Origin of the sequence: Streptomonospora sp. PA3, assembly GCF_009728995.1 — a bacterium.
GTDB lineage: Bacteria > Actinomycetota > Actinomycetes > Streptosporangiales > Streptosporangiaceae > Streptomonospora.
Window position 1 is genome coordinate 460,936 of record NZ_VTZW01000019.1, and the last position, 112,496, is coordinate 573,431.

General features: G+C 72.9%; 108 protein-coding genes, 1 tRNA gene and 1 CRISPR repeat array. Of the genes, 44 read left to right on the plus strand and 65 right to left on the minus strand.

Features of this window, described 5'->3' with window-relative positions; all coding sequences use genetic code 11:
- Nucleotides 1-2: 2 nt before the first annotated feature.
- From cas2e to FZ103_RS21300, 9 genes are all read right to left on the minus strand, one after another.
- Complete coding sequence (gene cas2e, locus FZ103_RS21260; RefSeq protein ID WP_186356633.1) at nt 3-353, minus strand: type I-E CRISPR-associated endoribonuclease Cas2e; 351 nt, start codon at nt 351-353, stop codon at nt 3-5.
- Complete coding sequence (gene cas1e, locus FZ103_RS25730) at nt 350-1,303, minus strand: type I-E CRISPR-associated endonuclease Cas1e (RefSeq protein ID WP_156003597.1); 954 nt, start codon at nt 1,301-1,303, stop codon at nt 350-352. The genes cas2e and cas1e overlap by 4 nt, the downstream gene beginning before the upstream one ends.
- A 3-nt stretch (nt 1,304-1,306) precedes the next feature.
- Nucleotides 1,307-2,020, minus strand: coding sequence for a type I-E CRISPR-associated protein Cas6/Cse3/CasE (gene cas6e, locus FZ103_RS21270; protein ID WP_156003598.1), 714 nt, complete (start codon nt 2,018-2,020; stop codon nt 1,307-1,309).
- Nucleotides 2,020-2,733, minus strand: coding sequence for a type I-E CRISPR-associated protein Cas5/CasD (cas5e, locus tag FZ103_RS21275; RefSeq protein WP_156003599.1), 714 nt, complete (start codon nt 2,731-2,733; stop codon nt 2,020-2,022). Before cas5e ends, cas6e begins: the two co-directional genes overlap by 1 nt.
- Nucleotides 2,730-3,911 (minus strand): type I-E CRISPR-associated protein Cas7/Cse4/CasC, encoded by a 1,182-nt coding sequence (gene cas7e, locus FZ103_RS21280; protein ID WP_156003600.1) that lies wholly within the window; start codon nt 3,909-3,911, stop codon nt 2,730-2,732. The genes cas5e and cas7e overlap by 4 nt, the downstream gene beginning before the upstream one ends.
- Nucleotides 3,908-4,597 (minus strand): type I-E CRISPR-associated protein Cse2/CasB, encoded by a 690-nt coding sequence (gene casB / locus FZ103_RS21285; RefSeq protein WP_186356634.1) that lies wholly within the window; start codon nt 4,595-4,597, stop codon nt 3,908-3,910. Before casB ends, cas7e begins: the two co-directional genes overlap by 4 nt.
- Nucleotides 4,594-6,252, minus strand: coding sequence for a type I-E CRISPR-associated protein Cse1/CasA (gene casA, locus FZ103_RS21290; RefSeq protein ID WP_186356635.1), 1,659 nt, complete (start codon nt 6,250-6,252; stop codon nt 4,594-4,596). Before casA ends, casB begins: the two co-directional genes overlap by 4 nt.
- Nucleotides 6,242-9,175, minus strand: a complete 2,934-nt coding sequence (cas3, locus tag FZ103_RS21295; protein WP_156003601.1) for a CRISPR-associated helicase Cas3' — start codon at nt 9,173-9,175, stop codon at nt 6,242-6,244. Before cas3 ends, casA begins: the two co-directional genes overlap by 11 nt.
- 138 nt (nt 9,176-9,313) lie before the next feature.
- A CRISPR array of direct repeats spans nt 9,314-12,213; the repeat unit is 29 nt; unit sequence GGGACCATCCCCGCGTGCGCGGGGAGCAC.
- Between the two features lie 116 nt (nt 12,214-12,329).
- On the minus strand, nt 12,330-13,106 hold the full coding sequence (locus tag FZ103_RS21300) for a DUF2637 domain-containing protein (protein ID WP_156003602.1): 777 nt from the start codon (nt 13,104-13,106) through the stop codon (nt 12,330-12,332).
- A gap of 228 nt (nt 13,107-13,334) precedes the next feature.
- Here FZ103_RS21300 and FZ103_RS21305 point away from each other — a divergent pair.
- Nucleotides 13,335-13,408 (plus strand) — tRNA-Val (locus tag FZ103_RS21305).
- A gap of 522 nt (nt 13,409-13,930) precedes the next feature.
- Here the strand turns inward: FZ103_RS21305 and FZ103_RS21310 are convergent.
- The 3 genes from FZ103_RS21310 to FZ103_RS21320 form a co-directional block, all read right to left on the minus strand.
- Nucleotides 13,931-14,770, minus strand: coding sequence for a M56 family metallopeptidase (locus FZ103_RS21310; protein ID WP_156003603.1), 840 nt, complete (start codon nt 14,768-14,770; stop codon nt 13,931-13,933).
- Between the two features lie 47 nt (nt 14,771-14,817).
- Nucleotides 14,818-15,174: a BlaI/MecI/CopY family transcriptional regulator gene (locus FZ103_RS21315; protein WP_343233635.1), complete on the minus strand. Its 357-nt coding sequence runs from the start codon at nt 15,172-15,174 to the stop codon at nt 14,818-14,820.
- Between the two features lie 77 nt (nt 15,175-15,251).
- On the minus strand, nt 15,252-15,902 hold the full coding sequence (locus FZ103_RS21320) for a class I SAM-dependent methyltransferase (RefSeq protein WP_156003604.1): 651 nt from the start codon (nt 15,900-15,902) through the stop codon (nt 15,252-15,254).
- Nucleotides 15,903-16,377: 475 nt separating this feature from the next.
- On the opposite strand from FZ103_RS21320, the gene FZ103_RS21325 reads away from it, so the two are divergent.
- Nucleotides 16,378-17,988, plus strand: coding sequence for a multicopper oxidase family protein (locus FZ103_RS21325; protein ID WP_156003605.1), 1,611 nt, complete (start codon nt 16,378-16,380; stop codon nt 17,986-17,988).
- A 36-nt stretch (nt 17,989-18,024) separates the two neighbouring features.
- Here FZ103_RS21325 and FZ103_RS25735 read toward each other — a convergent pair whose 3' ends face one another.
- Entirely contained in the window at nt 18,025-18,156 is a 132-nt protein-coding gene (locus tag FZ103_RS25735; protein ID WP_255430179.1) for a hypothetical protein, read from the minus strand.
- Between the two features lie 35 nt (nt 18,157-18,191).
- Between FZ103_RS25735 and FZ103_RS25740 the strand changes: the two genes are divergently transcribed.
- Both FZ103_RS25740 and FZ103_RS21330 read left to right on the plus strand, forming a co-directional pair.
- On the plus strand, nt 18,192-18,326 hold the full coding sequence (locus FZ103_RS25740; protein WP_255430180.1) for a hypothetical protein: 135 nt from the start codon (nt 18,192-18,194) through the stop codon (nt 18,324-18,326).
- On the plus strand, nt 18,323-18,508 hold the full coding sequence (locus FZ103_RS21330) for a hypothetical protein (protein ID WP_156003606.1): 186 nt from the start codon (nt 18,323-18,325) through the stop codon (nt 18,506-18,508). Before FZ103_RS25740 ends, FZ103_RS21330 begins: the two co-directional genes overlap by 4 nt.
- Nucleotides 18,509-18,622: 114 nt before the next feature.
- Here FZ103_RS21330 and FZ103_RS21335 read toward each other — a convergent pair whose 3' ends face one another.
- Complete coding sequence (locus tag FZ103_RS21335; protein WP_156003607.1) at nt 18,623-19,273, minus strand: hypothetical protein; 651 nt, start codon at nt 19,271-19,273, stop codon at nt 18,623-18,625.
- A 407-nt stretch (nt 19,274-19,680) separates the two neighbouring features.
- On the opposite strand from FZ103_RS21335, the gene FZ103_RS21340 reads away from it, so the two are divergent.
- Together FZ103_RS21340 and FZ103_RS21345 are read left to right on the plus strand one after the other, a co-directional pair.
- Complete coding sequence (locus FZ103_RS21340; protein ID WP_343233636.1) at nt 19,681-20,280, plus strand: hypothetical protein; 600 nt, start codon at nt 19,681-19,683, stop codon at nt 20,278-20,280.
- Between the two features lie 5 nt (nt 20,281-20,285).
- On the plus strand, nt 20,286-21,620 hold the full coding sequence (locus FZ103_RS21345; RefSeq protein WP_156003608.1) for a hypothetical protein: 1,335 nt from the start codon (nt 20,286-20,288) through the stop codon (nt 21,618-21,620).
- A 43-nt stretch (nt 21,621-21,663) separates the two neighbouring features.
- On the opposite strand, the gene FZ103_RS21350 is transcribed toward FZ103_RS21345, so the two are convergent.
- A complete protein-coding gene (locus FZ103_RS21350; protein ID WP_186356636.1) occupies nt 21,664-22,677 on the minus strand; it encodes a M56 family metallopeptidase in 1,014 nt (337 codons plus the stop codon).
- Nucleotides 22,674-23,045, minus strand: a complete 372-nt coding sequence (locus FZ103_RS21355) for a BlaI/MecI/CopY family transcriptional regulator (protein ID WP_156003609.1) — start codon at nt 23,043-23,045, stop codon at nt 22,674-22,676. The genes FZ103_RS21350 and FZ103_RS21355 overlap by 4 nt, the downstream gene beginning before the upstream one ends.
- Nucleotides 23,046-23,439: 394 nt before the next feature.
- Here FZ103_RS21355 and FZ103_RS21360 point away from each other — a divergent pair, with 394 nt between their 5' ends.
- Both FZ103_RS21360 and FZ103_RS21365 read left to right on the plus strand, forming a co-directional pair.
- Entirely contained in the window at nt 23,440-24,204 is a 765-nt protein-coding gene (locus FZ103_RS21360; protein WP_156003610.1) for a cytochrome c biogenesis CcdA family protein, read from the plus strand.
- 118 nt (nt 24,205-24,322) lie between these two features.
- A complete protein-coding gene (locus FZ103_RS21365; RefSeq protein ID WP_156003611.1) occupies nt 24,323-24,949 on the plus strand; it encodes a TlpA disulfide reductase family protein in 627 nt (208 codons plus the stop codon).
- Between the two features lie 175 nt (nt 24,950-25,124).
- On the opposite strand, the gene FZ103_RS21370 is transcribed toward FZ103_RS21365, so the two are convergent.
- Both FZ103_RS21370 and FZ103_RS21375 read right to left on the minus strand, forming a co-directional pair.
- On the minus strand, nt 25,125-25,673 hold the full coding sequence (locus FZ103_RS21370; RefSeq protein ID WP_156003612.1) for a DUF2752 domain-containing protein: 549 nt from the start codon (nt 25,671-25,673) through the stop codon (nt 25,125-25,127).
- A 354-nt stretch (nt 25,674-26,027) separates the two neighbouring features.
- On the minus strand, nt 26,028-26,684 hold the full coding sequence (locus FZ103_RS21375) for an FMN-dependent NADH-azoreductase (protein WP_156003613.1): 657 nt from the start codon (nt 26,682-26,684) through the stop codon (nt 26,028-26,030).
- 108 nt (nt 26,685-26,792) lie between these two features.
- On the opposite strand from FZ103_RS21375, the gene FZ103_RS21380 reads away from it, so the two are divergent.
- Nucleotides 26,793-27,224 (plus strand): helix-turn-helix domain-containing protein, encoded by a 432-nt coding sequence (locus FZ103_RS21380; RefSeq protein ID WP_156003614.1) that lies wholly within the window; start codon nt 26,793-26,795, stop codon nt 27,222-27,224.
- Nucleotides 27,225-27,435: 211 nt separating this feature from the next.
- Here the strand turns inward: FZ103_RS21380 and FZ103_RS21385 are convergent, their stop codons facing one another.
- The 6 genes from FZ103_RS21385 to FZ103_RS21410 all read right to left on the minus strand — a co-directional run bounded on the left by FZ103_RS21385 (nt 27,436) and on the right by FZ103_RS21410 (nt 31,328).
- Nucleotides 27,436-28,113: a DsbA family protein gene (locus tag FZ103_RS21385; protein WP_156003615.1), complete on the minus strand. Its 678-nt coding sequence runs from the start codon at nt 28,111-28,113 to the stop codon at nt 27,436-27,438.
- A 178-nt stretch (nt 28,114-28,291) separates the two neighbouring features.
- Complete coding sequence (locus FZ103_RS21390) at nt 28,292-28,801, minus strand: NUDIX hydrolase (RefSeq protein WP_156003616.1); 510 nt, start codon at nt 28,799-28,801, stop codon at nt 28,292-28,294.
- 103 nt (nt 28,802-28,904) lie between these two features.
- A complete protein-coding gene (locus FZ103_RS21395; protein WP_156003617.1) occupies nt 28,905-29,945 on the minus strand; it encodes a zinc-dependent alcohol dehydrogenase family protein in 1,041 nt (346 codons plus the stop codon).
- Between the two features lie 277 nt (nt 29,946-30,222).
- Nucleotides 30,223-30,561 carry a hypothetical protein gene (locus FZ103_RS21400; RefSeq protein ID WP_156003618.1) on the minus strand — a complete coding sequence of 113 codons (339 nt, stop codon included), beginning with the start codon at nt 30,559-30,561 and terminating at the stop codon, nt 30,223-30,225.
- Nucleotides 30,562-30,587: 26 nt separating this feature from the next.
- Entirely contained in the window at nt 30,588-30,887 is a 300-nt protein-coding gene (locus tag FZ103_RS21405; RefSeq protein ID WP_156003619.1) for a hypothetical protein, read from the minus strand.
- A 24-nt stretch (nt 30,888-30,911) separates the two neighbouring features.
- The gene (locus FZ103_RS21410; RefSeq protein WP_156003620.1) at nt 30,912-31,328 is read right to left on the minus strand and encodes a hypothetical protein; all 417 of its coding nucleotides are present in this window, start codon (nt 31,326-31,328) and stop codon (nt 30,912-30,914) included.
- A 464-nt stretch (nt 31,329-31,792) separates the two neighbouring features.
- Between FZ103_RS21410 and FZ103_RS21415 the strand changes: the two genes are divergently transcribed.
- Complete coding sequence (locus FZ103_RS21415; protein ID WP_343233637.1) at nt 31,793-32,737, plus strand: helix-turn-helix domain-containing protein; 945 nt, start codon at nt 31,793-31,795, stop codon at nt 32,735-32,737.
- Nucleotides 32,738-32,815: 78 nt separating this feature from the next.
- On the opposite strand, the gene FZ103_RS21420 is transcribed toward FZ103_RS21415, so the two are convergent.
- From FZ103_RS21420 to FZ103_RS21445, 6 genes are all read right to left on the minus strand, one after another.
- A complete protein-coding gene (locus tag FZ103_RS21420; RefSeq protein WP_156003621.1) occupies nt 32,816-33,655 on the minus strand; it encodes an aldo/keto reductase in 840 nt (279 codons plus the stop codon).
- Nucleotides 33,656-33,775: 120 nt separating this feature from the next.
- On the minus strand, nt 33,776-34,558 hold the full coding sequence (locus tag FZ103_RS21425) for an alpha/beta fold hydrolase (RefSeq protein WP_156003622.1): 783 nt from the start codon (nt 34,556-34,558) through the stop codon (nt 33,776-33,778).
- A gap of 64 nt (nt 34,559-34,622) precedes the next feature.
- Nucleotides 34,623-35,966 (minus strand): cytochrome P450, encoded by a 1,344-nt coding sequence (locus tag FZ103_RS21430; RefSeq protein ID WP_156003623.1) that lies wholly within the window; start codon nt 35,964-35,966, stop codon nt 34,623-34,625.
- A 50-nt stretch (nt 35,967-36,016) separates the two neighbouring features.
- Nucleotides 36,017-36,622 carry a TetR/AcrR family transcriptional regulator gene (locus tag FZ103_RS21435; protein WP_156003624.1) on the minus strand — a complete coding sequence of 202 codons (606 nt, stop codon included), beginning with the start codon at nt 36,620-36,622 and terminating at the stop codon, nt 36,017-36,019.
- A gap of 539 nt (nt 36,623-37,161) precedes the next feature.
- The gene (locus FZ103_RS21440; protein WP_186356638.1) at nt 37,162-38,166 is read right to left on the minus strand and encodes a sugar phosphate isomerase/epimerase; all 1,005 of its coding nucleotides are present in this window, start codon (nt 38,164-38,166) and stop codon (nt 37,162-37,164) included.
- Nucleotides 38,167-38,201: 35 nt separating this feature from the next.
- On the minus strand, nt 38,202-39,353 hold the full coding sequence (locus tag FZ103_RS21445; protein ID WP_343233638.1) for a Gfo/Idh/MocA family oxidoreductase: 1,152 nt from the start codon (nt 39,351-39,353) through the stop codon (nt 38,202-38,204).
- Nucleotides 39,354-39,634: 281 nt separating this feature from the next.
- On the opposite strand from FZ103_RS21445, the gene FZ103_RS21450 reads away from it, so the two are divergent.
- Entirely contained in the window at nt 39,635-40,042 is a 408-nt protein-coding gene (locus FZ103_RS21450; protein WP_156003625.1) for a TraR/DksA C4-type zinc finger protein, read from the plus strand.
- 157 nt (nt 40,043-40,199) lie between these two features.
- On the opposite strand, the gene FZ103_RS21455 is transcribed toward FZ103_RS21450, so the two are convergent.
- Together FZ103_RS21455 and FZ103_RS21460 are read right to left on the minus strand one after the other, a co-directional pair.
- On the minus strand, nt 40,200-41,090 hold the full coding sequence (locus FZ103_RS21455; protein WP_156003626.1) for a CPBP family intramembrane glutamic endopeptidase: 891 nt from the start codon (nt 41,088-41,090) through the stop codon (nt 40,200-40,202).
- Between the two features lie 184 nt (nt 41,091-41,274).
- On the minus strand, nt 41,275-41,889 hold the full coding sequence (locus FZ103_RS21460) for a TetR/AcrR family transcriptional regulator (RefSeq protein WP_156003627.1): 615 nt from the start codon (nt 41,887-41,889) through the stop codon (nt 41,275-41,277).
- A 116-nt stretch (nt 41,890-42,005) separates the two neighbouring features.
- Between FZ103_RS21460 and FZ103_RS21465 the strand changes: the two genes are divergently transcribed.
- The 4 genes from FZ103_RS21465 (at nt 42,006) to FZ103_RS21480 (ending at nt 44,979) form a co-directional block, all read left to right on the plus strand.
- Nucleotides 42,006-42,302, plus strand: a complete 297-nt coding sequence (locus FZ103_RS21465; RefSeq protein ID WP_156003628.1) for a hypothetical protein — start codon at nt 42,006-42,008, stop codon at nt 42,300-42,302.
- A 137-nt stretch (nt 42,303-42,439) separates the two neighbouring features.
- Nucleotides 42,440-43,660 (plus strand): Tm-1-like ATP-binding domain-containing protein, encoded by a 1,221-nt coding sequence (locus FZ103_RS21470; protein ID WP_156003629.1) that lies wholly within the window; start codon nt 42,440-42,442, stop codon nt 43,658-43,660.
- Nucleotides 43,657-44,505, plus strand: coding sequence for a phosphoenolpyruvate hydrolase family protein (locus FZ103_RS21475; protein WP_186356639.1), 849 nt, complete (start codon nt 43,657-43,659; stop codon nt 44,503-44,505). The genes FZ103_RS21470 and FZ103_RS21475 overlap by 4 nt, the downstream gene beginning before the upstream one ends.
- A 57-nt stretch (nt 44,506-44,562) precedes the next feature.
- Complete coding sequence (locus FZ103_RS21480) at nt 44,563-44,979, plus strand: cupin domain-containing protein (protein WP_343233639.1); 417 nt, start codon at nt 44,563-44,565, stop codon at nt 44,977-44,979.
- Between the two features lie 77 nt (nt 44,980-45,056).
- Here FZ103_RS21480 and FZ103_RS21485 read toward each other — a convergent pair whose 3' ends face one another.
- A complete protein-coding gene (locus tag FZ103_RS21485; RefSeq protein WP_186356640.1) occupies nt 45,057-45,683 on the minus strand; it encodes a LysE family translocator in 627 nt (208 codons plus the stop codon).
- 79 nt (nt 45,684-45,762) lie between these two features.
- Here FZ103_RS21485 and FZ103_RS21490 point away from each other — a divergent pair, with 79 nt between their 5' ends.
- From FZ103_RS21490 to FZ103_RS21505, 4 genes are all read left to right on the plus strand, one after another.
- Nucleotides 45,763-46,224, plus strand: coding sequence for an Lrp/AsnC family transcriptional regulator (locus FZ103_RS21490; RefSeq protein ID WP_255430181.1), 462 nt, complete (start codon nt 45,763-45,765; stop codon nt 46,222-46,224).
- A 173-nt stretch (nt 46,225-46,397) separates the two neighbouring features.
- Nucleotides 46,398-46,925 carry a MarR family winged helix-turn-helix transcriptional regulator gene (locus FZ103_RS21495; protein ID WP_156003632.1) on the plus strand — a complete coding sequence of 176 codons (528 nt, stop codon included), beginning with the start codon at nt 46,398-46,400 and terminating at the stop codon, nt 46,923-46,925.
- 85 nt (nt 46,926-47,010) lie between these two features.
- Nucleotides 47,011-48,108 (plus strand): LLM class flavin-dependent oxidoreductase, encoded by a 1,098-nt coding sequence (locus tag FZ103_RS21500; RefSeq protein WP_156003633.1) that lies wholly within the window; start codon nt 47,011-47,013, stop codon nt 48,106-48,108.
- A complete protein-coding gene (locus tag FZ103_RS21505; protein WP_156003634.1) occupies nt 48,105-48,704 on the plus strand; it encodes a CE1759 family FMN reductase in 600 nt (199 codons plus the stop codon). Before FZ103_RS21500 ends, FZ103_RS21505 begins: the two co-directional genes overlap by 4 nt.
- 164 nt (nt 48,705-48,868) lie before the next feature.
- Here the strand turns inward: FZ103_RS21505 and aztA are convergent, their stop codons facing one another.
- Nucleotides 48,869-49,513 (minus strand): zinc ABC transporter ATP-binding protein AztA, encoded by a 645-nt coding sequence (aztA, locus tag FZ103_RS21510; RefSeq protein WP_156003635.1) that lies wholly within the window; start codon nt 49,511-49,513, stop codon nt 48,869-48,871.
- 58 nt (nt 49,514-49,571) lie between these two features.
- On the opposite strand from aztA, the gene aztB reads away from it, so the two are divergent.
- The 4 genes from aztB (at nt 49,572) to aztD (ending at nt 53,899) form a co-directional block, all read left to right on the plus strand.
- Entirely contained in the window at nt 49,572-50,465 is an 894-nt protein-coding gene (gene aztB, locus FZ103_RS21515) for a zinc ABC transporter permease AztB (RefSeq protein ID WP_156003636.1), read from the plus strand.
- Nucleotides 50,462-51,661 (plus strand): hypothetical protein, encoded by a 1,200-nt coding sequence (locus FZ103_RS21520; RefSeq protein ID WP_156003637.1) that lies wholly within the window; start codon nt 50,462-50,464, stop codon nt 51,659-51,661. Before aztB ends, FZ103_RS21520 begins: the two co-directional genes overlap by 4 nt.
- 5 nt (nt 51,662-51,666) lie before the next feature.
- Nucleotides 51,667-52,608, plus strand: coding sequence for a zinc ABC transporter substrate-binding protein AztC (gene aztC / locus FZ103_RS21525; RefSeq protein WP_255430182.1), 942 nt, complete (start codon nt 51,667-51,669; stop codon nt 52,606-52,608).
- 103 nt (nt 52,609-52,711) lie between these two features.
- Nucleotides 52,712-53,899, plus strand: a complete 1,188-nt coding sequence (gene aztD / locus FZ103_RS21530) for a zinc metallochaperone AztD (protein WP_156003639.1) — start codon at nt 52,712-52,714, stop codon at nt 53,897-53,899.
- Between the two features lie 78 nt (nt 53,900-53,977).
- Here aztD and FZ103_RS21535 read toward each other — a convergent pair whose 3' ends face one another.
- On the minus strand, nt 53,978-55,018 hold the full coding sequence (locus FZ103_RS21535) for a helix-turn-helix domain-containing protein (protein WP_255430183.1): 1,041 nt from the start codon (nt 55,016-55,018) through the stop codon (nt 53,978-53,980).
- Nucleotides 55,019-55,292: 274 nt separating this feature from the next.
- Between FZ103_RS21535 and FZ103_RS21540 the strand changes: the two genes are divergently transcribed.
- Nucleotides 55,293-57,275 (plus strand): primary-amine oxidase, encoded by a 1,983-nt coding sequence (locus FZ103_RS21540; protein ID WP_156003640.1) that lies wholly within the window; start codon nt 55,293-55,295, stop codon nt 57,273-57,275.
- A 215-nt stretch (nt 57,276-57,490) separates the two neighbouring features.
- Here FZ103_RS21540 and FZ103_RS21545 read toward each other — a convergent pair whose 3' ends face one another.
- The 5 genes from FZ103_RS21545 to FZ103_RS21565 form a co-directional block, all read right to left on the minus strand.
- Entirely contained in the window at nt 57,491-58,897 is a 1,407-nt protein-coding gene (locus FZ103_RS21545; RefSeq protein WP_156003641.1) for an aldehyde dehydrogenase family protein, read from the minus strand.
- Nucleotides 58,898-59,016: 119 nt separating this feature from the next.
- A complete protein-coding gene (locus FZ103_RS21550; RefSeq protein WP_186356641.1) occupies nt 59,017-59,784 on the minus strand; it encodes an SDR family oxidoreductase in 768 nt (255 codons plus the stop codon).
- Between the two features lie 19 nt (nt 59,785-59,803).
- Nucleotides 59,804-60,577, minus strand: a complete 774-nt coding sequence (locus FZ103_RS21555) for an SDR family NAD(P)-dependent oxidoreductase (RefSeq protein WP_156003642.1) — start codon at nt 60,575-60,577, stop codon at nt 59,804-59,806.
- The gene (locus tag FZ103_RS21560) at nt 60,574-62,031 is read right to left on the minus strand and encodes an APC family permease (RefSeq protein ID WP_156003643.1); all 1,458 of its coding nucleotides are present in this window, start codon (nt 62,029-62,031) and stop codon (nt 60,574-60,576) included. Before FZ103_RS21560 ends, FZ103_RS21555 begins: the two co-directional genes overlap by 4 nt.
- Nucleotides 62,032-62,065: 34 nt before the next feature.
- A complete protein-coding gene (locus FZ103_RS21565) occupies nt 62,066-62,830 on the minus strand; it encodes a MoaF C-terminal domain-containing protein (RefSeq protein ID WP_222936812.1) in 765 nt (254 codons plus the stop codon).
- A gap of 265 nt (nt 62,831-63,095) precedes the next feature.
- On the opposite strand from FZ103_RS21565, the gene FZ103_RS21570 reads away from it, so the two are divergent.
- Nucleotides 63,096-64,928: an amidohydrolase gene (locus tag FZ103_RS21570; protein WP_156003645.1), complete on the plus strand. Its 1,833-nt coding sequence runs from the start codon at nt 63,096-63,098 to the stop codon at nt 64,926-64,928.
- A 51-nt stretch (nt 64,929-64,979) separates the two neighbouring features.
- Here the strand turns inward: FZ103_RS21570 and FZ103_RS21575 are convergent, their stop codons facing one another.
- Complete coding sequence (locus FZ103_RS21575) at nt 64,980-65,663, minus strand: sulfotransferase family protein (RefSeq protein ID WP_343233640.1); 684 nt, start codon at nt 65,661-65,663, stop codon at nt 64,980-64,982.
- Nucleotides 65,664-65,979: 316 nt separating this feature from the next.
- Between FZ103_RS21575 and FZ103_RS21580 the strand changes: the two genes are divergently transcribed.
- Genes FZ103_RS21580 through FZ103_RS21590 form a run of 3 tightly spaced genes read left to right on the plus strand, consistent with a single transcriptional unit; the run spans nt 65,980 to nt 69,210 of the window.
- Nucleotides 65,980-66,687 (plus strand): TetR/AcrR family transcriptional regulator, encoded by a 708-nt coding sequence (locus FZ103_RS21580; protein ID WP_186356642.1) that lies wholly within the window; start codon nt 65,980-65,982, stop codon nt 66,685-66,687.
- Nucleotides 66,671-67,594, plus strand: a complete 924-nt coding sequence (locus tag FZ103_RS21585) for an ABC transporter ATP-binding protein (protein WP_156003646.1) — start codon at nt 66,671-66,673, stop codon at nt 67,592-67,594. The genes FZ103_RS21580 and FZ103_RS21585 overlap by 17 nt, the downstream gene beginning before the upstream one ends.
- Complete coding sequence (locus FZ103_RS21590) at nt 67,591-69,210, plus strand: ABC transporter permease (RefSeq protein ID WP_156003647.1); 1,620 nt, start codon at nt 67,591-67,593, stop codon at nt 69,208-69,210. Before FZ103_RS21585 ends, FZ103_RS21590 begins: the two co-directional genes overlap by 4 nt.
- Before the next feature lie 54 nt (nt 69,211-69,264).
- Here FZ103_RS21590 and FZ103_RS21595 read toward each other — a convergent pair whose 3' ends face one another.
- The gene (locus tag FZ103_RS21595) at nt 69,265-70,521 is read right to left on the minus strand and encodes an FAD-dependent oxidoreductase (RefSeq protein WP_186356644.1); all 1,257 of its coding nucleotides are present in this window, start codon (nt 70,519-70,521) and stop codon (nt 69,265-69,267) included.
- Between the two features lie 127 nt (nt 70,522-70,648).
- Nucleotides 70,649-71,878: a Xaa-Pro peptidase family protein gene (locus FZ103_RS21600; protein WP_222936813.1), complete on the minus strand. Its 1,230-nt coding sequence runs from the start codon at nt 71,876-71,878 to the stop codon at nt 70,649-70,651.
- 279 nt (nt 71,879-72,157) lie between these two features.
- Between FZ103_RS21600 and FZ103_RS21605 the strand changes: the two genes are divergently transcribed.
- Both FZ103_RS21605 and FZ103_RS21610 read left to right on the plus strand, forming a co-directional pair.
- The gene (locus tag FZ103_RS21605) at nt 72,158-72,970 is read left to right on the plus strand and encodes an SAM-dependent methyltransferase (RefSeq protein WP_186356645.1); all 813 of its coding nucleotides are present in this window, start codon (nt 72,158-72,160) and stop codon (nt 72,968-72,970) included.
- Between the two features lie 360 nt (nt 72,971-73,330).
- A complete protein-coding gene (locus FZ103_RS21610) occupies nt 73,331-74,248 on the plus strand; it encodes a methionyl-tRNA formyltransferase (protein ID WP_156003649.1) in 918 nt (305 codons plus the stop codon).
- 193 nt (nt 74,249-74,441) lie between these two features.
- Here the strand turns inward: FZ103_RS21610 and FZ103_RS21615 are convergent, their stop codons facing one another.
- Complete coding sequence (locus tag FZ103_RS21615; RefSeq protein ID WP_156003650.1) at nt 74,442-74,645, minus strand: cold-shock protein; 204 nt, start codon at nt 74,643-74,645, stop codon at nt 74,442-74,444.
- A gap of 513 nt (nt 74,646-75,158) precedes the next feature.
- Between FZ103_RS21615 and FZ103_RS21620 the strand changes: the two genes are divergently transcribed.
- The 4 genes from FZ103_RS21620 to FZ103_RS21635 all read left to right on the plus strand — a co-directional run bounded on the left by FZ103_RS21620 (nt 75,159) and on the right by FZ103_RS21635 (nt 77,952).
- Complete coding sequence (locus tag FZ103_RS21620; protein ID WP_186356646.1) at nt 75,159-75,848, plus strand: hypothetical protein; 690 nt, start codon at nt 75,159-75,161, stop codon at nt 75,846-75,848.
- Complete coding sequence (locus tag FZ103_RS21625; protein WP_156003651.1) at nt 75,845-76,273, plus strand: phage holin family protein; 429 nt, start codon at nt 75,845-75,847, stop codon at nt 76,271-76,273. Before FZ103_RS21620 ends, FZ103_RS21625 begins: the two co-directional genes overlap by 4 nt.
- Nucleotides 76,249-76,821: a DUF3618 domain-containing protein gene (locus FZ103_RS21630; RefSeq protein ID WP_156003652.1), complete on the plus strand. Its 573-nt coding sequence runs from the start codon at nt 76,249-76,251 to the stop codon at nt 76,819-76,821. The genes FZ103_RS21625 and FZ103_RS21630 overlap by 25 nt, the downstream gene beginning before the upstream one ends.
- A gap of 144 nt (nt 76,822-76,965) precedes the next feature.
- Nucleotides 76,966-77,952, plus strand: coding sequence for a YihY/virulence factor BrkB family protein (locus FZ103_RS21635; RefSeq protein WP_156003653.1), 987 nt, complete (start codon nt 76,966-76,968; stop codon nt 77,950-77,952).
- 119 nt (nt 77,953-78,071) lie between these two features.
- Here FZ103_RS21635 and FZ103_RS21640 read toward each other — a convergent pair whose 3' ends face one another.
- From FZ103_RS21640 to FZ103_RS21665, 6 genes are all read right to left on the minus strand, one after another.
- The gene (locus FZ103_RS21640; protein ID WP_156003654.1) at nt 78,072-78,485 is read right to left on the minus strand and encodes a VOC family protein; all 414 of its coding nucleotides are present in this window, start codon (nt 78,483-78,485) and stop codon (nt 78,072-78,074) included.
- 73 nt (nt 78,486-78,558) lie between these two features.
- The gene (locus FZ103_RS21645) at nt 78,559-79,452 is read right to left on the minus strand and encodes a helix-turn-helix domain-containing protein (protein ID WP_156003655.1); all 894 of its coding nucleotides are present in this window, start codon (nt 79,450-79,452) and stop codon (nt 78,559-78,561) included.
- 323 nt (nt 79,453-79,775) lie between these two features.
- Entirely contained in the window at nt 79,776-80,531 is a 756-nt protein-coding gene (locus tag FZ103_RS21650; RefSeq protein WP_156003656.1) for a dienelactone hydrolase family protein, read from the minus strand.
- A 263-nt stretch (nt 80,532-80,794) separates the two neighbouring features.
- Nucleotides 80,795-81,997, minus strand: coding sequence for an MFS transporter (locus FZ103_RS21655; RefSeq protein ID WP_343233641.1), 1,203 nt, complete (start codon nt 81,995-81,997; stop codon nt 80,795-80,797).
- Nucleotides 81,998-82,319: 322 nt separating this feature from the next.
- Nucleotides 82,320-83,090 carry a phosphotransferase enzyme family protein gene (locus tag FZ103_RS21660; protein ID WP_156003657.1) on the minus strand — a complete coding sequence of 257 codons (771 nt, stop codon included), beginning with the start codon at nt 83,088-83,090 and terminating at the stop codon, nt 82,320-82,322.
- Nucleotides 83,087-83,686, minus strand: coding sequence for a TetR/AcrR family transcriptional regulator (locus FZ103_RS21665; RefSeq protein WP_186356647.1), 600 nt, complete (start codon nt 83,684-83,686; stop codon nt 83,087-83,089). The genes FZ103_RS21660 and FZ103_RS21665 overlap by 4 nt, the downstream gene beginning before the upstream one ends.
- 70 nt (nt 83,687-83,756) lie before the next feature.
- Here FZ103_RS21665 and FZ103_RS21670 point away from each other — a divergent pair, with 70 nt between their 5' ends.
- The 3 genes from FZ103_RS21670 to FZ103_RS21680 all read left to right on the plus strand — a co-directional run bounded on the left by FZ103_RS21670 (nt 83,757) and on the right by FZ103_RS21680 (nt 85,777).
- Nucleotides 83,757-84,569, plus strand: coding sequence for a class I SAM-dependent methyltransferase (locus FZ103_RS21670; RefSeq protein WP_156003658.1), 813 nt, complete (start codon nt 83,757-83,759; stop codon nt 84,567-84,569).
- A 41-nt stretch (nt 84,570-84,610) separates the two neighbouring features.
- Complete coding sequence (locus FZ103_RS21675) at nt 84,611-84,988, plus strand: hypothetical protein (protein ID WP_186356648.1); 378 nt, start codon at nt 84,611-84,613, stop codon at nt 84,986-84,988.
- Between the two features lie 87 nt (nt 84,989-85,075).
- Complete coding sequence (locus FZ103_RS21680; RefSeq protein ID WP_186356649.1) at nt 85,076-85,777, plus strand: TetR/AcrR family transcriptional regulator; 702 nt, start codon at nt 85,076-85,078, stop codon at nt 85,775-85,777.
- 154 nt (nt 85,778-85,931) lie between these two features.
- On the opposite strand, the gene FZ103_RS21685 is transcribed toward FZ103_RS21680, so the two are convergent.
- Nucleotides 85,932-86,180: a hypothetical protein gene (locus FZ103_RS21685; protein WP_156003659.1), complete on the minus strand. Its 249-nt coding sequence runs from the start codon at nt 86,178-86,180 to the stop codon at nt 85,932-85,934.
- 98 nt (nt 86,181-86,278) lie between these two features.
- Between FZ103_RS21685 and FZ103_RS21690 the strand changes: the two genes are divergently transcribed.
- The 3 genes from FZ103_RS21690 (at nt 86,279) to FZ103_RS21700 (ending at nt 88,373) form a co-directional block, all read left to right on the plus strand.
- Entirely contained in the window at nt 86,279-86,887 is a 609-nt protein-coding gene (locus FZ103_RS21690) for a TetR/AcrR family transcriptional regulator (RefSeq protein ID WP_156003660.1), read from the plus strand.
- A gap of 160 nt (nt 86,888-87,047) precedes the next feature.
- Nucleotides 87,048-87,545: a hypothetical protein gene (locus tag FZ103_RS21695; protein WP_156003661.1), complete on the plus strand. Its 498-nt coding sequence runs from the start codon at nt 87,048-87,050 to the stop codon at nt 87,543-87,545.
- 114 nt (nt 87,546-87,659) lie between these two features.
- Nucleotides 87,660-88,373: a hypothetical protein gene (locus FZ103_RS21700; RefSeq protein WP_156003662.1), complete on the plus strand. Its 714-nt coding sequence runs from the start codon at nt 87,660-87,662 to the stop codon at nt 88,371-88,373.
- Nucleotides 88,374-88,466: 93 nt separating this feature from the next.
- Here FZ103_RS21700 and FZ103_RS21705 read toward each other — a convergent pair whose 3' ends face one another.
- From FZ103_RS21705 to FZ103_RS21720, 4 genes are read right to left on the minus strand one after another with little or no spacing between them, the layout of a single operon-like run.
- Complete coding sequence (locus tag FZ103_RS21705) at nt 88,467-90,530, minus strand: beta-galactosidase (RefSeq protein ID WP_156003663.1); 2,064 nt, start codon at nt 90,528-90,530, stop codon at nt 88,467-88,469.
- A 42-nt stretch (nt 90,531-90,572) separates the two neighbouring features.
- On the minus strand, nt 90,573-91,892 hold the full coding sequence (locus tag FZ103_RS21710) for an ABC transporter substrate-binding protein (RefSeq protein ID WP_156003664.1): 1,320 nt from the start codon (nt 91,890-91,892) through the stop codon (nt 90,573-90,575).
- A 45-nt stretch (nt 91,893-91,937) separates the two neighbouring features.
- Nucleotides 91,938-92,903, minus strand: coding sequence for a carbohydrate ABC transporter permease (locus FZ103_RS21715; RefSeq protein WP_156003665.1), 966 nt, complete (start codon nt 92,901-92,903; stop codon nt 91,938-91,940).
- Between the two features lie 3 nt (nt 92,904-92,906).
- A complete protein-coding gene (locus FZ103_RS21720; protein ID WP_156003666.1) occupies nt 92,907-93,827 on the minus strand; it encodes a carbohydrate ABC transporter permease in 921 nt (306 codons plus the stop codon).
- A 153-nt stretch (nt 93,828-93,980) separates the two neighbouring features.
- On the opposite strand from FZ103_RS21720, the gene FZ103_RS21725 reads away from it, so the two are divergent.
- Entirely contained in the window at nt 93,981-95,033 is a 1,053-nt protein-coding gene (locus FZ103_RS21725; RefSeq protein ID WP_222936814.1) for a LacI family DNA-binding transcriptional regulator, read from the plus strand.
- 120 nt (nt 95,034-95,153) lie between these two features.
- Nucleotides 95,154-96,284 carry a 4-oxalomesaconate tautomerase gene (locus FZ103_RS21730; protein WP_222936815.1) on the plus strand — a complete coding sequence of 377 codons (1,131 nt, stop codon included), beginning with the start codon at nt 95,154-95,156 and terminating at the stop codon, nt 96,282-96,284.
- A 69-nt stretch (nt 96,285-96,353) separates the two neighbouring features.
- Here the strand turns inward: FZ103_RS21730 and FZ103_RS21735 are convergent, their stop codons facing one another.
- From FZ103_RS21735 to FZ103_RS21760, 6 genes are all read right to left on the minus strand, one after another.
- Nucleotides 96,354-98,609, minus strand: coding sequence for a rhamnogalacturonan lyase (locus tag FZ103_RS21735; RefSeq protein WP_343233642.1), 2,256 nt, complete (start codon nt 98,607-98,609; stop codon nt 96,354-96,356).
- Between the two features lie 2,385 nt (nt 98,610-100,994).
- A complete protein-coding gene (locus FZ103_RS21740; RefSeq protein WP_156003667.1) occupies nt 100,995-101,744 on the minus strand; it encodes a LytTR family DNA-binding domain-containing protein in 750 nt (249 codons plus the stop codon).
- Between the two features lie 3 nt (nt 101,745-101,747).
- On the minus strand, nt 101,748-103,037 hold the full coding sequence (locus tag FZ103_RS21745; RefSeq protein WP_156003668.1) for a histidine kinase: 1,290 nt from the start codon (nt 103,035-103,037) through the stop codon (nt 101,748-101,750).
- Entirely contained in the window at nt 103,034-104,716 is a 1,683-nt protein-coding gene (locus FZ103_RS21750) for a cation acetate symporter (RefSeq protein ID WP_156003862.1), read from the minus strand. The genes FZ103_RS21745 and FZ103_RS21750 overlap by 4 nt, the downstream gene beginning before the upstream one ends.
- Nucleotides 104,716-105,072: a hypothetical protein gene (locus FZ103_RS21755; protein WP_343233643.1), complete on the minus strand. Its 357-nt coding sequence runs from the start codon at nt 105,070-105,072 to the stop codon at nt 104,716-104,718. Before FZ103_RS21755 ends, FZ103_RS21750 begins: the two co-directional genes overlap by 1 nt.
- Before the next feature lie 3 nt (nt 105,073-105,075).
- On the minus strand, nt 105,076-105,492 hold the full coding sequence (locus FZ103_RS21760) for a hypothetical protein (RefSeq protein ID WP_156003669.1): 417 nt from the start codon (nt 105,490-105,492) through the stop codon (nt 105,076-105,078).
- Nucleotides 105,493-105,759: 267 nt separating this feature from the next.
- Between FZ103_RS21760 and FZ103_RS25745 the strand changes: the two genes are divergently transcribed.
- Nucleotides 105,760-106,098 carry a DUF4212 domain-containing protein gene (locus FZ103_RS25745; RefSeq protein WP_343233644.1) on the plus strand — a complete coding sequence of 113 codons (339 nt, stop codon included), beginning with the start codon at nt 105,760-105,762 and terminating at the stop codon, nt 106,096-106,098.
- Entirely contained in the window at nt 106,095-107,771 is a 1,677-nt protein-coding gene (locus tag FZ103_RS21770; RefSeq protein ID WP_186356650.1) for a sodium:solute symporter family protein, read from the plus strand. The genes FZ103_RS25745 and FZ103_RS21770 overlap by 4 nt, the downstream gene beginning before the upstream one ends.
- Nucleotides 107,772-107,895: 124 nt before the next feature.
- Here the strand turns inward: FZ103_RS21770 and FZ103_RS21775 are convergent, their stop codons facing one another.
- From FZ103_RS21775 to FZ103_RS21790, 4 genes are all read right to left on the minus strand, one after another.
- On the minus strand, nt 107,896-109,020 hold the full coding sequence (locus FZ103_RS21775; RefSeq protein WP_156003670.1) for a CapA family protein: 1,125 nt from the start codon (nt 109,018-109,020) through the stop codon (nt 107,896-107,898).
- A gap of 130 nt (nt 109,021-109,150) precedes the next feature.
- The gene (locus FZ103_RS21780; protein WP_156003671.1) at nt 109,151-109,786 is read right to left on the minus strand and encodes a DUF5134 domain-containing protein; all 636 of its coding nucleotides are present in this window, start codon (nt 109,784-109,786) and stop codon (nt 109,151-109,153) included.
- A 122-nt stretch (nt 109,787-109,908) separates the two neighbouring features.
- A complete protein-coding gene (locus tag FZ103_RS21785; protein WP_156003672.1) occupies nt 109,909-111,003 on the minus strand; it encodes a DUF4241 domain-containing protein in 1,095 nt (364 codons plus the stop codon).
- A 366-nt stretch (nt 111,004-111,369) separates the two neighbouring features.
- Entirely contained in the window at nt 111,370-112,386 is a 1,017-nt protein-coding gene (locus FZ103_RS21790; RefSeq protein WP_156003673.1) for an arabinan endo-1,5-alpha-L-arabinosidase, read from the minus strand.
- Nucleotides 112,387-112,496: the final 110 nt, after the last annotated feature.

The window sequence follows — 112,496 nt, forward strand, 5'->3', positions numbered from 1 at the left end:
GCTCAGCGCCGTCCGAATCGGCGCCGTTTGGACGCCTTGCTCCACCCCGTGGGGACTGCCGCCGGCGAGGCCGACGCTCCCTCGTGGGGACGTCGGATCAGCGTCAGGCCTTCGTGGTCGACCGGGTGCCATTTGTGGTCGAACGTCTCGAAGGTGAAGCCCTGCTCGTTGTCGGTGCTGTAGGCCAGCAGTGCGCGCCCCTGTCCGGCGTACTGCTGCACCTCGGCCCACAACGCCGCGCGGATCCGCGCGGAAGGCCCGCCGATGAAGACGCCCGGCGAGATCTCCAACAACCAGCGGGTGAGAAAGCCGCGCAGCCCTGCCGGGCAGTTGGTGAGAACGATGACCGTCACCAGATGACTCCGTCGGCGTAATTGCGTCCGGATTCGACTTCGCCGCCCCGATCGGTCTGCAATGCGACGCGGTCGACAGTGTCGTCGGCGAGCGCGCTGTCGGCCCCTTCGGGCAGAAAAAGTCGCTGCACATCCGCCACACATCGGTCCAGGAACCGGTCTTCGTTGATCCGGTCGCGAATGGCTCGGCGCGTCCGCGGGCCGACTTCCTCCGGGCTCTGCGCCGCGGTGTCGAACGCCACCGGGATCCCGATCTCGGTCTTGTAGAGGTCGGCTATGTCCAGCACGAAGGAGAGTTCGTGGCCGGAGTGCACGAAGCCCAGTCCCGGTATGCAGCCGAGGGCGGCCACGACCGCGTGGCACACCCCGTAGAGGCATTGTGCGGCGGCGGTGACCCCTTGGTTGAGGGGGTCTCCCGAGTCGAAGTCGCCGGGGACGTAACGCCGTCCCTTCCACTGCATCCCCACGCGGGCGGCCTCTTTGCGGTAGAACTCCTTGACCCGTTTGCCCTCCCGCCCCAGCAGTTGCTGACGGGTCAGACCGGCGGGATCCTCGTCGGGGAACCGCATCCGGTACATGGCACGGGCGACCTCGAGCCGCGTCGCCCGGTTGGCCCAGGCACGCGCCTGGGCTTCGGCCAGGGCGGCCGAGCGCGACAGCGAGCGGCCGCCCGCATAGAAGCGGACGCCGCGCTCGCCCACCCACACCACGCCGGCGCCGCACTCGCCGAGCACGCTCATGGCCTGGTGGGTGACCCGTGTTCCGGGGCCCAGCAGGAGGATGCCGATGGTTGCCGAGGGGATGTGGGTGATGCCTTCGCCGTCCTCGGCCGTGATGGCGTTGGCGTCGCGGTGTACCGTGCACCGCTCCAGGTAGACAAACGACAGCCGGTCGCCGACACGGGCCAGCTCGCGCGGGGTGGAGGCGCTGCGCCTACCGACCGTGGCCACCCTTCACGACCCCGCCGGCGCCAGCGTCATCAGCCCGCACCCGTAGGCTTTGGCGCGCCCGAGCCCCTGGGTCAGGGTGCGGCGCAGCGCCTCGGGATCGGTGACCTCCAGGCGCCCGTCGAAGGTGGAGGTGACCAGCGAGACGCGATTCTTGCCTTTCGCCTCGGTGCCTTGTCCAGGCTTGTGGAACGCCTGGCTGCGGCGGTCGTGCACCAGCAGCTCGTACTCGTCTCCCCCGGTCAGACGCTGCTGTTCGGCCGGTCTCTCCAGCACCCGGAATCCGGCCGCCTCTTGGCGTTGGAGAAGCCATTGCGCCTGGTGGCGCGGTGTGACGTGCGCGGTGACCTTGGTGGGTTCGCCCTCCTTGCGGCGGATGCTGTGCACGGGGTTGGCGGTGAGGCGAAAGGCCCACCGCTCCCCCGCGGCCAGCCGCTCCAGGAACGGCGCGTAGTCATAGGTCTGCCAGTTGGGCTGCTGCTTCCAACCGGCCTGTTCCACCACATGGGTCAGGTCGGGTTTGGCGGGGCTGACGATGTAGAGGAACACCTCGGCTTTGGCGTTGCGGTCCACCCGCCACAGCACACGAGGGGTAGCGGTGTCGGTGGGCAGGACGTCGGGAAACGCGTTCATGACAGCGGCGTGCATGGTCCGCGGGGAGGCCAGCAGGCGCCGCGCGCCGCTGAGCGCGGTGTTGAGGCGGAACCGGGTCAGATACATCAGCCGCCTCCGAGCAGGCTCGTCGGATCGTGATCAGGGGCGACGGGGCCGCGGGCGTGGGGGTTGTGGACCTCGACCGCGGTGGTGCGCACCCCGCGCAGTGCGTAGCGGCGGTGGAGGGGGTCGAAGCTCAGCGGCGCGTCGCGCCGGCTGTCGGCCCGCTCATCGCCCGGGGCCGCGTCGACAAGCGTGGTCAAGGAGACTGGCGTTTCGCTGCGCCGCTTGCGCTGGTACCACGGGGCCGCGTGCCACTCCTCGGCGGCGAGTGCGTCCTCGAGCCCGGCGGTGGTTCGGATGCCCAGGTCGATGCGCCGCGCCGGCGGGCAGGAGCGCCGCCCCAGGTACGGCAGGTACACCGGTGCCTGCAGCGCGGCATGCAGCCGGTCGATCAGCGCGTCGTCGCCTTCGAGGGCGGCCACGAATACGGCGTCGGCCAGGTAGAACCGTTCTGAGACGGGCATGGCGGTGCCGGTGTCGAGGTGGCGGGCGGTCTGGTAGTCGCGCAGGCGGGTGCCGGGCTGGTCGATGCGCACGCCGTAGCGCAGCGCCGCCAGGTCCGTCAGGTCGTCGCTGCGCCCGCGTCCCTGGGCCGCGGCCAGGAGCCCGACGACTCCGCTCTTAGTGGGCGCGTTCTCGGTGGTGCGCCGCGCGAAGCGGGCCGCCGATCCCCAGGCTTGCAGGGGACCGGCGAGTTGCAGCAGCAGGACGCTCATGGCGTGGGAGCCGACCGGTCGGCCGCCGCCTGCCCGACGGCGGAGACCAGCTCGGGCAGCGCCAATGCGGTGCCCAGCTCGCCGAGCTTCGCGGTGTTGGGTCCCACCCGCAGTACCCAGGTTTGGGCGTCGTCGGCGACGCCGTAGGCCGCCTCGACGTCTTCGGCGTACTCGGCCAGGCGCTCGCTGGCCTCGCGCAGGTGGCCGTGGCCCAGCTCGACCGGCTCTTCGAAGGCTCCGACGAAGCTGATGGGCCGCGTGCTGCGCAGCTTGACGATCACGGCGTCGGGCAGTGTGTTGTTGCCGAAGGTGTTCTGCTTGCCCGAGGGCATGGATTCCACGAAACCGCGGACGAAGGCCTCCACGGCGCGGCGCAGGGGCTCGGTGATGGGTTCGTCTTCGCGCAGCCCCTCCCCCAGGTTGCGGCGCAGCAGGTCGATGTCCAGGGCCGCGTAGCGGTAGAGGGTCGCGGAGTTGAACTCGACGGTGCCGATCATGCCGGCGCCGGTCTCCTCGTCGGGATTGCGGTCGTCGACGGCGGTGTAGTAGTCGGACTCGTTCTCCACCGGGTGCACGCTGATGGCGTGGGCGACCTGGGCGGCGGCGTCGACGTTGACGTCGGCGCCGTCGGCGACCATGCGGCCGAACAGGGCGATGTCGACGGAGTGGCGGGTGTCGGCCAGCTCCTTGGCGCGCTTCTTGTTGTCCTTGAGGAAGGTCTTGATGTCGGCGCGGCCTTCGACGGCGAGCTCGGCCAGCGCGTCGAGTTGGCGTGTGCTCAGGAACATCAGGTAGGCGGACTCGGGGGCCGGCTCCTCGGCGCCGTCCCGCTTGGCGGCGTCGGCCTTGCGCTTGGGCACCGTGATCTTGGAGCCGGTTGCGGTCTGCACGGTCTCGGCCGCCAGGGTCCAGGCCTCGCGCTCCTCGATCGATTCGTCGATGCGGTGGATGCGCTCGGCCAGCAGTTCGGCCACGCGCTTGGTGCGCACGCCCAGTTCGCCGGCGTCGAGCAGGTCGCCGAAGGCCATGCGGGTGGCGCGCTTCCAGGCCTGGCTGGAGACGCGGGCGCGGCGCACGCCGCCGTAGACGGCCGTCTTGGGGGCTCCGGTGTCGTCGCGGTTGATGTTGCTGGGCGGGACGGTCTGGAGCACGTGCAGGTCCAGGATGCTACGGGTCATGCGGTGTCCTCGTCGGTCTCGGTCTCGGTGGGGGTGTCGGGGGCGGCATCGGGCGCCTCGGCGGGGCGTGCGGAGGATGCGTGGAAGGAGCGTCCCCAGAGGGCGCGCACGTCCTTCTTTCCGCCGGGCTGTTGGAAGTGGTGGATGCGGTCGGCCAGCAGGCCGTAGTCGAGGGGGACTGCGTCGCGCCGCAGCATGACGACGACCTCGCGCAACCGGTAGGCGAGTGTGGGCATGTCGTGGGCGGTGCCGACCTGGACGAACCGGCGGCGCAAAGGCTCGTCGATCTCGCCGGGCGGCATCATCCGGCGCACGGCCGCACCCAGGTCGGGGCCGCGCTGGTGCATCCGCTCCTCGCGGCGCGACTGCTGGTGCACGGCGTAGAGGGTCAGCGCGATGTGGGCCGCGTTCTCAGCCCTCTCCTGATTCTTCTTGTCGTCCTCGGTCTCGTATCGGGTGAACCAGCGACGTGGTGCGTTGGCGTAGAACCGGTCGTCCAGCGTCAGGCCCCACAGTTCGGGAGCGTCGGCGATGGTTTTTCCTGCTCCGCGGCGCAGCTGGGCCAGGGTGGACACGGCGCCGGAGCGGTCCTGGAGGTAGCCGTGCTGGATTTCGCGGACGCGTTCGTCGACGAAGGCGCCGACCCACTGCAGGGGCGGCGGCTGGTGGGTGGCGGTCGTGGTCACGCTGGTTCCCTCACTGCCGGGTCGGTGGCGGACATGGAAAGCGCCTCGTTGAGAGCGGCGCGGAATCGCAGGTCGGCGCCGCCCGCTGTGAGCCAGAAGGTGCCGTTCTTGGTTTCGATGAGGCGGCCGGTCCAGGCTGCGTCGCCGGCCTCGGCCACGAGCCGGTCTCCGAGATCGCGGATGATGCGGTGGGCGCGGTGGCGCCATTCGGTGCGCTTGTCGTCGGGCTCGTCGTTGCTCCGCAGCCCCCACAGCCAGTCGCGGAAGGGGACGTCGAGCGCGGCGAACCCGAGATCGCGGGCCGCGGCCCGCGGGCCCTCGGTTTCGGCTCCGGCGGCCTGAGCGAGCCGCTGGGCGAGATCTCCCAGGACCCGCACGGCCTCTTCGGCGTCGGCGACCGCTCCGACGGCGGTTTCCCCCAGCTCGCTGTCGCGTTCGTGCAGAACGACCACGGCCATGGCGACGCTGTCGTCGACGATTTCGTCGATGACCGACTGCTGGGTGCCGTAGACGGCGCCGAACAGGCGGACCCGCAGCGGGCGGTCGTCCTCCAGCCGTTCCTCGTTGGCGAGCCGGGCGACCCAGTCCAGCACGCGGGGCCGCACCAGGGCCGCGGCCTCCTGGCGCTGCTCGCTGGCGCCGACCCGCCCGGTGACCAGGGCCGCCAGGCCGCGCCAGGCGCTGCGTGTGGGATCGTGCTCGCGCGGCAGGTAGACCTGGGCCAGGCCGTGCTTCTTCTCTTGGGCGGGGCTGCGCCGCCAGGCGGTCATGGGTTCGCGGATGTGCATGTTGTGCGGCGCCAGCGGGTCGCCATAAGCCAGCAGAGCGCCGTAGACGCCGTCGGCGTCGTATTGCAGACGCAGGCGTCGGCTCTGCCAGGTGTAGAGGTCGCGGGGCCCGCTGGGGCGCGCGGACAGTTCGCGGGCGTCGGCGGGGGCGGCACCGGCGGGGTCGCGGCGCCAGGCGGGGCGGTCGTCGGTGTCGATGCGGAGGTTGTCGACGTCGGCGGCGATCAGGTTGAGCAGCAGCGTCTCCTGCAGACTGTCGCCCTCGGCCAGAAGCCCGCCGAGGTTGCCCGCCCACCCCACGCCCTGGGGGTATCCCTTGCCGTTCTTGACCCGGGGGTCGCCCACTGCGCCGGATTTGATGCCGGAGGGGTCGTAGGCGTGGGCGTGGACGGCCCAGCGGGCCGCTTCGGCGAAGGTGAGCCGGTCCGCGCCGCGGGCCCGCATGGTGAAGAACGGGGCGCCGTTGGGGACGTCGGCGACGATCCGGTCCAGGGAGAAGACCTCGTCCTTGGCTGTGCGCAGGTCGGCGACCTGGAAGAAGGGGGTGCGCGGATGCAGCAGGTCGAACCGGTCGCGGTGGCGCTCGAGGTAGTGGGCCAGTGCGTCTGCGGGCAGGCCGTCCGACCAGTACTGCGACCACGCGTGGGTGTCGGGCGGGCCCTCGACGGTGTCATGCACGATCGCCAGGAGCAGCCGCATCAGCGCGAACTCCTGGGTGGGGATGTCGCCGACGATCCGGCGCAGCGAAGCGGACCGCGTCAACACGTCGTGCAGCGACAGCTCGTCCTCGGTGCCGTCGAGGTGCTGCACCGGGATCCACGGTCGGCTGGTCAGGTCGAAGGAGGGGTGGGTGGCGTCATTCGGCACGGTGGACCTCGAGACCGTCGGACCGGGTGTAGTGGAGTTCGTAGCCTGCCAGGTGCCGACGACAATTCTCGTCGAGCACGAGGATCAGCTCGCCGGCGAGCCAGTGGGCCTCCTTGTTCTGCCAGGCGGGGAACCAGTCGCCTTCGAGCTCGGCGATCGCCCGGTCCAGGACTCCCGGATGGGAGAAGGCGGGCGGTAGGCGCATGCCGCAGGCGGCGACGATGCGGGCGAGGCGGGGCTCGGGCGCGGCGTCGGTGGGCAACTCCAGCCCTGCACGGGCGCGGCCGGCGCGGTCGCGACTCAGCTCGGGCATGGTGGCCAATGTGCCGTCGCTGCGCCGCTGCACGACCAGCACCTCGACGGTGTCTGTGGTGTCGCGCACCTGGGCCTTGCCGCGGCGGGTGTCATCGGCATCGCCGACGCCGGCATCGACCCAGCCCACCAGCGCCCGCCCGGGGCGGGCCTGGGGATTGAGCAGGAACGCCGCGGCCTTGGCCTGCTGGTCGGCCTGATGGAGTTCGTGGTCCTCGCGCGCCTGCTCCATGGCCGGGCCCCAGGCAGGAGGTCCCACCGGCAGAGGGCCGTAGGCGCACTGCACCAGGGGACTGATGTCGTCGGGCAGGCGTATCCGGTTGCCGGTCGGTGCGGTTGCGGCCAAGTAGGGCTCGAGCACCGCCAGCGAGCGCAGGAGCGGGTAGCGGCGGTAGACCTTGCGGGAGCCGTATACGGGTTCGGGGACGGCCGCCCGCCAGTCGACGCCGGCGACCAGGCAGCGCGCCGTGCGCAGCCGCGGCGGCCGCAGGTCCTGCTCCCGGCCGCGCGGGTGGCGGTGCAGTCGCCCCATCCGCTGCAGCATCAGGTCGACCGGTGCCAGGTCGCTCACCAGCAGGTCGAAGTCGACGTCCAGCGACTGCTCGACCACCTGGCTGGCGACCACGATGCGCCACGTGGGCCGGGTGCTGCCGCGCTCGGCCACCTTCTCCGGGGAGGAGAATTCGGCCAGCAACCGCTCGTCATTGTCGGCGCGGTCCAGATCCAGGAATCGGGCGTGGGCGACGCTCACCGCGGCGTCTCCGAAACGTTTACGCAGATGGTGGGCGGTTTCCAGCACACGGGCGACGGTGTTGCGCACCACCAGCGCGCATCCGCCTTCCTCCAGCTCGGCCTCCAGCCGGTCGGCGAGCTGTTCGAGATCGTCGTCGAGGCGCTCCAATTCCACTGTGGTACCGCGGCCGGAGGCCGCCGGCGCCGACGTCTGCGGGACGCCTCCGGGGGCGACGGTGGTGATGAGGGGATAACCCTGCGCCTGCTCGACCGCGGCAAAATCCGGGGCGCCGGTCTCGGCGCCGGCGTAGGCCTGGGCCAGTTCCCGGCGCCGATGAGACGGCAGCGTCGCCGAAAGCACCACCACCGGCACCCTGTAGGCGCCCAGCCAGGACAGGACCCGGTCGAGGTAGGCGTTCATGTAGGTGTCGTAGGCGTGCGCCTCGTCGATGACCACGACCTTGCCCGCCAGCGCGAGATGGCGAAGCGCCAAGTGCCGGCTCTTGAGCCCGGCGAACAACAACTGGTCGATGGTGCCGACCGCGAAAGAGGACAGCATCCCCTTCTTGCGGCCCCGCAGCCAGTAGTGGGCGACCAGCTCGGCCGAGGCGGCGAGCTTGTCGGCGCGGGGCTGCCAGGTGTCACCGATGCCGTCGGCGTCGATGCCGGTCAACCGGCGCCGCCCGGCGCGCATCAGGTCGGTGAAGTGCTCGTTGAGGGCGGCCTTGGAATGGGCCAGGAACACCGAGTGCCGCCCGGTGTCGCCGCGCGCGTCAGGGAGCCGATCCAGCCAGGCGGTCATGCGCGGGAACATGGCGTTGCCCGTGGCCATGGTGGGCAGCGCGACGAAGCAGCCGCCCGCGCCGGAGCGGGCGGCGAAGATCTCGCTGGCGGCGAAGGCGGCTTCGGTCTTGCCCTCCCCCATCGGCGCCTCGATCACCATCAGACCGGGTGCGGCCATGTCGCGGGCCATCGTCACCGCCGCCTGCTGCACGGGGCGCACCTGCGCACCGGAAGGCAGGTCGAAGCGGTTGGAGAAGAGGTCGGCCGGCTCGCCGTCGGGCTCCACCGCCGCCCACGGGGGCGGTAGATCGAGTCCGCGCCAGGCTCGCTCGACGCGTTCGTCCTCGCTGCGGTGCTCGCCGGAGAAGTAGGGGAAGAGGTCGGGGTTGCTGGCGATCCAGTCGGCGACGATCACGATGGCGCTCAGCAGGACTTGGACCGGCTGCGGCAGCGCCACCTGTTTCCAGTCGGCCACGCGCTCGCCTACGCCGCAGTTCCGGGCGGCGGCGTCGAGGAGTTCCTGTTGGACGCTGCGCCAGGCCTCTTCGCTGCCGCGGGTGCGCAGCAGGGAGCGATGCCAGCTCAGCTCGTGCATGTCGGACTGGGTCGGGGGCACGCCGTGGTGGCCGCCGACGACGATCGACAGCTGGAACGTGGCGGGCTTGGACCATCCGTGGTGCTCGACCAGCCACTCCTGTAGGAGCAGTTGGCCGGCCAGGCCGTGCGGGGCGAACTTGCGGTCGGCGATCTGCTTCTGCAGCCGCATTTCCAACCCGACCTCGCGCATACGATCGGCGAGATCTTCGACCTGGCAGGCGAAGGCCGGCGTGGCCTTGCCGATGTCGTGGACGGCGGCCAGCCACACCGCGAGCCGACGCGCGTCATCGGCGCCGCCGGGAAGCGCGTCGCTGATCAGCCGGCGAACCTGGGCGGGGATCCACTCATCCCACAGCCGACCGGCGACGGCGGCGCTGTCGGCCATGTGCCGCCACAGGGGAAGCCAGTCGTGGGAGTCGTGGTCGTGCTTGGCCCACACGCGCCGCGCGGCCTCCGTCAGGCCATCGAGCCAGGGCTGGGGGGCGCCCTCGGTTTCCATGCTGGAAGTTAACCGCACACGACCCCCACAAGGCAGGAAAAACGGGAAACTCGGTGCCCCGCTTACCCGCGGTGGATGCGGGCCGGAGGGCCGACGGGCCAAGCCGCCGCCCCCCGAACCGCCCACCCCCGGATCACAGGGACCATCCCCGCGTGCGCGGGGAGCACGTCTCGAAACCCGCGACGATGAGCAGGAACAGGGGACCATCCCCGCGTGCGCGGGGAGCACATCGCCGCGGCGCCGCCGGGCCCGAACCGACGGGGACCATCCCCGCGTGCGCGGGGAGCACCTGATCGATTGGCTCGCTGACCTGGTCGGATGGGGACCATCCCCGCGTGCGCGGGGAGCACCGGTTGGCGGAGTCCGGCCCCGACCGGTTCGGGGGACCATCCCCGCGTGCGCGGGGAGCACCGGTTGGCGGAGTCCGGCCCCGACCGGTTCGGGGGACCATCCCCGCGTGCGCGGGGAGCACCGTCCTCCAGGGCCCGCACGGCCCGCCGGACGGGGACCATCCCCGCGTGCGCGGGGAGCACACATGCGAGCGCGCGCCCCTCCCCGGAATGCCCTGGGACCATCCCCGCGTGCGCGGGGAGCACAAATGCCCGATTCTGACCCCCGCTAAGTGAGCGGGACCATCCCCGCGTGCGCGGGGAGCACTCGGTCATCTCCTTGTTGCGGATCCGGGTGATGGGACCATCCCCGCGTGCGCGGGGAGCACTGCTTGTTGTTGCGGCCCGCCTGCGTGTTCGTGGGACCATCCCCGCGTGCGCGGGGAACACAGCGGCACGAACCCGTAGCGGTCCGCCCGCCGGGGGACCATCCCCGCGTGCGCGGGGAGCACCGGGCCGGTGATGCGGTTGGCGCGCCAGGACTGGGGACCATCCCCGCGTGCGCGGGGAGCACCGTCGCTGGCGGGTATCGAGACCAACGAGGCCGGGACCATCCCCGCGTGCGCGGGGAGCACCTGACCCCGATCGTGCGGGGCGCAGCCGACGGGGGACCATCCCCGCGTGCGCGGGGAGCACCCGTTCCTCATGGAGGACGGGTCCACCTTCGTGGGACCATCCCCGCGTGCGCGGGGAGCACCCTGGTTGGTGGCTGGTGAGGCTTGGTCGCCGGGGACCATCCCCGCGTGCGCGGGGAGCACGCTATCACCGCCGGTATCGCCGCGCTCGGGGTGGGACCATCCCCGCGTGCGCGGGGAGCACATCCCATACCAGGACGTAATGGCGTTCGTGTTGGGACCATCCCCGCGTGCGCGGGGAGCACGCCGCCGGGCGCACGCGCGGCTCCACCTCGGTGGGACCATCCCCGCGTGCGCGGGGAGCACAGCTCCAGCACCATCAGCACGTCGCCGGCCTCGGGACCATCCCCGCGTGCGCGGGGAGCACGGCCTATGACGTCCAGCTACGCGACCACGCGGGGGACCATCCCCGCGTGCGCGGGGAGCACCGCTTTCGCGGACGCGGCGCAGGCCCTCCGCGGGGACCATCCCCGCGTGCGCGGGGAGCACTCGTCCCTCGTCTCGGTGGTGCCGTCGTCGCCGGGACCATCCCCGCGTGCGCGGGGAGCACGTCCCGGCGGACTGGTGGCCGCCGAAGTCCTGGGGACCATCCCCGCGTGCGCGGGGAGCACGTCACGTGGCGCCACGACGGCGCCGAGACCCTGGGACCATCCCCGCGTGCGCGGGGAGCACATCGAGTACCTGCTGATCACCGGCGGCGCGCTGGGACCATCCCCGCGTGCGCGGGGAGCACGACGCGAGCCAGCGCGCGCACATCGGAATCCAGGGACCATCCCCGCGTGCGCGGGGAGCACTGGTACTGGTACGGGTACTACCTCTCCAGATGGGGACCATCCCCGCGTGCGCGGGGAGCACCGATGCGGTGTTTCGGGGTGAGGTAGAGCCCGGGGACCATCCCCGCGTGCGCGGGGAGCACGCCGGGTCATGCGCCCACGGGGTCCCGTCGATGGGACCATCCCCGCGTGCGCGGGGAGCACCCCGAGCCCAACACCAGTATCTACGCGGCTTCGGGACCATCCCCGCGTGCGCGGGGAGCACCACCGCCACGAAACCTCACCCGCGGACACGCCGGGACCATCCCCGTGTGCGCGGGGAGCACTACCTGCCCATAGGCGGGTGTCGATGGTGACCGGGACCATCCCCGTGTGCGCGGGGAGCACCAATCCCGGTTGCCTCACCCTCCAGGGTGACTCGGACCATCCCCGTGTGCGCGGGGAGCACGCACCCGGATCACGCGGGAGCGCCCGCTCGCCGGGACCATCCCCGTGTGCGCGGGGAGCACGGGCGTTTGTCGGCGCGGCCGACGACGCCGCGGGGACCATCCCCGTGTGCGCGGGGAGCACCTGGGCAGGCGGGTGCTGATCGCGACCGGAACGGGACCATCCCCGTGTGCGCGGGGAGCACTCGCTCCCGTCCATGCGCTCCAGCGGCCCCCAGGGACCATCCCCGTGTGCGCGGGGAGCACATGAGGAGAGGTGCGTTCACGCGCGCCGCTCCGGGACCATCCCCGTGTGCGCGGGGAGCACCTGTATCAGAACCGCATGAGCTACAAACCGCGGGGACCATCCCCGTGTGCGCGGGGAGCACCGCAACTGCCCGCGCCAAATTTGACGCGGGCAGGGACCATCCCCGTGTGCGCGGGGAGCACATCGCGAGCCAGTAGATGCGGGTCTGGGTGTCGGGACCATCCCCGTGTGCGCGGGGAGCACATCGACGCCACCCCCGGCGAGTTCCGGGACGTGGGACCATCCCCGTGTGCGCGGGGAGCACACGGTGGGCGTCGGGGGTGCCGCCCCGGTCGGGGGACCATCCCCGTGTGCGCGGGGAGCACGCGTTCCGTGAGGGCGCCTACGACACGGTGCCGGGACCATCCCCGTGTGCGCGGGGAGCACTCCACGTCGGGGGGGATGGCCAGGGTCGGGGCGGGACCATCCCCGTGTGCGCGGGGAGCACAGCCCGCCGGAGGCCTCGACCCAGTTGTCTCGGGGACCATCCCCGTGTGCGCGGGGAGCACACTGAATGACCTGCGCCTTCGCCGACCTTATAAGCCGTTCTCGTTCACTTCACCACAAACCGACAAAAGCCCCACACTTCCGCGAACCGCAGACTCCTTAAGGCCAGCATCACCCTCTACAGGGCGAGGGGAGGAACCCTCACTCGATCGAAGCGGCCCTGCAGTCCCCACTGTTTGATCAGTCTCCCCCACCGTTCCTTGTGGCCGAATCGGGACCCGATCTCGCGCCCGGTGGGCAGCGAACCGTCCTCGCCGCGGTTGTCCAGGGCCCAGCGCCAGGCCTCGATCTGAATCCGTGGTACCGACTCAAACGGGGCGACAGCTCCTGCGGCGCCTGCCGAAGCGGCCATCTCGGCAGCCTCGACGACATGCAACCGTGGCCGTCCCCCTACACCGGACTCGGACTCACCCTCGGTTTCCAGCCGCCCAGTCGACCCTGCCTCAGCGGGGGACGCGACACCTGCTGTACGCGAGACCTGCTCATCATCGGCGTACGCCGGGCGTTCGCCGCGGGCGGCCACTCGGAAGTGGCGCATGAGCAGTTCATAGGCGCCCATCAGGGCGAAACTCGGCCAGGCATGGATCACCCGCGACCACACCGTTGGGTCGGCCACCGCGACGTTGGCGGCCAAGGAGGCCGCGCTGCCGACGATCAGCAGGGTCCAGGGCAGCACTCCCCCACGCCGGCCCTGGCGGGCGTCGCTGAGTAGGGACATGGAGGCGGCGACGATCATGCCGTCTACCGACAGCGGGAACAGGCCGGCGCGCCAGGCGGGCTCGCCGTGGCGCAACGCGAGCTCGAACATGTGGGCGTAGGACACGACCGCGGCGATGGCGGCCAGCAGGCAGACGGTCGCGACGGTGGTCCAGCGCGAGAGAGGTGAGGCGTGCATGGCGGGTCACTCACTCATTTCCCAGGTGGAAGGGGAACGGTGAGGGAGCCGTCCGCGGCCGCGCTACAGCGCGTGATGAGGACTCGAAACGCCGGATTCCGCGTGGGAGACAGCGCTACCGGCCCGGCGCGGTGGGAGACGAGTGGGAGATCAGAATCTCTCCCAACGGCTCCCAACGGCCGCGAACGGCTCCCAAGAGACCCACCTGACCTGCCCGGACACCGGAACGGGCTGATCACAAGAACGGCCTGACTACCTTGACACGGTAGAGGTCACAGGTTCGAATCCTGTATCGCCCACCAGCAAAATCGCAGGTCAGAGACCGTTCATCGGTCTTGTTCAGTTATCGCGGGCTTCGGCGATGGAGCCGATCTGGAGACGATCTTGCTCCGGCACCATCACGAAGCCCGTTTGTCGTCGGGTACCACCTTCGCTTTTCCCTTCGAATCACATCCACGTGCGTTGATAGCAGAGGAGCTGCGGGCGGCCGAGCGGGTGTCACGCTGGCAAAGGTCGCCGATGCCACCGCCCTGCGAAAAGCTGCGGCGGGGCTGCCGCCCGGACGCCGAGTGGGGACCGTCGTTCACACCGCCGGGGTGGACCGGTCGTGCCCGCTCATGGGCATCGGCCTGCCGCACTTAGAGGACGCGATGGCGCGACCACACCCAGCGGCTGTGGGACTCACCGAGGCGATGCGGGGGCTCTGGTGCAGTGCCCGGCGCCAGGAGACCAGGTGCAGGAGGCTGGACGTCGGTTACAGCCGGACGAAAGACGTGAGGCCGGGGCGGAAGGCCGGGACTCGGCGATCGCGCCGGGGTCCGGGCTCAGGCCAGAGCGCACGGCGCCGGGTAGGCGGCAACGATCCAAGCGGCCCACCCGAGCAGGAAGACCCCGCCCGCTGCCGCCGCCGCGCTCACCACCGCTGTTCTGCGACCGGCCGCGGGCGGCGACACCGGGCGGTCGGTCTCCAGCTGCGCCACACGCAGATCCAGCAGGTCGCCCGCACCCATCGCCGCCACGGTGGCTCCGGCGGCGAACCGCGGCCCCTCGGACACCTTCAGCAGCGCTCCCGCGAGCGGACGCGTGCCGCAGACGGCTGCTGCGCCCCGGTCGGCGGCGAGTTCGCGTGCAGCGGTGAAGCGGTGCCGCAGATGCCGCAGGTAGGGCAGGAAGAACAGGAACGCCGGCAGCGCGCGGGCCAGCAGGGTCTTCAACGGGTCTCGGTTGCGCACGTGCTCGCGCTCGTGGCACAGCACGGCCGTCAGCTCCGCATCGTCCAGCCGCAGCAGGCCGGTGCTCACCAGCACGCGGGGGGCCGCGAATCCGTAGGTGAGGGCGTAGGGCGCCGCGGCGCCGATGAGGGTGACGCGCCCCTCCAACCCGCATAGCCGCGCCATGCCGCCGAGACGGGCGCCGACCGGCAGCCGGTTCCCCCGGATGCGGCGGTTCAGCAGGGCCGACCGCCACAGGGACCGGGCGAGGACTACCCCGCCGCGCACCAGCCCCGCGTTCCAGATCAGGACGAACACGAGGCCGGGCAGCAGGGGCGGCGCGCCCGACCACAGGGCGGAGGCTCCGGCCTCGGCCAGGCGGGCGGCGATCGCCGCACCCGCGCAGCAGGCGGCCAGCATCACCAGGAACCGGGCGCCGAAGACGACCCCCACCAGCGACCAGAGGCTCCGCTCGGCCCCCCGGCCTGACCGCGCCGGCGTCACGACTCCGCCAGGCGCCGCAGCCGTTCTCGCAGATCGGGGCGGTCGGCGGCGCGTTCGAGGAAGTGGCTGACCGCGGAGTCGCCGTAGGTGCGCAGCACATCCTCGACGGCCAAAGCGGCCTCGTCGGGAACGGCCGGTGTGTAGCGGTGTCCGCGACCGGCCTCCGAGCGGGTCAGCGCGCCCTTGTCGACCAGCCGGCTCAGCACGGTCAGGACCGTGGTGTAGGCGGCCGGGTCCTTTCGGCCCTCGTTGAGGGCGTCGAGCACCTCGCGCACCGTCATGGGCCCGGAAGCCGCCCACAGCACGCCCATCACCTCGGTTTCAAGCCTGCCGAGCATGGTCACCTCCGTCACCGGTCCGCTTCAACCGTACGACGCGGGTCCACCGCATTCGGCCGCGCACCGGCGCTCCGCAGCTTCGGCGGTGCCGCTCACTCGGGCTTGCGCGCGACCAGGCGTTCCACGGCACCGGCCTTGAAACGCTCACTCTCCTCGATGACCAGCCCCTGGCTGCGCACCACCGGAAGCGGCCGGCGCATCATCTGCTCGCCGTTGCCCGGCTCGACGACGTTGATCAGCCACTGCAGCACGAGCAGGCCCCAGCGCACCGGCGCGGAGGTCGGGCGGACGTGGTCGAGCAGGAGCATCCGGCCACCCGGGCGCAGCACCCGGCGCATCTCGGCGACGGTGGCGTCGAGATCGGGTACCGAGCACAACGACAGGGTGCTCACCAACGTGTCGAACTCGGCGTCGGCGAAGGGCAGCCGCTGGGCGTCGGCCTCGCGGAGGTCGGCGTCGTGGCCGCCCTCGCGGGCGCGCTTGCGGGCGATCTCCAGCATGCGCGGGCTCAGGTCGATACCGACCAGTTCCACGTCCTCGGGATACAGCGGCAGGTTGCGGCCGGTGCCGATCGCCACCTCCAGGGTGCGTCCACGCGCCTTGGAGCACACCCAGGTGCGGCCGTCGCCGAAGACGCGGCGCTCGATACGCCCCATCGCCTTGTCGTACTTGGGGGCCTGCCGGTCCCAGTGGCGCCGAATCTGCTCAAGCGATGCGGTTTCGCCGGGTTTCGCCGCTGCCATGTTGGACTCCCTCCTCGGGCGGGGCGGTTCACCGCCCTCGCTACTACAAACACATAGTTGATACTACGCATCCGTAGTAGACAAGCAAGCATCGCGAAGGCCCAGACAAGCCCAAGGGGAGGACGGCAGACGGCTCACGCGCCGGGGGCGCAAGCGCCTCCCGCGTCGCCGGTCGCCGGAACGGCGGATCGATAGGGCACAACACTTCCGAATCCCGCCATCATGGGCGGCGAAGCACCGAGGTCGCCTCGGCGTCCGTCGCCGGTACTCGCACTCGGCTTCGGCGGGCCAAGCGATCGGCGCACGTGGACACCTTCACAACGACATACCGTAGTGTCTTAGTTGATTGTCTTGCATCGCGCCCCCGGAATCCTGCCTCCGCATGGTGGAGTCCCGCCGTTGCCGAACCCGTGACGGCGACCGCTTCCAGCCGAGCAAGGCGCACCCATCACAGCTCCACGAGAGGAGGGCGACCATGGCGCGTCCGAACATCACCCGCCGGGACCTGCTGCTGGGCGCGGTCGGCGCGGCCGGGGCGACGGCCACGGCTGGAGGGTTGATGGCATTGCGCGGCGCGGACCGACCCGAGGGGCCGCCGCGCATCGAGGCCGCATCGGAGGAAGTGCGTCGCGCCGAGGACCTGCGCAGGCGCAAGGGCACCGGGCGGACGGTGCGGACTCGGCTGGTGGCCCGCCGCGAGGAGATCGACCTGGGCGGCGCCACCGCGCGCACCTGGACCTACGACCGCTCCGCGGAAGGAATCCGGTGCACGGCCGGAGACGAGCTGTCGGTGGAGGTCCGCAACGAGCTCGACGAACCCCACAGCGTCCACTGGCACGGGTTGCGGCTGCGCAACGACATGGACGGGGTCCCCAACCTCACCCAGCCGCTGATCGAGCCCGGCGGCCGCAAGACCTACACCTTCATCGCGCCCGACTCCGGCACCTACTGGTTCCACTCCCACCACGGGGTGCAGCGCGAACGGGGCCTGTTCGCCCCGCTGGTCATCGACGACCCCCGCGACCCGGGCGATCACGACGTGGAGTTCACGGTCGTGCTCGACGACTGGACCGACGGCGTCGGGGCCGCGCCCGACGACATCCTCGCCGCGCTGAAACGCGGCGGCATGGGCGAGAAGTACACCGTGGAGCCCGAGGAGGGGGTCGTGCCGTCGCCGCCGGCGGCCTGGTCCTACGACGTGCCCGCCAAGCTCGACCGCGCCGAGGTGCCCGAGCGCCTCGCCGACGAGGTCAAATACCCGTTCTACCTGCTCAACCGGCGGCTGCCCACCGCTCCGCACACCTTCACCGCCAAACCCGGTCAGCGCGCGAGAATCCGGCTGATCAGCGCCGGCGGCGCCACCGTCTTCCGCGTCGCACTCGGCGGCCACCGGCTCACCGTGACCCACAGCGACGGATTCCCCGTCGAACCGGTCACCGTCGACACCGTCCAGGTCGGCTCCGGCGAACGGATCGACCTGCGCGTCACCTTGGGCGACGGCGCGTTCCCCCTCGTGGGGGTCGCCGAGGGCAAGAGCGCCCAGGCGGTGGGCGTGGTCCGCACCGCCGGCGGGGAGGCGCCGCAGGCCGACGTCCAGCCCCGGGAACTCGCCGGCCGACTTCTCAAGCTCAGCGATCTGCGGGCGACGGAGCCGGTGCGGCTGGAGGCCGGCGAACCCGACGTGCGCCACACCCTCTATCTCACGGGGAGCATGCGGGACTACGCCTGGCGGCTCAATGCCGAGACCTACAACGCCGAGGAGCCCTTTCAGGGCATCACCCCGCTGGCTGTGCACCAGGGGCAGCGGGTGCGGCTCGACCTGGCCAACCAGACCCCGATGTACCACCCCATGCACCTGCACGGGCACACCTTCCAGCTGCGCGCCGACGACACCATCGGGGCCGGGGCCGGACCGCCGCTGCGCCACGGCGCGCGCAAGGACACGGTGCTCGTCGGCCCCGGCCAGCGGGTCAGCGTCGACTTCACCGCAGACAACCCCGGCCAGTGGCTCACCCACTGCCACAACGCCTACCACCTGGCCGGCGGCATGGCCACGATCCTGTCTTACCTGCGGCCGCGGCGGTAGCGGACCGGTCGCGGTTGAGGGAGAGGGCCGCTTCCGTCACTCCGCAATGGCTGCGGGCGGCCCCTCGGTCTTGTCGCGGGTCTCGGCCAGCTCGGCGAAGACGACGAGACCCCCTACGTCGTCGGGGAGCCCGGCCCGGGCGAGCAGGCGCCGGGGCTCACAATGCACGGGCCAAGAGATATCGCTGCCGGACTACCGCGGGCATGCTCGTCTCGCCCGAAGGCGGGATCCGCTGGCGCGCCGACTACGGCGGCGAGCCCGAGTATGTGATGTACCTGCCCGACGACCGGCTGCCGGCCGACCTGCGCGCCGGCCTTGAGACGGGGTCCGACGCGTGACCTTCGCGATCACCCTGCTCGCCCAGGCCGACTGCGACTACTGCGAGCACGCCAAACGGGTCCTGGACAGCAGCGGAACCGACATCGCCGGTGCCCTGCCCGCTCGCTTCGGATTCGGGCAAGGCACCGGCGCTTGCTATGGCTCGGACCGCTTCGAAGGCGCCCGCGGACAGCCGAGGTGACCCGTATCACCTGCGCCGTCCGTGTGCGACCGGCTTCGCGCGAACGACAGTCTGCAGCCTTTTCGGGTTCCGGGGAGACCACCGCCGGTTCCGGTTCCCGGCCGCGCCGCCGGCCTACTCGCCTGGTTTGAAGTCGTATTCGGCCGGGACCTCCACGTCGGCGTCCTCGGGGCCGTAGACCAGCGCGATCTGGCGGTGCTCGGTGAGCTCGATCCGGGACGGATCACCCTTGTGGAGCTCCCCGTCGACGTAGGCGCGCAGGGAGTTCTCGCCGTCGGCCTCCAGTCCGCCAAGGGCGTCCTCGTCGAGGCGGACGTCCCATTGGGCGAACACCTGGCCCAGGGTGTAGCGCTTGTCGGCGGTGGGCGCCTCGACGTGCAAAACGCCTCGTTCGTCATGGGTGTGCAGCTCCGACATCGCGTTGCCCTCGGGGTGGATGCCGAGGTTGGCGGGCACCACTACGGCTTCGCCGTCGACGATGACGTCGAGGTGGGCGTGGAAATGCCTGGCCGTACCCTCCATCGGCTCCACCCGCAGGCCGGCGTCCTTCGCCAGTGCCACCGGGTCGGCGGGCAGCGGCCAGGGCGGCATCGCGGTGCCGTCGCCCGACATCGCCGCAGGCAGCGCGGCCTGTGGCTCCGGCTGGGCCGCCAGCCGGGTCAGCCCCCAGCCGGCGGCGCCGACCAGAACGATGGCGACCACGGCCATCGCGCCCATGAGCAGGGTCCGGCTACGGCGTTCGCGGCGCGCCTGCTGCCTGCGCATGGCGGCCACCTTCTGGGCGGTGCCCCTCTTGTTCCGTGACCGATCCGAGGTCCCGCCCTCGGACGCGGTGCTGTTGGGCCGACGCGATGTCACGATCCACTACCTCCACGGGTGTAAGCTCGGCACCCACTATACCGATACAACTAAGTCACATAGGCGGACTTCGGTGCGGGCCACCGCCCGCCGCGGATGCGAGCCGCCCCCATCCCGATCGGAGACGTTCCCCGATGTCCCTGCACATCCGGACCGCACTGACCGGTGCGGTACTCGCGTTGGCCGCCGCCGGTTGCGCCGGCGAAGCCGCAGAGCCCGGCACCGGTGGGTCCGGGCCGACCCCCGCCGCCTCTTCATCCGCGGCTCACCACGGCCACGGGCTGCGCGAAGCGACCGGCGGCGAACCTCCGGCGGTGGCCCTGGAGGCCACCAAGGACCCCTCAGCGGGCTGGAACGTGCACCTGGACGTCGAGCGGTACGCGTTCACGCCGGGCCGCGTGGGCGGGCGGCCGCGGCAGGGCGAAGGACACGCGCACCTGTACGTCGACGGCGAGAAGATCGCGCGCGTCTACGGCCCATGGCACCACGTGCCCGCATCCGCCGTCGGCCAAGGCGAGCACACACTGTCGGTGCGGCTCTCGGCCAACGACCACTCCACCTGGGCCGTCGGCGGCGAGCCGATCAGCGACAGCACCGCGATCACCGGCGGCGGGCCCGCCGGGGACGCAGCGGCGGCCCCCGCTCCCGAAGCCGACACGACCCTGGAGATCACACTCGACGACGGCGCGGTGTCCCCCGAGCCCGGCCGCGTCGAGGCCGCCCTCGGCGACCGGGTGCGCATCACCGTGCGCAGCGACACCACCGAGACCGTGCACCTGCACGGCTACGACATCGAGCGGTCCGTCGCCCCAGGCCAACCCGCCGTCCTGGAGTTCACCGCCGAGACCAGCGGGCTGTTCGAGCTGGAAGCCCACGAGTCCGGCACCCTGCTCACCCAGATCGCCGTCCGATGACTCCGATGACTCCACTGGGCGCGGTGTTCGACCTCGCGCACGGGGTCGGGGGGCGCGAGGACCTCCCGCTGCCGTTCTCCTACGCCCTCGCCGGCGCGGCCGCCGCCCTGGTGGTCTCCTTCGCCGCTCTGGGCTTCCTGTGGCGCCGTCCCAAGCTCACCGGAGCCGGCGCCGGCCGTCCGCTGCCGCGGCACACCGCCGCGGTGCTCGACAGCCCGGCGCTGCGCTGGAGCCTGCGCACGGCCGGGCTCGCGGCCGCCGCATTCACCGCCGTCGCCGCGCTCCTGGGCCCCGACGACGCGACGAACCCGGTGCCCGGGATCGTCTATGTCCTGCTGTGGGTGGGCCTGGTTCCGGCGTCCCTGCTGTTCGGGCCGGTGTGGGGACTACTCAACCCGCTGCGCACCCTCCACCTGGCCCTGTCCCGGCTCGCCCGCACGCCGCCCGGCCGCGGGCTGTGGGACTACCCGGTCCGACTGGGCTACTGGCCCGCTGCGGCCGGACTACTGGCCTTCACCTGGCTCGAACTGGTCTGGCCGCACAGCACCGACCTGACCGCCCTGACCGTGTGGTTCACCTGCTACGGCGCCGCCCAGCTGCTTGGGGCGCTCGCGTTCGGCGACCGCTGGTTCGCGCGCGGCGACGCCTTCGAGGTCTACTCCGCGCTCATCGGCCGCCTGTCGCCGCTGGGCCGCCGCCGGGACGGCCGCCTGGTGCTGCGCAACCCCTTCGACGGGCTCGACGCCGTCGCTCCGGCGGCCGGGCTCGCCGGCGTGGTCGCGGTCCTGCTGGGCAGCACCGCCTACGACAGCGTCTCCAATGCCCCCTGGTGGATGTCTCTCGTGGCATCGAGCGCCCTGCCGGAGGCCGCTGCCGGCAGTCTGGGACTCCTGGCCGCCGTCCTGGCGGCGGCTGCCCTGCTGGCCGCCGGAGCCGGCGCGGCCGGCGCCATCGGCGGAATGCGGCTCGCCGGGCTGCCGACGGCGTTCGCGCACTCCGTCGTGCCCGTCGCCGTGGGCTACCTGGTGGCCCACTACTTCTCGCTGCTGGTGTTCGAGGGGCAGCGCACGCTCATCCTCGCCGCCGATCCGCTCGGCACGGGCGCGGACCTGTTCGGCGCCGCCGACCGCAGCGTGGACTACACCGTCGTGACCCCGGCGGCGATCGCGCTGGTGCAGGTCCTGGCCGTGGTGGCCGGCCACGTCGTCGGCGTCGTCGCCGCCCACGACCGGGCGCTGCGCCTGTTTCCCGCCCGGCGGGCCGTGGCGAGCCAGCTGCCCCTGCTCGCGCTGATGGTGGCCTACACGGTCGGCGGCCTGAGCCTGCTCTTCGCCACCTGAGGGCCGCGACGGCCGCCGCGAAGGACCGGTGGGCGCCCCGGCGTCAGCGGGTCAGGCACTCCCGCGTCGTCGGCATCGCTTCGCACACCTCGGCGTGGCTGATGGCCATGGTGCCGTCGACGCAGCAAGCGGTGTCGACCAAGGCGGCCGCGGGTCCGGCGAAGACGCCGAGGGGCAGGGCGAGCAGCGCCGCGGCGGCACCGCCGGCCAGCGCGGTAGGAACCCGGCCCAGCGGCGGGACCCCGGCGATCAGGCGCTGGATCCGCCGACCGGTGCCGGTCCCGCCGGCGGCGAAGGCTCCGGCCGGTTCGGGCTGCCCGGCGACGTTGAGCATCGCCTCGGCGGCGACCAGGCGATGGGTGGAGCGCGCCGCGGCGTCGTCGGCGACCAACTCCAAAAGGCGCACCGTCTCCTCGCTGACCGCTCGGAACAGCGCCAGCCCGGGAAACGCCGAACTCAGGGCGAGGGCCGCAGCGGCGACCAGGTCGTGCCGTCCGCGCAGGTGGGCGCGCTCGTGGGCCAGCACAGCCTGGAGCTGTCGCTCGCTGAGGGCGTCGAGGGCGCCGGTGGTCAGCACGACCTGGCGCCGGATGCCCGGCAGGCAGTAGGCGGCGGGCACCGCGTGGTCGATGAGGACCGCACCGCTGGCGTGGAGCCGGGAACCGAGGAGCCGCAGCACCTGCCGGTGGCGGCGGCGCTCGGCCACGGCCCGCAGCAGCGTGGCGGCCATGCGCCAGCCGCACCGCAGCAGCACCAGGGCCGCGAGCGCGGCGCCGCTCGCGCCGATCACCGCTCCGCCCGGAGTGGCGTACTGGGCGCGTACCGCGGCCAGGCAGGCGCGCAGCAGCTCGGCCAGGCCGGTGCCCAGGCGCAGGTCCGGCACGCTCAGCGCAAGACCGCCCAGGACCAGGGAGACGACGAAGGCGGCGCTGAGTGCCTGCCAGGCGGCGATGCCAAGGCGCGGCGCCTGCTCGACCCAGCGTGCGCGCCGTACGACCGACGGGCCGAGGGCGGCCAGCAGTGCGGCGTAGGCCAGTAGCGCCGACGCGACGATCACGTCAGGCCCTCGCGGTTCTTGGCCTCATCCAAGGCGGCGCGCAGCCCCGCGCGCTCGTCGTCGGGCATCCGCTCCACCAGCCGGGAGAGCACCGCGGCCTGGTCGGGCGCCGACTCCAGCGCCTCCTCCACCAGTGCGGTCGCGTAGTCCTCCTGGCTGGCCGTGGCCCAGTAGACGTAGGCGCGGCCCTGCTTGGCGCGGTCGAGCCAGTCCTTGCGGAACAGGATCTCCATCACCGTCTGCACGGTCGTGAAGGCGACGTCCCGCTCCTTGCGCAGGGCTTCGAGCACGTCGCGCACCCGTACGGGGGTGGGCGAGGCCCACACGGCCCGCATGATCGCGGCCTCCAGCTCGCCGAACCGCGGCATCGGACTCCCTTCCCGCCCGCCTGTGGCCCGGACGCCACCACGCTCCGGGACCGGCGAGGCAGACACCGCACGACCGGCGCAGCCGCCGGCCCCTCTGCCCAATCAATTTAGGTTACCGGAAGCCAAAGTCGACCGTCGTGCCGCAACCGCGCCGTCGCCGCTGCGCCGACGCCTCCCGGAACCGCCTGGACAGCGAACCCGGACGGATCGGCTCTGCGGTGGTGGCGCAGGGAGCCGCCTCCATTCGCCGTCATCCGGCGGATCGGGCCCCCGCTGCACGCCCCGGCGGAAGCGGTGGCACAGTACGACTAAACACCCTAGGCGCTAGGGTCGCCCGTGTTTCCGCAGTGCGCGCGATGAGCGCACCGACCGCCGCAAGGACCCACCCGATCCGATGGACATCTCGCAGATCGTCGCCGCAGGCCCGCTGCTGCTGGCCGTCCCGCTCGCCCTCGCCGCCGGCGCCATCACCTTCCTGTCTCCCTGCTGCCTGCCGCTCGTGCCCGGCTACCTGTCCTACGTCACCGGCATGTCGGGCACCGAGGGCCGGGCTCCGGAGCGCGGCGGCGCGCTGCGGGCGCGGACGGTGGTGGGCACGCTGCTGTTCACGGCCGGGTTCTCCGGCCTGTTCGCCGCCTACGGTGCGCTCTTCGGCAGCCTGGGCGGCCTGCTGTTCGATCACCAAGACCTCATGATCCGCATCCTGGGGGTGGTCACCATCCTGCTTGGGCTGATGTTCATGGGCGCCTTCCGCCGCATCCCCTGGACCAGCCGCAGCCTGCACCCGCGCATCCAGCCGCGCGGCGGTGTGGCCGGGGCTCCGCTGCTGGGCGTGCTGTTCGGCCTGGGCTGGACCCCCTGCATGGGGCCGACCCTGGCCGCGGTCCTCGCCCTCTCCACGGCTTCGGGCAGTGCCGGACGCGGCGCCTTCCTCGCTTTCGTCTACGGCCTGGGCGTGGGGTTGCCGTTCCTCGTCGCCGCGATCGCGCTGACGAAGACGATGCGGGCGCTGGCCTGGGCCCGCAGGCACGCCCGAACGGTGACCCGCGCCGGCGGCCTGATGCTCGTCCTGGTCGGCGCCACTCAGGTCAGCGGGCTGTGGACCGCCTTCGTCCTCGCCATGCAGCAATGGGCGGGCAGTTACCGACTCCCGCTGTGACCGGGGCACAGCTCCGATGCCGCACCGGAGCCCGGCGGCCGCTCCCCTCTCCCCTAGCCCGTGTCCCGCCTCCCTGCGGACAACCGCTCCCACAACCCGATGGCGAGGTCTTTCAACGATGACCGGCACTGCCCACCGCTCCCCGTACGCGGCGATCCCCCGTGCGGCCCTGGCCGTCGCGATGGCGGCGGCACTGGCCGGATGCGCCGAACAACTCGGCGGCGACGCCGACTCCGCGGAGCCCGACCACAGCGATGCCTCCGGCGACGGTTCGGCCACGGCATTCGGTCCCGGGGAGCGCGAACCCGCACCCGAGGTGAGCGGTGAGACGCTCGACGGCGCCCCGGTCGGCCTCGACGACTACGCCGGCGAGGTGCTCGTCGTGAACTTCTGGGCGAGCTGGTGCAGCCCGTGCCGCGCAGAGATGCCCGTGCTCATGAAGGTCTACACCGAGTACCGGGATCAAGGACTGGAGTTCCTCGGCGTCAACATCAAGGACGACAGAACCGCCGCGAAGGCGTTCGAGCGCAACCTGGGCGTCACCTACCCCAGCATCTACGACCAGCCCGGTGCCGTTCCCCAGGCGTTCGCCGACACCGTTCCCCCGCAGGCGATCCCCAGCACCGTCGTCATCGACCGCGAGGGGGACATCGCGGCCCGCGTCATCGGCGCCACCACCTACGACCAGCTCACCGGGCTCGTCGAACCCGTCCTCGCCGAGGGAGGCGCCCCGCAGGCGCGATGACCGCCGCGGGGGCGGCCGGCGACCGGGGCAGCGGAGCGGACAGCTATTGCGGTGATCGGGCTTCACCGGCCGACCGGGCCCTCACAGGACCGATATCGGCCGTCCGGCGGTATACGAACTTCAGGAAGAGACCGGGCCCCGGCGGCGCCGGCGCCGGCGCCGCGGCCGCGGCCGACTACCCTGGGCTGCGCCGCCGGGCACGCCGCCGAATCCGGTGACGTCCGATCGCCACCCACGCCGCCAGCGCGAGGATCGGCAACGCGTTGAGAACCGGCCCGATCGGCGAGAACTCACCGGCCGGAGTCCGCAGCAGTTCGGCGTTCATCTGCTGGCGGATCGCCAGCAGGCCGATGAGCGCCCCCGCCACCACGGCCACCGTCGTCCACGAGCGGACGCGGAGGTTGATCCAGCGGCCGGTCAGGGCGCCGAAGACGAACCGCGCCAGCGTGCCGACCGCGCCGATCACCAGGACGGTGCCGAGCGGGTTGTATTTCCACGACAGGGCGACGTCCCCGCTCATCGCCGCCCACACCGACCTGGTGGCGCCGCAGAGCGGATCCATGATGCCGAAGTAGTGCGTGATCCCGTGGACATCGACCGGGGGCAGCCCGAAGACGGCCATGGCCGCTCCCAGAGTCAGCCCGCCCAGCGCCGGCCACGCCATCGGCCGCAGGCCATCGCGCTCCTCGACGCGGAACTCGACCGGCCGAAGCCACTCAGGCATTCTCCTCCTCCAATGTGCATCTACCGCCCGCCCCGCCCCGAGCCCCTGAAACGGTTCGGCGCCGCCCCAGCGGCTTCCCCCCGATAACGGCCCGCTCCGACCGGCAGGGACACGCCGTCGCCTCCAAGAAACCGCGAATCCGTCACACTACCTAACTTCCTTAGGCACGCATCGCGGGCCCGACGCCTCTTCATATCCATAGTGGAAACCCTGGGCGGCGAAGACCGGCGCGTGCACCGGCCAACGCTCCCTTCCTGCTGCGGATCGGGCACGACAGGTCGGGTCCGACGGGAGTGCGGCGCCGTCGGTGCCGGGGCGGGGGTGCGGGCCGGCACCGACGGCGCCGAGAAGGGCTCAGGCCGCGGACGAAAGGGGCTCGCCGGCAGCGATGGCGGCGGCGAGGTGCCGGGCCTGCTCGTGGGCGGCGGCCATCGACGCCTCGTGCTTCGGTAGGAGCGCGGCGAGCGCCGGGGTGTGCGGGGCCATCGTCAACTCGGGAATCACGGTGGCCACGTCCAGGCCGAGCAGCTCCTCCCGGCCGAGGACGGCTTCCAGGGCGGGCACGACGAAGTCGAAGCCGTAATAGGGGGCGTCGGGACCGTATCCCCCGCCGCGGGCGGAGATCAGCACCGCCGGGCGCCCCGCGGCCGGTGGCGGACCGGAGCGGTCGAAGGTGCGTCCGTCGACGATGACCTGGTCCAGCCACGCCTTGAACACCGATGGCATCGTCAGGTTGTACATCGGAACAGTGAACAGGTAGGCGCCGGCACCGAGGAACTCCTCGATGAGCTCGTCCTGCACCTTGGCCGCTTCGGCCTGCTCCGGGGTGTGCCTGGCCGGTTCCACGGTGCGCGCGGCGATCCCCGCGGCGTCCAGGTGAGGCACCGGAGCGGCGGCGAGGTCGCGATGGACGACCCGGCCGCGCCATGCCCGGCGGAAGGACTGGGCGACCTGGCGCGAAACCGAGGCCTCGCCGAGCGACGACGAGTCGATGTGCAGCAGATATGACATAGCGGATTGCTCCATTCAGTTGCCATGGTGTGGTCGACCGAAAGCGGACGGTAAGTGCGTTACATACCGTCGGTGCGGTAAGATCCCCTCGAAGAAGGGGCGATGGACATGAGTGCGCGAACGATCAAAGGGCCGTGCCAGGCGTGGCCGCAGGAGAGCGGGTTCATCCGGGAAGTGCTGGACCGGATCGGCGACAAGTGGACGGTCCTGGTCGTCAGCACTCTCGCCGACGACCCGCTGCGCTACTCCGACCTGCAGGCGAGCATCCCGGGTATCTCCCAGCGGATGCTCACCGTGACCCTCAAAGCCCTCGAACGCGACGGCCTGCTCTCGCGCACCGCCTACGCCGAGATTCCACCGCGGGTGGAGTACGAGCTCACCCCGCTGGGACATTCCCTACTGGACGCCGTGACGGCGCTCGCAGGGTGGGCGGCGAGCCATTACGACGAGGTCGCCGCCCACCGGCGTCACCACGATCAGAACGGGGTCGGCCGGAAGAAGGCGCGCGGCACCGGGCCGGACGCCTCCCCCGCCTCCTGAGCCGGGGCCTCAACCGCTGTTTCCCCGACCTGCGACGCGGCGGCTGCTGCGGGCGGGCTGTCGCCGCCGCTGCGGGCGGGCGCGGGAGCCGCGCCGCCGACGAGACCGCTCTGCCCGCCCCCGGGCACGGCGCAGGCGCCGCCGTCCGGTTCGCACAGGCCCGCGGTATCGGATTCGAGCATCCGCAGGGCCGGGCGGAAACCCCGGCCGTTCATGCCGGCGCTCCGGAAACGGCCGAGGCCGCCTCGTCCAGGGCACGGGCGTAGCCGGCCACGGATTGCGCTCCCGCGAGAGCCAGGCGGCGGTCGAGCACCGTAAACGGCACCCCGCGTGCGCCGAGAGCGCGGGCCTCGGCGACGTCGGCGCGCACCGCATCGGCATACTCGTCGCCGGCGAGGACCTCCCGCACCCGCTCCCCCGACAACCCGGCCGACTCGGCCTCGTCGGCAAGCGCACCCGGCTCGAAAGGATTGAACTCTCCGGCGAAGAGCCGGTCTTGGACCTGCGAGAAGAACGCCGATCCCAGTCCCGACTCCTCCGCGTAGTGCGTGACGCGGTGCAGGTCGAAGGTGTTCGCGTTCAACCGGTCGACGTCGAAGGGCAGGCCCTCGCGCTGGGCCAGAACCTGCATGCGGCGTTCGGCCCGTTCAGCGACCGCCGTGTCGCCGCCGTGCGAACGGATGAACGCGCTCTCGACCGTCTCCGGCTCCCGCGGCGCGTCGGGGAGGAGCTCGAACGAGCGGATCTTGACGACGAAGCGGTCGGCGTCCGGACGGCGGCTGATGGCCTCCCGAAGCCGGTGCTTGCCGATATAGCACCACGGGCACCCCAGGTCGGCCCACTCCTCGACGACCACCGGAGGCGATCCTCCGGCATGAATCTTCTCCATTGATTCCACCCCACTTTTGGTGCGTAACCTCATCGTAAGTGCGCTCAAGAGGGCGCACAAAAGGCACTTTCACGTGCGTAGGGCACAGGAGCGTCAGCCGCTCGGCCGGCAGCGGCAACGCGCTGCCCTGCTGGCCCGGGCGATCGTGCCGCCGATCGCCCGGGGGTCCTGCGGCGCGTCAGTGCTGGATCAGACCGCCGACCGGGACGGGTGCGACGTGGCCTGTCGCCGGAGCGGTCTGGGCCAAGGCCAGGCCGACATCGACCAGCGACGACCGGCGCAGGCCGGCGACCTCGGGAATCGGGGTCCAGACGGATTCGACGGTGTCGCCGTTCGGCTCCGGCCGGAGCCGGCCGCCGGTGATGGAGGCGCGGTAGTAGACGCCGATGTTCTGGTGGTCGACGCCCGCATGCGCGACGGCCGCGGGGATCACCCTGGAGTCCACGCCCAGCAGCCGCTCGACCACCGCACTGCAGCCGGTCTCCTCAGCGACCTCCCGGATCACCGCATCGAACGGATCCTCCCCGTGCCGGACCCCGCCGCCCGGAAGGGTCCAGTCGCCCGACGCGTGCTGGGCGAGCAGCACCCGCCCGTCCTCGATGCACACCGCGTAGGCCGCCAGCCGGAACCCTGCCCGCTTCAGCTCGCCTGCGGCCGCATCGGCTCCACCGTCTGTCCCGTGGCTCATCGGATCATTGTGCCCCGCCGCGACGCCGCAACCGCGACCGCGACCGCGACCGCAGCCGCAACGCCGGCCGGGGCCGACCGGCCCCGGTGCGGACCCGCCGGCCCTACTCCTGGTCCGGGTCGATGACGGTGATGCCCGCGGGGGCCGCCCTGTCGAACTCGGGCAGCAGCGCGGCGGCCTCCTCCAGGCCGATCACCCGCTCGATGAGCTGCTGGGGCCGCAGTGCGCCGGACTCGATGAGCGCGAGCATTCCCGGATAGTCGGCCGCCGCCATCCCGTGGCTGCCGAGGACGTCCAGCTCCCAGGCGATCACCCGGTCCATCGGTACCCGGGGATGCCCCTCGACCGGCGGCAGCAGCCCGATCTGCACGTGGCGCCCGCGCCGCCGGAGGGCGTGGATCGCGTCGGCGCACGTCTGCTCGCTGCCGACGGCGTCCACGGCGACATGGCTCCCACCCGAGGTGATCTCCCGGACCTCGGCCGGTGTGCCGTGCCCGTCGGCGGCGAGCACGTGCTCGGCGCCGAGGTCGTGCGCCGCGGCCAGGGCCTGCGGGTTGCGGTCGACGGCGACGACGCGCGCACCCAGCGCGCGGGCGATCATGACGGCGGACAGGCCGACCCCGCCCGCGCCGATCACGGTCACCCATTCGCCGACTGCGATCCGGGCCCGGTTCACCAGTGCGCGGTAAGCGGTGGCGAACCGGCAGCCGAGGGCGGCCGCGGCCGGGAAGCCGACCGCCGCCGGGATCGCGATGAGGTTGGTGTCGGCGGCGCGCAGGGCGACGTACTGCGCGAAGGAGCCCCAGTGTGTGAAGCCCGGCTGCTGCTGGTCCGGGCAGATCTGCGCGTCTCCGCGGGCGCACCACGCGCAGCGACCGCAGCCGCATACGAACGGGACGGTCACCCGATCTCCCGGCGACCACTTCCGCACCCCGGCACCGACCGACGCCACCACTCCCGCCAGCTCGTGCCCGGGTACGTGCGGCAACGCGATGTCCTCGTGGCCTCTCCAGGCGTGCCAGTCGCTGCGGCACAACCCGGTGGCGCGCACCCGCACGACGACGCCGCCCTCCGGCACGTCGGGTTCGGGCACCTCGCGCACCTCGGGCCTGCCGCCGATCTCATCGAAGATCACTGCTCGCATAGGGGCATCCTTTCGTCTTGCGCGCCGGCGCGCATGGCCCCGCGCGTGGACGTCCCGGCGAATAGGCGCGGGGAGAGGGCGGTGGAGCAAGCAGCGGGTGAGACCGGGGCGCCTGGGCCCCGGTCCCACCCGCTACATCGGCAACGAATACCGGATACCCGGCGGACGGCACAGCGCGGCTCACGGTGGCAGCGGCATCGCATGGACGCGGCGACCCGCGAACGCGACGGTCGCAGCACGCCGGTCGGGGGGCCTCACTCCGGGGGTTCCTGCAAAGTCACCAGCACTGGATGATGGACATGTTGTCATAAGTGCGGTTGATCCAGCCGCGCTCCACATGCCGGTAGGACCACGCCCACACCCAGCCTTGGCCGCGGGGATTTTGACCTTGGACGAGGTCACCGGGGTATTGATAGGCGATGTCTCCGGAAGAGAGTTGGATCTTCGTCGTCCTGAGGATCCGGAAATGGCACTGTTGGGCGGCTGCCTCTGCGGTCGTACCACGCTGGTTGGAGTCAGCCGGTGCGCTGTTCGCGCTCGCGGCAGTGGGCGCCGCCAGCACCGCCGCGCAACCGATTACCGCAGCTGCCGTGCGCAGCCGGGTGCGTTTCACCATTCGATTCCTCTCCTCGACCTTAGGCATTAGCAGTTCAAGTAGTTGGAGTGGATGAAGACCCCGTTCGCGACGCCGGGGATGGCGCCGCCGCGCCAATAGCCGTCGCGTACGCTGACATCGAATCGGGTGTAGGCGTTCACCCAGCCCTGGATCTCACCGCCGCGGGCGGGTTTTTGGGAGTAGTACGGAACCATGTAGGTCTTCACGTAGCACGTCTCGGCCGCGGCCGCGGCCGCGCCGCTCATAGCGGTGCCTGAAAGCACCGCTGCGGCCGCCAGCGTCATGGCGGCGGCGCTACGGCCTGCTCGGGAAGCGGGCTTGTCCATGGGATGGTCCCCTCGGGTTCGGGGTCAGCCGCAGTTCAAAGTCACCGTCTTGCCGATGTGGACGGGATAGTTGTATCCGGTCGGGCTCGTCGCCCACAGGGCGACCCTGTGCTGGTGTTCCCCGCCGCAGTTGTAGTCGTTGAGGACGCGGTGGGTGCTCCCGAACCACCTGGTGGTGTCGTCCTTGGCCCAGCCCCACCAGCGCGAGCTCTGCAGTGTGGCACGGAAGGTCCATCCGTTGCTGCATCCGTAGCTCGTCACGTCCGCCTTGACCGTGGTTCCGATGCGATAAGGCGCGCCGGCCATCGGTGCGCAGCCGGCGGCCTCCTGTATGTCCACGGCTCCGACGCCGCCGGTGCCGGCCGCGGCCGGCGCCGCTGCGGCCATACCCACGAGCAGGGCTGCGGCGGAAACCGCCGCCGCTTTCGCGCGGATTTTCATCTCTACCTCCTCGGATTCATGCGGTCTTCGGGACGCCGGTATTCGGCATCCGAATCAGGTGGCGGGCTCACCGAGACCTGGAGAACTCCCCAATTCGTCCCGGGCAGCCACCCGAATCCGAGAGTAGGGCGCATCCTGCCCACAGGTCATCAGAATTAGAGAGATGTCGAACTGTCCTCGCCACCGACGCACCCCTGGCCGGTTCGTTGCGAATTGCACCGGATACAACCCGACCACAACCGCGTCCTAACCGGGATTCGGAGAATGATCCGAAGAGGAACGGGAGCTTAATCCGCAACGTTCGGGATCGGTGGCGATCGCCCGGGCCGAGCGGCCTTTTTGCCGCGAGGGGCAGGGGCGGTCCGGCACCGCGGCCGACGAGCACCGACGGTGGGTGGGTGGTCTGAGTGGAATCCGGCCGATCATGGACCACGGTGTCCTTTGAAAGCACCGCGACCATACGCGTGAGTGTCAGCTTCAGCCTCTACCCGAGCGTGTTCGCCTTGGCCTGCGAGGGCGCGCTCGCCATGCACGGCCCGGCTCCGCGCTCGCCCGCGGCTCAGCTGGTCGGCTCGCTGCCGGCAGCGGCCAAACGTGCGTTGCTGCCGATCGTGGACCGGCGCCACACACTCTCCCCCGGCTGCCTGTCTCCCGGCCTCCCAACGAGCGACACCCCGCTCGCTGAAGAGCTCGACCGGCTCCGCTCCTTGAGCCACGACGACGTGCGCACGGACCTAGAACGCGTTTTCGCCGACACGGGGGTGCCCGCGCATTGGCTGTCCGTGTGGAGGAATCCGCGCCGCTGGACCGAACTGGTGGCTCTCGCCTTCGACCACATCGGCACCCGCCTGGAAGACGCCTGGCGACGCAGCATCCGGCAGCGCGAACGCGAGGCCCAGCGCATCGGGACCGCCGTGGCCCGCGGCGGGATCGACGTCGCTCTGGCCACCGCTCATCCGCGCGGCCGGCTGCGCGGCACGGCCCTGCAGTTCCCGGACCCCAATCCGGTCAATGTGAACGCGAGCGGCCGCTGGATCGTGCTGACTCCCATGATCGGACGGCCGCGAGCGGTGCTTTGCGATCTCGACCGCCCCGACGTCCTGTGGTTCGGCTATCCCCTGGCCGGCCCGTCCGACGAGACCCAAGACGCACGCTCACGCACCGAACTCGACGCCCTCCTCACGCCGATCCGTGCCCGCCTGCTGCGCTTCCTGGACCGTGAACTTCCCATGAGCGCAGTTCCCGCTCTACTCGGTTGCACCCCGCCAACCGCGACCCACCACTGCACTCAGCTCGCCAAAGCCGGGCTGATTCTTCGCCGTCGACGGGGCCGATCCGTGAGAATCGCTCGTACGCCCAGAGGCGATCAGGTACTGGAAGCCTATGCGCGTCCCATGGCGGATTGCTGAGGATCCGGCCGAGACCGGCCGGCGCGCCGGCGGCGCCGTCTCCCGTCGGCACGGGTGCGCGCCGGCGCCCCATCGCCGCTACATCTCCTCGTGGTGGTCGGGGTCGCCGCCGAAGAGGCGTCCGTCTTCCCTGGCCAGACCGCTGATCGCCGCGACTTCGGCGTCGGAGAGTTCGAAGCCGAACACATCGAGGTTCTCCTGCTGGCGCTGCGCGTCCGCCGACTTGGGGATGGGCAGCGCACCGATCTGCACGTGCCACCGCAGGACCACTTGGGCCGGCGTGACGCCGTGCGCGGCCGCGGCTCGGGTGATGGGCTGTTCGGCGAACGGCGCGCTGCGCTTGCCCAGCGGGCTCCACGATTGCGTCCGGATGCCCAGCTCGGCATCGACCCTGCGCATCGCGTCCTGCGGGAAGTACGGATGCAGCTCGATCTGGTTGACCGCCGGGGTCACGCCGCTGTCGTCGATGACGGCGCGCAGGTGCCGCTCGGTGAAGTTGCTGACGCCGATGGAGCGCACCAGGCCCCGCTCGCGCACGTCGACCAGGGCCCGCCAGGCCTCGACGTACTTGCCCACACTGGGATTGGGCCAGTGGATCAGGACCAGGTCCAGGTAGTCGGACCCGATCCTGCGCAGGGAGTCTTCGACCGATTTCACGGCGAGGGAGTACTCGTGGTGCCGGCCCGGGATCTTCGTGGTGATGCGCACGTCCTCCCGCGCCAGGCCGGACGCGCGCACGGCCCGACCGACTTCCTCCTCGTTGCCGTAGTTGACTGCGCTGTCGAGCAGCCGGTAGCCCGTCTCCAAGGCGGTGCGCATCGCCGCCACCCCGTCTTCGCCGCGCAGCGAGAACGTGCCGAAGCCCACCGCGGGCAGTGCGTTGCCGTCATTCAGCTCGTAATAGTCGACCGCGATCATGCCCCCAGCCTAGGCCGAACCGGCGTCGCCCGGCCGTCCTCCCTCGCCCCCTGCGCGTGGGGGCGGCACCGCGACGTGGCCCGGTATCGAGGCGATGCCGGCCCGCCCCGAAGGCGCGTCCTAACCGCCCACCTCGGCGAGGAAGCCGGCCAGGCGTCGGTCGAACTCCTCGGGGTTGCAGCGGTTCGACGGGTCGAAGGAGTCGGGGATGGTCTCCATCCGGGCGCGGGGGACGGCCTCGGCGATGCGGCGCGACATCGGCTGCAGCCGGGGATCGTCCGCGCTGAGCACCAGGGTCGGGCACCGAACCGCCGGGAGCCGGGGCGTGTAGCGCACCGCGTTGAGCGCGTAGCGGATGCGCACCGTCTCGGCACGGCGCATCCGGGTGAGCATCGCGTCCATGTACGCTCGCGCGGCCGGCCAGCGCCGGTACTGGCTGCGGACACCTGGTCGCATCAGGCCCGGGAACAGCCACAGCCACCCCGTTGCGTACAGCAGGACCAGGTTGACCGCCTCGGCCGCCGAGCGTGGCCGGGTGTCGCTGAACGAATCCACCGTGACCAGAGCCTTCACCTTCTCCGGGTGGTTCAGGGCGAGAAGCTGGGCGAGCACTCCGCCGAAGCTGACGCCGCACACCACGGCCTCCCCGACGTCCAGGACCTCCAACAAGGCCGCGATGTCGCCGGCCTGGCGCTCCAGCACGTCGCGCCGCCCGCGCAGCGGGGAGGAGTCGCCCGCGCCGCGGGGATCCACCGCGATCACGCGATGGTCGGCGGAGAAGCGGTCGATCTGCGGTTCCCAGAGCGCGCGCGTGCACCCCAGACCCGGCAGGAGCACAAGGGGCGGACCGGAGCCCCGTTCGGTGTAGCCGATCGTCGCTCCGTCCAGCTGCGCGGTGGTCATCGGGCGTCCTCCATATCGCCTGCTGCGGGCGCGCCGGTGCGCGGCCGCCGCTTCGCGGATCGGCTCATGCCGCCGCCGGCCTGCGCGCGAGGACATCGACCGGCAGGCCGCCGGCCGGCCGCATCGCCGCGAAGCCGGTCGGGCGGATCCGCTGGGCCGGCAGATGCAGCTCGGTGCGGGCGAGGACGCGGGCGAGCATCACGGTGAGCTCCGTGGTCGCCAGCGCGGCGCCGATGCAGCGGTGCGGACCGGCCGAGAACGGCAGGAACTCGTACGGCTTGGGCTTGCCGAAGCCGGGCTCTCCGGGAATCCAGCGCTGCGGACGGAACTCCAGAGGATCCGCCCACAGCTCGGGGAGGCGGTGCGTCACATACGGGCTGTACAGGAGCAGGGTGTCGGCCCGCACACGGCGGTCGGCGAACTCGAACCCGGTCGCGACCTTGCGCGCGGACACCACCGCCGGCGGATAGAGGCGGAGCGTCTCCTGGACCACGCCGTTCAGGTAGGGCAGGCGCGGGAGGTCATCGCTTTCGGGCCGCCGGCCGCCGAGCACACGGTGCACCTCGGCGGCGGCGCGGTCCCATACCCCCGGTGTGCTGAGCAGGGCGTAGACCGCCCAGGCCGCCGCCGCGCTGGTGGTCTCGAAACCCGCGGCGATCAGCGTCACCGCCTGGTCGCGAACCTCCGCGTCGCTGAGCCCGTCGCCGTCGTCGTCGCGGCCGTGCACCAGCGAGGCCAGCACGTGGTCGTCGGCGTCGGCCGAGCCGGCGCGTACCCGCGCGATCTCCTCGGCGATCCGCGCGTCGACCCGGGACCGGGCGGCCATCGCGCGCCGCCACTGCGGCGTGCCCAGCCGGCGCTTCCATTCCACGGTCTGGGGCAGGTGATCGACCAGGTCGAGCAGCACTTGGAGCTGTGCCCCGAAGAACGCCGACTCCTGCGCGAGCCGCTGCCCGAACAGCGCGTGGATGGTGCTCCGCCGGATCGCGGCGCGCAGCTCCTGATAGACGTCGACCTGCCGCCCCGGGCGCCATCCGTCGAGCGCGGCGTCGGCGCTTGCGGCCATGATCGCGATGTAGTGGTCGATCCGGCGGTGGTGCAGGGCCGGCTGGACCAGGCGCCGCCGGCGCCGGTGCTCAGCGCCGTCACTGACGATCAGCGAGGTGGGGCCGTCCACCGGGATCAGCCCCGCGAAGGCCTCGCGCCAGCGGAACAGGTCGGAGTTGGCGAAGACGAAGCGGTTGGCCTCGGGTCCCAGGAGATAGACGTATCGGCCGAGGCGGGTCATGGGACCGCGGCGGCGGTAGCAGGCCGCGAGAAGGTCGCCCGGCGGGTAGCCCACCGTATGGCCGTGCCATCGCGCGGCCGCGTGCGACGACGCCTGGGTGCTCCCGCGGGTCGCTTTCATGTTCCCCTCCGTTCGCTACACCCGTAGCTTACTACAGGTGTAGCAGATCCTCAGGCCGGGGGGACGGCGCCGTCCACCGCCGCCTGCACGGACCGGCGCAGCCGGTCCCGGTCGCCGCCGCCGAGGAACGGCCGGGCCAGGGCGTCATAGAGCACGCCGTCCAGTTGCACGAGCAGCAGCCGCGCCGCCGCCTCCGGGGCGGGCGTTTCGGAGGCGCGCATCGCCACGGCCGCGCGATCCAGGAACCGGCGGTTCGCCGCGCGCAGCGCCTCGGTCAGCTCCGGGCGCCGCGCCGCGTCCAGATACAGCTCCAGCCGGGCGCGCGTGCGCGCCCGCGCCGGCCCGAGCCAGTAGGCCAGCAGCTCGACGAGGAGGTCGACCAGGGCCTCGCGGTGCTCGGGCGAACCGACGTCCCAACCGGTGGTCGGCATCCGCTCGAGGTCGGCCTCGTCCAGTTCCACGATCCGATCGAGCACCCCGCGGAGCAGGGCCAGCCTGGTTCGAAAGCAGCTGCTCGTACTGCCGGCCGGCAGGCCGGCCCGGGCGTCCACGGCCCGATGGGTCAGCCCCCGCAACCCCTCGTCCGCGACGATCTCGATCGCCGCATCCGCAGCTCGCCGCCGACGCGACGTCCACCCGCTGGTCCCGGTCTGCATGGCGATCAATCTGCTGGATCCGCGCCCGGCGTGCAAACGGCCCCGCAGGGCTCCGAAGCGGCTCAGGACCCTCGGGGGCGCAGGATCACTGCTGTCCAGGAATGAACAGCCGGGTCTTCCGGTCCCGACAGCCTCGGGTGCCCTGTGCATCGCTGCGTACGTGCCATCAGTTCCGACCTCGCAAGGAGAAGCGGCCGGGCTGGGCGCACCAGGGGGAGGTCAAGGCGGCGCAGCGGAACAAGGTTCTCGCCGACGCGCTGAAGCTGGTCTGGATCTCCTCCACGCTCGATCCGCGGCCGCGCAGCCGGGAACTGGGCCGCGGCCGCCTTGGTCGATCTTCAGGTCGAGATCATGGTCGTGGAGCTGCCCGGGGAGGTGCGGGAGCGGCTGCGCGCCGCCCAGCGCCGCCGGTTCCGCTGAACGCGCGCCGTCGCCCACGCGTCGCGGCCGACCGGACCGCCGGCGCGATCACCGGGCGGCCTCCGAGCAGCGGTGGTAGAGGTCCGCGAGGCGGGTCCCGCCGTGTCCCCTCCCGGGGATCAGCGGGTGGAGAAGGCCGCGTCGAAGGCGGCGTCGGAGGGCTTGTAGCGCGACAGGTTGCGGACGAACTCCAGGGCCTCGGGGGCTCCGACGAGGCGGTCCATGCCGGCGTCCTCCCATTCGACCGACAGCGGGCCGTCGTAGCCGATGAAGTTCAGCATGCGGAAGGCGTCCTCCCAGGGCACGTCGCCGTGGCCGGTGTTGATGAAGTCCCATCCGCGCCGGGGGTCGGCCCAGGCCAGGTGCGAGGACAGGCGGCCGTTGCGGCCGTTGCCCACCCGCATCTTGGTGTCCTTGCAGTGCACATGGCTGATCCGGTCGCGGAACTCCCAGAGGAACGCGACCGGATCGATGTCCTGCCACACCATGTGGCTGGGGTCCCAGTTGAGGCGGAACGCCTCCCGGTGGCCGATCGCCTCCAGCGCGCGGTGCGTCGTCCAGAAGTCGTAGGCGATCTCGCTCGGGTGCACCTCGTGGGCGAAACGGACACCGACTTCGTCGAACACGTCCAGGATCGGGTGCCACCGGCGGGCGAAGTCCGCGTAGCCGGCCTCGATCAGCTCTGCCGACACCGGCGGGAACATGGCCACGTACTTCCAGATCGACGATCCGGTGAAGCCGGTGACCGTCCGCACGCCCATCTTGGCGGCGAGGCGGGCGGTGTTGGCCATCTCCTCGGCGGCGCGCCGGCGCACGCCCTCGGGATCGCCGTCGCCCCACACCCGGTCGGAGAGGATGTCGCGGTGGCGCTGGTCGATCGGGTCGTCGCAGACCGCCTGTCCCTTGAGGTGGTTCGCGATGGTCCACACCGACAGTCCGTACCGGTGGAGAAGATCCAGCTTGCCTCGGACGTAGGCGTCGTCGTCCCAGCGCCACGGGTCGAGGTGGTCGCCCCAGCAGGCGATCTCGAGGCCGTCGTAGCCCCACTCGCCCGCGAGCCGGACCACCTCCTCGAAGGGAAGGTCCGCCCACTGGCCGGTGAAGAGAGTGATGGGTCGTCCCACAGTGGCCTTCCTTGTCCTCGTCGTTTTCCGGCCGCCTACACGTCCACCCAGACCGAGTCCTGCGCCGCGCTGCGCTGGACGGCGTCCAGGACGCGCTGCACGTGCAGCCCCTCGGCGAACGAGGGGTGCGGCGGTGTGCCGGAGTCGATGCCCTCGACCAGGTCCTTGACCTGGTGGGAGAAGCCGTGCTCGTAGCCGAGCAGGTGGCCCGGGGGCCACCAGCCCGAGAGGTAGGGATGCGAAGGCTCGGTCACCGAGATGCGGGTGAATCCCTGCTGGTCCTCGGGGGCGGTCCGGTCGTAGAACTGCAGCGTGTTGAGGTCTTCGAGGTCGAAGAAGAGCGCGCCGCGCTCCCCGGAGACCTCCACGGTCAGCGCGTTCTTGCGGCCCGTGGCATACCGGGTGGCCTCGAAGGCGGCGAGGGCGCCGGAGTCGAGGCGGCCGGTGAACAGGGCGAGGTCGTCGACGGTGACCCGCCCGGTCTGCGTGGCGGGACCGGCCTGCTCCGAGGCGGGCAGAGGACGCTCCTCGACGATCGTCTCGACGACGCCGGTGGCCCGCTGGACGCGCCGGCCGGTGATGAACTGGACCATGTCGACGGCGTGGGCCCCGATGTCGCCCAGCGCTCCCGAGCCGGCGTGCTCCTTCTGCAGGCGCCAGGCCAGCGGCGCCTGGGGGTCGACGAGCCAGTCCTGCCGGTAGGCGGCGCGCACCTGCCGGATGTGCCCCACCTTGCCGCGGGCGACGAGGTCGCGGGCCAGCGTGGCGGCGGGCACGCGGCGATAGGTGAAGCCGACCATGGAAAGCGCGCCGCGCGCCTGGGCGCGCTCGGCCGCCGCGGCCATGGACTCCGCTTCGGCCACGGTGTTGGCGAGCGGCTTCTCGCAGAGCACGTGCTTGCCGGCGTCCAGCGCGGCGGCGGCGATCTCGGCGTGGGACCCGCCGGGAGTGACCACGTCGACGACGTCGATGTCGTCGCGGGCGACGACCTCGCGCCAGTCCGTGGCCGATTCCGCCCAGCCCCACCGCTGCGCAGCGGCGGCGACCGCGTCGGCCCGGCGGCCGACGATCACCGACATCTCGGGGGCGGCGGGAAGGTCGAACATCCGCGGGGCGGTACGCCAGCCTTGTGAGTGCGCCGCACCCATGAAGCCGTAACCGATCATGGCCACCTTGAGCGTCCTCACGCCGGCACCAGCCTCCTTGTCCACGGCGACGCGGGGTCCAACGTAGCGCCCGGGGATCGGCACATAAAGGGCGACGGGCTGACATAGGAGTGGCTGCAGGTGGCCGGACCCGGACGCACTGCCAGCGGCGGTGATCTTGTACCTGTGGTCATTGTGAGCGATCACAAGTGACCACAGGTACAAGATCGGCGACGGCTGAGTTACCGGCGCGCGCCTCGGCCGGTGGCCAGCGGTCGCGGGGGTGAAATAGCCGCCGCGCCGAGGGCGTTGTGGACTGCACTATGGACGAGGCAGCGGATGCTCCGGAGGATCCGGGCGCGGATCGTCGTGCGGCGGCGGAGCGGATCCGGCGGGCCAGGGACGAAGCGGCGGGGCTGGCCGATGCCCTGGCGCGCCAATGGGACGGCGTCGTCGACGCCGCGGCGCTGACGGCGAACGACGACGAGCACGATCCCGAGGGGCCCACGGTCGCCTATGAGCGCGAACGGCTCCGGGCCATGCGGGAGCACGTGCACGGCGAGCTCGCCGATCTGGATCGGGCGGCCCAGCGGCTGCGCGACGGCCTTTACTGGACGTGCGAGGGCTGCGGCGGCCCGATCGCCGCGGCACGGTTGAGCGCGCGCCCCACGGCCCGGACGTGTATCGGCTGCGCGTCCCCGGGCACCGCGCAGACCCGCCGTCGGAGGTGACCGCAGCGCCCCTCGCGGCGCGGCGTCCCGCCTTCCCCGCCGCGTGGAGCGTCCTCCTGCCGACCGGCGGCGGCAAGGGCGGCAGGTGCAGGTGCGGGCGATACCTCGGCGGGGCGCGCACCCAACCGGATGCCCGGCGCGCCCGTCCGGACGGCGGTCAGAGTTTTCCCGGAGGGCGGTCCGCATCACTCGGCGATCCCGTAGAACCGGCGCCGCGCGTCCGGCCCCGCAGGCCCCCGCCGCGGGACGACCGCGCCCACCACACCCCTGCGACGGCCGCGGCCAGGGCCGCCGTCACCGGGCCGAGGGCGGGAGTCGGGACCGAGGGTACGTAGGAGCCGCAGACGTTGGACACGGCGTGGGTGAGGATGATCGCGCCGACGCTGCCGCCGGAGCCGTTGTAGATCCACACCCACAGCACCCGGCCGCCGATGGCACCGAGGGCGCCCAGGGCGATGAGCAGCGGGGTCTGGCCGCTGGCCAGGATCGAGGGGATGTGCCATGCCCACCACACCGTGCCCACGACCAGGCCGGCGGCCAGCGGGCCCCACCTGTGCTGGAGCGGGTCGGTGGCGTATCCGGTCCAGCCCAGTTCCTCGCCGACCGCGGCGACGAGGAACGCGAAGGGCAGGACCGCCATCGCCGCGATCGGCAGGCGCGGCTGGTCCGGGAGGTCGACGCCCAGCAGGTGCATGCCTGCGTAGGTGACCAGCAGGGTGAAGGGTGCGAGGAGGAGGACGGGCGCGTACCAGCGCTTGGCGCGGATCCGGCCGAGGTCGACGGCGCGCCTGAGCAGCCGGGCGGCGCCCGGCGCGCCCTCGTGCCTGGCGGCGAGGATGAGGGCCGCGGTGAGCGGCACGAACGCCAGCGCCGCGTCGAGCACCGGCATGTTCTTGGGCGTCCCCGCGATGTGCACCCACCGGCTGAGGCCGTAGACCGGCAGGGACAGCGCCAGCGTCAGCAGGAAGAACTCCCACGGCGCCCCCGTGTCGCCCCCCGCACGGCGCGGCTGGGCCCGGGCGGTCACGTCGGGGCCTGTCGGTCGCATGCGATGTCGGTCATGGCGGCGATGCTCGCAGCCGGGCGCCCGGCCCCGCCTCCATCCGGGGAGTGGCCGATCTCCCCCGCGCGGGGGAGATCGGGAGTGGCCGGGGGCGGCACCGCAGACGGTGTCGCGCCGCCTCGGCGGCGCCTCCCCGCCGCCACGGGGCGCTGCGTCGGGACGGGGCCGTTCATCGCAGGAGGCTCTGCTCGGCGACGGCGATCAGGGTGTCGGCGGTCTCCTCGGGCGTTCGCGAGCGGCCGGCGTGCAGCAGGTCCACGTTTTCGAACGAGGTCAGCAGCCAGAGCACGTCGGTGGCGTGCTCGACCGAGACCCCGGGGCGCAGGCACCCCTGTTCGGCCAGGCGGCCGGCCAGGTCCGCGGCGCCCGCGAGCCGCCGTTCCTCCATGCGCCGGACCGCCCCGCCGGCCGCGGTCGCGTCCAACCGCGCCATCGACGACAGCGCCCGCACCGCGTCGAAATCGGCCGCGTACATGCCGACGACGCCCCGGATCGCCCCGCGCACGGCCTCGCGCGCATCCGGCCGGGCAGCGGTCTGGAGCATCTGCGCGAACCCGCCGCGCACCAGCAGGTCCTCGCCCAGCGCCGCGAACAGTCCGGCCCGGGACCCGTACACCTGGTAGACGGTCGGCCGGGCGACACCGGCGAGTCGGGCGACGCGGTCGATGCCGACCGGCTCGCCCGGCGCTTCGCGCAGGCACCGGTACAGGGCATCGAGGATGCGCCGCCGCGTGCGCTGCGCCGACTCCGCCCGCAGTCTCTGCTCGTATTTGCGTCCCGCCATGCCGGGGACTCTAGCATTTCGATTGACACACCGTATTCTGGAATACAGACTGTCGTTCGAATCGACCGACGGCGGCACTCCCCTGGGGCTGCCGCTTCACCGAGACGGGAGCCGCCATGGTGCGGATCATGTTCACCTGCGAACTCAAGCCGGATGCAGTGGAGGAGGATCGGGCGCTGCTGAAGGAGGTCTATGCGGAACTGGAGTCGAGGTGCCCCGCCGGGATGCGCTACGACACCTTCCTGGCCGACGACGGCGTCACCCTCGTCTCCTTCGTCGAGTTGGAGGGCGGCCCGGAGGCCATGCACGATCTGCCCGCCTTCCAGCGCTACCGCTCCACCCTGGAGGCACGCTGCGTCCGGGAGCCCTCCATGGCGGTGCTGAGCGAGCTCGGCAGCTACGCGTCGCCGTGACGTCCCGGCGGCCGTCTGCGCGTCCGGCCCGGCCCGCGCCCTTCGTCCCCACACGCCCGCGCCACTATTGACGCGCCGGATCGGGCCGGTCTAGCGTCCAAGGGCCGGAGCCGCACCGCACGTCGAGGAGTTGGTCCATGGCGCCGACTGTCGCGCTGCTCGGCACGTTGGACACCAAGGGCACGGAGTGCGAGTTCCTCCGGCAGCGCCTCGCGGCGGCCGGGTGCGTGCCGCTGCTCATCGACTGCGGTGTGTACCCGCCCGAGGGCGCCGCCGCCGACATCCCCGCCGCCCAGGTCGCCCAGGCGGCCGGCACCACCGTGGAGCGGCTGCGCGAGGACGCCGATCGCGGCGCCGCCGTGGAGCGGATGGCCGACGGCGCGGCGGCCACCCTGCGCGCACTGGCCGAGGACGGCCGCGTCCAGGCGACCCTGGCGGTGGGCGGCTCGGGAGGCACCGCGATAGCCGCCCGGGCGATGGCGGTGCTGCCGGTCGGCGCCCCCAAGCTCATCGTCTCCACCGTGGCCGCGGGAGACACGCGTCCCTACGTGGGCGCGCGGGATGTGACGATGATGTACTCCGTGGTCGACATCGCCGGCGTCAACCGCGTCTCCGCGCGCATCCTCGCCAACGCCGCGGCGGCCGCCGCGGGCATGGCCGGCGCCGCGGAACCGCAGGTGCCGCCCCGGCCGCTGGTGGCCGCGAGCATGTTCGGGGTCACCACGCCGTGTGTCACCGCGGCGCGCGCCGACCTCGAACAGGCCGGCTTCGAGGTCCTGGTCTTCCACGCCACCGGCACCGGCGGGCAGTCGCTGGAGGCGCTGACCGCCGACGGCTACTTCGCCGGCGTCCTGGACATCACCACCACCGAACTGGCCGACGAGCTGGTCGGCGGCGTCATGAGCGCCGGCCCCGACCGGCTGCGCGCCGCCGGCCGCCGCGGACTGCCGCAGGCGGTCTCGGTGGGCGCGGTGGACATGGTGAACTTCGGCGCCGCCGAGACCGTGCCCGCCGCCTTCGCCGACCGGCTGTTCTACCACCACAACCCCAACGTCACCCTGATGCGCACGACCCCCGGCGAATGCGCCGAGATCGCCCGCCGCATCGCGGCCCGGCTCAACCGGGCCACCGGTCCGGCGGCGCTGTATCTGCCGCTGCGCGGCGTCTCCGCGCTCTCGGCTCCCGGGCAGCCCTTCCACGACGCCGAGGCCGACGAAGCGCTGTTCACCACGCTGCGTGAGAACATCGATCCCGCCCGCGTGGAGCTGCACGAACTCGACACCGATGTGAACGATCCGCACTTCGCCGCGGCGATGACCCACCGCCTGACCGAACTCATCGGGGAGCACCACACGTGAACCGCGACGATGCACTCGCCCGGTTGCGCCGCACGGCCGAGGCGGGCGAGCCCGTGATCGGCGCCGGAGCGGGCACCGGCCTGTCGGCCAAGTGCGCCGAGGCCGGCGGCGGCGATCTGATCATCATCTACAACTCCGGGCGCTACCGCATGGCCGGCCGCGGCTCACTGGCCGGGCTGATGCCCTACGGCGACGCCAACGCCATCGTGGTCGACATGGCGCGCGAGGTCCTCCCGGTGGTGCGCGAGACCCCGGTGCTGGCGGGGGTGTGCGGCACCGACCCGTTCCGCAGGATGGAGGTGTTCCTCGCCGAGCTGAAGGCCCTGGGCTTCGCCGGGGTGCAGAACTTCCCCACGGTCGGCCTGATCGACGGCACCTTCCGGGCCAATCTGGAGGAGACCGGGATGGGCTTCGATCTGGAGGTCGACATGGTCCGCCGGGCGCGGGAGATGGACCTGCTGACCGCCCCCTACGTCTTCGACACCGACCAGGCCAGGCGCATGGCCGGGGCCGGGGCCGACATCGTGGTGGCCCACATGGGGCTCACCACCTCGGGCACCATCGGCGCGCGGACCGCGCTCACCCTGGAGGAGTCGGTGCACCGCGTGCAGGGCATCGCCGACGCCGCCCGCGAGGTCTCCCCCGGCGTGCTCGTCCTCTGCCACGGCGGGCCGATCGCCGAGCCCGACGACGCCGGCCTGGTGCTGGCCCGTACCCGGGGCGTCTCCGGTTTCTTCGGCGCCTCCAGCATGGAGCGGCTGCCCACGGAGACCGCGATGACCGAGACCATGCGCCGCTACAAGCGACTGCGGCCCGCGGCGGAGGAGGCCGGCGGGCGGGGCTGAGCCCGCGACCGAGCCGGCCCGCGGGGCCGGGCGACGACACGGACAGGAGGCCACGAGGTGCGATTCGCGGCGGTCGACCCCCACAGCCGGGAGACCATGACCTTCGACTGGGGTTCGGCGAAGTGGTACGTCCAGCCCGACGCCGTCCCCGGCGCCGGGCTGAGCTTCGGGGAGGTGGTGCTCAACCCCGGTCGGGGCCACGACCGGCACAACCACCCCGACGCCGAGGAGGTGCTCTACGTGCTTTCGGGGACCGGCCGCCAGATGGTCGGCGACGAGGAGCCCTTCGACGTCTCCGCCGGCGACGTGGTCTACGTCCCGCGCGCGGTGTTCCACAGCACCGTGAACACCGGGTGGGCCCCGATGCGGCTGATCGCGGTCTACAACCCGGGCGGGGAGGAGGCCGCGCTGCGCAGCCTGCCCGACTTCGCCGCGGTACCGCCCGGCGAGGTCCCCCGCGTGCGGCGGGAGTGACCGCCCGGGCCGCCCGGCGCCAACGCCGACCCGCCTGCGCGGCCCGGTTGGGCCCCGGCCGGCTGCGGCGCCGGCGGTCACCAGGCCTGCAACGCCAGGGCCGCGCCGAAGGCGACGAATACGGCGCCGCCGACCCGGGTGGCGACGCGCCCGGCCGCGCCTCCTCGGGGCAGCGGGATCGTGCGGATCGCGGCCACCACCAGGGTCCACCACAGCGCCGCGGAGGCGACCACGGTGGCTCCCAGCACCGCCACCTGGGGAAGCACCGCACGCTCCGCGGAGACGAACTGGGGCAGCACCGCCGCGAAGAACAGCAGCGCCTTGGGGTTGAGCACGTTCACCGCCAGCCCGCGCAGGAAGCAGCGACCGCTCCCGCCGGTCCCCTCCTCCCGGTCGTCCTCCGGGGCGACGGGCGACCGCAGCAGGCCCACTCCGAACCAGACCAGCACACCGCCGCCCACCAGCCGCAGCGGCCCCATCAGCTCGGGCGAGGACGCCAGCACCGCGCCGAGCCCGGTCAGCGCCACGACGCCGTGCAGGCACAGCCCGGCCACCACTCCGGCCGCCGCGCGGACTCCGTGAACGGTCCCCGACACGGCCGCCTGCGCGATCACCACGAAATCGGGCCCGGGAACGACCAGGGTGATCCACAGCAGCACCGCGAACGCCCACCACTCCACGACCGGCCTCCCGCTCTTCGGCAATCGCGGGGAAGATAGCCAGCAAGTTCGGTAGGGTGCGAGCATGGCGGAATCCAGGAGCGCGAACGCTCCAAATGCCGAATTGGATTCGATCGATTGGGCGATCCTGGGCATTCTGCAGAACGACGCGACGATCCCCAACAAGGACATCGCGGCGCGGGTCGGCGTGGCCCCCAGCACCTGTCTGCACCGGATCCGCAAACTGCGGGAGACCGGCGTCATCGAGTCGATCCGCGCCCACATCGATCCGACCCGGCTGGGCCGCCCCGAACAGGCGTTCATCGCCGTCCAGGTGCGCCCCCACTCCCGCGAGGCCGCGGAGGACTTCGTCGCCCAGGTGGGGCGGCTGCCCGAGACGACGGCGCTGTACAACGTCAGCGGAGCCCAGGACTACCTGGTGCACGTCGCCGTGCGCGACAGCGGCCACCTGCAGTCCCTGATCATCGACCGGCTGCTGGTGCTGCCCCAGGTGGCGCACTGCCATACCCAGCTGATCTTCGGACGGCCGGTCGTCACGCCGCTGCGCCGGCTGGGCGAGGAGTGAGTCCGGCGCGACGGACGTCCCGGAAATGCCACGGGCTTCCCTGCGGGAAGCGCGGGCCCGTCGGCACTGCGCCGCACGGCCCGCCGCGGCGAAGGCGGTGTCGCCGGCGCGGAGCCGGCTCGACGGACGGCCGCGGTAGTTCGGTGTTTGAACGAATCGGTAGCCTGGATCCCATGTCGACCTGGCGGGATTCGCTGCAGAGCCGGGCGTGGCGGCCCTACATCGAGGCGAGCCTGCTGCTGGAGACCCGGCTCGACGAGGACCTGCGGGCGGCCGCCGGGCTGAGCCTGATGGACTACAACGTGCTGCTGGTTCTCTCGGAGTGCCCCGCTCACCGGCTGCGGATGGGCGAACTGGCGGCCCGCATGGTGTTCTCCCCGAGCCGGCTGACCTATCAGATCAAGGTGATGGAGCGACGCGGCTGGGTGCTGCGGCAGACCTCGCCCGAGGACCGGCGGGTGAGCTACGCGGTGCTGACCGCCACCGGCCTGGAGGCGCTGCGGGAGGCGGACCGCCACCACATCGCGACGGTGCGGCGGTTGTTCACCGATGATCTCGACGAGGACGAACTGCACGTGCTCGCGGACGTGTTCACCCGCCTCAGGTCCCGGCTGCAGGGCGCGTACGGGCCGACGGCCGACGCGCCGTCGGCATCCGGCCAAGGGCCCCCGACCGCCGGGCAGGGCGGTCGGAACGGCTGAGCCGCCGCGTCCGGCGTCCGGGGAATAGCATCTGCCCGGCCTCCGTTACCGGGATTGTTCAAATCTGAAGGAATTGGGGGCCACGATGCAGTTCGGAGTATTCACGGTCGGCGATGTGACGCCCGACCCGACGACGGGGCGCACGCCTTCGGAGGCCGAGCGCATCCAGGCGATGGTGGCCATCGCGGAGAAGGCCGAGGAAGCGGGGCTGGACGTCTTCGCCACCGGTGAGCACCACAACCCGCCGTTCGTGCCGTCCTCGCCGACGACGATGCTCGGTTACGTCGCGGCCCGGACCCGGCGGCTGATCCTGTCCACCTCGACCACGCTGATCACCACGAACGACCCGGTCAAGATCGCCGAGGACTTCGCGATGCTGCAGCACCTCGCGGGCGGCCGGGTGGACCTGATGCTGGGGCGCGGCAACCAGGGACCGGTGTATCCGTGGTTCGGCCAGGACATCCGCCAGGGGATCCCGCTGGCGATCGAGAACTACCACCTGCTGTACCGGCTGTGGCGCGAAGACGTGGTCGACTGGGAGGGCAAGTTCCGCACGCCCCTGCAGGGGTTCACCTCCACGCCGCGCCCGCTGGAGGGGGTGCCGCCGTTCGTGTGGCACGGTTCGATTCGCAGCCCGGAGATCGCCGAGCAGGCCGCCTACTACGGCGACGGCTTCTTCCACAACCACATCTTTTGGCCGCCCGAGCACACCCGGCGCATGGTCGGGCTCTACCGGCAGCGGTTCGAGCACTACGGGCACGGCCGGGCGGACCAGGCGATCGTGGGGCTCGGCGGGCAGGTGTTCATGCGAGCCAGGTCGCAGGACGCGATCCAGGAGTTCCGGCCCTACTTCGACGACGCGCCCGTCTACGGCGGCGGGCCGTCGCTGGAGGACTTCATGCGCGAGACCCCCCTGACGGTCGGCAGCCCGCAGCAGGTCATCGACCGGACCCTGACGTTCCGCGACTACGTGGGCGACTACCAGCGCCAGCTGTTCCTGATCGACCACGCGGGCCTGCCGCTGAAGACCGTGCTCGAACAGCTCGACATTCTCGGCGAGGAGGTCGTCCCCGTGCTGCGCTCCGAGTTCGCCGCACGCAAGCCCGCCCACGTCCCCGAGGCGCCCACTCACGCGTCACTGGCCCGCGCCCAGCAGCAGAACACGGAAGGGAGCACGGAATGACCCGCATCCTCGCGGTCTCGGCCGGCCTGTCCACCCCCTCCAGCACCCGACTGCTGGCCGACCGGCTGGCCGCGGCCGCCCGCAGCGAGCTGGACGGCGACGCGGCGGTCGAGGCGGTGGAACTGCGCGACTACGCCCACGACATCACCGACAACCTGCTCACCGGATTCCCCGGCGCCCGCATGCGGCAGGTGCTGGACCGGCTCGACGCGGCCGACGGGCTGATCCTGGTGACTCCGACGTTCACCGCCTCCTACAGCGGCCTGTTCAAGTCCTTCATCGACGTCGTCGACCCCGAGTCGATGCGGGACAAGCCGGTCCTGCTCGGCGCGACCGGCGGCACCGAGCGGCACTCGCTGATGCTCGAGTACGCGCTGCGCCCGCTGATGGCCTACCTGCGGGCCGAGGTCGTGCCCACCGCCGTCTTCGCCGCCGGCGGCGACTGGGGCAGCGACGCCGGCCTCGACCAGCGCATCGCCCGCGCAGCGGGCGAACTCGCCCAGGCCGTGCAGCGGCGCCCGGCCCAGGCCAAGGCGGACCCGTTCACCGAACCGGTGCCGTTCGAGCAACTGTTCGACGAGGCCACGACGCGCTGACGGCGGCTACCGCCCCGGCCCGCCCGCCGGGGCGGTAGCCGCCGCAGGCGAAAATCCGCTCCGGTCGACGGCGCCCGCAGAGCCGGCGTGGGTCGCCGGAGAACGCACCGCGCCTACGCCGGCCTGGCCGAGGCGGCGACCGCGCTGCAGGGCCGCCTTTGCGGTCAGGGGCGGAGAACGCCGTCGCGCAGGTGCAGGCGGTGGTCGGCGGCCTGAGCGGCCTCGGTGTCGTGCGTGGCGAAGACGACGGTCGCCCCCTGCGCGCGAAGGCCGCCCAGGATGTCCAGCACGGCCTGGCGGGCCGAGTCGTCCAGGCCGGTGGAGGGTTCGTCGAGCAGCAGCAGGTCGGAGCGCTGGGCGAGCCCCTGCGCGATCAGCGCCCGCTGCCGCTGGCCCCCGGAGAGGGATCCGAGGCGGCGGGCGGCCAGGCCGGCGATCCCCAGGCGCTCCATGCACGCCTCGACGATGGCGCGGTCGGCGGCGGTGGCCCTCCGCCACGGCCCGCGATGGGCCCACCGGCCCATGGCGACCGTGTCGGCGACGGTGACCGGCAGCGCGTCGGGGACGGCGCTGCGCTGGACCACCAGGGCCGGCCGCTCCCGGTGGAACCGCCGCACGTCGCCGCGCGAGGGGGCGTGCACCCCGGCGACCACGCCCAGCAGGGTCGACTTCCCCGATCCGTTGGGGCCGAGGAGCGCGGTCACGCGGTGGGCGGGGATGGCGGCGGTGACGTCCCGCAGCACTGTCTGCGAGCCGTAGGCGGCGGCCACGCCGCGCAGTTCGACGGCGGCCGACGTGTGTTCGTCCATAGCTGCTCGGACACCCCCGATTGACAACGATAATCATTTTCATACTACAGTCTCCGGCATGGAGTGGCTGACCGATCCCTTCCAGGTGTCCTTCGTCGCGCGGGCACTGTGGGCCGGGCTCCTGGTCTCGGCGACCTGCGCCCTGGCCGGGACCTGGGTGGTGCTGCGCGGCATGGCGTTCCTCGGCGACGCGATGTCGCACGGGATGCTGCCGGGCGTGGCCCTGGCCTCGCTGCTGGGCGGCAGCCTGTTCGCGGGCGGGGCACTGAGCGCCGTCGTCATGGCCCTGGGTGTCACCGCCGTCACCCGGTGGTCGCGCCTGTCCCAGGACACCGGCATCGGGCTGCTGTTCGTCTGGATGCTCTCGCTCGGTGTGATCATCGTGTCCTACTCGCCGTCCTTCGCGGTGGATTTGACCGGGTTCCTCTTCGGCGACGTGCTGGCCGTGCGGCCGCGGGACCTCGCCGTGCTCGGCGGCGCCGCCGTGTGCGCCGCGGCCGTCTCCCTCCTGGGCCACCGCGCCTTCGTCGCCCTGGCGTTCGACCCCCGCAAGGCCGCCACGCTGGGGCTGCGCCCGCGCCTGGCGCACGCCGCCATGCTCGGCCTGGTCACGCTCGCGGTCGTCGCGTCCTTCCACGTGGTGGGCACCCTGCTGGTCTTCGGACTGCTGATCGCGCCCCCGGCCGCCATGGCGCTGTGGGCACGCGGGATCCCGGCGATCATGCTCGGCGCCGCGGTGCTGGGGTCGGCGGCGACCTTCACCGGCCTGCTCGCCTCCTGGCACCTGGGCACCGCGGCGGGCGCGACCGTCGCCGCGATCGCGGTCGCCCTCTTCTTCCTCTCCGCCCTGGCCGCCGGCCTGCGTGATTGCCGACCGGCCCGCGCGGAGCAGCCCTCGACCCCCGACGCGCCCGACCGGGCGCCGAAGAAGGAGCAGGAGTTCACACCATGACGATCGGCAGCGGGACCAAGGCGGTCCTCGCCTGCGCGGCCGGGGGCCTGCTGGCCGCCGGGTGCGGTGCGGGCGGCGCGCCCGCGCGGGAGGATCCGGCAGGACAGGCGGCGTCCGCGCCGCACGGCTACGTCGACGGCGCGCAGGAGTCCGCGGAGCCGCAGTGGCGCCTGGTTCTGGCCGACACGGCCGACGGCGCGCTGCACGTGCTCGACCCGGCCACCGCCGAGACGACCGGAGTCGGCCGCGTTCCCGGCGTCCGCGAGGCGGCGACCGACGGCCGGTTCGCCTACCTCGGCACCGGCGGCTCCGCGACCGTGCTGGACAGCGGCACCTGGACGGTGGACCACGGCGACCACCGGCACTACTACCGCACCCGGGCGCAACTCCTCGGCGAGGTCGATGCGGGCGCCGGCCTGCACGCGGCGGGCGACCCGGCGGTCACCGCGCTCTCGGCGGACGACGGCGTGGCCGTCCTCGACCGCTCCGCCCTGGAGCAGGGGCGGATCAGCACGGCGGCGGTCCCGGGCGGCGGCACCGCCGCAGCCTACGGCGAGCGGCTGGTCATCGCCCGCCCCGACGGATCGGTCGACGTGCTCGACCGCGGCGGCGACCCCGCCGAACCCGGCATCGCCCAGCGCTGCCCCGAGCCGCGGGACCCGGCCCTCACCCGGCGCGGCGCGGTCCTCACCTGCGCCGACGGCGCCCTGCTGCTGACCGGCACCGGGGCGTCGCTGGAGGCCGCCGCGATCCCCTACCCCGGCGGCGGCGACCGCGCCCGCCCCGCCTCCTCGCTCCACCACCGCCCGGGCTCCTCCGTGCTGGCCGGAGCAGCGGGCGACGAGGGCGTCTGGGTGCTCGACACCGACGCCGCCGCGTGGACCTTCATCGAGACCGCCCCGGCCCTCGCGGTCAGCGCGGCGGGACCGGACATGCCGGTGCTCGTCCTCGGCGCGGACGGAACGCTGCGCGCCTACGACCCCGCTTCGGGCGAGCAGACGGCCGAGACCGCGCTGATGGACCCGCCCGGCGACCGCGGCGGCGAGCCGGCCGTGCGCATCGACACCGGCCGCGCCTACGTCAACGATCCCGCGGCCGACGCGGTCTACGAGATCGACTACAACGACGACCTCCGCCTCGCCCGCACCTTCGAGCTGGGCTTCAGCCCCGACCTCATGGTCGAGACGGGATGGTGAGCGCGATGCCGGCGCAGTCCCGCATCCCCCGGCGCGCCGGCGCCCTCCTGGCGGCCCTGCTCACCCTGCTGCTGCCCGCGGCCCTCTCCGGCTGCGCGGCCCTGGGCGGCGAGCGCTCCGGAATCGTCGTCACCACCAACATCCTCGGCGACATCACCCGCAACGTCGTCGGCGGCGAGGCCGACGTCACCGTCCTCATGCCGCCCAACGCCGATCCGCACTCCTTCGCCCTGTCCGCACGCCAGGCCGCCACGTTGGAGTCGGCCGAACTGCTCGTCTACAACGGCCTGGGCCTGGAGGAGGGCGTGCTGCGCAACGTGCGCGCCGCCGAGGAGGCCGGTGCGGCCGGCCTCGAAGCGGCCGCGCGCGTCGACCCCGTCGACTACGCCGAAGGGGAGACCGCCGGGCAGCCCGACCCGCACTTCTGGACCGACCCCGTCCGGGTCGGCAGGGCGGTCGACCTCATCGCCGACGCGGTGGTCGAGCAGGTCGGCGGCGTCGACGCGGCGCAGGTCCGCGCCAACGCCGAGGCGTACCGGGAGCGGGTGGCCGACCTGCACCGCGCGGCCGAGGAGCGGTTCGCCGCCATCCCCGGCGAGCGCCGCGAGCTCGTCACCAACCACCACGTCTTCGGCTACTTCGCCCAGCGCTACGGCTTCGAGGTGATCGGGGCGGTCGTCCCCAGCGGCAGCACCCTGGCCTCCCCGAGCAGCGCGGACCTGAAGTCGCTGGCCGACGCGGTCGCCGAGGCGGGCGTGCCGGCGGTCTTCGCCGACTCCTCCCGGCCCGACCGCCTCGCCCGCGCGCTGGCCGAAGAGGCCGGCCTCGACGTCGAGGTCGTGTCCCTGTTCTCCGAATCCCTCACCCCACCGAGCGGACAGGCCGGGACCTACCTGGAGATGACCCGCTACAACCACGGCGCCATCGCCGACGCCCTCGGCGCCTGAGCCCCTGCCCCCGCTGCGCCCCTCCCCCGGTGCGCACCCGCCCCACCCCCTCCGGCGGGGGACCGGCCGGTCCCCCGCCCCGATCGAGAACGGAAGTGAAACCATGGTGCAGGTCTCCCCGTGGACGGGCCGCCGGCGCAGCCTGGCGGCGCTGTCCACCCTGGCGGCGCTCGGCCTGGCCGCGACCGCCTGCGGCGGCGCGGGCGGCGCCCCCGAGCCGTCCGGATCCGCCGCGGCCGAGGTCACCGACGCCCTCGTCGCCACCTACGACGGCGGCGTCTACGTCATCGACGGCGAATCGCTCGACGTCGTGGCCGACATTCCGCTCAAGGGCTTCAACCGGCTCAACCCGGCCGGGGACGGGCGGCACGTGCTCGTGTCGACGTCGACGGGGTTCCGCGTGCTCGACGCGCGGGCGGCGCGGCTGACCGACGTGGAGTTCGCGGCGTCCGAGCCCGGCCACGTGGTTCGCCACGCCGGAAAGACCGTCCTCTTCGCCGACGGCACCGGCGAGGTCACCGTCTTCGACCCCGACGACCTCGGCGACGGCCTTCCGCCGACCGAGACCTACACCACCGAGCACGCCCACCACGGGGTCGCCGTGGTCCTGGGCAACGGCGAGATGGCGGTGACCCGCGGCGACGAGGAGCAGCGCACCGGGGTGCGGATCCTCGACGCCGACCGCAGGGAGATCGGCGGCAGCGGGCAGTGCCCCGGGGTGCACGGCGAGGCCGCCGCCGCGGGCGGAGCCCTGCTCTTCGGCTGCGAGGACGGCGTGCTGGTCTACTCCGATGGCGAACTGAGCAAGATCGACAGCCCCGACGACTACGGGCGCATCGGCAACCAGGCCGGGCATGAGGAGTCGCCCTACGTGCTGGGCGACTACAAGACCGATCCCGACGCGGAACTGGAGCGGCCCGAACGGGTCTCGGTGATCGACACCCGCAGCCGCGACCTGCGCCTCGTCGACCTGGGCACCAGTTACAGCTTCCGCTCGCTGGGGCGCGGCCCCGGCGGGGAAGGGCTGGTGCTGGGCACCGACGGCGCGCTGCACGTCGTCGATCCCGAGTCGGCCGAGGTCACCGACTCGTTCCCGGTCATCGGCGAGTGGACGGAACCCCTGGAGTGGCAGCAGCCCCGCCCCACGCTGTTCGTGCGCGCAGGCACCGCCTATGTGACCGACCCCGGTGAGCGGCGGCTCTACGCCGTCGACCCGGAATCCGGCGACGTGCGGGCGCAGACCCGGCTTCCCGCGGCCCCCAACGAGATCACCGGGGTGGCGGCGGGCTGATCCGCTCGCGGCCGCCCCGGGCTCCCCGGCCGCCCGGGGCGGCCCGGGCGGCCGGGTGCCTCCACCGCTCCCGGAACCTCACCGTGGCGGAGACTGCTGGGGTATCTCGGCCGCTCGGCCGCGGCGGGCGCCGAGGATCCGCTCCCGGTAGCTCGTCGGGGACTCGCCGAACTCGGCCTTGAACAGCCGGCTGAAGTGCGCGGCGTCGGACAGGCCCCAGCGGCCCGCGACCCATGAGACGGGGCGGTCGGCGAACAGCGGATCACCCAGGTCGCGGCGGATCCGCTCCAGGCGCCGACTGCGGATCCACGCCGATACCGTCTGCCCCTCGGCCGAGAAGATGGTGTAGAGGTGCCGAGTCGAGATGAAATGGGCGCGGGCGAGGCTCGCGGGCGTCAGATCGAGGTCGCCGAGGTGGTCGAGGATGTACTCGCGCACCTCGCGCGCCAGACTCCGGGCCGGATTGGCCACGGGGCCCAAGCGGCGGTGCAGCTCCTGCGAAAGCATGGTGACGAGCAGGTCCAGACCCGAGTGGACCAGCCGGGTGGCGTGCGGCCCGGCCAGCTGGTCCATGTTGCGCCCCAGCTCGACGAAGAACGGGTTGATCACCCGCGCCAGCCCGGCGTCGCTGGGAAAGCACGTCGCGGTGACCCGAGCGACCTCGTCGCGCGGCAGATCCACGAGCTCGTGCGGAAACATGATGACCATGGCCTGGTTGGCCTCGGGGAACGCCAGCGTGTACGGCCGGTGGGTGTCGTAGATGGCCAGGTCGCCCGGCCGCAGCTCGGCGGTGCGGCCGTCCTGCTCAAGGACCATCGAACCGGCCAGCTGGAGGCTCAGCTTGTAGAACCGGGGCTCGTCGTCGGCGATGAGGTCGGGGGTGCGCCGCACCATATGGGGCGTCGCCACCATCTCGAACAGGGAGACGTCCTCGACCACGGTCCGGGAGAGGCGGCCCTGGAACGTGACGTCGCCGAGCTCCTCGATCTCCAACGGCACGACGGTGCGTGCGACCGTGGATCTCCACACCTCCAGATCGAACGGCCGGCCGGGTGTGTCCGCGACACCGCTGGTGCTGTAGCGCATCGCTGCTCCCGTCGCGTGGGCTGAGACACCCATGATGATCAGAATCATCCGGCTGGTCCACCCCTGCGGGGCCGGGCGGCGGGGGTTCTCCGGCGGCCTTGTCGCAGCGCGCAGCGCGCTTGATTCTGGGTGCCCGATCCTGCTCGGGTGCTGGGGCCGCGCTCGGTGTGCCCGGTATGTTCCCGCTACACGGGCCCGCGCCGGGGTCCGGCCCGGCCCCGGCGCAGGGGCGCGCCCGCACACGTCCGGCGCGCGGAAGCCGACGGCGCCGCCCGGCCCGCGGCCCGGGTTCGCAAAGGAGGGATCCTTGACGACGGAAACCACCCCGACCGGCGCTGCGCCGTCGTCCTTCGGGGTGACACACCCCCTCGACATGCTCACGGCCGCGGAGATCAGGGCGGCTCGGGAGATCCTCGTCCGCCGGGGCCTGGTGGAGGAGACCACCCGGTTCCCGCGGCTGCTGCCGGTCGAGCCCGACAAGCAGGCCGTCCTGGCCCACCGCCCCGGCTCCGACGACTTCGACCGCAGCGTGGTCGCGACCCTGCTCGAGACCGGGACCGGGCGGGTCCGCGAAGCCGTCGTGTCCGTCACCGCCGGCACCGTCACCTCCGTGCGGGAGCTCCCGACGGCGGAACCTCCCTACGGGCAGCCCCCCTATCTTTTCGAGGAGTACGACCGGGCCGCCGAGATCGTGAAGGCCGACCCCCGCTGGCAGGCCGCGATGGCCCGCCGCGGCATCACCGACACGACCCACACCTTCGTCACGCCGCTGGCTCCCGGGTTCTTCCCCGAGGAGGGCGGGGCGGGCCGGCGCATGATGCGGTCGCTGACCTTCCACCGCCGCCATGCGGGCGACAACCCGTGGGCGCACCCCGTCGAGGGCGTCGTCGCGCACGTCGACCTCACCGCTGGCGAGGTGGTGCGCCTCGAGGACGACGGCGACGCTCCCGTGCCCTGGGACGACTGGGACTACACGCCCGAGCGCACCGGTCCCGCCCGCACCTCCCTCAAGCCCCTGGAGATCACCCAGCCCGAGGGCCCCTCCTTCTCCGTGGAGGGCACCCGCGTCCGGTGGGAGAACTGGACCCTGCGGATCGGCTTCAACGCCCAAGAGGGCCTGGTTCTGAACCGGATCACCTTCCGCGACGGCGGGGAGGACCGCCCGGTCGTGTACCGGGCCTCGGTGCCCGAGATGGTGGTGCCCTACGGCGATCCCGCGCCGCCGCGCTTCTGGATCAGCTACTTCGACGCCGGGGAGTACTCCCTCGGCAAGAACGCCAACTCGCTCAAGCTCGGCTGCGACTGCCTCGGCGAGATCACCTACTTCGACGCCGTGGTCGCCGACGACCGCGGCGACCCGATGCCGATCCCGCACGCCGTGTGCATGCACGAAGAGGACTACGGGATCCTCTGGAAGCACACGGAACCCGGGGAACCCTCCCAGGTCCGCCGCTCGCGCCGCCTGGTGATCTCCTACTTCGCCACCGTCGGCAACTACGACTACGGCTTCTTCTGGTACTTCTACCTCGACGGTTCGATCCAGTTGGAGACCAAGGCGACGGGCATCGTGTTCGCCGGCGCCGCCGAGCCGGGCACCGAGAACTCCCACGCCCCCGAAATCGCCCCGGGCATCATCGGCCCGGTGCACCAGCACCTCTTCTGCGCGCGCCTGGACATGTCCGTCGACGGGCAGGCGAACTCGGTCGAGGAGGAGAACCTCGTCGCCGTCCCCACCGGGCCGCAGAACCCGCACGGCAACGCCTTCACCTACGAGCGCAGCCGGCTGGCACGCGAGTCGCAGGCCGTGCGCGACGCCGACAGCGAGACCGGGCGCCGGTGGTACGTCACCAGCGCGCACCGGCGCAACGCCGTCGGCAGACCCACCTCCTACCAGCTCACGCCGATGCCGGGCCCCCGGCTCATGGCACAGCCGGGCTCCTCGGCCGCCAACCGCGCCGAATTCGCACGCCACCACCTGTGGGCGACCGCCTACGACCCGGCCGAACGCTTCCCGGCCGGCGACTACCCGAACCAGCACGCGGGCGACGGCCTCGGACGCTGGACCCGGGCCGACCGGCCCCTCACCGACGCCGACGTCGTCCTGTGGCACACCTTCGGCCTGACCCACATCCCCCGGCCCGAGGACTGGCCGGTCATGCCGGTCGACTACGCGGGCTTCTGGCTCAAGCCGCACGGCTTCCTCGACGCCAATCCGGCGCTCGACCTGCCCGACTGGTCGACCCGCAGCAGCCGGGAGGTCGGCACGCACGGCGGCGAGTGCTGCTCGTGACGCCGGCGCGGTAGACGCGGGGCCGCACGGACCGGGGCCCGTCGCGGCGTGCGGCCCTTCCCCGGCGGTGGAGCGCGCGGCGTCACGGCCGAGCGCCGCCGCCGGTTCGCGCGCCGGCATGCCTGCTCGCGGCCAGGCGCCCGCCCGCGCGGCACCGCGCCCCTCTCGCGCGGGGGTGCGGCGGCCGTGCGGGCGGGCGGGCGAACCCACTGGGGTCAGGTCGCGATCACCTGCGGCACCGCGACCGACTTGAGCCCTTCCGCGCCGAACTCCAGCCCGTAGCCCGAACCCTTGACGCCCCCGAACGGCACCATGGGGTGCACCGTGCCGTGCTTGTTGATCCAGACGGTGCCCGCCTCGATGCGCGCGGCCACCTGCTTGGCCCGCTCCGCGTCGCCGGACCAGACCGACGCGCCCAGTCCCACGTCGAGCGCGTTCGCCTGGGCGATCGCCGCGTCGAGGTCGGAGTAGGCGACGATCGGCAGCGCCGGTCCGAACTGCTCCTGGGCGACGAGCGGCGCCTCGTCGCCCAGGCCGGTGACGAGGGTGGTCGGATAAAAGTTGCCCGCAGCGTCCCGGTCGGGATCGCCTCCGGTGACCAGTCGCCCGCCCGCGGCTTTGGCCTGCTCCACGAGGTCGTCGACGATCCCGAACTGCGCGGCGGTGGTGAGCGGCCCCAGCAGGCTCTTCTCGTCGGTTCCCGGTCCCATGGGCGTCCGGACCGCCATGTCGGCGAGTGCGTCGACGACCTCGCCGTGGAGGGATTCGTGCACGTACAGGCGCTTGAGCGCGGCGCAGGTCTGCCCCGTGTTGATGAAGGCGCCCCAGAACAGGTCCTCGGCGATCGCGGCCGGATCCGCGTCCGCGAGCACGATCCCCGGGTCGTTGCCGCCCAGCTCCAGCGTGAGCCGCGGCAGATGTCCGGCGCTCGCTGAGGTGATCGCCTTGCCTGTGCGGGTGGAACCGGTGAACATCAGCTTGTCGAACGCCGGATGGGCCGCCATCGCGGCGCCGAGGTCCCCGCCTCCGGGCAGCACCGTCAGCACGCCCTCGGGCAGCACCCGGTTGACGATCGCGGCGAGGGCCAGCACCGACAGGGGCGTGTGCTCCGAAGGCTTCATCACGACGGTGTTGCCCATGCGCAGGGCCGGGGCCAGCTGCCAGGTGGCGATGAGCGCCGGCCAGTTCCACGGTCCGATGGCGCCGACCAGGCCGGCGGCCCGGTAGCCCAGGGTCGCCTGCCCGGACTCGTCGTCGAGCACCCGCACCGGTTCGAGGGGGGTCGCGGCGGTGGCGCGCAGCCAGGCCGCCACCCCGCCCGCCTCGAACCGGCTGCCCGGGCCGTTGAGCGGCTTGCCCTGCTCTCGGGTGATGAGCTGCGCCAGCGCCTCGGCCGACCGGTCGACGGCGTCGGCCGCGGCGTTCAGCAGCCGGGAGCGCTCCTGGTGGCCCAGCGCCTCCCAGTCGGGCTGGGCCGCGCGAGCCGCGGCGACGGCCTGTTCGAGATCACCGGTGCCGCGTTCCGGCGCCCGGCCGAGCACCCGGTCCGTGGCGGGGTCGACTACCGGTCGGCCGCCGTCCGCCGCCGCAACGGCGGCCAGCAGGCTCTCGTAGGTCTCCATGGTCCTGTCTCACCTCTGTGTCGTCTCGACGGTCCGTGCCGGGCCGGGCCCGAGCGCGGGCGGGGCGGGGGCGGGAAAGCGCCGGGGCGGGCGCGGCGGCCCCCGTGGACGCATGCGCCTCACGCGGGAAACGCCGATCGCGCGGAGTAGCCGAAGTCCACGGCCAGCGCCGTGCCGTGGACGCCGACGGCGGCGGGGGACACGAGGAACAGCACGTGCTCGGCGATGTCCTCGGGCCGGTGGACGGGGTAGTCCGCGCCGGTGAAGTCGCCGCGGTCGAGGTCGCCGCGGCTCATCGGCGTGTCCACCACGGACGGGCAGACGGCGTTGACCCGCACCTCCCCGGCCGTCTCCACCGAGAGGGCCCGCGCGAGCTGGACCACGGCGGCCTTCGACGCGCAGTAGGGCACCATCCCCGGAGCGGCGACGAACGCGGAATCGCTGGCGACCAGCACCGCGGCACCGCGGGACGAGCGGCGCAGCGCCGCGAGGGTGTGCTTCAGCGTCAGGTAGGCGCCGGTGGCGTTCACGGCGAAGACCCGCTGCCAGTCCGCGAGCAAGACCTGTTCCAGCGGGCTGCCCACCGGGCCGGAGATCCCGGCGCAGTGGGCGACGGCGTCGATGCGGCCAAGGCGCCGGAGCGCCGTGGCGACGGCTGAACGCACCGACGCCTCGTCCGCGACGTCCGCGGTGATCGCCACGGCCGGGGTCCCCCGCCCGGTGGACAGCGCATCCGCCTGGTCCTGGGCGCCGGCACCGTCGCGGTCCAGCAGCACCGGTGTCGCCCCCCGATCCGCCGCCCGGCGGGCGACGGCGGCGCCGATACCGCCCGCCGCCCCCGTGACGAGGACGACGGCGCCGTCGAGGTCTGCTGATGCGGAGCTCACAGTGGCCTCCCGGTGCCCGTCAGCCGAACGCCAGCGTGGGGACGTCGACGATGTGCGCACCGCCGTCGACCACGAGGGTGGCACCGTTGACGTAGCCGGCGTCGGGACCGAGCAGGAACGCCGCGGCGCCGGCGATCTCCTCCGCCGCGGCGGGCCGGGCCAGGGGCACGTCGCGCGTCACGGCGGCATAGGCGGCGTCGATGTCGGCCGCGCCCCCGCTGTCCACGAGAACCCGCATCTCCTCGTCGGCCATCGGCGTGCGGACCCAGCCCGGACACACGGCGTTGGCCCGCACCCGGGGCCCGTAGTCGCGCGCCAGCGACCGCACGAGCCCGAGCAGCGCGTGCTTGCCGACCGTGTAGCCGGCCGTCTGCGGTGCCGCCCGCAATCCTGAGAGCGAGGAGACGACCACGATGCTCCCCCGCGACTCCTGCAGACCGCCCAGGGCCTCGCGGGCGGTGACGAACGCGGTCGTCAGGTTCGCCTCCAGGCTCGCGCGCCAGGCCTCGTCATCGGTGCCGCCGATGGTCTCGTAGCCGTGCCCTCCCGCGTTCGCGACGACGCCGTCGAGGCTCCCGTAGCTTTCGCCGATGCCCTCGACCACGCGGCGCATGGCTGCGCCGTCCGCGGCGTCGGCGGCCACCGCGGCGATACGCGGGTGCGTCGCGGCGACCTCCTCCAGCGGTGCGCGCCGCCGACCGACGATGACCACGTCGCCGCCGTCTGCGGCCAGGCGGGCGGCGATCGCGGCCCCGATCCCGGTGCCGCCGCCGGTGACCAGGTAGGCGCTCATTCGGCCGCCTCCGCTGCCGCCGGGCCGGGGGCGACGCGATCGAGGTCCTGATCGAGGGAGTCCCACACCCGGGGCCTGGACGAGCGCAGCCAGTACCCGAGGGCGGCGGCGAGGACGGCGGCGATCGGCAGCAGCCAGGGGAGCAGGGCGATCACCGGGCTGTCGCTGCCCGCGAGGTCGGGGAAGTTGGCGAAGGCGAGGACGGTGACGGCCCACAGCCCCGCCCCGCCGATGAGCGGAAGGACGAAGGTGGTGAGCAGGCGCGGGTCCTTGATCCGCCGGAAGTGCACCACGATCGCGGTCGCGGCGATCGCCTGCAGCACGATGATCCCCAGGGTGCCGATGCCGGTGAAGGCCGCGACGAGGTTGGCGACCGGGTCGAGGCCGGCGACCGCATGGACCATGGCCACGACCGTGGCGAAGACGAGCTGCGCGGTCGAGGCGATCACCGGTGCCCCGGTCTTGGGGCGGGTGTACGACAGCGGCCGCGGCAGGACGCCGACGCGGCCCAGCGCGTACAGGTAGCGGGTGGCGGCGTTGTGCAGCGCGAGCAGCGCCGCGAAGAGGCTCACCACGAGCAACAGCAGCATCACGTTGGTCAGGCCCTCGCCGAGATACTCCGTGGAGACGACGAAGACCAGGTCCCCGGCGCCGAGGTGCCGCAGAGCCGTCTCCTGGGTGTCGCGCGCGCCGAGGGCGGAGACGATCGCCCAGGTGGTGATGGCGGCGAACACGCCGATGAAGGTGATCGCGATGTAGGTGGCGCGCGGGATCGTGCGCTTCGGGTCGCGCGCCTCCTCCCCGAACAGCCCGGTCGCCTCGAAACCGACGAACGCGTTCGCCGCGAAGAGCAGCCCGAGCCCCAGCGAGCCCCCCAGGAAGACCTCGGGCAGGAACGGCTCGAAGGAATAGCCGGTCGTGACGAGGATGGCGGCGTCGAGGACGATCAGGATCGCGACTTCGAGGACCAGGGCGACACCGAGCACCTTCGCCGAGAGGTCGATGCCGCTGCGCGTCAGCAGCCACACGGCCGCGACCGAGGTCAGGCTCCAGACCCACCACGGCAGTGCCAGGCCGAAGACTTCGGCGAAGACGAAGGAGGTGAAGAACCCGCTGGCGCCGACGGCTCCGGCGACGAAGCAGTTGTAGCCGACCAGCGCCATGAAGGCGCCCACCAGGCCCGGCAGGCGCCCGGTGCCGCGCACCACGTAGGCGTAGAACCCGCCGGCGTTCACCAGGCGTTTGGCCATTTGGGCGTACCCGACGGCGAAGAGCAGGAACACGGCCGTGGCGAGGAGGAACATCACGGGCGTACCGCCGCCGGCGCCCACGGCGAGGTTGATCCCGCCGATGACGATGATGCCGGTCAGGGGTGCGACGGCGGCCAGGACGAGGAACACGATCCCCGGGACGCCGAGGTACCCCCGCAGTCTCGTTTCTGGGGTGGGGGACAAAGTCTGATCCCTTGCCGGTCAGGACGCCGCGGCGTCAGTGTGCGGTGACGTTGAGGACCTCTGCGCGTGCACCGACGGGGAAGTTCACGGTCGAGTCGGCGTCGAAGCCCTCGTTGCCGAAGATCTTTCCGTCGGTGCGCATGCCGTCGAGGTCGATGAGGAGCAGGCCGAGGGTCGGCACGAGCTTCTCGCGCCAGACGAAGAGGGACAGCCTGTTCCGGATGGCGGCGTGGTGGCACCGGTCGGTGTCGGCGAGGCCGGCTTCGGCGCCGCTCAGGCAGTGCCAGGTGTACAGGTCCGGGGTGAGGTAGATGTGCTCGTAGACCTCGCTGGGCGAGTAGGTGTACCTGTTGCGCAGCCCGACGAGCGCCGTCGTCGGTGCGTGGGGGGCTGCGGCCGGGCCGCCGATGCCGCCGTGGACGATGCGCGCGGTCACGCCCGTCGGATCCGCGCCCCGCTGGATCCGGGCGTAGGCGGGCTCCCGCCGCGCTTCGGCGTCGGGCAGCCGGCCCTCGACGCGGGTGGCGGCTCCGGTGTCGAGGTCCAGGACGAACGTCGTGGACACCCCGCCCGCGGCGCCGTCGACGAGGTAGACGCCGGGGCGGATGGAGGTCACCCGCACTCCGACGTCGGCGTGCGGGCCCCACGAGGCGCGGCCGTCGGCGATGCGCAGCGTGATCGGGGCATCGAGGTGCAGGGGGAGCCTCTGGCCGTCGAGGTCGGTGGTCGCGTCGAGGAGGTCGCCCTCGGGGGAGAACTCCGCGCCGAGTGCCCCGACCGGGATGAATGAGCCGTCCATGGGCATTCCGTGTCATCGAGTGGTGGAGCCGGATCCGTTCACGATGCGGGAGCCCTGTCGGCAGGGTCTAGGACGAGCGCGCAGGCGTCTTGTCCACCAGTGCGCTTCCCGCCCGGCGACGGCACGGTGACCTGCGGTCCGCGCTCAGGGACAAGCACGCCGCAGCCGGGTGCAAGACGCCGGGGCCGGCCCGAGCACAGGATGCGTGCCGATCGTTCATGGCCCGCACGGCGCCATGAGAACCCCCTCGGCATGGGAGGCCACCATGACGGAACGACCGAGGAGCATCCGGCGCCGCAGGTTCCTGCAAGGCGCCGGCGCCGGGATGGCGCTCGGGGCACTCGGCGGTGCGTCCGCGGCGGCGGCGCACCCCGGCCGCGCCGGCGGGCGCGGCAAGGCGGACCTGCTGCTGCACAACGGCAGGGTCGTGACCATGGACGGCGGCTTCGCGCCCGCCGAAGCCGTCGCCGTCAAGGACGGCGTGGTGCAGGCGGTCGGTAGCGACTCTCAGTTGCGGCGCTTCACCAACGCGCGGACCGAGGTCGTCAACCTCCGCGGCCGGACGGTCATCCCGGGTGTCAACGACGCGCACTTCCACCCGATGGGGCTGGGGACGAACCAGCCGCCGCTCACTCTCGATCTCAGCCGCGACGCGGTGAGCTCCATCGCCGAGATCCGCGACCTCGTCGCCGAGGCCGCCCGGAGCAAGGAGCCGGGGGAATGGATCCGCGGCTTCGGCTGGGACCAGGGGTATCTCGCAGAGGGCCGCTACCCCACCCGGCACGACATCGACGAGGTCTCCCCGAACCATCCGGCCGCCCTGCGCGAATGGTCCGGGCACGCCCTCTGGGTGAACTCCAAGGCGCTGGAAATCAGCGGCATCACCCGCGACACCGAGGCGCCACCCGGAGGCGAGATCGTCAAGGACGGCGACGGCGAGCCGACCGGCCTGCTGCTGGAGGGAGCCGCCGGCCTCGTCAGCGTCCCCCCTTTCACCGAGGAGGAGCGGCGCCAGGGCATGCGCATGGCCGTCGACATCATGCACCGGCAGGGCATCACCTCGATCACCGACGCCGGAGTCGCTCCCGAGATGGTCAGTCTCTACCGCGACCTGCAGGGCTCGGGCGACATCCGGCAGCGGGTGACTGTCATGATCTCGGCGGGCACCCCCGATCTCCGCGAGGCGCTGGTGGGGGTACGCGGGATCGAGACGGACCCGGCCTGGCTGAACGTCAGCCAGGTCAAGGTCCGTGTCGACGGGGTGCCCACGCAGGCGCGGACCGCCTGGTTGTCCGAGCCCTATGTCGGCGGCGGCACCGGTGCCCCGGTTCTTCCCGGAGACTCCCTGGAGGAGCAGCTCGCCACCCTGCACGAGCAGGTGATGACCGCGCACGAACTGGGATTCCAAGTGGGCTCGCACGCCACCGGCGATCGCGCGATCGCGGCGGCGCTGGACGCCTACCAGGCCGCGGTCGCCGAATTCGGCGGCAAGGGCCTGCGCCACTACATCATCCACGGCGACCTGACGACTCCCGAAGACCTGGAGCGCATGGCCGAGGCCGGATTCCCGGTGAGCTTCAACCCCCAGATCAAGCGCTCCCTCTCCCACCAACTGGTCGATGTGATCGGCCGGGAGCGCACGGACTACCAGTGGCCCTACCGCAGCGCGCTCGACCTGGGCATCTCGGTGGGCAGCGCTTCCGACGCCCCCGTGGTCGGCGTCCCGGACTTCCGCGCGGGACTGGCCGCGATGCTGACGCGCAAGAGTTTGGCGACCGGCGAGGTGTTCGGCGCCGATCAGATCATCGGCCTCGAAGAGGCCCTGGCGACCTACACGACCGCCGGCGCGTGGCAGGACCGCGCCGAGGACTGGAAGGGCACGCTCGCCGAGGGCATGGCGGCCGACCTCGCGGTTCTCGACGGCGACCTGCTGGACACGCCGGCGGAGGACATCGTGGACATCCCTGTCTCGATGACCGTCGTCGGCGGCGAGGTGGTCTACGACGCCTCCAACGACGCGCCCGCTCCGACCGCCTCGCCCGCGTCGGCGGCGAGCGGGCTCGCGAGGTACATGAGCACCGGCTGCTGCGACGTCTGAGTACCCCGGGAGGCTCGCGGCGGGGCGGTCGGAGGGCGGCCGGGGGCGGACTCAGCTGTCGAAGGGGCTGACGACCGTGTCGGACTCCTGCATGGCGGCGAACATGCGCCGCATCGTCTCGGTGTCGTTGAGGTGGGGGAAGGGCTCGTCCGCGGGGGCCTCGACGCCGAGGAAGTCGCAGAGCGGGCCCCAGCCGTCGGCGGGGGAGAACACCAGGAGGCGGTCGGCCGGCGCGGCGGCGCGGACCCGTTCGGTGTGGGCCTCGAACATCCGCACCGCCTCGTCCTCGGCCATGGCCGACCCCGGCCGCCACCCCAGACCCAGCCGGTCCTCGGCCGCTCCGGTGATCAGCGGCATGAGGTCGGCGAAGCCCCGCATCGGCTCGGGGAGCTGCTGCGGGTCCACCTCGGTGGGGTCGGGGAAGGCGTTGCTGACGCTGGCATGCCAGCGCTTCGGATCGCGGACGGTGAGGATGATGGGCGCGTCGGGGTAGGTCCGGGAGAGCTCCTCCCAGAAGACGGAAGCGGGAAAGTCCACGGCCGCCCGGTAGCCCTCGAAGACCCGGTCCCAGTCGGTCGGCCCATCGGACACGGCGGCCTTCCACCGCTCGATGTGCCCGGGATTGCGCATCAGCTCGAACATGTGGTAGCAGGGGCCGAACCCGAGCCGCTCCAGTGCGGCCTTGAGCGAACTCGTGCCCGTGCGCGGCAGTCCTGCTCCGATGACCTTCAGCACTCGCGTTCCTTCCGCTCGTGGGTGTTGATCGCGTCACGCGTGATCAAGGCCAGCCTCCCACCGGTCCCCCGGCCGCTCCGTTCGGGTCCGCTCGGGGGCGCTGGACGCCCGCATCCGCCCTTGGCGTGCACGGCCGCGGCAGCGCCGAGGACCGGGACGACCCGGGCCCCCGCCCGGCGGGCGGGCACGGGAGCCTCTGCGGGACACCGCGGTGGAGCGCCGGCGACCCGCTCAGCGGCACCTCTGACCCGCCCGCCGGCGGGAGCCCTGCCATACGCCTGGACAACCGGCAATACACACGTATAGCATCCAATACGTGGATCCAGTAAACAAGCATGGTGACCGGCCGCCTGAGGACCTGACCGCTCGGGCGCGCATCAGGGACGCCGCGCTCGCGCAGTTCGCCGAACGCGGGTACGCCGCGGCGACGCTCCGGGGCGTCGCCGATGCCGCCGGGGTGTCGATCGGGCTGGTCCAGCACCATTTCGGCACCAAGGACGGCCTGCGGCGGGCCTGCGACACCTACGCCACCGACACCCTCGCCAGCCTGGACGGCCTGGGGGTCGCCGGCGGCGAGATCACCGACTCCGACTTCCTCGCCCGGATGTTCCGGCACAGTCCGCTGATCCTGCGCTACATCGCCCGCGCCATGGTCGACGGCTCCCCCACGGCCGCGACGTTCTTCGACAGCGGCGCCGCGACCGCCGAGGTGTTTTTGACCCGTACCTGGCCCGAACGCTTCCCGCCCGGATCCGACCGGGCGCGCGACGCCGCAGCGGTGATGGCCGCGATGCACCAGGCGACCATCGTGCTGCACGAGCACCTCTCCCGCCGCATGGGCGCCGATGTCCTGGCCGCGGAGAACTCCGCGCGCATCGGCCTGGCCATGTTCGACGTCTACACCTCCATGGCCGACTTCGCGGCCTCCGACACCGGCGCGGCCATCCGCGACGGGGCTCGCACCTACCAGCGCGGCACCTCCGCGGCACAGCAGAACGGACCAGGCGATGACCGCGACCATTGACATCACCGGGCTCGTGAAGACCTTCGGCAGGACGCGCGCCCTGGACGGGCTGGACATGGCCGTCCAGCCGGGCGAGGTCCACGGCTTCCTCGGCCCCAACGGGGCGGGCAAGTCCACCACCCTGCGGATCCTGCTGGGCTTCCTCCGCCCGGAGGCCGGCGCGGCGCGGTTGTTCGGCGAGGACCCCTGGCACCGGGCGGTGGAGCTGCACCGCCGCCTGGCCTACGTCCCCGGCGACGTGACCCTGTGGCCCGGCCTCACCGGCGGCGAGGTGATCGACCTGCTGGGGCGCCTGCGCGGCCGAGCCGACCGCCGGCGCCGCGACGAGCTCGTGCAGCGCTTCGACCTCGACCCGCGCAAGAAGTGCCGCGCCTACTCCACCGGCAACCGGCAGAAGGTGGCGCTCATCGCTGCCCTGGCCGGCGAGGCCGAGCTGCTGCTGCTCGACGAACCGACCTCGGGACTGGACCCGCTGATGGAGGCGGTCTTTCGCGAGTGCGTCGCCGAGGAGCGCGCCAAGGGCCGCACCGTCCTGCTCTCCAGCCACATCCTCGGCGAGGTCGAGGCGGTGTGCGACCGGGTGACCATCATCCGCGAGGGCTCGACGGTCGAGGCCGGCACCCTGTCCGAGCTGCGCCACCTCACCCGGTCATCGGTCTCGGCGGAGCTCGCCGCCGCACCGAGCGGGCTGGAGGGCCTGGACGGCGCGCACGACCTGCGAATCGAGGGCCGCCGCGTGCGGTGCCAGGTCGATACCGGCCGGATCGGCGAGGTCGTGGCGCACCTCCACGCGCTGGGGCTCCTCGACCTCACCGTGCAGCCGCCCACGCTCGAAGAGCTGTTCCTGCGCCACTACCGCGCCGAGCCGGCCGGTCAGGGCGGCGGCCGCAACGCGGTGGCCCGGTGAGCCCCGCCGTGCTCGCCCCGCGAGCCGCCACCGCAACCGGGAACCGCCTGGCCGGAACGGGCACGCTGGCCCGGCTGCTGCTGCGGCGCGACCGGGTCGTGCTCGCCGTGTGGCTGCTGCTGAGCTGGGGGGTCGCCGCCGCCCGGGCCGGCGGCACCTATGCGTCCCTGTACCCGACCGCGGAGGCCCGCCAGGAGCGCTACGACCAGGTCATGGTCGAGGTCCCGATGTACCTGCTGTTCCAGGGGCCCGCCTACGGCACCGGCATCGACGCGCTGCTGGTGCAGGAGTCGTTCGGCGCCGCGACCCTCTTCGCGGCGCTCGGCGCGGTGATCTTCGTGGTGCGCCACACCCGCACCGACGAGCAGGCGGGCCGGCGCGAGCTGGTGGGTTCGGCGGCGGTGGGCCGGCACGCTCCGCTGGCCGCGGCCCTGGGCGTCGTGTTCGCGGCGGGCGCGCTGCTGGCGGTGCTCACCAGCGCGACGATGATCGCCTCCGCCATGCCCGCCGCCGGGTCGCTGATCTTCGGTCTGGTGGTCGGCAGCGCGGTGTGGGTTTCGGCCGCGATGGCGGCCGTGGCGGCCCAGGTGACCGCCGACCCGCGCGCTGCCTCGGTCGGCGCGTTCTCGCTGTTCGTCGCGCTGCACTTCGTGCGCGGAATCTCCGGCCTCGGCGGGCCCGGCCTGACGTGGCTGGGGTGGCTGACCCCCAACGGCTGGCTGCAGCGGACCCAGCCCTTCGCCGGGGACCGCTGGTGGCCGTTCCTCCTGGTGGCGGCCCTGGTCGTGATCCTGGTGCGGGTCGCGGCCCTCCTGGGCGAGCGCCGCGACCTGGGATCGGGGGTGCCGGCTGCGCGGCACGGCACCGGCACCGCGCGGCGCGGGCCGGGCGGCCCGTTCGGGCTGGCCTGGCGGCTGCACCGGACGATGGCGCTGGTGTGGGTGGCGGCGACGGCCGCCGTCTGCCTGCCCACGGCGCTGGCCGGCACGGCGAGCATGGACCAGTACGCCGCGAGCGACCAGCTGGCCGAATGGGCCGCGGCGATGGGCTCCGGCGACCGTGGCGACGTCCTGTTCGTCTACATCGCCTTTACCACCGTGTTCCCCATCAGCCTCTACGCGATCCAGATCGTGCTGCGGATCCGAGCTGAGGAGACCGACGGGCACGCCGCCCTGCTGCTGTCCACGCCGGTCGGCCGCTTGCGGTGGGCCGCCGGACACCTCGCGGCGGCCCTTGCCGTGCCGGCGGTGCTGCTGGTGGTGGTGGGCCTGTGCTTCGGCGCCGGCACGGGCGATGCGGCCGCCATGCTCGCGACCACCGCCCGCCTCATCCCGGCGGTATGGGTTCTGGTGGGAGTCGCCATGGCCGCCTGCGGCCTGGCGGGCCGCGCCGCTCCCGTCGCGGGCTACGGTGCGCTGGTCGTCGCGCTCACCGTGGAGTTCGGCCAGCACCTGGGCTGGCCGGACTGGCTGTTCCGGACGTTCTCGCCGTTCGCCCACGTCCTGCCGTTCTTCGGCACGCCCGGTGCCACCACCCTGGCGGCCCTCACCGCGCTGGCGGCCGGCCTGTGCGCGGCGGGCCTGGCCGGCCTCCACCGCCGCGACCTCCTCGCCTGAAGGACACCCCGGACCGCTCTGCCCCCGCGCCGCCGCTGAACGCGGGCGCCCCGGCTAGCGCAGCGGATCGAAGTGGCGCATCAGTGCGGGGGTGCGGCCGGTGGTCATGGACTCGGCGAGCAGTCGGCCCGTCAGAGGGCCGAGCACGATGCCCCACATGCCGTGTCCGCCGGCGACGTGCACGCGGGGCGAGGAGGTCCGGCCGATCAGCGGCAGCCCGTCGGGGGTGCAGGGGCGCGAGCCGACCCACTCCTCCCGGCGGGCGGTGAAGTCCACGCCGGAGAGCATCGGGCGCACCGCGTCGATGATCGTGCGGATGCGCCGCGGGTCCAGCGGGGCGTCGTCGCGCTGGAACTCCATCATCCCGGTGATGCGGAACCGGTCCCCCAGCGGGTTGCACGCCACTCGCGCACCCGGGAAGTACATTGGGCGAGTCGGCATCTCCTGCGGCAGGACGCTGAAGCTGTAGCCGCGCCCGGCCTGGACGCGGGTGCGGACTCCGAAGGGGCGGGCCAGGGCTCCCACTCGAACGCCGTTGGCGAGGACGGCCGCGTCGGCCCGCAACCGCTCTCCGCCGACCGCCACCAGGTCGACGCCGTCGGTTCGGAGATCCTGCACGCGGACCGCGTCGAATCCGTCGACGATCTCGCCGCCGCGATCGCGGACGGCGCCGGCCAACGCGTGGACGAACTCGGGCGGGTTCAGGAAGCGCTGGCCGTGCACGCGCAGGCCCGCCCGCACCTCTGCGCTGAGCACCGGTTCCAAGGCGCGCAGCTCCGCACCGGTGGCGAGTTCGTAGGAGACCTCGCCTCCCCCTGCGCGCACCGCGGCGAACTCGGCGAGGACGTGCTTGCGCTCGGCGCTGGAGGAGCAGGCGACCAGGAACGGGTCGGCGCGCTTGACCGGGGCCCCGACACCGCCGTCGGTGAGCAGGTCGTAGGCGTCGAGGCTGAGCCGGTTCAGCTCGTTGAAGACGGCCATCGCCCGGCGCCACCTGGCCGGTGTGCAGTTGCGCGCGAAGGCGGCCAGAAAGGCCCACAGCTGCCGACCGCCCATCAGGGGCACCGAGACCGGAGACGACCGGTCGAGCAGGGAAGCCGTGCCCGAGCGCAGGATCGCCGGTTCGGGCAGCGGCAGCGTGAACGCGGGGGCCAGTAGTCCGGCGTTGCCCCACGAGGCCCCGGCCGCCGTCTGGGATCGATCGACGACGGTGACACGCACGCCGCGTTCCTGCAGGAACCAGGCGGCACACAGGCCGACCATGCCCGCTCCGACGACGGCGACGTGCTCCGGCTCCCGTCCTGTGTTCACCCCGCCTCCGCTTCCGCGCTGCGCTGCGGGCACGGCTGCTCCGAGCGGTTCCGCGAGCCGACCGCCCCGGCGCGGACTCCGCTGTGCCGCGCCGCCGCAGCCGGCGTCCGCTGCCCCGCGCCGCGCGTCATCCCACCTCGATGATCTCGGCCGGGCCGTGGGTCAGCACCCGGGCGCCGTGCTCCTCCACCACGAACGTCTGGCTGAGCCCGACGCCCGAGCGGCCGAAGGACCGGAACGACGCCGGCACGTGGAAGACCATCCCGCGCTGCAGGGGCTCGTGGTTGTCCCGGGTGATGTAGAAGGGGGCGCCGTCCATCCAGTGCGGCTTGTGCGCCAGCCCGACCGGATAGCCGTAGAGCCGGTGGAACACCACATCCTCGGGCAGCCGGCCCACGGCCCGCGCCGCGTGGTCGGCGACGCGGGAGCACTCGACTCCGGGTTTGGCCGACTCCAGCACCGCGGCGAGCGCGGTGCGCGCCAACTCGGCCAGGCGCCGGTCGCCGGGGGAGAGCGCGCCCGCCGCCAGGGTCCGCATGACCGGCGCGTGGTAGCGCCGGTGGGCGCCGGCGAACTCCAGGAACGTCGGACCGGCGCCCAGCCGCCGGTTCACCCAACTGGAGTGCGGGATGCCCGCACGCTCCCCGGTGGCCACCACCGGTCCCCACGCCGACGGGGAATCGGCGTTGCGGAAGAGGGCCGCGGCGATCGCGGCGGCGACCGAGGAGTCGGTGGCGCCGGGCTTGCGGGCTTCGGCGGCGGCCGCGTCGGTGCCCGCCCGGGTGGCCAGCGCGGCCGTTTCGATACAGCCGATCTCGGCGTCGGAGAGCACCAGCCTGACGCGTTCGACGAGGTGGTCCGGGTCGACGACGGCCACCCCGCGGGCGCGCAGGATCTCCACCGCCTGCGGCGGCGTGGAGGCGTGGCCGGCCTCGATCCCCACGCGCGCCCCCGGCGGCAGCAGCCCTGCGGCGTGGTCGAGGAACATCCCCAGGCTCCGCAGCGCGTCGGCGTAGCCCACGAAGCGGATGCGCCCGACGCGGGAGCCGGCGAGCGCTCGGCCCACCTCCAGGTCGGGTACGTAAAGGCAGGTGTGGGACCCGGTCACCAGCAGCGGCTGGGGAGCCGTCTCGGCCGTGTTGTAGCCGCACAGGTACTCGACGCTGGAGGGGCGGAAGACCACCATCGCGTCCAGCGCCGCCTCGGCCATCCGGCGCCGGACCGCCTCCAGCCGATTCCGGTACTCGGCATCGGAGAAGGGGCGCGGCTCGGCCGCGGTCACCGCCGCGGCGGTCTTCGCGGTGAGCCACGCCGGATCCGCCGCCGCACCGAGTCCGGCGATATCCGGCCGGGGCACCGATCGCTGCTCGCGGCCCATGCGACCCTCGTTTCCGTGGCGTGCGCCCACTCCCTTTCCGGCCGGCGGGTCCGCCCCGTCGCCGGTTCCCCGGCAGTCTAGGGAGCGGTCCCGCCTCCGGTCCATTGGATGCCCGGCGAAGAGACCGCTCGCGGGAGCGCGCCCACCGCGGGGCGGCTGCGCGTCGGCGCCTGCTTGCCCGCGGCTCCCGCGGGCCGTTGAATGGTCCGGTAGCACCCGCCCCACGCCCGCCCCCACCCCAGCGCGGAAGGCAGGACCGTGCCCGCCGAGAAACCCGAGCCCCGGATCGACACCTCTGTGCCGCACAACGCCCGCATCTGGAACTACTGGCTGGGCGGTACGGACAACTACCCCGTCGACCGGGAGATGGGCGAGCGCATCCGCGCGTTCTTCCCCGAGATCGCGGACAACGCTCGGGCCGACCGCGCGTTCCTGGTGCGCACCGCCACGTATCTGGCGCGCGACGAGGGCCTGCGGCAGTTCCTCGACATCGGCGCCGGGCTGCCCACTCGCGACAACACCCACGAGGTCGTCCAGGCGGCGGCCCCCGATGCGCGGGTCGTCTACGTCGACAACGACCCGATGGTCCTCGCGCACGCCCGCACGCTGCTGACCGGCACCGCCGAAGGCGCCACCGAATACGTCGACGCCGATCTGCGCGATCCCGAAGCGATCCTGGAGGCGGCGGACGCCAGCCTGGACTTCTCCCGCCCCGTGGCGCTGATGCTGCTGGGCGTCCTCAACTTCGTCGGCGACGACGCCGAGGTCCGCTCGCTCCTGGACCGGCTGCTGGGCGCGCTTCCGCCGGGAAGCTTCCTCGTGGTCTCCCACCCCACCGACGACCTCGACCCCGACCGCGCCCACCAGGTCGCCGCGGCGTGGAACGAGAAGGGCACGCCCAAGCTGACCGTCCGCTCGGCCGCCGGCATCGAGGCGCTGTTCGACGGCTTGGAGCTGCTGGAGCCGGGCGTGGTCTCCTGCTCGCTGTGGCGCCCGGAGCAGACCGGGGCTGGCGCGGCCGTCCCGGTCGCCGAGTACGGCGGCGTCGCCCGCAAGCCCGGCGCTCGCTGATCCGCCGTCACGGGGCGGAAGACCGGTGCACGGCCGCGTTCCGTGCTCCCGGGTGTCTGGTCGACCGGTTTCCCGACGTTCGTCCTGTACGTCGTAGATTCGCCCAAATTCGGCCCGCCGTTCCTCCTCCGGCGCTGCCGGCGCGGATTCGCGGGCCGCACCCGAATCGCGAGGCCCGGCCGGGATGGCGCCTCCGCGACCGGTTGCTCGCAGATGGGCGCTGACCGGCGCGAACGTACGCCGCCCGGGCGGCGGGGCCGCTCGGCCCCCAGGCGGTCGCAGCGGCCGCAGATCCATCCGATACCTTGCCGAAATGGCTCGGACGGGGGGATCTACGGAAATGTCTGCCGGGAGTGATATATGCGTGTTGCCATTATCGGGCAGGCGGCCTTCGGAGAGGCAGTGCTCCGGCGGCTGCAGGACGATGGCGTGACCGTTGCCGGTGTCGCGGCACCGGAGCCGGCCGACAGCGGGCGGGAGGACCCGCTCTGGGCGGCCAGTGGCGCCCACGGCATCCCGCGGGTGCCCACAGCCGACCTGAAGGAAACCGCCGGCCTCATCAAGTGGAAGGAGTTCGAGGCGGATTTCTGCCTGATGGCGTTCGTCACCGAGTTCCTGCCGGACACGGTGTTCACCCTCCCCAAGTACGGAACCGCGCAGTACCACCCCAGCCTGCTGCCGCACCACCGCGGCAAGTCGGCGATCAACTGGGCGATCATCAACGGGGAGCAGGAGACCGGCCTGAGCGTCTTCTGGCCGGACGAGGGGATCGACACCGGCCCGATCCTGCTGCAGAAGCGGTGCCCGATCGGCCCCGACGACACCGTGGGCAGCCTCTACTTCAACAGCCTCTTCCCCCTGGGGGTGGACGCGATGTCGGAGGCGGTGGCCCTGGTGGCGGCCGGAGACGCGCCGCGCATCGAGCAGGAGCACGCCGCGGCGACCTTCGAGCCCGGGTGCCGCGACCGGCACGTCGAGATCCACTGGCACCGCCCCGCGCAGACCGTCTACGACCTGGTCCGGGGCAGCGACCCCCGGCCCGGAGCATGGACCCTCTTCGAGGAGGAGAAGCTGCGGTTCTTCGACTGCCGCCTCACCGGGGAGCTGCGCCCCGGGATGCCCGGGCAGGTGCTCGACGCCGACGGCGAGGGTATCTCGATCCGGCTCAACGGCGGCGTGCTGCGCGTCGGCCGGGTGCAGCACGGCGGTGCGGGCAAGGTCCCCGCCGCGGAGTGGGCCGCCGCCGCGGGTCTCACCAGCGGGTTCCGCTTCCGGTAAGCACGCTCACCGCCCCCGGGCCCGCCGCGGCCTGCGGGTGAGCGCGGGAGACTCCCTCCGGGCTCGGCAGGGCCCGGTGGCCCGGGCGGATCCGGTGGCGGCCCCGACGACGACTGCCCCCGCCGGGACCCGGCGGGGGCAGTCTCAGTGCGAAGTGGCGCGGCGCACCCGGGGGCCGGGGGCCGCGCCGCCGCTACACGGCGCGGACGCGCTCGGCCTGCGGGCCCTTGGGGCCCTGCGTGACGTCGAACTCGACGCGCTGGTTCTCATCGAGGTTGCGGAAGCCCGTGCCGTCGATGTTGCTGTAGTGCACGAAGACGTCCGGGCCGCCCTCGTCCTGGCTGATGAAGCCGAAGCCTTTTTCGCCGTTGAACCACTTGACGGTTCCCTGAGCCATGTCTGCCTCCTGGCAGGTCGACGGGTTCGGATCCGTGGTCCGGATCCGCGATCGCTTTGGAGCGCCCGCCCACCATCCCTGGCTGCAGGATCACTCGCGTTGAAGACTGCGAGCGCAATACACGAAGTCAAATTCATACAGAAAAACGCACGATCGCTCAGTAGAACAACCTACAGCATGGAGTATTCCCGGCGCGCGGTTTCCGGCCGGCGGAGTGTCCGGCGGCGGCGCTTCCGCCGCCCCGGCGGCCGGCCGCGGTTCCCCGTCGGTGTCCGCGCGCGGGCTCGTGCCGCAAGCACCGGGCACGGCGTGCGGGCCGAGCGGCAGCGCGGGCGGGCCGGCGCCTCACCACCCGCACGCACCGAGCGCGACCTGGGGGAACGGCCCGCCCGGCGGGGGGCGCCCGATCCGTTCTCGGCCCCTCTGGAGGCGGTCGCGGGCGGTTGTCACCGCGGCCCCGGGGTAGCGGGACCGTGCACCGAACGAAGGTCCATGCGGAGGGAGGCATCTGTGATGCATCCGCAGCACGGAGCCGGTGAATCGGAGTCGGGCGGCGGCCGTCTGGCGGAGACCGCCGGACAGGCGCGTTCGGCCGCGGGCGAGGTCGCCTCGACGGCCGGGCAGGAGGCCCGGACCCTGGCGGGAGACGCCCGCGTCCAAGCCGTGCACGTCGCCGACGACGTGCAGGAACGGATCAGGAGCGAGGCGCAGAGCCAGACCCGGCGCGCCGGCGAGAACCTGCGGAACTGGTCGTGGGAACTGGAGTCGATGGCCGAGCACGGCGAAACCGGTTCGCCGGTGCAGGGGATGGTGCGCCAAGTGGCGCGGGGCGGCCACGAGGCCGCCGACTTCCTCGACGAGCGCGGCGTCGACGGGCTGATCGCCGAAACCAGGGACTTCGCGCGCCGCCGGCCGATGGCCTTCCTGGTCGGCGCCGCCGTGGCCGGGTTCGCGGTCGGCCGCGTGCTCAAGGCCTCCTCCGCCGGGTCCCGGCAGGACGAGACCGCCACGGCGCAACCGCAGCCGGCGGGCGACCGGCCGGTCGCGCCGGTGGCGCCGCGCCAGGGGGAGCCCAGCGCGGGCGAGGCGGTTCCGTCGCCGCCGCCGGCGCCGCACGGGGACCCCCTCGCCGAGCCGCCCCCAGGGGCCGCTGAGCGCCCGGGGCCGGGACCGGTTCCGCGTACGGAGGAGGAGCGGCGATGACGACGGTTCCCAGGACGGGCCCGGACCAGCGCATCCGGCCCGACGAGGACGAACGGCCGCTCTCGGAGCTGCTGAACGAGGTGGTCGGCGACCTGCAGACGCTGTTCCACCAGGAGCTGCAACTGGCCAAGGCCGAGATGCGCGAGGAGGCGACCAGGGCGGGCAAGGCCGCAGGCCTGTTCGGCGGGGCGGGGTTCGCCGGCTACATGACGCTGGTCCTGCTCTCCCTCGCGGCCGTCTTCGGACTCGCCCAACTGATCGGGCCGGCGTGGTCGGCGCTGGTCGTGGCGGCCGTGTGGGCGGTCATCGGTGCGGTCCTGTACATGCGGGGCCGCTCGGAGATGCGCCGCGTGTCGATGACGCCGGAACGCACGGTCGAGACGCTGAAGGAGGATGCGCAATGGGCGAAACACCCGACCAGATAAGGCAGGACATCGAGCGCACGCGCACCGAGCTGGTCCATGACACCGACCAGCTGGCGCAGCGCGCCGATCCCCGGCGGATGGCCAAGCGCCGCACCGCCAAGATGCGCGCCAAGGCCGCGGGGATGCGCGAATGCGTGATGGGCTCCGGGTCGGGCGGCGGCTCGGCGCAGAGCGTGCGCTCCGCCGGCCGGCAGGCCACGGGCGCCGCGAAGTCGGCCTCGGAGCGTGCCCGCCAGGAGACCCAGGGCAACCCGCTCGCGGCGGGGCTGATCGCCTTCGGCGCCGGGCTGCTGGCGGCCTCGGCCGTGTCGGAGAGCCGCTCCGAGCAGAAGGCGGCCGAGCAGGTCCGGCAGCGGGCCGGAGGGGCCCTGGAGCCCGCGAAGCAGGCGGTGACCGAGTCCGCCGAGCGGGTCAAGGAGCAGGCGACGGAGTCGGCGCGCTCCGCGGGCGAGGAGCTCAAGGAGAGCGCATCGGGCTCGGCGCAGCGCACCGCCCAGCACAGCCGCGAAGAGGCGCAGACGGCAGCGCAGCAGGTGCGCGGCTCCTGAGTAAGGGGGGCCGGCCGCACGCTGCCCGCCTCCGACCTCGCGGTCCGCGCACCGGCGGGCCCCGCTCGCGCCGGTCCGCGCGGACCGCGACCGCCGTAGGGGGGCGGTCGGCGCCGCCCCCAAGATCCGACAAGGGGACCGACAATGGCCGCAAGCCATCGGAGCACAGAGAACGGGTCCGCGACCCGGGAGGCGTCTGCGCCGACCCAGCTGCCGGCGCGCTCGTGGTGGGGGTCGCTGCGACGCACCGTCGCCGAGTTCCGCGCCGACAACCTGACCGATCTCGCCGCCGCGCTGACCTACTACGGGATCCTGTCGATCTTTCCCGCACTGCTGGTCCTGGTCTCGCTGCTGGGCTTCGCCGGGCAGTCGGCGACCCAGGCCCTGACCAGCAGCCTGTCCGCGGCACCCGCCGACGTCGCCGGGTTCCTGACCACGATCATCCAGAACATGCAGCGCAACCAGGCCGCGGCCGGCATCTTCGGACTGATCGGCCTGGTCGTCGCACTATGGTCGGCCTCCGGCTACATCGCGGCCTTCATGCGCGCCTCCAACGTCGTCTACGACGTTCCCGAGGGGCGCCCGATCTACAAGACCCTGCCGATCCGGCTCGGGGTCACGCTGCTCATGGTCGTCCTGCTGACCGCGGCGGCGGTGGCGGTCGTCCTCACCGGCGCCCTCGCCGAGCAGGCGGGGCAGCTGCTGGGGCTGGGGCCCGTCACCGTCATGGTGTGGCGCATCGCGAAGTGGCCGGTGCTGCTGCTCGTCGTCATGTTCATGATCGCGGTGCTGTACTGGGCCTCGCCCAACGCCAAGCGCGGGTTCCGCTGGGTCAGCCCGGGCAGTGTGCTGGCCGTGGTGATCTGGCTGCTGGCGTCGGGGGCGTTCGCGCTCTACCTCGCGACCTTCGCCTCCTACAGCCAGACCTACGGCAGCATGGCGGCGGTGATCATCTTCCTGGTCTGGCTGTGGATCACCAACATCGCCATCCTGCTCGGCGAGGAGTTCAACTCCGAGATCCAGCGCGGCCGGGCGCTCGCGGAGGGCCACCCCGAGGACGAGGAACCCTACGTCGAGATGCGCGACGTCCCCAAGCAGCAGCGGCGCGAGGCCACCAAGCAGGAGCACTGAGCCGCTGCGGCCGCCCGGGCGGTCCGCGGATGCGCCCGGCGGTGCGTCCCCCGGGGGGGACGCACCGCCGGGCGGCCGGGCGGACTCGCGTGCTTGGGCGGGTCCGTGCGGGCGGCGGGTCAGGACGGCGCCGGCTCGCCGCGGTAGGTGCCGAAGGACCAGAGGTTGCCCTCCGGGTCGGCGCAGGTGAACTCGTGATTGCCGTAGTCGGTGTCCTGCAGTGGGCGGACGACGGTGGCGGCGTCCGAGCGCCGCACGCGCTCGTAGATCTCGTCGACGTGATCGGTGACGACGTACATGCCGGCGTTGCCCGGCTCGCGCGTCCAGTCGCCGCCGGGCTTGTGGCTGCCGAACATGACTCCGCCGCCCTCCGGCCAGTCCAGCTGGGCGTGGACGACGGTGTCGCCCTCGGCGTAGACGGCCGTCTTGCGGAAGCCGAGCACCGAGGTCAGGAACTCGACCATGGCGTGGGCGTCGCGGGCTTGGAAAGCCGGCCACACGGTCGGGGCCGGGGTCGCTGCTGTATCACTCATAGGCCCAGACTCGCACCGGCCGGGCCCGCGGGCTTGGAACTTTCGGCGGTGTCGGCGGCGGCCTGCCGGCAGGTCAGACGGGCTCGTCGCCGTTGCGGTGGCCGCCGGCGCGGATGGATCCGGCCTCCTCGGCGATCCAGGACGCCGGTGCCGTGCCGGTGAACATCCGGAAGTCGCGGTTCAGGTGGGGCTGGTCGTAGAAGCCGCATTCGGCGGCGATCGAGGCCAGATCCGGCGACTCGCCCTCGCCCACCTGCTCGGTGATCGCCCGGACCGCCCGCTGGAAGCGCAGCAGGCGGTTGAACGCCTTGGGGCCCACGCCGAACTCGCGCACGAACACGGTCTGCACCTGGCGGCGGCTGAGTCCCACGTGATCGGCCAGGCCGCCGACCGACCCGGCGCCGCGGTGCCGCGCCAGCCACCGCCAGGCCTCGGCCGCCTCGGGGCGTGCGGCCGGCGCCCGCTCGGTCAGCCGCATCCGGTCGCCGAGGAACCCCCGCAGGGCGAGGAACCGCGAGTCCCAGTCGGGCGCCTCGATCATCCGGTCGCGCAGTTCGCCGATCGCCCGCCCCAGCACGTCCGTGCCGTCGTGGGAGCGCTCGGCCAGCTCGCCGGCGGGCATACCGAGGATCCGCCGCGCGGCCAGCGGGTAGACCGCGAGCTGGACACCCGCCTGCCCCGGTGACTGGGCGATGTAGGAGGGGGCGGTGTGCAGGCCGGCGGTCACGACGTCCAGCCGCGAGGCGCCGGGCCCCAGCGCCTCGTCGGCGGTGGATCCCTCGACCACCGGGGTGTTCAGCGTGATGATGAACGTCAGATAGGGCGAGGGCAGCCCGCGGTGGACCGGCTGCACGGAATCGCCGGATGCGTAGCCGACCGCGGAGGCGACCGCGCCCGGCAGGACGCCGCCCACGCGGACGAAGTCCCATTCCCGTCCGGTCGTCTCACCGGCATCGTCAGCGACCATGGTCCGTCCTCCGCACAACCGGGAGCGCCCGGCGCGGGTCGGCGGCGATGCCCGCCGCCCGCAGCAGGCGGACGCCCCTCCCCCGGGCGATCGGCGCGGCCTTCCGGCGGGCGCCCGGCCTGTCCGGCCGCCTCCCCCGGAAACCACCCGCGCATTCCTGTCTACCCGGATGCGCGCCGCACGTCGACGGCCCGGGGACCGCGCCCCGGCGCAGCCGGGGTGCGGTCCCCGCCGAACCGGCCCCGCACACGGGGGTACGGCGCGGTGGCCGCGGCGCGGCCGCGTTACTCCGGTCGGACCGCGCCCGGCGGAGGGCGGGCGGGTCAGAGGGTGCGGTTCAGCAGGTCCAGCAGCGCCCGCCAGTGGCGCTCGGTCGCCTCCGGGTCGTGGCTGGCGGTGTCGGCCTGGGTGTAGCCGTGGGCGGCACCGGTGTAGACCTCGGCGGTGAACCGGACGCCGGCGTCCTCCAGAGCCCGGCTGAGGCGCTCCTGCTGCTCGGGGGGCATCGCGGGATCCTGGTCGGCGTGGCCGAAGTAGAGCTCGGCGGTGATGCGGTCGGCCAGCAGATGCGGGCCGTCGGGTGCGTCGGGAGCCAGACCGCCGCCGTGGAACCCGGCCATGGCCGCGACCCGGTCGGGATGGGTGCCCGCCGTGCGCAGGGCCAGCACGGCGCCCATGCAGTATCCGGTGACGCCGAACCGCTCCCCCGCGGTCTGCGGCAGCTCGGCCAGCCGGCGCAGGTAGGCGTCGGCGTCGCGCATCGCCTGCTCGGGAGTGAGCGACCGCATGATCGGCCCGAGCTTCTCGAAGATCTCCGGGCGGGCCCCCGGGTCGATGTACTCGGGCAGGTCCACGACCGGGGAGCGCCCGTGGCGGTAGAAGACGTTGGGCACCAGCACGGTGTAGCCGGCCTCGGCCAGGCGGCGGGCCATCCCCTCCAGCTGGGGGCGTAGGCCGAACGCGTCCATGTACATCAGGACACCGGGGTGGGCGGCGCCGTCGTCGGGATGGGCGAGGTAGGCGTCGGCGGTGCCGTCCTCGGTCGCGATGTCCACGGCGGTTGCCTGCACGGCGGTCATGGCTGCGTTCCCCTCCTACGGCGCGGCGAAAGCCCCGAGCGCGGGCGGACGGTGCGGGCGGACCGGTGCCGACGGCACTCGCACGCCACCACCGCGGCGCGGCCCGGATCCACCGGCCCACCCTAGTAGCGATGCCGATCGGTCGAGAGACGCGCCGCCCCGCCGCCGGCGATCCGGCATCTGCGGTCACGTGCCGGCGCTCGCGACGGCTGCCGGTACGAGATCGGTTCCCGAGGGTCGGGCGGGATGCGCGGGCGGCGGGGTCACCGGTGCCGGGCCGCCGAGGAGTGGACGGCCTTGGTGGCCGCAAGCAGGACGGCGCCGACGAACCAGAGCGCTCCGGCGGCGCCGGCGCTGCCGGCGACCAGGGCCGCGGCTGCGGGGATCGCGACCTGGCCGACCCGGTTTCCCCACAACCGCAGCGACAAGGCGGTGCCGCGCGTCTCGGGCGGGACGGCGCGGACCACCATGGTCATGGTCAGCGGCTGGCCGAGGCCCAGGAGGAACCCGCCCAGGGCGAGCGCGACGGCCATCGCGGCCGTGCCCGACGCGGGGACCGCGACCGCGCCGAGCGCGGCCGCCGAGCCCAGAGTGCTGCCCATGATGAGCAGGTGGCGGGGCCAGCGGCGCACGAGGAGGTCCACCAGCAGGCGCGACGCGATCGACGCGCCCGCCCGCGTGGCCAGCAGGGCGCCGACGACGGCGGGGCTGATGCCGCGCTCCTCGGCGATGAGCGGCAGGTAGGCGGTGAGCAGGTCCACCGCCGACAGCAGCGCGAGGCTGGTGAACAGGCCCGTGGGCACGCCGGGGCGGCGCAGCAGGTCGGCCAGCGGCAGGGCCGCCGACCCTCCGTCGGCGGTCGTGGGCCGCTTCGCCGACCACAGCCCCGCAACGGCCGGAAGCCCCAGTGCCGCGGTCGCCCCCGCCACGAGCAGGGCCTGACGGGTCGCGGCCTCCAGTCCCCCGTCGGAGGAGGCGTCGCCGAGCAGGAGGCTCGACAGCAGAGGGCCGACGAGCTGGCCGAGCGCGGCCGTGGCGGTGAGCAGGCCGAAGTTGCGGTCCAGGGCGTCTTCGCCGGAGCGCTGGGCGATCATCCGCTGTGCGGCGACCATGAACGTGAGGTGGCCCAGGCCGAGGACGGCGCTGCCCGCGGCGACGGTGGCCAGCCGCTGCGAGGCGGCCAGCAGCAGTGGGGCCAGCGCCATCAGCGTGATGCCCGCGGCCACGATCCAGGCCGTGCGCCGCAGGCGGTCGCTGAGCCGGCCCAGCGGTACGGCGACGACCAGCGGCAGCAGGGCGAAGGCCGCCGTGATGAGACCGACCGCGAACGCGTCGGCGCCCAGCGCGACGGAGCGGTAGGAGATCAGCGGCCGGCACAGGTTCAGCGTGGTCTGGGTCGCGGCGACGGTGGCCAGCAGCCACCACAGCCAGCCGCTGCCGCGGAGGGCGGCGCGGGCAGGGCTCACGTGCGGTTCCGCGGCGGTTGCGGGGCGGCCATATATTGCCTCCTGGCGGCTGGGTCCTCGGACTGCGGGCAGGGGCGGGCGGAGCGCCGGCGGGCGGCCCGGCCCGGCGCCCGGCGGTCCGGCCGACCGCTCGGGGCTTTCCCGGCGGTGGCGGCTGCCCGGCTCGCCCCCGTTCCTCACCGGCCGAACGCCGCGACGATACATCCGGACATCGGATAACAAGGCCGTCAGCTTATCGGGCGCTCCGCAGCGGATGCCGCGCGGTCCACCGGTTCGCACCTCGGATTCCGCAGCCGCGGTCCGGGGGCGCCGCGCAACGGCGTCATGGGGCCGCGAAGGCCCGCAGGAGCGCGGCGCGATGGGCGCCGAGGTAGGCGATGTCGGTCTCGTAGAGGCCGGCGTGTCCCTCGGCGAGATGGGTCTGGAAGGCCGCATCGCCCGCTGCGGCCCGCTCGCGCATGTGGTCGAGGAGCCGGCGCAGCCGCTCGGCCGCCGCGTCGAGCAGGCGCGCGTCGGCCTGATGCCCGTAGGCGCGGCAGAAGGCGGCGGCGCGGCGGCCCTGCTCCTGCGGGGAACCGAAGGCGTCGGGGTTGGTGGGCGCCTGCAGCGGCGCGAACCGGTAGACCGCGTAGGCGAGGTCCCACAGCCGCGGACCGGGGTGGGCGGTGTCGAAGTCGATGAAGCCGACCGCCCGGCCGCCGCGGACCACGCAGTTGTAGGGGGCGGTGTCGCCGTGGCAGACGACCTCGGCGGGCGAGCGGGGCGGCTGGTTCCAGTGCTCCCCGGGCGGGGCCGAGAAGTCGGCGGTCGCGTCGTGGAGGCGGCGCAGCAGCACGGCCGCCGACTCCAGCAGTTCGCCGGTGCGCAGCTCGGGCGGGAGCGCCTGGTGCACGTCGCCGTGCAGGTAGGTGAGCACCTCCTCGCCGGATCGGTCGAAGCCGAGCGGCGCCGGCGCCCCGTCGAAGCCCTGCGCGCGCAGGTGCCGCAGCAGCCGGTGGATCGCCGGTGCGGCCGCCGTCGCCGGGCGGTGCACGGTGTCGCCGACTCGGCGCACGGTGTTGACGCCGCCGCGCAGGACGCCGTCAGCGCTCATCGCGCGCCGGCCGAGGGCGCCGGCCCGCCGACGACCGCGGTCACGGTTCTGTGGACGGCTCCGGGATCGGGCGGGCCGCCGGGATCGGCGAAGAGCAGGTGGGCGGCCCCGATCAGCGTGGGAGCGAGGGTGCCGACGTCGGCGTCCGGCGCGATACGGCCCAGGTCCCGCTCGGCGGCGAGGTAGGACGCGAGCATGGCCGACGCCTCGGCCAGTAGCGGGAGGCCGGTCGGCGCGGTCCGGCGCAGCCGGTCGCGCAGCCCGTCGCGGGCGATGACGAGGCCGACGATCCCCACCGCGACCGAGTCGAACAGCGTCGTCAGCGCCTCGGTGAGGTTGCCGGCGACGGTGCCGGTGCCGGCGGCGCCGCGCAAGGCGGCGGCCTGGTCGTCGAGCCGGGCGATGCGGTCGGCGACGAGTTCGGCGAGGAAGGCGTCGAAGTCGGCGAAGTGCCGGTGCAGCACCCCCTTGGCGCAGCCCGCCTCGGTGGTCACCGCGCGGCTGGTCAGGGCGGTGGGGCCGTCCCGGAGCAGGATCCGCTCCGCGGCGTCGAAGAGCTGCTCGCGCACGTCGCGAATCGCCGTCCCTGTCGGCACCCCGGATCCCTCCTCGCTGTGTGCGGCCCGCCCCGTTGCCGAGTGGGCACGTGCCCACTATTGTGGGCGCATGCCCACTCTACCCTCCGGGCCCCCGCCCGACCGGGAGCCCCATCAGGCCCGCGAGGTCGCCGAGTCGTTCGGCTCCGACCCCGAGCGCTACGACCGGGCCCGCCCGCGCTACCCCGAGGCCCTGATCGAGGCGATCACCGCCGCCTCCCCCGGCCCCGAGGTCGTCGACGTCGGCTGCGGCACCGGCATCGCCGCCCGGCAGTTCCAGGCGGCGGGCTGCCGGGTGCTCGGGGTCGAGCCCGACCACCGGATGGCCGAGTGGGCGCGCGGGCGGGGCCTGCCCGTCGAGGTGGCGGCGCTGGAGTCGTGGGACACCCGCGGCCGGCACTTCGACGCGGTCGTGGCCGGGCAGACCTGGCACTGGGTGGAGCCGGTCGCGGGAGCCGCCAAAGCGGCGGAGGCGCTGCGGCCCGGCGGGCGGCTCGCGGTGTTCTGGAACGTCGGGCGGCCGCCGGAGGAGGTGGCCGAGGCGTTCACGGAGGTCTACCGCCGGATACTGCCCGACTCGCTCGCCTCGCGCCAGTGGACGGCCGCCGGAGCCGACAGCTACGCCGGGCTCTGCCGCACAGCCGCCGAGGGGATGCAGCAGGCCGGCGCGTTCGGCGAGCCCGAGCAGTGGCGGTTCGACTGGCAGCGGACCTACACCCGCGACGAATGGCTGGACCACCTGCCCACGACCGGCGGCCACACCCGCCTGGCGCCCGCCGACCTGGAGCGGGTGCTGGAGGAGGTCGGCGCCGCCGTCGACGCCCTGGGCGGCGCGTTCACCATGCCCTACACCGCGATGGCGGTCACCGCGGTCCGGAGCTGATCCGGCGCCGGCACCCGCCCGCCGCGGCGTACCATGCCGGTGTGGACACACACGTCCCGCCCCGCGTCCTGGTCGTCGGGCTCGATCCCTACCGGGTGCCCGGCCCCTGGGACCCCGCGCCGGTGGCCGAAGCGATCGAGGCGGGACTCGCGCGGTTCGCCGAGCACGGCGTCGGCGTCGAGACCTGTCTGATCGGCCTCGACGGCGGCGACGACGCCGAGGCGGTCGTCGGCGCCGCGCTGCGCTCCCACGAGTGGGAGTGCGTGGTCGTCGGGGGCGGCCTGCGGCACTCCGAGGACCTGCTCGGACTCCTGGAGCGGGTGATCAACCTGATCCGGCTGCACGCACCCGGCGCGGCGATCGCGTTCGACGGCACCCCCGCCGACACCTTCGACGCCGCCGCCCGCTGGATCCGGTGACCCCGGCCGGAGACCGCCTGCGCCGAACCGCATGGCCCGCACCCGACCACCTGATCAGGGATATCAAACCAGTGATATCATTGATTCGTGAATGAGCGGGACGAGACGCGGCGGCGCATCATCGACGCCGCGACCGAGTTGCTGACGACCCAGGGCCGCGACGCGGTGACCACACGCGCCGTGAGCGCCGCCGCCGGGGTGCAGCCGCCCACCATCTACCGGCTCTTCACCGACATGGCCGGACTGCTGGAGGCGGTGGCGGCCGACGGCTTCGAGACCTACCTGGTGCGCAAGCACGGCCTGGCGCTGACCGACGACCCGGTGGAGGACCTGCGCGCCGGCTGGGACACCCACGTGGCGTTCGGGCTGGAGTTCCCGGCGCACTACCTGCTCATGTACGGGCAACCGGCGCCCGGCCGCCGCTCCTCGGCCACCGAGCAGGCCTCGCGGCGGCTGCACATGCTCGTCTCGCGCGTCGCCGAGGCCGGCCGGCTCGCGGTCAGCGTCGAGACCGGCGCGGCCATGGTCCACGCCGCCGGCGTCGGCACGACCCTCAGCCTCATCGGCACGCCCGCCGAAGAGCGGGACCACGACCTCTCCCGGCGGCTGCGCGACTCCACGATCGCCGCCATCACCGGCGCGCCGCCCGAGGGTCCGCCCGACCACGTCCGGCGCGCCGTCGGCCTCAAGGCGGTGCTCGGCGACGCCGACGGCCTCTTCACCCCCGGCGAGCGCGCACTCCTGGACGAGTTCCTCGACCGCCTCGCCGCCGCCCCGGCTCACCGCTGACTCAGCGACGCCGCACCGCCGCAGCACCGGCTCCGGACCCGATCCGCGTGACAGGCCGGTGCCCGGTCACGTCGGCCTACACGGCCACGCTGCGGTCACCGCACACCCGCCATGGCCTTCGGGCCGGTCGTCCGGTCACCCGGCACGGAGGCGGTCATTCGACCACCTTGCGCCAGACCCACCCCCCACCCGCGACCAGCAGACCGGTGCCTCCAAGTGCGTACGCCGCCCACCCGGGCAAGCGCCAGTGCTCACGGGCCACGGCGAGCAGGCCCCAGTCGGACTCCCAGATCGCGACGGCGATCGCCGAACCGAAGCCCTGAATCGCCAACACCAGGCCGACGATCACCGCCAGACCCGCACCCGTGGAGTCGTCGAGCAGCCGTTTGCGCGCTCCTGCCATCGGTTTCCCCTTCCCGTTTTTACAATGCAACTGCATTATAAAGACTCTCGCCTAGGATGCAATGCGGATGCACGCCGAAACCGACCGGAAGGGAGGCCATGCCCAAACAGGTCGACCACCGGCAGCGCCGGGTGGAGATCGCCGTAGCAGTCTGCTCGCTCGTCTCCGCGCACGGCCTGGAGGCGGTGAGCCTGCGCGACGTGGCCACCGAAGCCGGGGTCTCCATGGGGCGCGTGCAGCATTACTTCAAGTCCAAAGACGAGATGCTGCTGTTCGCCCTGGACTACATCAGCGAGCAGGGAACGGCCCGCGTCCACGACTTCCTTGCGGCGCTGCCCGACCCGGACGAGCCGCGTGCCGTGCTCCGCGGCATCGCCCAGACCCTGATCGGGACCGGCGCCGAGCAGGCCAACCGCGTCGCCATGGCGTTCCAGGCGCGCGCCCTCGTCGAGCCGCGGCTGGCCCGCCACCTCCTCCAGGGCTACGAACAGCTCCAAGGGCTTGTCGAACTGGTGATCCAGCGGGCGATCGACAGCGGGGAGATCGCGCCCGCGACACCGGCACGGGTGGAGGCGACGGCTCTGCTCGCCCTCAGCGACGGCCTGGGCTACCAACTGCTGCTCGGCCACGGCACAACCGAGCGTGCCCTGCAGGTGGTCGATTCCCAACTCGACCGTCTCTTCGCGAGCGGGCCCGGCGGACCCTGAGCGTCGCGCGGCGGCCGCCGCGGACCCGGTCGCCCGTTTCTTGTGTATCTGCACCGGTCTAGGCATCGCCTGCGCAACCGGGTAGTGTCTGCGGCCGGTCCGCACCGCAGATGCGGAACCGATCCCCGCTCCTGGCCCTCCCCGCAGCGCCCGAGGAAAGATGCCGTTCTCCCGCACCCGCCGGACGGCGGCCGCGTCCGCGTGGCCGCTCGTCGTGCTCGTGCTGGTGCTGTTTCCGGTCATGGCCGTCCACGGGGTCGGCGGCGCGCTGACCCACGGGCATCCCGACTCCGCCCTGGGGCACTCCGCGAGCGCGGAACAGACCGGCGCCGCCGCCCAGGGCGTCCACTCCTTGACCGTCGCCCACGAGGGCGCAGGCCCCACCGGCCACGGCGGGCACCACCACGCCGCCGGGGCGGACGGCGCGGCGAACGGGCACGCCCAAGCCGGCGAGCCGCACTCCCACGCCGACTGCATGAGCGTGGCGCCCTCCGCCGGGCTGCTCTCACTGGTCTGCTGGCCCGCCTTCCTCACCGGCGGGCCGCGCGCCCTGGCGCCGTCTCCCCCACGGGTGATCGCGATCCGCGGACGCCGGCGCCGGGCGCGGCTGCGGCGCACCCGGCTACGCCTGGCCGAACTCTCGATCCTGCGGATCTAGATGCCCTCGGCCGCGCGCGCCGCTCCCCCGCGGACCGGCGCCGACGCGGCACGGCACCACCGGCGCGGCCACCGGCCGCGCCCTGTCCGTACCGGAACCGACCGGGAGTTCTCCATGAACCGATCTCGTCGCGCCCAAAAGCGGCGCGCCGGCCACACCGCTCGCTACATCGCCGCGGCGGCCTCACTGGCCGCGGCCCAGATCCATGTCGTCATGGCCCCTGTGCACGCCGACTCGTGGCCCGCCTCGGGCGTCTTCTTCGCGCTGGCGGGGGTGTTCCAGGCCCTGTGGGGCGTGGCCGTGCTGCGCTGGAGCAATTCGCTTCTGCTCGGCACCGGAGCCGCGGCCAACGCGGGAATCCTCGCGCTGTGGGGGTACAGCCGCGTCTGGGGCCTTCCGTTCGGCCCGCACGCCGGCGTTCCCGAGGCCGTGGGGACCACGGGCCTGGTCGCCGCCGGGCTCGAAGGCGTCCTGATCCTGGCGGTCGTCGGTGCCCTGCTGTGGCGCACCGACGAGCCGGAGCCGGGGGCGGTGGCCATGGGAGTCGCCGCCGCGGCGGTGCTGGCCGCCGTCTTCGCCACTGCCGCCGCGGTCGCCGAGTCCGACGAGCACGGCCACGGAGGATCGGGCGGCCACCACGGCGAGTCCTCCCACGGCCAGGGGGGCCACGGCGGCTCGGGGCACGGCGACGAGGGCCACGGCCACGGCGGCGGCTCCGGCGAGCCGTCCGCCACCCCCTCGCCGGGGCAGTCCTCGGCGAGCCCGGACGCCGCGTCGCCGGAGGAGGAGGTCCCCGAGGGCCACGAGGGGCACGATCACGCGCATTGAGCCCCGCGCATGCGGCGGGCCCGCATCCGGCGCGCCGGATGCGGGCCCGCCGCCGCCTTACCAGGGCGCCGGAGCCGCTCGGTCCCCTGCCCCTCAGGAGATCGGGCGGCGCAGGACGGCCGCGCCGCGCGGGGGCAGGATGCGGGCGCCGTCCTGCTCCGCCGCGCCGGCGGGGTCGAGCAGTTCGCCGCCGAGGTCGGCGATGTCCACCGGTTCGGCGGTGCGGTTGACCGCGAACCAGTACTCGGCGCCGTCGTCGGCGCGCACGGCCACCTCCACGCGTCCGCGCAGCTGCGGCGGCAGCTCGCCGGAGACCCCGGCCCGCTCCAGCAGCCGGGGCAGCACGCCGGCCAGCCCCTGGGAGCCCAGCCGCGTCGAGACGTAGGCCGCCGACCCCGCCCCCGTCGCGCGGCGCGTGATCGCCGCCTGACCGGCCCGGGGACCGTCGGCGTAGGAGGCCAGGACCTCGACCTGCGGATCGGTGACGGTGAGGTCGTCGCTCCACAGCGTTCCCACCGAGCCGTCGTCGAGCCGGACCCGCTCATCGGGCAGCAGGGGCGCGAACTCCTCGATGCGGATGCCCAGCAGCTCGCGCAGCGGACCGGGGTAGCCGCCGAGCCAGGCGTGGTCGTTCTCGTCGACGACGCCGGAGAAGTAGGTGGTGACCAGGTGCCCGCCGGCCTCGGTGTAGCGCACCAGCTCCTTGGCGGTCTCCTCGCGCACCAGGTGCAGGATGGGCGCCACCGCCATGCCGTAGCCGTCCAGCGGCGTGCCCAGCGGCACCACGTCGGCGCGCACGCCGCGGGCCAGCAGCGCCGAGTACCAGTCCAGCGCCTCCTGCCGGTAGCGCAGCAGCGAGGTGGGGTGGGAGTCCTGCTCGCAGGCCCACCAGGACTCCCAGTCGAAGACGATCGCCACCGGCGCGGGCTTGCGGCGCGACCCGGCCAGCGGGGCCATCCGGGTGAGCCGTGCCCCCAGGTCGGCCACGGAGCGGAAGACCGCGCTGTCGGATCCGGCGTGGGGCACCATCGCCGAGTGGTACTTCTCCGCGCCCGCGGCGGACTGGCGCCACTGGAAGAAGCAGACCGCGTCGGCGCCGTGGGCCACGTGCAGCAGCGAGTCGCGCGCCATCTCCCCGGGCGCCTTGGCCCGGTTGACCGGCTGCCAGTTGACGGCGCTGGTGGAGTGCTCCATCAGGAACCACGGCCGCCCTCCGGCGATGTTGCCGGTGAGGTTGGCCGAAAACGACAGCTCGTCCAGCGCCTGGGCTCCGGGCCGCACGTAGTGGTCGTTGGAGACGAAGTCGACCTCGCCGGCCCAGTCGGCGTAGTTCATCCCCCGGCTCTCCCCCATCACCATGAAGTTGGTGGTGATCGGGACGTCGGGGGTCACCTCCTGCAGCAGGTCGCGCTCGGCGCGCAGGTACTCCTTGAGCGCGTCGGAGGAGAAGCGCTTGAAGTCCAGCTGCTGGGTGGGGTTGGGGTGGGATGCGGCCAGGCGCGGCGGCAGCACCTGGTCGAACCCGGTGTAGCTCTGGGACCAGAACGCGGTCCCCCAGGCGGTGTTGAGCTCCTCGATGCCGCCGTAGCGGGCGCGCAGCCAGGTGCGGAACGCGGCCGCGGCGTCGTCGGAGTAGTCGTAGACGTTGTGGCAGCCCAGCTCGTTGGAGACGTGCCAGGCGGCCAGCGCCGGGTGGTCGGCGTAGCGCCGCGCGATGGCCTCGGCGAGCCGCAGGGCGTAGCTGCGGAAGACCGGCGAGGTGGGCCGCCAGTGCTGGCGCGCCCCCGGCCACACGGTCTCGCCGGTGGCGGTGACCGGCAGGATCTCCGGGTGCAGCGCGGTCAGCCACGGCGGCGGGGAGGCGGTCGCCGTGGCCAGGTCCACGGCGACGCCGTTGGCGTGCAGCAGGTCCATGACCTCGTCCAGCCACGCGAAGTCCCACTCGTCTTCTCCGGGCTGGATGCGGGCCCAGGAGAAGACGCCCAGCGAGACGATGTTCACGCCCGCCTCGCGCATCAGCCGGACGTCTTCGTCCCAGACCTCGCGCGGCCACTGCTCGGGGTTGTAGTCGGCTCCGTAGGCCAGCCGCGGGGCACGGCCGTGCGGTGCGGCGTTCTTGGGCCAGCGCAGCCAGCGGTGGGGTCGGGCAGCAGCCATCGTGTTCCTACTTTTCCTTTCGTGCGCTGCGGGCGGAGCGGGTCACTTGTTGACGCTGAAGCCCTGCTGGTTTCCGTACTCGACCGACTGCTCCTGCCAGGCCTGCAGGCCCTCGGCCAGGGTGGTGTCGGAGACGTAGGCCTTGCCGACGGTGTCGTTGAAGATCGAGTTGGCGTAGACCTGGTAGGGCAGGTAGGACCAGCCCTCCACCACGTTGGAGGCCGACTCGGAGAAGACCTTGTTGGCCTGCTGACCGCCGAAGTACTCGAACTCCCGGGAGAGGAACTCCTCGGACTCCAGGTGCTTGTTGGTCGCGGGGAAGGCGCCGTTGTCGAGCCGGGTGTCCACCCCCTCGCCGACGGTCGCGTACTCGATGAACGCATAGGCCAGCGCCTTGTTCTGGCTGGCCTCGGGGACGGTCAGCGAGCTGCCGCCGTTCTCCGCGCTGGCGCTCGCGCCCTCCTCCCACTGGGGCAGCGGGGCCGCGCGCCAGGAGCCGGAGCCTTCGGCCACCGAGGATTCCAGGTTGGCCGGCATCCAGGCGCCCGCGGGGATCGTGGCGATGGTGCCGTCGGCCATGGCCTGGAACCACTCGTCGGTCCAGGAGTTGATGGGGGCGACGAGGTCCTCGTCGATGAGCTGCTGCCAGGTCTGGGCGTAGGCCGTGGAGCCCTCGTCGGTGAAGTCGACGGTCACGTCGGTGCCGTCGACCCGGTAGGGCTTGCCGCCGGCCTGCCAGATGAGGCTGGTGGCCAGACCGGGCTCGCCGGTGTCGTTGGTGATGTAGACGTCGGAGTCGGCCTCCTGCAGCCTGCGGCCGGCCTCGACGTACTCCTCCCAGGTGGTGGGCACCTCGATGCCGTGCTCGTCGAAGATGTCCTTGTTGTAGAACAGCGCCATCGGCCCGGAGTCCATCGGGACGCCGTAGACGCCCCCGCTGAGGTTCACCGAGTTCCATGGACCCGTGGAGAACGTGCCGTCGAGGTCGGCGGCGCCGAAGGACGACAGGTCGGCCACCGACTCGGCCACGGCGAACTGGCTGAGCGCGAAGTACTCGATCTGGGCCACGTCGGGCACGCCCGATCCGGCCTTGATCGCGTTCTGCAGGGCGGAGTACTGGTCGGGGCCGGTTCCGGCGTTGACCAGTTCGACGTCGACGCCCTCGTGCTTGGCCTCGAAATCCTTGACGACCTGCTTGAGGGTGGGCTCCCAGGCCCACACGGTGATCTTGCCGCCCTCCTCCAGGGCGGCCTGGACGTCGTCGGCCGAGGATTCGCCTCCGGAGCCGCAGGCCGTGAGGCCGAGCAGCAGGGCCGCGGCCATGCCGAGTCCGCGCAGCGGGGTGCGCACAGGTGGGGTCATGGTGTCTCACTTCTTTCCGGGGGGTGCTGCGGTCGGGACGGGGGGTCAGGCCTTGACGCTTCCGGCGGCCAGGCCCGACTGCCAGAAGCGCTGGAGCAGCAGGAAGACGATGATCAGCGGGATGATGCTGAGCAGGGAGCCGGTGATGACGAGGTCGAACACGGCCTCGCCGCCGGCGGTCGAGGCCTGGGCGTTCCAGTTGTCGAGGCCCAGGGTCAGCGGGTACCAGTCGGGGTTCTTCAGCATGATCAGCGGCAGGAAGTAGTTGTTCCAGGTCGCGACCATGGTGAACAGGGCGACGGTGACGGTGCCGGGCGCCAGCAGCGGGGCGCAGATCTGGACGAACGTGCGCAGCTCCCCCGCGCCGTCGATGCGCGCGGCCTCGATCAGCTCGTCGGGGATGGCCTCGGCGGCGAAGACCCACATCAGGTAGAGGCCGAACGGCGAGATCAGCGACGGGATGATGACCGCCCAGGGGGTGTTGGTCAGCCCCATCTCGCTGAACATCAGGAAGGTGGGCACCGCCAGCGCGGTGCCGGGTACGGCCACGGCGCCGATGACCACGGCGAACACCGCGCGTTTGCCGGGGAAGTCGAACTTGGCCAGCGCGTAGCCGCCCAGTACGGCCAGCAGTGTGGCCCCGCCGGCGCCGAGCACGACGTAGAGCACCGTGTTGAGCAGCCAGCGGACGAAGATGCCGCCGTCGTAGGCCAGGGTGTCGGCGATGTTGGCGAACAGGGCGAAGTCGCCGCTGAACCACAGCCCGAAGGAGGTGAACAGGTCTTCCTGGCTCTTGGTGGCGTTGATCGCCAACCAGACCAGCGGCACCAGGGAGTAGACCAGCACCAGGCCGGTCAGCAGCGTGAGCAGGACGCTGCGCCGGGGTGCCCTGCCGAGCCCGGCGGACCGCGGCCCGCGGCCGGGCGCGCGCAGCCGCGCGGCCGCCTTGCGGGCGCCGGCCGGGCGCGGGGAGGGCGAGGAGGGGGTGGAGGCGGGGGCCGAGGTGCTCATCGCTCACACGTCCTTTCGCATACCGCGCAGCTGGACGGCGTAGGCGATGGCCATCGTGATCAGGCCCATGATGATCGCGACGGTGGCCGCGTAGTTGTGCTGCTGTCCGCGGAAGGCCAGGGAGAAGGTGTAGAGGTTGGGGGTGAAGTCGGTGGTGATGGCGTTGGGCGCCAGGTGCCGCAGGATGCTGGGCTCGTTGAAGAGCTGGAAGCTGCCGATGATGGAGAAGATGGTCGCGATGACCAGCGCGCCGCGGATCGCGGGCAGCTTGATGGCGGTGATGATGCGCAGCTGCCCGGCCCCGTCGATCTGGGCCGCCTCGTAGAGCGTGTGCGGCACCACGCGCAGCGCCGAGTAGAAGATCAGCATGTTGTAGCCGACGAACTCCCAGGTGACGATGTTGCCGATGGAGGCGAGCACCAGGTCGGGCGAGAGCGGGTCGGGCAGCGTGGGGCCGAAGGCGTCGTTGATGTTGCCGACCAGCCCGAAGCGGTTGCCGTACATGAACCCCCACATCAGCGTGGCCACCACCGCGGGCACCGCGTAGGGCAGGAAGATCGAGACGCGGAAGAAGTCGCGGCCGTAGAGGCGCCCGCTGTCGATGGCCAGCGCCACCAGCAGCGCGAGGAAGAGCATGATCGGCACCTGGACGGCCAGGAACAGCGAGACCCGGCCCAGGGCGCCCCAGAACTGCGCGTCGACCAGGGCCTGGGTGTAGTTCTCCAGCCCCACGAACGTGTTCCCGCCGATGAGCTGGTCGCGGAACAGGCTCAGGTAGACGGAGTAGGCGATGGGCGCCAGGAACACCAGCGCGAACACGGCCATGAACGGCCCGATGAAGGCCCAGCCGGTCCAGGAGCGCCGTCGGCTCCGCCGGGGGGACGGTCCCGCGGCCACCGGTGCGGGCGCGGTCGGCGTCGTCATAGCGATCATCCTCGCTCGCGTTCAGCGATGGGGATGTTTACGCAAACATCCGATGCCGGGACCAGTTCCGGCGGGGTATGTTTACGTAAACATCGTGTTGCGAGATGTCTACACTGCCCCGTGGCAGGTGGTCAAGGGATCGAGGAACCGCAGATGGACGAAGGCTCGGCCGCCGATCGGGTCCGCAACCGCGCCAAGCGGGTCTCCATGGCCGACGTGGCGCGGCTGGCCGGGGTCTCCTCCCAGACGGTCTCCCGCGTCTCCAACGGCCACCCGGGTGTCGTGGCCTCCACCCGCCAGCAGGTGCTGGCGGCGATGCGCGAGCTGGGCTACCGCCCCAACAGCGCGGCCCGCGCCCTCAAGCGGGGCGAGTTCCGCACGATCGGCGTCGTGCTGTTCACGCTGTCGACCACGGGGAACATGCGCACTCTGGAGGCGATCGCCACCTCCGCCGCCCAGGAGGGCTATGCGATCACCCTGCTTCCGGTGGCCGCTCCCACCCACGACGAGGTGCGCGGTGCCTTCACCCGGCTGGGCGAACTGGCGGTGGACGCCTTCATCGTGATCATGGAGGTCCATCTGCTCGACGCCGCGACCGTGGCCCTGCCGCCGGGAGTGCAGGTCGCGGTGGCCGACTCCAACGCCGGGGACCGCTACAGCGTGGTCGACACCGACCAGGCCGGAGGCGCAGGCGCCGCCGTGCGCCACCTGCTCGACCTGGGCCACCGCACCGTATGGCACGTGGCCGGACCGGAGGAGTCCTTCGCCGCGCAGCGGCGCGCCGACACCTGGCGGGCCGAGCTCGCCGGCGCCGGGCGCCCCGTGCCCCCGATGGTCCGCGGCGACTGGTCGGCCGATTCGGGCTACCGCGCGGGGCTGCGGCTGGCCGAGGAGCCCGACTGCACCGCGGTCTTCGCCGCCAACGACCAGATGGCGCTGGGCGTGCTGCGCGCCCTCCATGAGAAGCGCAGGGCGGTGCCCGAGGAGGTGAGCGTGGTCGGTTTCGACGACATCCCCGAGGCCGGCTCGTTCCTGCCCCCGCTCACGACGGTCCACCAGGACTTCGCCGAAGTGGGCCGGCAGCTGGTGCAGGGTGTGCTGCGCCAGCTGCGCACCGAGTCCACCGAGCCCGGCACCACCCTGGTGCCCACCCGGCTGGTGGAGCGCTCCAGCACCGCCCCGCCGCCCGGAGGAACGCCGCGCTGAGCCCCGTGCGCGGACCGGCGGGTGGCGGCGTTTCTCCACCACTTCCGTCTACGAAATTGTTGACAATGTTGTGGACTCTCGGCATGCTGAATCCGCCGCCCGCACCACGAGGAGGAGCAGATGCCGAACGCGGACGCCCCCGCGGCCACCGGTGAGGAGGCCGGCACCGGCGAGGCCCCGGGCGCCGGGCCCGGCGTCCGCTGCATGCTCATGCGCGGCGGCACGTCCAAAGGCGCCTACTTTCTCGCCGAGGACCTGCCCGCGGACCCGGCGCAGCGCGACGACCTGCTCCTGCGGATCATGGGCACGCCCGACCCGCGCCAGATCGACGGGATCGGCGGGGCGCAGTCGGTCACCAGCAAGGTGGCCGTCGTCGCGCCGGCGGCCGGCGGCGGACGCGACATCGACTACCTGTTCCTCCAGCTCGGTGTGGCGGAGCCGACCGTCTCCGACCAGCAGACCTGCGGCAACCTGCTCGCCGGAGTGGGCCAGTTCGCCGTCGAGCGCGGTCTGGTGCCCGCCGGAGGCGAGCGCACCTCGGTCCGGATCCGCCTGGTCAACACCGGCAGTACCGCCGTGTCGACCTTCGCCACCCCCGGCGGATCGGTGGACTACTCCGGCACCGCGGCCGTCTCCGGCGTCCCCGGCACCGCGGCGCCGGTCTCCTTGGACTTCGTCGGCACCGAGGGGGCGGTGTGCGGCGCCCTGCTGCCCACCGGGCGGCTGCGCGACGAGATCGACGGCATAGCGGTCACCTGCGTCGACAACGGCATGCCGGTCGTGGTGGTGCGGGCCGCCGACCTCGGGGTGAGCGGGTACGAGCCGCCGGACGAGCTCGCCGCCGACACCGCCCTGACCGAGCGGGTGCAGTCGCTGCGCGTCCGCGCCGGGCAGCTCATGGGCCTCGGCGACGTCCGCGACAGCTCGGTACCCAAGACGACTCTGGTGGCCGCCCCGCGCGAGGGCGGCGCGATCTGCACCCGGACGTTCATCCCGGTGCGGCCCCACCCCTCCATCGGCGTGCTGGGCGGGGTCAGCACGGTGACCGCGCTGATGCTCGACGGCGCCGTGGGAGCCGACCTCTTCGCCCCGCCCGCCCCGGGCGCGCCCGTGGAGATCGAGCACCCCTCCGGCAGGCTCGCCGTGGACGTCGAGGTCGACACCGGCTGCACACCCCCGCGGGTGGGCAGGTCGGCGGTCATCCGCACCGCCCGCAAGCTCTTCGACGGCACCGTCTTCCCACGCCGCTGAAGCCCCGCCCGCAGGGCGCCGTGCCGCGGCCCCCGGCCTCGGGGGCACGGGGGCCGCGGTGCCGGCCTGCTAGCGGCCGGGGTAGTGGCCTTCGGGGACCGGGACCTGCGACCAGTCGGTGTCCGCGGCCAGGTAGAAGCCCGGATGGGCCGGCTGGTTGTAGGACGTCTGCTGGCCGGCGATGCCGACCCGGTACTGCGGGTCGTGCATCAGCGTGTAGAGCTTGCGGTCGGTGACGCCGGTGGCGGTGTGGATGCGGATCGCCTCGGAGTCCTCCGTGCGCAGCAGCAGCTCCTCGCGCCAATCGCCGAACACGTCGGCGACCAGGGCCGGGTTGCCCTTGGTGCCGTTGTTGGTGCGGGTGCCCTCGGCGGTGAGCAGGGTCCCCGCGCGGTGGTCGTCGACCGTGGGGTTGCGCGTCCCGTTGACGATCTGCGTGGTGCCGTCCGGCGCCCAGAGGATGCTCATGTTGGTGCCGGGCACGCCGTCGCGGCCGAGGAACTCGCCGCCGGCGGACCACAGGCCCGCGTCGATCTCCTGGTCGGGAGGCATGGACGACCAGGCCTCGACGCCGGGGACGTCCGGCTTGATGTCGCCGACCATGCCGCGCCCGGTGTCCCTGCCCGTGTACTCGCCGAAGAGGACCTCGCCGGTGGCGGCGTCGCGCATCGTGAAGCCGTAGGGCGCATACCGGCCGCCCTCGTGGACGCCCCAGATCTCCAGGCCGCCGCGGTCGGGGTCGAAGTCGCCGACGTGCAGGGCGTCGCCGTGCCCCAGCTTGACCCTCTCCCCCGGCACCGCGCTGTCGGGGTGCCCGGTGGCGTAGGAGGAGTAGAGCAGCGAGCCGTCGTCGTCGATCGTCGCGGAGCCGTAGACGATCTCCTGCCGGCCGTCCCCGTCGGCGTCGGCGGAGATCATCTGGTGGTTGCCCTGCGTGGTCAGGGTGCCGAACTCGGGGTCGGTGCCCTCGACTCCGTGCGGGGAGTCGTTGAAGGGGTTGGACATCGGCGCGTGCCCGCTGTCGACGAACCACTCCTTGCGCAGCTCCTCGCCGTCGAAGCGGTAGGCCGCCAGGGCGGCGCGGGTGTAGTAGCCGCGGGCGAACACCGCCGAGGGGTTCTCGCCGTCCAGGTATGCCACGCCCGCGAGGAACCGGTCCACGCGGTTGCCCGGCTCGATGCGCGACATCGCGTAGTCGCCCCACATGAGCCCGTCGTCGCCGCGCGGCGGCTCGTAGCGGACGGTGTCCAGCTCGGCGCCGGTCTCGCCGTCGAAGACGGTCAGGTACTCCGGCCCGCTCAGCACGAAGCCCTCGAACTCGCGCAGCCGGTTGCGGCTGCTGCGGCCGGGCGCGTAGGTGTCGATGAAGTGGTCGGCCAGCTCCTCGGCGTCGGCGCGGGAGAGCGGGTAGTCGTAGGCGGGCTCGATGCCGAAGGCCTCCTCCAGGGTGGCCGGCCAGTCGCCGGAGACGACCTCGGGGTGCTTGTGCCAGTCGCGGAACATCCCCACCAGGTGGTCGTAGTAGTCCGCGGAGCTCATGCGGTAGTCGTCGCTGTGGGAGTAGCCCGCCTCGACGTCCTCCCGCGGCATGGTGATGTACTCCTCGGCGACCACCTCGCCGTCGGGCCCGTAGGTGGTGGACTTGGTGCCCGGCGCCGTCTTGAACATCAGCTCCGAGCGGCCGTCGCCGTCGAAGTCGTAGACCAGGAACTGGGTGTAGTGGGCGCCGGAGCGGATGTTGACGCCCAGGTCGATGCGGTTCAGCAGCGTGCCGTCGCGGGTGTAGGTGTCGATGTAGGTGTTGCCGGTGTAGCCGACCTGCGAGACGTCCTTGGAGTTGGTCGGGTCCCACTTGACGATGTACTCATAGCGGCCGTCACCGGTGACGTCGCCGACGCTCATGTCGTTGGCCGTGTAGGTGTACTCCTCGCCCGCGGGGGTGGTGCCGCCCTCGGGCTTGCGCAGCGGCAGGTCGTAGTGCTCCTCGGGCCAGACCGCGGCCGATGCGCCGTCGCCGCCGCTGCCGCCGATGACGACCCGGTACTTCGCGTCGGGCGAGCCCTCGGTGTCGAGGTAGTTGGTGCTGCCGGTGACGGTGGCGATGCGGCGGCCGTCGCGGTAGACGCGGAACGCCGGCGACTTGAGGCCGTCGGGGGTGGCGGCCCTGACCTCGTGGCCCAGCAGCCGCCAGCTCAGGAACACGCCCTCGTCGGTGGAGACGGCGACCAGGCCGCGGTCCAGGTCCTCCAGCTGCACGCCGGTGGCATGCGCGCCGCCGGACGGATCCGCGGCGGCCGCGCCCGCGCCGGTGAGCGCGAGTGCCACCGCGCAGGCGCCGGCCGCGGCCGCGCGGAGCAGGGCGCGCGTTTGAATCGTTTTAAAAGCCCGCAAAGAGGCCTCCCGGATCTCGAGCGTCGGGATGGGGGTCGGGGGATGGCAGGGAACAGGGGATCTCGGGGGCGCCGCCACCGGCGGCGCGCACGGAACGATGGCCTCAAATGTAACGGGAAAGCGGTTTCCGTCAAGGGGGGCAACGGGGCACGCAGAGGGCGGCGGGGACGGCGGAGGGCGGCGAGGGGCGGAGGGCTGAGCCCGCGCGGGTCGGTCCGGGTGCCCGCCGGTGATCCGCGCGACGGAGGCAGCAAGGGCGGTGGGTGGTCGGGGCCGGCGATCACCGAGTCCGGTGCCCGCCGGTGACGGTGGACAACGGGGCGGCGACGGCGGCGGGGGTCCGGGCCGGCGAGCACCGGCTAAGGTCGGCGCATGGCCGATCACCCGACGAGGGCGACGAGGACGGCAAAGGGCTGAGCCCGCGCGGGTCGGTCCGGGTGCCCGCCGGTGATCCGCGCGACGGAGGCAGCGAGGGCGGTGGGTGGTCGGGGCCGGCGATCACCGAGTCCGGTGCCCGCCGGTGACCCGAGCGACGAAGGCGGCGAGGACAGCGAAGGGCTGAGCCCGCGCGGATCGCTTCGGGTGCCCGCCAGTGGCCCACCCGACGAGGCGGCGACGGCAGCGCGACGGGCTCGGGCCGCATGGATCGGTCCGGGTGGGCGCCGGTGGCCCGCGCGACGGGGGTGGCGCGCCGGGGCGTGTTCCGGCGGGCCTCGCCGCCTGCGCACCCCCACCCGAAACCCCGGATGCCCGATTTAATTTGACTCGTTATGCTCCCGGTCGCGTCGAGGGTGTCCGTGACGCCACTTTCGGCGCCGAGCGTGGCCCCACAGACACCCTCGACGCGGTGAGCCGGCACTGAAACGGGGCATTCGGAATATTCGAGGCCGTGATAGGGCGACGAGACGCGCCCCGCGACCACCGGGGCGGCCTCCGGCCGCGCGGCGGGCGATTTCAGGCGCAGAAGCGTCCCGCAATGTCCGGTATGCGGGGGCGCCGGAGCGGCCCGGATCGGCGATGATCATGGCGTTTGGAGCGGAATCGGCGCCCGAACCGCTCCAAACGCGCACCTCGCGGCACCCCGGCCGCCTCCACCCCCGCCACAGCCGGGCATTCCGGACAAACCACCCCGAATTCCTTCCGCATCCCGGAAACCCTGGGGTTCCGGCGCGCCGAGCAGCCCCACCGCGCGCCATCGGCGGGCATCGTGGCCCCACCCGGAGCGAAATGCCTGAAACGTCCCCGCCCGGGCCGTGTCTCAGAACGGCGGACGCCGCTTTGCAGGAACCCACCGGGAACCACCCGGGGCGGCCACCATCGGAGCTGCGGCAATGGGTGCGCCTCGCGAAGCGCGGTCACAGCTTGCCGCCGAGCGCACGCAGCCCGTCCCAGATGGAGCCGCACCACCGGTGGCCGACCTCCGAAACAAGCGTGCACCGCCGCTCGGCGGCAAGCTGGCGCACAGCGCTTCGCGCAACCCAGCCCCATTGCCGCAACCTCCTGTGGTGACCGACTGCTTGGACACGACAGGGCGGCCCCACCACCGCCCTCGCCGTCCCCGTCACCTGCCGCACCGGCGGGCACCGGGTTCGGTGGGCTCTAGCCCGGCCATCCGCCGCCCTCGCCGCCCCCGTCGGGCGATCCGCCATCCGCCTCCGGCAACCGGTGACCGCCCGGCCCGGACTCCGCTGGCCATCGCCGCCCCGTCGGGTGGGCCACCGGCGGGCACCCGAACCGATCCGCGCGGGCTCAGCCCTCCGCCCTCGCCGCCCACGTCGGGTGACCGGCCATGCGCCGACGTCGGCCGGTGGTCGCCCGACCCCGCCCCAGTCGTCGCCGCGCCCGTCGCGCGGGTCACCGGCGAGCACCGGATTCGGTGGTCGCGGTCCCGGCCATCCGGCGGCCGTCGCTGCCTCGTCGGGTGGACGACCGGCGGGCACCCGAACCGATCCGCGCGGGCTCAGCCCTCCGCCCTCACCGCCCCCGTCGGGCGACCCGCCATCCGCCGCCGGCAACCGATGACCGCCCAACCCGAACCCCGTCCGCCCTCGCCGCCCTCGTCGCATGGGCCACCGGCGGGCACCCGAACCGATCCGCGCGGGCTCAGCCCTCCGCCCTCGCCGCCCCGCCGCACGCCCAACCACCGGCACCGGACCCGATGGCCGCCGACAACCGGTGGTCACCACCCCCAACCCCCGCCGCCCTCACCGCTCCTTCGCCCGCCGCAACGGGCGCCCGCACGAATCGATCCGCGAGGCGTGCCGACCGGGGGCGAACCCGCCCGGACCGGGAGAGCCGACCGAGCGGCGTTGCGCCCGGCTACAGCCCCAGCACGCGGCGCAGCTCCCGCGCCTGGCGGCGCGAGACCTCGACCCGGCTCTTGCGGGGGTCGTCCATGAGCAGCATCAGCGTGCCCCGGAAGTCCGGCGCCAGCTCGCGCACGTAGTCGAGGTTGACCAGGTAGGAGCGGTGCGCGCGGAAGAAGTGTGCGCCGCGCAGCCGACGCTCCAGCTCGTTGAGGGAGAAGTTGACCAGCACCCGCTCGTCGGCCAGTTGCAGGTAGGAGTAGCCGCGGGCCGCCCCCGCGTAGATGATCGACGACTCGTTCAGCAGCACGGTCCGGTCGCCCTTGTGCACCGGGATGCGGTGCGGCGACTCGGTGCCGTCCGACCGGCGCGGCACGGGCTCCGGCTCGGCCTCCTCCGACCGCGACGACAGGGCGCGGTCCAGCGCCCGCGCCAGCCGGTCGGCGTCGAAGGGCTTGACCAGGTAGTCGGCGGCGTCCAGGTCGAAGGCGTCGACCGCGTAGTCGGGAAAGGCCGTGGTGAAGATGATCCGCGGCGGATGGGCCGCCTCGCGCAGCTTGCGCGCGATGTCCAGGCCGGTCCCGCCCGGCATGCGGATGTCCATCAGCACCAGGTCGTAGTCGAGCGACTCCAGCAGCAGCAGTGCTTCCTCGGCGTTGGACGCCTCGCCCACCACCTGGACGTGATCGAACTTCGACAGCAGGTAGCGGAGATCGGCCCGCGCTGGGGCCTCATCGTCGACGATGAGGCATCGCGCGCGCATAGATCACCCAAAAGGTATCCGCAGATCCACGACAGTCCCGCCGTTTTCGGTGGACTGGATGTCAAGACGATATCTCTCACCATACAGGGATGCCAACCGGCCTGCGATGTTGCTCAGCCCTTGGCCGTCTCCCTCGCGGCGCTCGCCGTCGGAGATCCGTTCCAGCAGGTCGGAGGGGATCCCGACCCCGTCGTCGGCCACGCGGATCGAGGTGGTGCGGGTCAGCGGGTCCACCCGGGCCTTGAGCGTGACGGTGCCGCCCTCCACCTTGCCCGCCAGCCCGTGCTTGATGGCGTTCTCCACCAGCGGCTGGATGATCAGCACGGGCACGTGCGCGGTGAGCACCTGGGGGTCGATGTCGTAGCGGACCCGCACCCGGTCGCCGTAGCGCGCCTGCTCCAGGGAGACGTAGGTGCGCACGAAGAAGTACTCCTGGCCGAACTCGGCGAAGTGGCCCTCCTGGCGGACGACGTAGCGGAAGAAGTCGGACAGGCGCACCAGCAGCTGGCGCGTCTCCTCGGTGTCGGTGTGCACCTTGGAGGCGATGGTGTTCAGCGTGTTGAACAGGAAGTGCGGGTTGATCTGGGCCCGCAGCGCATCCAGCTTGGCGTCGACCGCCAGCCGCTGGCGGCGGTTGAGTTCGGCCAGCTCCAGGTGCAGCGACAGGATGCCCGCCAGGCCCTCGACCACGCCCTGCGGCGAGAGGGCCCCGTCGCGCCGGTAGACCTGCAGGGTGCCCACGGTGCGGTTGCCGTCGGTCAGCGGCGCGATGACGGCGGTGCGCAGCGGGCACTCCTCGTTCGGGCAGGCGAGCTCGCTGCGGCGCCGCACGAGCACGGTCTTGCCCCGGTTCAGCGCGCGGGCGGTGGGCGCGGCGACCTCGTCGCCGGAGCGGTGGTGGTCCGCGCCCGGACCGGCGAAGGCCAGTACGTGCTCCCGGTCGGTGATGGCCACCGCCGCACCGCTGAGCAGGGGCTGCAGCAGCTGGGCGGTCCGGCGCGCGCTCTCGGCGGTCAGCCCGGAGCGCAGCGGCATGGAGCGGCCGACCGCGGCGATCGTGGTGCCGTGCCTGCCCTGCTGGAAGCGGGCGGAGACCGGCTGCGCGGACCGCTTGCTGCGGGGGCCGCGCAGTGCCGAGGGATAGCCGATGATCAGCGCGGCGGTCAGCCCCGAGCCGATCAGCACGGTGGTGCCGGCACCCAGGGGCGGCACCGTGATCAGCTGCGTGACCAGGTAGACCGCTCCCCAGGCGAAAAGGACGACGCCGGCCAGGGGGAGGCTGCCGTTGCTCATCGCCGCTCCCCGCGCCGGGCGAAGCCGGCCACCGTCAGCCGGGCGAGCCGGACGGCGCGGCGGTCGGCGGCGGTGCCGTGCATGCGCAGCCAGATGCCGTCGAGGTCGGCGGGCGGCCGGGTCGCCAGCGACACCGCCGCGGTCACCGCCGCCGCACACGGCGCGGAGACGACCGTGGGCGTCAGCAGCACCTGCCCGTAGCCGGAGTCGCCGAGCAGCAGGCCGGTGACGCTCATCCCCACCGCGACGACCGCACCCGTGATCATGCCCGCCACCGCCCCCGGACCGGTGGTGCGCCGCCACCAGATGGCCAGGATGAACACGGGGGTCAGTGCGGATCCGGCGAGCACGAACGCCCAGGTCACCATCGTCGCCACGATAGAGGGGAAGAGCCCGGTGAGCGACTCGGGGCGCACCCCCAGCGCGAAGGCCGCCGACACGACGGCGACGACGGCCACCGCGGCGCGGCCGGCCCACAGCGCCTGGCGCTGGGTGGCCCGCGGGTTGATGTAGCGCTCGTAGATGTCGTGCCCCCACGAGGCGGCCGATGCCAGCAGCAGCCCCGCTATGGTCGACAGCACCGCCACCAGCGCCCCCACCGCGATCAGGCCCAGGCCCGCCCGGCCGCCGAAGATCTGGCCCAGGACCAGCAGCGCGTACTCGGGCACCCGCAGGATGCCGCCGGTCGTCAGCTCGGCGACCCAGGGCAGGTCGGCGGCCACGTCGCGGATGACGGCGCGGGCGGCGGTGCCCAGCAGCACGGCCAGGATGTAGAACAGGCCGGCCAGGCCCACCACCCACACCGTGGTCATGCGGGCGGCGGTGCCCGTGGGGCTGGTGAAGTAGCGGTTCATGATGTGCGGCAGCCCTGCGGTGCCAAGCGCCAGCGAGAGGATCAGCGCGAACTGCCCGAGCTGGCTGTACTGGCCGCCCGGCTCGCCGAAGTAGGCCGGGTCGCCGGGGTGCAGCCGGTTGGTGACCGGTTCCAGCCGCCAGGAGTCGCCGGCCTCGACCGGGTTGGCCAGGGGGCGCGCGGACAGCTCCCGCAGCTCGTCGGTGTAGCTGAATCCCGAGACCAGGACCAGGATGGCCAGCCACACGAAGATGGCCAGCAGCAGCAGGAACTGCACGGCCTGGGTCCAGGTCGTGCCGCGCATGCCGCCGAGGGCGACCATCAGCATGATCACGACGGTCGAGACCAGCACGCCGGTGGCGTAGGCGGAGAGGCCGCCGATGCCCCGGCCGATGAACAGCTCCCAGATGATCCCGCTGGCCACCGCCTGGGGCACCAGGTAGGCCAGGATGATCAGCTGCACGATCGCCACCGACGTCAGGCGCACGCTGTGCGACTCCAGCCGCCGGCCGAGGAAGTCGGGGATGGAGAACTCGCCGAAGCGGCGCAGCGGCGCGGCGATGAACAGCAGCACGGGCACGAACCCCGCGGCGAAACCCGTCGCATACCACATGCCGTCCAGGCCGGAGGCGTAGACGGCCGCCGCCACACCGAGGAAGGAGGCGGCGGAGAAGTAGTCGCCGCATATCGCGCAGGCGTTGGTGACCACGCCGACCCGGCGGCCGGCCAGGTAGAACTCGAAGGTGGAGGCGCGCTGCGGGCGGATCAGGACCGCGACCGATCCGACGGCCACGAGCAGGACGACGAGAAGCACGATGCTCGTCATCACGGCGGCAGCGTCCCCTCCTCGTCCTGGGGGGCCTCGCGAGCGGGCCCGCCGAGCATCCGCTCCTCGACCGCGTTGGACAGGGTCGCGGCGGCCAGGCAGATCACGAAGAAGAAGGCGTAGAGCCCGCAGGCGGTCATGGCGAACATGGGGCTCATCCCGCCGAAGAGCCGCCCCTGGGACCACCAGTCCAGCGCCGCGGTCAGCAGCGGGACGGCGATGATCACGCCGGTGAACACCGCGATGTGGCCGACGGCCACCCGCCGCAGCGTGCGGAAGGCGGCGTCGACCTCGGCGGGGGTGTCGTGCTCGTCGGCCGAGCCCAGGGAGAGCTCGTGCCCGTCAGGCCGGCGCACGGCTCAGGCCGCGTGGTACATGCGGCGCGCCGCTCTGGCCAAGAGCACCGCACCGGCTCCCACGATCACCAGGCCGACGCCGGGCAGCAGCTTGCCCCAGCTGTCGTGCTCCATGCTCAGCATCGCCAGCCGCGCCAGCTGCCAGACGACGAGCGCACCGCCGGCGGCGGCCGGGATCAGCGCGTGGGCGAGGGCGATGCGGCGGTAGGGCAGCAGGCCGCCGGCGACACCGAGGACACCGGCGCACAGCACCCACAGCCCGGGGCCCGCCATGCCCGACAGGTTGCCCAGCGGCGTGGAGACCCACGGCGTGAACGCTCCGATGATCATCAGCAGGCCGCCCGAGATCATCCCGAGGCTGCCGGTGTGCAGGACGCGCCGGGGGGCGGGCGGCGCGGCGGAGCCGTTGGAAGGCGACATGGCCGAATCCTAACCGCCCGCATCGCTCCTGTTGAGAGGGCCGGGAGCAGACGGTCGCCGCCGCACGCCCGGCGGTCGTCCCTCCGCCGCGAACGGTCGCGGTTGTGATCTATGCCATTCGTCAGGGCCAGGCGACCGCTCGAAAGACGGATCGGCCGTTCAGCCGCATCCCTCTTGTGTACTACGCCACATGTGCGCTGGTGTCTACCTCAGCGGTACGGGGCCCGCACTTCGATAGTCCCTACCCGGTTACTAGGAGAAGCGATCGTGGCTGATACGGAAGACAAGAGCCCGGATCCCCCGGGCGGCAACGGCTGGAGGCGTGAGTACTGGAAGAAGAACCTCCAGCTGATGGTGATCCTGCTGGCCATCTGGTTCGCCGTGTCCTTCGGCTGCGGCATCCTCTTCGTCGAGCAGCTCAACCAGATCACCGTCATCGGGTTCCCCCTGGGGTTCTGGTTCGCGCAGCAGGGGTCGATCTACGTCTTCCTGCTGCTCATCCTGGCTTACTGCCTCTACATGGACCGCCTTGACAAGCGGTTCGGCGTCTACGAGTACGACGACGAGCCCGCCGGCGGCGCGGCTGAGAAGGGGGGCGAGTCGTGAGCGAGATCCAGATCTGGACGACGATCTTCATCGTCCTGTCCTTCGGCGCCTACATGACGATCGCCTGGCGCAGCCGCGTCCGGGAGACCGAAGGCTTCTACGTCGCCGGCCACGGCGTGCCCACCATCGCCAACGGTGCGGCGATCGGCGCCGACTGGATGTCTGCGGCGTCGTTCATCTCGATGGCGGGCCTCATCGCCTTCCTGGGCTACGACGGCAGCATCTACCTGATGGGCTGGACCGGCGGCTACGTGCTGCTGGCCCTGCTGCTGGCGCCCTACCTGCGCAAGTGGGGCAAGTACACGGTCCCCGAGTTCGTCGGCGACCGGTACTCCGAGCTGGTGCGCACCATCTCGGCGGTGGCGGCCGTGATCGTCTCCTTCACCTATGTGGTGGGGCAGATGAACGGCGGCGGCATCGTCTTCAGCCGGTTCCTCAACGTGGACATCACCTACGGCGTGATCATCGCCGCGGTGGTCATCTTCGTCTACGCGGTGCTGGGCGGCATGAAGAGCATCACCTGGACGCAGGTGGCGCAGTACACCGTGCTGATCATCGCCTACCTGATCCCGGCCGTGGCCGTGGCCCAGGTGATGACGGGCATCCCCATCCCGCAGGTGTCGTTCGGCCAGATCCTCGACGGGCTGAACTCGCTGTCGGTGGAGCTGGGCCTGGAGGTCTTCACCGATCCCTTCACCTCGCGCCCGATGATCGACATCTTCCTGGTGACCATGGCGCTGATGATCGGTACCGCGGGCCTGCCGCACGTGATCATCCGCTTCTACACCACCAAGACCGTCCGCGGTTCGCGCTGGTCGGCCTTCTGGGCGCTGTTCTTCATCGCGCTGCTCTACACCACCGCTCCGGCGGTGGGCGCCTTCACCAAGTTCAACCTGCTGCAGGGCGTCAACGGTACCCCGACCGACCAGCTGCCGAGCTGGGTGGAGAACTGGGCGGCCACCGGACTGGTGTCGGTGAACCAGAACGCCGACGTGATCAACTCGGTGAGCAACGACCCGGCTGCCGGTGCGGACCTGACGGTCAACAACGACATCCTGGTACTGGCCTCGCCCGAGATCGCCGGCCTTCCCGCGCCCATCGTCGGCCTGGTGGCCGCCGGCGGTCTGGCGGCGGCCATGTCCACGGCGGCCGGCCTGCTGCTGGTGATCTCCTCCTCGGTCTCCCACGACATCTACTTCCGCTACGTCCGCACGCACGCGGGCGACCACGAGCGCCTGCTGGTGGGACGGATCGCGATGGCCGCGGCCATCGTCGTGGCGGTGATCGCGGGTATCAACCCGCCGGCCTTCGTTGCGCAGGTGGTGGCGTTCGCCTTCGGTATGGCGGCGTCCAGTTTCTTCCCGGCCATCGTGCTGGGCATCTTCTGGAAGCGCTGCAACGCCATAGGCGCCGCGACCGGCATGATCGTGGGCCTGGGCTTCACGATCGCCTACATGCTCTACACCCTCGAGGTGTTCGGGCTGGCTGCGCACGACCCCATCCTGGGCGTCAGCCCCGAGGGCATCGGTGCCGTCGGTGCGCTGGTCAACGCCGTGGTCACGGTCGTGGTGTCGCTGATGACGCCGCCTCCGGCGCGCCACATCACCGAGATGGTGGAGAGCATCCGGTACCCCTCGCCCCGCCGCACCCAGGCGGCGGGCGCCGGGGAGTAACCCGGGGGGCGGACCCCGTAGCGGAACCTTCCCCCACCAGGCCCCTCCCGTCACCTCCCAGCGGGAGGGGCCGCCCTGTACCCCGCACGCGGGCCCCGATCCGAGCCCCGCGGCACCTGAGCACTCAAGCCGGTGCCGCGGGGCTCACCAGTGCCAGGGTGCCGTCGCCGCGAAGGCCGATACCGCTGCAGCGGTCCCGGCTGATGCGGTCGAGCGTCTCCTGCAGCCACCGCGCCTGGGAGTGTGCGGCGCGCTCCAGCCGCAGCCTCCGCGACCGCATGGCGATCATCCGCAGGCCGGCGAGCCGGCCCGATCCGGGCTCGACCGCGGCGAGGTAGAGCAGCCGCAGGTCGCCGCGGAACTCCTCGTGGCCGGGGATGCCCTCGTAGTCGTTGACCAGGTCGCCGCAGCCGTAGAGCACGAGCCTGCCGCGGTAGACCTCGACGGGGCGGGGGTGGTGGGCGGAGTGCCCGTGCACGATGTCGGCGCCGCCGTCGATGAGCGCGCGGGCGAAGCGGGTCTGATCGGGTGCGACGCCGTAGCCCCAGTTGCCGCCCCAGTGGATGGAGGCGGCGGCGATGTCGCCGGGCCGCTTGGCGCGCCGTATCCGCTCGGCGAGTCCGGCCGCGGCCTCCATCGACAGCTCGGGGACGTATGCGACGCCGGGCCGCTCGCCGGCCGCCGCCCACTGCGGTGGGACGCCGCTGGAGGGTGCGCCCGCGGAGAAGATCAGCAGCCGCCCGCCGCCGCGGGGCAGGGGGACGACCGCGGGGCGCCACGCCTCGCCGGCGTCGCGGCCGGCGCCGGCCGTGCGCAGCCCTGCCGCGGCGAGGGTGTCGAGCGTCTCGGCCAGGCCGGCGCGGCCGAAGTCCAGGACGTGGTTGTTGGCCAGAACACAGGCGTCGGGCCGGACCGCGCGCAGGCACGGGAGGTTGGCGGGGGCCATGCGGTAGTGCACCGCCTTGCCGGGCGCGAAGTCGCCACTTCGGGTGACGGCGGTCTCCAGATTGACCACGCGGGCGTCGGGCGCGGCGCGTTCCAGCTCCGCCAGGGCGTCTCCCCAGGGCCAGGCCGGGTCCACCGGTGCGGGGACGGGCCCGTTGCGGGCCTCGGCCAGCCGCACGTAGTCGCGGGCGTCGCGAACGTGCGACTCCCGCAGCTCGGGGTCGCCGGGGTGCGGCAGGATCCGGTCGACACCGCGGCCCAGCATGACGTCGCCGCACAGGAACACGGTCACCGCAGCGGCCATGGGTCCAGCGTATCCGCGCTCCCGGCCGGCGGCCGGGGGTGCGAGCCCGCCGCTGCGCGAGCGCGAGCGCAGGGTTGCGCGCACCGGCGCGGGGCGGTCGGGCGGTCCCGGTCCGCCGGGCCGGGGCGGATCACATGGCCACGAGCATGGCGGCCATGGCCGCCGCCATCGCCGCCAGGGTCAGCGCCACCGACATCCGCGAGCGGCACGGCCCGGCGCCGGAGGTGTCGGGGGGCGCCGACAGCAGGGCGGGCCCGGGCCCACCGGCGCCGGCGGCCACCGGGCGGGCGAAGGCGGGCAGCCGGTCGAAGGCCCGCACGACCCAGCCGAAGACCGCCCAGGCGAAGTAGACGGCCAGCAGGTTGCCGATCCAGCCGGGGCGCACCGCGGGGTCCACCAGCATGTAGGTCATGGCGAGGCAGTCCAGCGCCGACATCGTCCAGATGGGGTTCAGCGCTCCCTCACGCGAGCGCAGCCCGACCGCGGCGGCGGCGGTCGCCGCCGCCAGCAGCGCGAACAGCCAGAGGCCGCCCTGGTGCAGGGGTTCGTAGCGCATGCGCGGCAGCAGGTACATGGCCGCCATGCCCGCCGCCATCACGCCGTGGCCCAGGTGCCACCACCGCCGCTGGCCGGGCATCTGAGCGCCGTGCCAGGTGTGCACGAGGGCGATCCCGGCGAGCACGAAGCCGCCGGCCAGGCGCAGCCACTCCGGCATGCCGGCCATGTGCACGGCGTGGTCCATGTGCGCGCCCGCAAGCACCGCCACCGCCCCGGCTCCCTCCGCTCGGCCGCCGGAAAGGGTGTACCCGCGCGCCGGGCACGCGACGTGTGGACGCGGTGACCGGATGCGGCCGCCGCGGGCGTGCGGCCCGCGGCGGCCGCTGGGGGTCAGTTGGCGGAGACGGCCGCGGTGTCCTGCGGGAGGGCCTCGGCGTGCTGCAGGATCAGGAAGTCGGCGACCAGGGCGACCACCCGCCCTTCGGCGTCGCGCCCGGCCCAGACCGGATAGGCGCCGTCGCCCCACCCCGTCTCAAAAGCGACCAGACTCGCGCCGGAGCCCGGATCCTGGAGACTGCGAGTGCGGCTCCCCGAGACGTACACGCCTTCCGTCGTCCCCCCGTAGTCGACGAGCTCCGCCTCGAAGGCGTCGAAGTCCTCGAACCGCTCGGCGAAGTGGTCCTGCCCGGCCGCGTCCAGCAGGCACCCCATTGCGGCGTCGACTCCGAATCCGAAGAACTGCCCGTCGCCCATCACGTCGGGCTCCTGACCGGGTTGCAGGGCGAGCTCCCACGTGGCGACAGGCGTGTCCGCGACCACGAGGGCCGCCGCCGCGACCCGGACGTGCTCGCTGTCGTCGCCGACCCGCACCGTGCACAGGCGGAATCCGTGTGTCCCGGGCGGGAGGGCGGCCGTGAAGGGCTGTTCGTCATCGAGTCCCAGCATGCTGGGGTCCATCGCGATGATGCGACCGCTGGGGGCGCAGAACTCCCCTCTGTCGTGCAGCTCCACCGTGTAGGTCGTCCCGTCCTTCGCGCAGAAGCGCCCTCCCGGCGTCAGGAACGCATCGGGGTGGCGCGGCCGCAGCGGGGCCGGGGGCGCCCAGGGCGCCTGCACCGGCGGACCCGGCTCCGCGGGCGGGGCGGCGTCGACGGTCTCGCTCGCCGCGATTCCGGTCTCGGCGGCCAGGTAGGCGGTCCAGTCGCCGAAGTCGGGGACGGGGATCCGCGCACCGCCGGAATCGTCGGTGTCCCAGGTCTGGAACGCGCCGCCGTTGTCGCCCGCCCGCTCGAAGGTCACGCGGTAGACACCGCTGCCGTCGGAGTCGTACTCCCGTTCCATGCGGGCGATCCCGCGGTCGAACTCGGGCGTGGCGGCGTCCGGGTACTCCCAGGCGCGCATGTGGGACAGGTACAGCGCGGCCTCGTCGCGGACGAGGCGGTAGCGGCGGCAGGCGGTGCGGCGCGCTGCTCGTCGAACGTCCACACCGCCGCGTGGCGGTGCGCCCAGGCGATCTCCAGGAGGGCGACGGGAGCGCCGCGGGCGCCGGTGAGCAGGACCGCGAACTGGTCGCCGCGCTCGGACCGCTCGCGGGCCGCCTCGCGCGGCATCGGCCCGACGGCCGAGCCGAGGGCGGCGTCCCAGCCCTCGCAGTATGCGGCGGTGAGCACGGAAGCGGACGGGGTCATACGGAGGCTCCTTCTGCTGGGGGGAACAGCGGAGGACCCTATCCGCGGGCACCGACGGAACGGGCGCCGGGGGAACGGCCCGGACCTGCGGAAACGGACGGTGTCCGCGCGTATCCGCTCCGGCCCGGGCCGCCCCGGCGCCCGGTCCTCGTGCCGGGATCACTCAGTGCACGTAGGGCCAGCCGGCGCTGTCCCAGCCGAGCCAGTTGATGCCCAGCAGCGCCGTGCCGTCATCCGCGTAATAGTGGTAAGCGAGGATGTCGTTGTCGGTGTCGGCGAAGACGTCCTGGTGGCCGGGGCCGTGGATGCCGCCGTGGCCGGCCAGGATCTCGGTGCCGCCGCCCGAGGCCATCGGGTTCCCGGCGCGGTCGTAGTAGGGGCCGGTGATCTGGGAGGACCGGCCGACCATGATGCGGTAGGTGCTGTCGGCGCCCTGGCAGCACGCGCCGAAGGAGACGAACAGGTAGTACCGGCCGCCGCGGCGGAAGATGGTCGGCGCCTCGATGGAGTCCCCGCCGCGTCCGGCGAGGGAGTGCCACGCGTCGCCGAGCCGCTTGCCCGTCGCCGGGTCGATGCGGATCATCTTGATGCCCGACCAGTAGGAGCCGAAGGCCAGCCACCAGCGGCCCTGTGCGTCCACGGCCAGGTGCGGGTCGATGGCGTTGAAGTCCTGCGAGGTCCACGACTCCACGACCACACCCTCGTTGGTCCAGGTGCCGGAGTCGCCGCTGGTGCTGGTCGCGAGGAAGATCGCCGACCGGTTCGAACCGAAGGTGGATGCCGAGTAGTACAGGTAGTACCGCCCGTTGAGGTACGACAGGTGCGGCGCCCACAGGTTGCGGTCGCCGCCGGTGTACTCGGTGGTCCACGGCGCGCCGCCGGGGAAGACCGTCCCGGCGTTGCTGAAGGCGGTGCGGTCGGCCGACGTCTTCAGGGCGATGTCGGGGGCGGTGTGGGCGACGAGGTAGCCGCCGCCGGGCCGCTTCACGAACGACGGGTCGTGCACGCGGATGTCGCCGGTCACGCGGCCGGGACCGGGGTAATCGGCGGCGGCCGCGGGCCGCGGCGCGGCCGCTCCCGCGGCGGCCGTCACCGCCGCAAGCGCTCCGGTCGCCGCGGCGGCACCGATCAGGCGCCGCCGCGACAGGCCGGCGGAGGGGGTCGAGGCGTGCTCGGTCATGGGGGGTGCTCCTCGGGCTCGTGGTTGGGGGACCGGCCCTGCCGGCGCTCGGGGACGGGGGTGTCCGGGCGAGCACCGAATGTTAGCGCTAACATTCCGCAGCGCAGTTG

Bases quoted from the DNA above. Each gene is read 5' to 3' on its own strand.
- cas6e (WP_156003598.1), bottom strand. From the start codon at position 2,020: ATGTATCTGACCCGGTTCCGCCTCAACACCGCGCTCAGCGGCGCGCGG.
- FZ103_RS21500 (WP_156003633.1), top strand. From the start codon at position 47,011: ATGCAGTTCGGAGTATTCACGGTCGGCGATGTGACGCCCGACCCGACG.
- FZ103_RS21470 (WP_156003629.1), top strand. From the start codon at position 42,440: ATGGCGCCGACTGTCGCGCTGCTCGGCACGTTGGACACCAAGGGCACG.
- FZ103_RS21380 (WP_156003614.1), top strand. From the start codon at position 26,793: ATGAGTGCGCGAACGATCAAAGGGCCGTGCCAGGCGTGGCCGCAGGAG.
- cas3 (WP_156003601.1), bottom strand. From the start codon at position 9,175: ATGGAAACCGAGGGCGCCCCCCAGCCCTGGCTCGATGGCCTGACGGAG.
- FZ103_RS21405 (WP_156003619.1), bottom strand. From the start codon at position 30,887: ATGGACAAGCCCGCTTCCCGAGCAGGCCGTAGCGCCGCCGCCATGACG.
- FZ103_RS21360 (WP_156003610.1), top strand. From the start codon at position 23,440: ATGGACATCTCGCAGATCGTCGCCGCAGGCCCGCTGCTGCTGGCCGTC.
- FZ103_RS21750 (WP_156003862.1), bottom strand. From the start codon at position 104,716: ATGACGAGCATCGTGCTTCTCGTCGTCCTGCTCGTGGCCGTCGGATCG.
- FZ103_RS21345 (WP_156003608.1), top strand. From the start codon at position 20,286: ATGACTCCACTGGGCGCGGTGTTCGACCTCGCGCACGGGGTCGGGGGG.
- FZ103_RS21620 (WP_186356646.1), top strand. From the start codon at position 75,159: ATGCATCCGCAGCACGGAGCCGGTGAATCGGAGTCGGGCGGCGGCCGT.
- FZ103_RS21545 (WP_156003641.1), bottom strand. From the start codon at position 58,897: ATGGAGACCTACGAGAGCCTGCTGGCCGCCGTTGCGGCGGCGGACGGC.
- FZ103_RS21465 (WP_156003628.1), top strand. From the start codon at position 42,006: ATGGTGCGGATCATGTTCACCTGCGAACTCAAGCCGGATGCAGTGGAG.
- FZ103_RS21570 (WP_156003645.1), top strand. From the start codon at position 63,096: ATGACGGAACGACCGAGGAGCATCCGGCGCCGCAGGTTCCTGCAAGGC.
- FZ103_RS21400 (WP_156003618.1), bottom strand. From the start codon at position 30,561: ATGGTGAAACGCACCCGGCTGCGCACGGCAGCTGCGGTAATCGGTTGC.
- FZ103_RS21700 (WP_156003662.1), top strand. From the start codon at position 87,660: ATGAACCGATCTCGTCGCGCCCAAAAGCGGCGCGCCGGCCACACCGCT.
- FZ103_RS21705 (WP_156003663.1), bottom strand. From the start codon at position 90,530: ATGGCTGCTGCCCGACCCCACCGCTGGCTGCGCTGGCCCAAGAACGCC.
- FZ103_RS21690 (WP_156003660.1), top strand. From the start codon at position 86,279: ATGCCCAAACAGGTCGACCACCGGCAGCGCCGGGTGGAGATCGCCGTA.
- FZ103_RS21775 (WP_156003670.1), bottom strand. From the start codon at position 109,020: ATGGCCGCTGCGGTGACCGTGTTCCTGTGCGGCGACGTCATGCTGGGC.
- FZ103_RS21745 (WP_156003668.1), bottom strand. From the start codon at position 103,037: ATGAGCAACGGCAGCCTCCCCCTGGCCGGCGTCGTCCTTTTCGCCTGG.
- FZ103_RS21685 (WP_156003659.1), bottom strand. From the start codon at position 86,180: ATGGCAGGAGCGCGCAAACGGCTGCTCGACGACTCCACGGGTGCGGGT.
- FZ103_RS21695 (WP_156003661.1), top strand. From the start codon at position 87,048: ATGCCGTTCTCCCGCACCCGCCGGACGGCGGCCGCGTCCGCGTGGCCG.
- aztA (WP_156003635.1), bottom strand. From the start codon at position 49,513: ATGGACGAACACACGTCGGCCGCCGTCGAACTGCGCGGCGTGGCCGCC.
- FZ103_RS21645 (WP_156003655.1), bottom strand. From the start codon at position 79,452: ATGGTCGCTGACGATGCCGGTGAGACGACCGGACGGGAATGGGACTTC.
- FZ103_RS21610 (WP_156003649.1), top strand. From the start codon at position 73,331: ATGCGTGTTGCCATTATCGGGCAGGCGGCCTTCGGAGAGGCAGTGCTC.
- FZ103_RS21425 (WP_156003622.1), bottom strand. From the start codon at position 34,558: ATGACCACCGCGCAGCTGGACGGAGCGACGATCGGCTACACCGAACGG.
- FZ103_RS21375 (WP_156003613.1), bottom strand. From the start codon at position 26,684: ATGTCATATCTGCTGCACATCGACTCGTCGTCGCTCGGCGAGGCCTCG.
- FZ103_RS21495 (WP_156003632.1), top strand. From the start codon at position 46,398: ATGTCGACCTGGCGGGATTCGCTGCAGAGCCGGGCGTGGCGGCCCTAC.
- FZ103_RS21635 (WP_156003653.1), top strand. From the start codon at position 76,966: ATGGCCGCAAGCCATCGGAGCACAGAGAACGGGTCCGCGACCCGGGAG.
- FZ103_RS21565 (WP_222936812.1), bottom strand. From the start codon at position 62,830: ATGGACGGCTCATTCATCCCGGTCGGGGCACTCGGCGCGGAGTTCTCC.
- aztC (WP_255430182.1), top strand. From the start codon at position 51,667: ATGCCGGCGCAGTCCCGCATCCCCCGGCGCGCCGGCGCCCTCCTGGCG.
- FZ103_RS21625 (WP_156003651.1), top strand. From the start codon at position 75,845: ATGACGACGGTTCCCAGGACGGGCCCGGACCAGCGCATCCGGCCCGAC.
- FZ103_RS21355 (WP_156003609.1), bottom strand. From the start codon at position 23,045: ATGCCGCGGTTCGGCGAGCTGGAGGCCGCGATCATGCGGGCCGTGTGG.
- FZ103_RS21650 (WP_156003656.1), bottom strand. From the start codon at position 80,531: ATGACCGCCGTGCAGGCAACCGCCGTGGACATCGCGACCGAGGACGGC.
- FZ103_RS21505 (WP_156003634.1), top strand. From the start codon at position 48,105: ATGACCCGCATCCTCGCGGTCTCGGCCGGCCTGTCCACCCCCTCCAGC.
- cas7e (WP_156003600.1), bottom strand. From the start codon at position 3,911: ATGACCCGTAGCATCCTGGACCTGCACGTGCTCCAGACCGTCCCGCCC.
- FZ103_RS21520 (WP_156003637.1), top strand. From the start codon at position 50,462: ATGACGATCGGCAGCGGGACCAAGGCGGTCCTCGCCTGCGCGGCCGGG.
- FZ103_RS21640 (WP_156003654.1), bottom strand. From the start codon at position 78,485: ATGAGTGATACAGCAGCGACCCCGGCCCCGACCGTGTGGCCGGCTTTC.
- FZ103_RS21300 (WP_156003602.1), bottom strand. From the start codon at position 13,106: ATGCACGCCTCACCTCTCTCGCGCTGGACCACCGTCGCGACCGTCTGC.
- FZ103_RS21715 (WP_156003665.1), bottom strand. From the start codon at position 92,903: ATGAGCACCTCGGCCCCCGCCTCCACCCCCTCCTCGCCCTCCCCGCGC.
- FZ103_RS21395 (WP_156003617.1), bottom strand. From the start codon at position 29,945: ATGCGAGCAGTGATCTTCGATGAGATCGGCGGCAGGCCCGAGGTGCGC.
- FZ103_RS21370 (WP_156003612.1), bottom strand. From the start codon at position 25,673: ATGCCTGAGTGGCTTCGGCCGGTCGAGTTCCGCGTCGAGGAGCGCGAT.
- FZ103_RS21410 (WP_156003620.1), bottom strand. From the start codon at position 31,328: ATGAAAATCCGCGCGAAAGCGGCGGCGGTTTCCGCCGCAGCCCTGCTC.
- cas5e (WP_156003599.1), bottom strand. From the start codon at position 2,733: ATGAGCGTCCTGCTGCTGCAACTCGCCGGTCCCCTGCAAGCCTGGGGA.
- FZ103_RS21535 (WP_255430183.1), bottom strand. From the start codon at position 55,018: ATGGGTGTCTCAGCCCACGCGACGGGAGCAGCGATGCGCTACAGCACC.
- FZ103_RS21720 (WP_156003666.1), bottom strand. From the start codon at position 93,827: ATGACGACGCCGACCGCGCCCGCACCGGTGGCCGCGGGACCGTCCCCC.
- aztD (WP_156003639.1), top strand. From the start codon at position 52,712: ATGGTGCAGGTCTCCCCGTGGACGGGCCGCCGGCGCAGCCTGGCGGCG.
- FZ103_RS21670 (WP_156003658.1), top strand. From the start codon at position 83,757: ATGCCCACTCTACCCTCCGGGCCCCCGCCCGACCGGGAGCCCCATCAG.
- FZ103_RS21385 (WP_156003615.1), bottom strand. From the start codon at position 28,113: ATGGAGAAGATTCATGCCGGAGGATCGCCTCCGGTGGTCGTCGAGGAG.
- FZ103_RS21725 (WP_222936814.1), top strand. From the start codon at position 93,981: ATGGACGAAGGCTCGGCCGCCGATCGGGTCCGCAACCGCGCCAAGCGG.
- FZ103_RS21325 (WP_156003605.1), top strand. From the start codon at position 16,378: ATGGCGCGTCCGAACATCACCCGCCGGGACCTGCTGCTGGGCGCGGTC.
- FZ103_RS21460 (WP_156003627.1), bottom strand. From the start codon at position 41,889: ATGGCGGGACGCAAATACGAGCAGAGACTGCGGGCGGAGTCGGCGCAG.
- aztB (WP_156003636.1), top strand. From the start codon at position 49,572: ATGGAGTGGCTGACCGATCCCTTCCAGGTGTCCTTCGTCGCGCGGGCA.
- FZ103_RS21710 (WP_156003664.1), bottom strand. From the start codon at position 91,892: ATGACCCCACCTGTGCGCACCCCGCTGCGCGGACTCGGCATGGCCGCG.
- FZ103_RS21390 (WP_156003616.1), bottom strand. From the start codon at position 28,801: ATGAGCCACGGGACAGACGGTGGAGCCGATGCGGCCGCAGGCGAGCTG.
- FZ103_RS21730 (WP_222936815.1), top strand. From the start codon at position 95,154: ATGCCGAACGCGGACGCCCCCGCGGCCACCGGTGAGGAGGCCGGCACC.
- FZ103_RS25740 (WP_255430180.1), top strand. From the start codon at position 18,192: ATGCTCGTCTCGCCCGAAGGCGGGATCCGCTGGCGCGCCGACTACGGC.
- FZ103_RS21450 (WP_156003625.1), top strand. From the start codon at position 39,635: ATGGACGAGGCAGCGGATGCTCCGGAGGATCCGGGCGCGGATCGTCGT.
- FZ103_RS21365 (WP_156003611.1), top strand. From the start codon at position 24,323: ATGACCGGCACTGCCCACCGCTCCCCGTACGCGGCGATCCCCCGTGCG.
- FZ103_RS21760 (WP_156003669.1), bottom strand. From the start codon at position 105,492: ATGTCGCCTTCCAACGGCTCCGCCGCGCCGCCCGCCCCCCGGCGCGTC.
- FZ103_RS21740 (WP_156003667.1), bottom strand. From the start codon at position 101,744: ATGCGCGCGCGATGCCTCATCGTCGACGATGAGGCCCCAGCGCGGGCC.
- FZ103_RS21435 (WP_156003624.1), bottom strand. From the start codon at position 36,622: ATGCAGACCGGGACCAGCGGGTGGACGTCGCGTCGGCGGCGAGCTGCG.
- FZ103_RS21660 (WP_156003657.1), bottom strand. From the start codon at position 83,090: ATGAGCGCTGACGGCGTCCTGCGCGGCGGCGTCAACACCGTGCGCCGA.
- FZ103_RS21790 (WP_156003673.1), bottom strand. From the start codon at position 112,386: ATGACCGAGCACGCCTCGACCCCCTCCGCCGGCCTGTCGCGGCGGCGC.
- FZ103_RS21430 (WP_156003623.1), bottom strand. From the start codon at position 35,966: ATGAAAGCGACCCGCGGGAGCACCCAGGCGTCGTCGCACGCGGCCGCG.
- FZ103_RS21615 (WP_156003650.1), bottom strand. From the start codon at position 74,645: ATGGCTCAGGGAACCGTCAAGTGGTTCAACGGCGAAAAAGGCTTCGGC.
- FZ103_RS21455 (WP_156003626.1), bottom strand. From the start codon at position 41,090: ATGCGACCGACAGGCCCCGACGTGACCGCCCGGGCCCAGCCGCGCCGT.
- FZ103_RS21420 (WP_156003621.1), bottom strand. From the start codon at position 33,655: ATGATCGCGGTCGACTATTACGAGCTGAATGACGGCAACGCACTGCCC.
- FZ103_RS21555 (WP_156003642.1), bottom strand. From the start codon at position 60,577: ATGAGCGCCTACCTGGTCACCGGCGGCGGCACCGGGATCGGGGCCGCG.
- FZ103_RS21630 (WP_156003652.1), top strand. From the start codon at position 76,249: ATGGGCGAAACACCCGACCAGATAAGGCAGGACATCGAGCGCACGCGC.
- FZ103_RS21335 (WP_156003607.1), bottom strand. From the start codon at position 19,273: ATGCGCAGGCAGCAGGCGCGCCGCGAACGCCGTAGCCGGACCCTGCTC.
- FZ103_RS21585 (WP_156003646.1), top strand. From the start codon at position 66,671: ATGACCGCGACCATTGACATCACCGGGCTCGTGAAGACCTTCGGCAGG.
- FZ103_RS21320 (WP_156003604.1), bottom strand. From the start codon at position 15,902: ATGGCAGCGGCGAAACCCGGCGAAACCGCATCGCTTGAGCAGATTCGG.